Source organism: Paenibacillus sp. HB172176 (assembly GCF_011947265.1).
In the GTDB taxonomy this organism is placed as follows: domain Bacteria; phylum Bacillota; class Bacilli; order Paenibacillales; family Paenibacillaceae; genus Pristimantibacillus.
Genome location: NZ_JAATHD010000009.1, coordinates 57,672 through 173,014 on the forward strand (window position 1 = coordinate 57,672; position 115,343 = coordinate 173,014).

The window sequence follows — 115,343 nt, forward strand, 5'->3', positions numbered from 1 at the left end:
GATCTATCGGGAGCTCGCCATGAAGGCGAGGCCCGAGCTTCTTCCTCTCATCGGATTGCAAAGCGCCGCCGCGATCAGGGAAGAAATCGCCCTTGCCGCGACGAATTACAACGGCATTCAGCATCTGACGAAGCGCGGCGACTTCTTCCAATGGGGCGGAGCCTGGCTTTGCGAGGACGGCATCTGTCCGACGGAGGACGGACGCGGACGTCTCCTTTCCATCGAATTGCCGGAGCGGCGGGGGCTTGAGGGACAATTCCGCATCACGACGCGCCGAGGCAAGCAATTCAACTCGATGATCTACAGCGACAGAGATCCGTTCAACGACGCCCGCCGCGACGATATTCTGCTGCATCCCGAGGATGCCGCTAAGCTGAAAGTGGATGACGGAGAATTCATCGTTATCTTCAACAAGCATGGCATGCTGCGCGGCAAAGCCAAATATGCGAATGTGAAGCCTGGCAATATCGAGGTGCATTGGCCGGAAGGCAATGCGCTTATCCCAAAGGGAATCTACGAGCCCTATGCGGCAATTCCCGAATATCAGGCGACCGCGCTCGTAGAGAAGGCCGTAACCTTCTTCGCCCGCAAGGATGCGAAGTATGCGGAGAAGCGAATCGAAGAACTGGATATCGAAACGAGCGATTGACCCCTATGCGCACGTATGCGCGGACGTACAAAGCGTGGCAACAGCGCGAACCGGTCAATGACGAAGGAGGACGAAGCATGAACCGTTCAAAACAACCGCGTGATTCGGCGGAGAATCGGGAGGGCGGCGAGTTCTTGGCCGCCTTCTCTGTCAAACGAAATATTCTGAAATTCACGAACGGAAAGCTCCTTGAACAGGAGGACGATATTGCCTCCGAATTCGCGCTCACCATCGTTGTCAACCGCGAGGAATTCGCAACGATCGTGTGTACGCCAACCCACCTCGAAGAGCTGGTAGTCGGTTTTCTGGCATCGGAAGGCGTCATTCGCCGCGCCGAAGAGATTGTCTCGATCAGAATTGTTCAGGAGCGAGGCTTCGCATACATCGAGCTCACTCATCCCTATGACAACTCAGACATGCTGCACTCCAAGCGCTTCATCGGCTCCTGCTGCGGGAAGAGCCGACAATTCTACCTGCAGAGCGATGTGAGAACCGCGAAGACGATTATGACGCGCGAGCAAGTCAGTATACGCTCCTGCATAGGGTTAATGGCGCAACTGCAAGCCTCCTCGCCTGAATTTAGGCTAACCGGAGGCATGCATAACGCCGCGCTCTGCGCCTCGGAGCAATTAATCTCGGTCCGCTCGGACATCGGCAGGCATAACGCGCTCGACAAGCTGTTCGGATATGCGCTCCTCCATAAGATGCCAATGCGCGGCAAGGTGCTCGCCTTCAGCGGCCGGCTATCGTCCGAGGTGCTGCTGAAGGCGGCGAAGATCGGCGTCGGCGTCATTCTGTCCAAGTCGGCGCCGACCGCCCTTGCTCTCGACCTCGCCGATGAGCTCGGCATTACCGCCATCGGCTTCATCCGCAACGACGAGTGCAATATCTACACGCATCCGGAGCGGATTTTGCTGCCCTAGGGCTTGTTTGCAAACACGCCTTAGCATTCCCTTCCCGCTCCCTCTGCCCTTACTGCCAGCTCCCTATGCCATTCATTCACAGATTGGACACCCCAATAGCTCTAACGAGTCATAGCCATTTCTCCTGACGCCGCTATAATAGAAAACGTATTCACAATCACAGGCTTTGGAGGACATGGAATGAACGAATTGCCCTTGGAACAAACCAACCCCGCAAGTCAAGCTCCAAGCGAGAAACGATCGACGTCAAAGCTCCGGCGGAGCATGTACCAATCCGTTTGGCGATGGCATTTTTACGCTGGAATCATCTTTGCTCCGTTCCTCATTATTCTGGCTTTCAGCGGAAGCATGTATTTATTCAAACCGCAAATCGAAGGGTATCTGTACAAGGATCTCCTGACCGTACGCGAGGTCGGCAGCACGCCTATGTCGCCTGACGCGGTTATCGGCAAGACGGAGAAGGCCTATCCCGGCACAGCAATCTCATCCATTACGCTTCCTGACAACGCAGGCTCCAGCTATAAGCTCACCGGCATGCAGGAAGGCGTATCGAAGACCTTGTACGTCGATCCCTATACGGGACATCTTCTCGGAACGCTGGACAGCAGCAAGACCTTCTCCGCCTTCTTCAAAAAGATGCACAGCGAGCTGCTCGTTGGCGGCACCTTGGCAAACCGTTTGGTTGAGCTAGCCGCATGCTGGGCGATCATCCTGCTGTTAACGGGACTTTTCCTCTGGTGGCCGAGGAATCGGGCTTCCCTGTGGGGAACGATTCTTCCCCGCTTCAGCAAACCGGGCAGCCGGCAATTCTGGCGAGATCTTCATGCGGTTCCCGCTTTCTGGATCTCGTTGCTGCTGCTCTTGATTATTCTGGCGGGTTTGCCCTGGTCTGGCGTTCTGGGACCGCGAATCGACAAGCTCGCCAATGAGACGAACACGAATGCTCCAGCCTATGCCTACAGCTTCGGAGCCAAGCCGGAATCGGTTACAGTCGCGCAAGACATTGCGGAAGATCTGCCTTGGGCAGCGGAGAATCTGCCCGTGCCGCTGTCGGCTGTCGGCGGCTACTTGACGCTTGGTGTAGATGAAATCGAGCGGATTGCGAGCGACAAGGAAGTGCTGAAGCCTTATACCATTACTTTGCCAAGCGGAGAAACAGGCGTATTCACCGTATCCACCGTTCACGATACGCCCGGCAAAAACGCGACGCTTCATCTGGATCAGTACAGCGGCGCGGTATTGACCGATGTCCGATTCGCCGATTACGGCATTATGGCCAAGCTCATTTCTTACGGCATCGCCTTCCATGAAGGCCATTTATTCGGATTAGCCAATCAATTGCTTGGCTTAATCGCTTGCCTCGGCTTAATTCTGGTGGCGATCAGCTCTTATGTGATGTGGCGCAAGAGAAAACCCTCCGGCAGCCTTGGCTCTCCCGCGAAAGCCAGGAATTCGAAAATTACAATTGGCGTGCTCGTCATTATGCTCATCTGCGGAGCTGTCATGCCGCTGGTCGGACTATCCATCCTGGCCGTGCTCGCGCTTGACCTGATCATCTTGCGAAGAATCAAGCCGCTCCGGCATTGGTTCTCCATTTAAGTCAAAGGAGTCTATGGACATGTTGAAATCGCACAAACGCATCACGATACCTTCCGCGCTGCTTATGCTCGGCATCATGCTCGTCCTTGGAGGCTGCGCCATGACGGAGAAGCCTGCCGTGGATAACGGCCTCCCACCGCATATTTCCGTTCAGCTCCATCTTCCAGAGGCAGATGCCGTGGAGAGCGGAAGGGAAGGCGTCTATTCCATTGAGGCTTCAAAGAACGGACAGCCGTTGGAGGACGCCGAGACAGCTGAATTCATCATTTGGCAGGAGGAGCATCCCGAGAAGAAGACGATTATTCCAGCCACAGAGACATCTCCCGGCGTATACACCGCTGCGCACGCCATTGAGGAAGATGGCCTGTATATCGTGAAGTCGCATCTGGTTGCTGATGGAGATCAAGTGATGCCTGCCAAACGGATGGCTGTCGGCTCTGACGCCGTTACCCGATTGGCGCAGCTGCAGGCAAATCCGGACGAGGCAGTTGAAGCCGACGAGGCCGGCCACCATCATTAGATTGTTGAAGGCTGACTCATCTTCATTCAGCTTCCGTTGCTTCATTCTATCGCAAAAAAAACAACCACTTCGGCAGCCGCTGAAGTGGTTGTTCCATATGTCTGCAATATGTTTGCGATACGCTTACGAGCTATACCATTCCGAGAACGCCGCCTCAAGCCCCTTCCCTCGCTTGCCAAGCTGCTCTCTGACTTCATCCGCCGTGCCCTCAAGCTCGATGCGTCCGCCTCGGAGCAAGGCCACCCGATCCGCCAGCGCTTCCGCCATTTGAAGCTGATGCGTGGAGAACAGAACCGTCTGGCCGTCCGCCGCCAGCCTCCGAACTCTTGCCATAAAGGTATCCATCCAGTACGGATCCAGTCCATTCGTCGGCTCATCCATCAGAACAAGGGGAGGCTTTGCGAGCAGCGCCTGCGCGAACATGACACGCTGCCTCATGCCCTTCGAGAAGGAAGCCACAGCCTTCTTGCCTGTATCCTCCAGTCCGACCTCTACGAGCGCTTCCTTCGCTCTCGACTTCGGTAGACCCCGGAGCGAAGCCCAGAATGCGAGCGTTTCGTAAGCGGTAAGTCCGGCCGTGAACTGGAAATCATCCGGCATATAGCCGATTTGCTCCGCATAACGCCGAGGTTGCCGCTTCCAATCGAGCCGATTGACGGAGATGGATCCGCTGTCAGGCCGATAGACGCCCGCAATCATTTTCAGAATCGTGCTCTTGCCTGCCCCGTTCCCGCCCAGAAGCGCTACAATCTCCCCTTGCTCGACTTGAAAATCAAGCCCGTCAATAACAACCTGCTTCTTCATGACCTTCCCGACCTTCTCCAGCTTAAGACAGGGCTCAGACATGGGATCTCCTCCTTCTTTGCCAGATGAGCAGCGACAGGAGATACAGTGCGCCGATCCATACGATTGACACCAGGAAATAACCCCAGACGCCGCCAGGCTGCTTGATCCAATTCACCCATTCATAATATTCAGGCCCCAGAATCGAGCCTCCTCCGAGCTTAATCACCGTGAACAATCTGGCGAGCTCGGCCGGATTGACGAAGACCAGCGCGGAAATCGCCGGTTTGATCGCATAATAGGGCAAGAAGCCCAGCGCCGCAATCAAGAGCGGCGGCCAGCCGATAATCGCGAAGAACCAAATCGCCACATCGATGGTGAGCGCCTGCCAACGGTTTCTCGCCAACGTCCCGACCAGCATCGCAATCGCCAGGAAGAAGAGAACGATGCTGCAAGAGAAGAACAGCAGCACCATATACGTATGAAAGTCAAAGCCCGCGCTTGCGAGCCAGCCAGCCGCTCCTGTTATGCCGAAGCCCAGCGTTACAATAACGAGCAGCACAATGGCAACGCCCGCATATTTTCCCGCGAGAAAAGCTGGCGTACTAAGCGGATAAGTCGACAACAGCGCCCAGCTTCCCTCTTCCTTCTCTGCCGTCAGGGAGAAGGAGCCCAGCAATAGCGTCATGAGCGGCAGCAAGTACAGAATCAGATTGAGCATGGTGCCTGTCATCCCGGAGTAGCCCTCCGTGTAGCCTTGCGCTTGAATAAGCAGCAAGCACAGCATGAATAAAGCAAAAAGGGCCATGAAGGAATAGGCCCATGGATTGCGAAATCCGACTTTCAACTCGCGATTGGCGATATGGTAAATTTGTCTCACGACTGAGCTTCCCCGTTATTCATGTCTCCCATTTTGTCCATCTCTCCCGTGGACTTGTCTCCCATGTCATGCATTTCTTCATTATGCTTCTCCATCGTCTCCATATCCATCATATCCCGATTCACATCCCAGCTATGCTTCGCAAGATCATCGGCAGACATAACAACGCCCTTTCCTTGCTCGCTGACGTAAGCCTTCGCCGACTCTTCATTCGCGAAAGAGATTACACCGTAAGCCATCGGCGTCTTGAAATCCGCATCATACGCATAATAAGAGGTTTCATATTTGACCCAGCTATTCGTATTATGATCTCTGACAAACTCCGCCCCGATATTCTCGTTCCCGTTCTCCACCGTCCATTCATGCATGCAGCCGATATCGTCGAACTTCAGAGATTGGCCGTCCTTCGTAATAATTTGAGTCGCATAAGCGTCGTCCTTCACGGACATATTGCATTTCACGCAAATATCCGTTGCCTCATTGATTTCCTCCGGCTTGTATTCCTTCTCTCCGCAGGCAGCCGTCAACACGGCAATCAGAACAATCAACGACAATACCGCGCTTAACTTCATTACATATCCTCTTCTCATCTTCTTCTTACCCCCATGATTATCAAATATATGGCGGCTATCAACAGCATGCCGCCGGCCAAACCTGTCTTCTTCAAAGAATTCTGCATCGCATTCACGGAGCCGTCTCCAGGCTTCATCAAAGGATGCTGGTCGCGAGGCCAGCTCTCGCTCCCCGAACGGTACAAATTCTCAAGGAACATCATGCCGGGAGATTGGAAGAACAGCTGAAAGCCCGGTTTCTGCTTGATTAACGTCTGGAAAAATGGATTAATGGCATAGCTGATATCGCTGCTGCCATCCCCATCCGTATCTATGCCGCTGAACGTATCCCAGTAATTTCTATCAAGAATATTATTTGCGCTGTTCCTTGCCTCCGCGTTGGCCACATTGCCGATGAAGCGATTCGCTTTCACCGTATTGTCCTCCGCATTCAACATCTGGATCCCGATGAAATTGCTCAAGATCTCATTATTCGCAATCTCGTTCTCCGACGACTCCTCCACGTATACGCCAACACGATTGCCTTCCACCTGATTGCTTTCAATGAGAGAATGATGGGCGTCGAACAGCAGAATGCCTTGCGAGTTAACGTTCTCGCTCTGCTTGGTGAATGTATTATGGGATACCTCAACATTCTGCACGCCCATAATCATCGCGCCCGTTACGTTGCGTGTTCCGATATTATCGCGTATGAGTATGTTCTTCGTGTACATGCAATGCACGCCGTAGCGAAGCTCCTCGAAGCGATTCTCGAGAACCTGGTTGTCATCGCTGTTCTCCAGATAAATTCCGTCATGCATGCCCGTAATGATGTTGTCGATAAGCAGATTGCCGTCTGATTCATAGAGGTCAATGCCGTTGCCCTTCTGGAATATCTCTGGCTCTCGGCCTCCAACAAGACCGATCCATTCAATTCGGGTATGGCTAATCTTCGCCTCATTCGCGGAGCGCAGCTGAATGCCGAATGAGCCTGTAAGAATCGTTACATTCTCAAGCTTCGCATAATCGCCTTCGACCATAAGCGTAGGCTGCTCCTTCACCGTACCGTCCTCGATGCGAAGGCCGCTGATCGACACATGATCGGCCTTGATCGTAAGAGCTGTCTCGACCAAGCCCTCCTCAATCCGAAGCACAGCCCCTTCCTCCGCAGCTATGGTCAGCGGCTTGTCGATTACGACAGCCCCGGAGTAAGAGCCTGCAGGAAGTCTCAAGATATCGCCGGCCTTCGTCTCGTTAATCATCTCTTGAAGCGAGTTTTGCAAAGCTGCTGCTTCTGCGCTAATCGCCGGCAATAAGCTTATGGCAGCCGATATGCCCAGGATCATGAAGCTTTCCAGCCATTTCCTCCTATACCCGATCAACATGTCATTGAACCTCTAGCTGCTGCTTCTTCGTGACATGAAGATCATCGGCGTAGAGGTGGAAGAAGAGCTCATAGCTTCCCGCTTCCGCAAAGGTGTAATCCGCTGCGAAGGTGTTCGTTCCCACCATCTTGGCCTGAACATAATGAGGTTTGTCATTGACCCGAACCTCGATCGATACGCTTGATGTCGATTTCTTAAGCTCAATTCCCGAATATTCCACCTTCAATCTGGTGGGAGAACCCGCCGCTGGCGGCGAAGGATTCGTTGTTAGAGCAGCCTGGATATCGGCCGGATCTGCCGCTGGCGGAGCCGTCTCCGAACACGCCGACAAGATCAGCATCATACAGCTTGCCAATAGAACCCCTATCATTATTCTCTTCAATCGCTCACCCTCTCGCCTGTTTGGTCAACAACCATGTTAGCATAATCATTTCATATGCCAATGACTCGAATGGGCTATATCTGTGAACAATTAACATCTCTTTGCCAATCATGGCTGCTTACGCGGCAAAGAAGGAAAAAGCCATTCCCGCTGCGAATCGTCGCAAGCAGAAATGGCTTTCTTCTATATCATTTTATTCCGCGATCCACTCGTCAACCTTGTTCGCATTCGCTTCGACCCATTTCTTGGCGGCTTCCTCTTCGCTCATGCCGCCGGAGATGTCCACCATAACGGCAGCCATTTCATCCGGAGTCCAGTTGAATTTGTCGAGGAAGTTATACGCATCAGGCATATCCTCCTTCAAGCCTTTGCGAACAAGCGTATGAATTTGCTCCGCTCCGCCGTACACATTTTTCGGATCCTCCAGATACTTCAGATCCATATCCGCGAACATCCAGTGCGGCGTCCAGCCTGTTACGACGACAGGCTCTTTCGCTGCATATTTATCCTTCAGCACCTTCGTCATCGCTGCGGAAGAGCTTTCTTGAAGCGTCCAATCCTTAAGCGCGTAAGCGTCGATCGCCGTTTCCGTTGTCGTCATAATGCCGGCTCCAGGCTCGATGCCCGTAATCGTATGATCCAACGCTTTGGCCGCATCGGCGTTGTTCAAATCTTCAATCGACGTAATATCCATATAAGACGGAACGACCAAGCCTACCTTCGTGCCGTCCAGATTGACACCCAGATCCTCGACTTTATCCTTAATCGGATTATAATACAGCTCGCCGTGCGTGCTTGGCAGCCATGCCGCTACCATGCCGTCCGCGCTTCCGTCGGCAATAGCGGAATACATCGGGCCCGCATCGAGCTGCACCATCTCCACGTCGTAGCCCAGCTTGCTCTCCAGCACTTCCTTAACGACGTTCGTAGACGCAATCTCCGAATCCCACGCCACGTAGGCAAGCTTGATCTTCTTATCCTTGTCTCCGCCTCCCTTATTGTTCGAGGAACAGCCGGACAGCGCAAGCGCGCCCATCATCAATACAGCAAGCATTACAACCATCATTTTTTTCAAAAGAATAACTCCCTTTCAAGTGCTTTTTGTCAAAAACGCATCATAGCGGTTCATTTCTGCTATCTCTTGCTTTGCTTACGCTTGCTCTGCGTTTTCCTTGCGTTTCTTGCCCTTACTTCTTCGTTCCCTACCCTTACTTGTTCATTTCGTGCCCTTACTTCTTCTTCACAAGGCCCTGCGTCATCCGATCCAGCATAATCGCAAGAATAACAACTGCCAGGCCTGCTTCAAAGCCAACGCCAATCTTCACTTGCGTAACCGCCTTGTACACAACGGCTCCGACTCCTCCCGCTCCAATCATCGCCGCGATAACGACCATAGAAAGCGACAGCATGATCGTCTGGTTCACGCCCGCCATAATCGTCGGCGTTGCGATCGGAAGCTGCAACTGGAACAGCTTCTGCATCGGCGTGGAGCCGAATGCCTCCGCCGCCTCGACCAGATCGGCCGGCACCTGGCGAATACCCAGATTCGTCAGACGAATCGTTGGCGGTATCGCGAAGATAACCGAAGCGAACACGCCTGGCACAACGCCAATAGAGAAGAACGCGATCGCAGGCAGCAGATACACGAACGCGGGCATCGTCTGCATGAAATCGAGGAGCGGCGTCAGCAGCTTCTGCATTCGTTCATTCCAGGCGCACAGAATGCCCAGAGGAACACCCAGCACAATCGAGATGACCGAGGAGGTCAGAACGAGAGCAAGCGTATCCATCGTCTGCTCCCATAACTCGAGATTGTCGATAAGGAGCAAGCCAATTAAAGTAAAGGCGGCAATTTTTGTACGGCCAATCAGGAACGCAAGTGCCGTCAGCACGAGAATCATGACAATGGGCGGCAAATAATTAAAGCCCGCTGCCATGCCGTCTACTATGTGGCCGATGACGAACTTGATTGCGTCGAAAAATGGCGATAGATGATCCTCCAGCCATCCCTCGATATTCTCGACCCACTCATCTATCGGAATTTTGGCGATATTCATCGTGCTTCACCCGCTTCCTCCGACGAATTACCGCTGAGCGCGGCAAGCACGGCTCCGCGAATAATGATGCCAAGCAGCCGACCATTGTCGATGACGGCTACCGGGATTTTCGCATTGCTGATAGTTTCGAACAAATCGGTGACAAGCACGTCTGGCGCGACCGTCTGCACATCACGAACGATAATTTCCTCAAGCGACTGCCCGGATTTGATCGCTGCCGCCGAATCCTCCGCCGTCACGACGCCAATCAGCTTTCTGGCTTTGTCGACGACATAGAGATTCGAAATGCCTCTCTCCTTCATGAGCTGAAGAGCTACCCGCGGTCCGCGATCCATCGTAATCGTCTCCGCGCGAATCATGACATTGGCAGCGGTAAGAACCTTGGATAGATCTACATCCTCCACAAACCGCTCAACATAAGCATTTGCCGGATTGGTCATAATCTCCTCGGGCGTGCCAATCTGCACGACCGAGCCGTCCTTCATGAGAGCGATGCGATCGCCGATTCGCAGCGCTTCGTCCAGATCATGCGTAATGAAGACGATCGTCTTCTTCATCGTTGATTGCAGCTCCAGCAGCTCGTCCTGCATATCCTTGCGGATAAGCGGATCAAGCGCGCTGAACGCTTCGTCCATCAGCAGTATATCAGGATCATTCGCAAGCCCGCGGGCCAATCCGACTCGCTGCTGCATGCCGCCGCTCAACTCATCGGGCTTGCGATCCTCAAGGCCTGCAAGACCAACAAGCTTCAAGGTATCGCGAGCCTTCTGCCGTCGTTCTGCCTTGTCAACGCCTTGAATCTCCAGCCCATATTCCACATTTTTCAGAATGGTCCAATGCGGGAACAACGCGAACTTCTGGAACACCATGCTGATCTTCTTGCGTCTGACCTGACGCAGCTGCTCCGGATTCAGCTTCACCACATCTTCTCCGCCAATGAGCACCTGTCCGGCGGTAGGCTCGATCAACCGATTAAGCAAACGCACCAGAGTCGACTTTCCGCTTCCGGACAAACCCATGATCACGAAGATTTCTCCAGGCTCAATCGCGAAGCTTACACGGTTCACTCCGACAATCAGCTTGGTTTCTTTGTTGATTTTTTCTTTCGACCACCCTTTTTCCAATAACGCGAAAGCTCGTTTGGGATCATTGCCGAACACTTTCGTTAACGACTTCACTTCAATAATCGCCATCCATGCCTCTCCTTTTCAATGCTTGCTGCTCCGGCCTATGCGCCTTACTCGCAAGAACAAGTGTAAGCTTCATTCTCAAATATGGTCAAAGTTCATATAGCCTTGTATCGTACGTACAGTTTATACTTTACGTTCTTTTCATACAGAATACTTTGTTTTACTCCCATATCCATTATTACTGGCTCCTTTACTTCTGTATCGCTATTTTCTACAATGGGAGAAAGGATTATCCAAGACGCATGTTTCTTTAAGGAGTGAAGAGATGACCGCCTTCGATGGTTTAACTGATGCGCAAATCAAAATAATCGAGAAATCACGCAGACGCGTCATGGACTCGATCGGCAACAATATGGATCTCTACGGCGTGACCTTGTCGGTCGGCCATTTGTACGGAAATATCTATTTCAATGATGGACCCGTTACCTTGGATGAGATGGGCAAGGAGATGGGCATGAGCAAAACCAGCATTAGCACCGGCATGAGGACGCTTATGGATTTGAAGATGATCGGGAAAACGTGGGAGAAGGGCTCTCGCAAGGATCTCTATGAGGCTGAGCCGGATTGGCATCAAAATTTCGTGGATTTCTTCTCTGTGAAATGGCGCAAATCGGTCGAAATGAACGTCAGCTCGCTTCGCAAATCGCTCTCGGAGCTTGAGGCGCTGCGTAACGAGGAGCCGGGCAACGAGCAGCTTGCCGCCCAGACCGACTTTCACATCGACAAGATGAATCAGGCGCTGCGCTATTACAAATGGTTGCATCGCTTCATCGATGCGCTGGAGAGCGGAACGATCTTCGATCTGGTGCCGAAGGAGCAGGAGCAGGAAGAGTAGGAGCCCTGTAGGCGAGCCTGGTTTCGGCGCTCCTAGTCGGCTTTTCCGACTTGTAGACCGACGCAAGCCTGGTTTCGACGCTCCTAGTCGGTTTTTTCGACTTGCAGACCGATGCGAGCATGGTTTCGGCGCTCCAAGTCGGTTTTTTCGACTTGCAGAGCAACGTGAGCCTGGGCTCGATGCTCTAAGTCGATTTTTTCGACTTGCAGAGCAACTCGAACCCGCTTTCGACGCTCTAAGTCGATTTTTTCGACTTGCGGACCGATGCGAGCATGGTTTCGGCGCTCCAAGTCGGTTTTTTCGACTTGCAGAGCAACGTGAGCCTGGGCTCGATGCTCTAAGTCGATTTTTTCGACTTGCAGAGCAACTCGAACCCGCTTTCGACGCTCTAAGTCGATTTTTTCGACTTGCGGACCGATGCGAGCATGGTTTCGGCGCTCCAAGTCGGTTTTTTCGACTTGCAGAGCAACGTGAGCCTGGGCTCGACGCTCCAAGTCGGTTTTTTCGACTTGCAGAGCAACTCGAACCCGCTTTCGACGCTCTAAGTCAATTTTTTCGACTTGCGGACCGATGCGAATCCGATTTGCCTTTTCAAGTTGAGAAGGACCTCATCACCGTCGAAACTGACGGCTACGAGGTCCTTCTGCATACTATTCCATCGACTGCTTGCTTCATTAACTTTATACTTCAACCGCTACTTACTCGCTTTCACTTCCTACTTCAATCGCGAACTTACTTACTTCCACTTCCTTACTTCAACCGCTGCCAACTTCATCCATTTTGCATCTTCCACTACTTGCTTCTTTCACGACTTACATCATTCACTTCTCACTTCTTGCTTCACTCACTTCTTGCTTCTTCCAAACAGTTAGTTTTTTCGTTGCTTCGTTGCTCCGTTGCTTCGTTGCTTCGTTGCTTCTATCTCGTCCTGCTTTAATCACTTCCCGGGTTATTTTGTCCCTATTTCTAACACTATCGCTCCCCATTCTTACGCCTGCCAACCTGCCAATACCCTATTCCTAATAACCCTGGCCGAATCCAATCCCTATTTCAACTCGACAGCCTGCCTCTTATCTCTTATCCGTTTGAGGCCGAATACGCCAGGTTTTGATCTCATAAGGCAAAATATCGCCTTGCAAGACGCCAGTCATGGCTTCGCCAACCGGTCGTTCAAGCAGGTCGGTCTCTTGCCAAGTCAGCACAGGAAAACCGACTTCCAGGGCGAGTTGTCCCCGCTTGCCCGCAAACTCATGCGCCCGAACGATAATTCCGTCGCCGTCCTCGGCACGCTTCACTGCATCGATCATCACATGGGAAGCCGACAGCCGCAGAAGAGATCCGCTCTGGAGCGAAGAGGCTCCCGGGCTAACAGATACCGGATTATTGAGCGACCAAGCCTCCTGCGCTGTGCCGCCCTCGAACCAATCGCCGCTGTGAGGCAGCAGGGAATAGGTGAAGACATGCTCTCCCTGATCGGCCGTCGGATCCGGAACCATGGCGGATTTGATAAGCGATAGCCGCATCACATGACCTTTGATATCATAGCCATATTTGCAATCGTTGAGCAGGGAGACGCCATAATCTCGCTCCGACAGATCCGCCCATTGATGCCCAACCGTCTCGAACCGGGCATAATCCCAGCTTGTATTCCAATGCGTGGGACGCTTCACATTGCCGAATTGAATATCATAAGTCGCTTCCGTGGAGCGTACAGCCACCGGGAAAGCGACCTTGAGCAGTTGACGCTGCTCATGCCAATCCGCTTTCGTCTCGAAGTCGATGCGTCTGCTGTACGAATACAGCTTCATCTCCTGCACAATGGTCGAGCTGCCATACTTCCATGCAAATTCAACAATCATCCGCAGCGGACCGGACTCCTTGACGCGTATGCCGCGGCAATCCTCCACTCGTCTCTGTTTCTCCGTATAGAAAATATCGATATCCCAAGCCTCGTGCCGACTTTTCGGCTTATCCTCGAACACCTGCAGCTCGTTGCCGAATTCGCCTGCGGCCAACACCTCGCGCTGAACTTGCTTATCGTAAATCCGGGTCAAGCGGCCGCTGCTGTCCCATTGAATGATATAATGCGGCGTCTCTACGCCATCCAGGCTGCTTGCAAATTCAGCAGTTGCAGTCTCTCTGCCCCCGTCATCCATGGAAGGTACAAGCGTCAAGAAGCCCATCGGCGGAAGGTCCGGCACTTCGATCAGCCAGCCGCTCTCCGTAGACTGGGACCGGCAAGTCTTGCCGCAAGCGGTCATCCAAGCAGTGTCTTCCGAAGCCGGGAAGCCCTTCACATCGCCTTCGCTTGTATCATCAGCCGGAATCTCCACTAGCTCAGTTCGACTCCACGACGAACTATTAAATAAAGTGAAAGCACCATGCTCCAAATCCTCCGCAGCTTGCTTGCCACCCTCACGCCATGACTCCTTCGCGAACACCGCGCCAGGCTCAGGCCGCAGCTGCCCGCTCGCTAACTCTGCGCCAGGCTCAAGCCACAGTCCCTTCGTCAATCGTTCGCCGGCCGCTTGCCACACCTCTCTCGCCAGCCGTTCCGCCTCGGCATACTCCACTCGGCAATCCTCGTACACCTCCCGAATCGAGGAGCCGGGGATAATGTCGTGGAACTGGTTGCGAAGCACGATTTTCCAGGCTTCTTGCAAGCTTTGAGAGGGCCCCTTCCCCTGTCCTGAATCTGCAGCTTGTCCTGACTCCGCTTCCTGACCCGTCATCGCTCCAGCCAGCACTTCCAGCCATTCCGTCTCGCGAAGCAGCAGCTCCAGCTTGCGGTTCATTCGTTTGTTATAGGCTTGACTGGTATACGTGCCCCTGTGCAGCTCCAGATACAATTCGCCGTCCCAGGTATGGATGTATTCCTCCGAGGATTCCACCGTCTGTTCAAGCTCGGCGAAATATTCATCTGCGCGGCCCGTCTCCACCTGCGGCAAGCCCGGGATATCCGCTAACCGGCGTCGCATCTCGAGCATCTCCCGATTGACTCCCCCGCCGCCATCGCCGTATCCGTACGCGAGCAGCAGCTTGCGATTCACGTTTTTGTCCTGATACGCTTCCCATATGCCTTTGACGGAGAATGGCGTAATGCCGCCGTTATAGGTATAGTAGAACGCGCCTTCACCGGCGCCCGGATCGGGTGTCGTAATGAAATGCGTCAGCACCTCGGAGCCGTCAATGCCGCGCCATCTGAACGTATCATGCGGCATGCGGTTATACTGATTCCAGCTAATTTTGGTCGTCATGAACATGGTAATGCCGCTTTTTCGCAAAATTTGCGGCAAGGCCCAACTGTAGCCGAACACATCCGGCAGCCAGAGATAGGTGCAGTCGGCTCCGAACTCCTCTTTCAGAAACCGTGTGCCGTACAAAATTTGGCGCACCAAAGACTCGCCGGAGGACAGATTGCAATCGGCCTCCAGCCACATCGCTCCTCCCGCCTCCCAGCGGCCTTCCCCAATGCGCGACTTTATTTTGGTATAGATATCGGGATAATCCTGCTTGATGTATTCGTATAATTGCGGCTGAGTCTGCAGGAAAATATATTCCGGATATTGCTCCATCAGCTTCAGAACCGTCGAAAACGATCTTGCCGCCTTCTCGCGGGTATGGCTTAGCCGCCACAGCCAGGCCACATCGATATGGGTATGACCGATGCATCGCACGACGACGGCGCTGGCCTTCTGCTCTTGCTGAAGCCCTTCCCGCAGACACTGTCTTGCCGCATCGACCGAGTCGTAGAACGCCTGAGATCCAGGGCTCGACCAATCCAGCCCGAGAAAAGCCTTGTTCACGAGCGACAGCAGGAGATGCTTCTCGGGCTGATGCTCGGACAGCAAACCGACGGTTTGAATAACGGCTCTGGCTGTAAAATAAAGATCATCGGCCGCCTCGTCCAGCCAGCAAATCCTTGCGTCCCTAATCGAATGACGCAGCTCATTCCGGCTGGTGTCATAGCCGCCCAGACCCGACCAGAGACGGAAAGCAAGCTGCACATGCTCCCCTGCCAGCTCTCCGCCAAAGAACACTTCCTTATGATTGCCGTCGACGCCTTGATACGGCTGACCATTCACGAACAACAGTGATTCGAAGCCGCTGTTGTTGCCTCCTCCGGTCTGACCGAAATCGAATAAACCGAGCACTTTACGGTCCGACCACTCCGAAGGAATTCGCACATTCGCCCTGAGCCACGCGTATTGATCGTAGCCCGACCAGTCTTCTCCCGCATGAATAGAGCTCCATTCGCCCCCATCAGGCGGATAAGCGCCAACCTCCTCCCCTTCATCCATTTGCAATTGCAGCGCTTGTAGCCGAATGGCGTCTCTATATCGGTACGGCTGCAACTCCTCGACCCGTTTCAAAATTTTCTCATAGGTTAACAGCATAAGAGTCTTCCTCCCGTTCCTTATCTCGGCAACGCGATAGCCATCGCATCCGCCTTCATGACGCTTCCATGGCGGCAGCCGTCAGGCAGCTTAAGCCTGTAGGATGCCGAACGCCAATGCACGAGGTCGTCGCTGCTCATGCCTCTGTAGGTGCCCTCGCTGAATCCATCATACAACAAAATCCATTCGGATGCCGTGCGATACAGCGAAGGTCCTTCCGTTAGCGGGGGCGTCAGCAATTCCGACGGCTCCACGGCAACGGGCGGGACGCTTCCCAGGCGCTTATCCCATACTAGGGAACGAATGGCTTTGTTGTCCGTTCCGGGTTCGTTGCTGCCCCGTTCATCCTTGAACAGCATCACATATTGCTCCTGCAGCTCGGCAATCGTCGCATCAATGATCGTGTGACCGGGATCGAAATACAAAGCCGGAGCAGACAGCTCGGAAAAATCCGTTGTACTCGCCGACCAAATGCGATGATTGCGGCGAGTATCGCCTGCCTCACCGGATATCGTTGACGACCAGATAATTCGATACGTGCCGGAATCCGCGTCGCGGAACGCCTCAGGCGCCCAGCAATTGAGCGTTCCTGCCACAGAGGCCATTACGGGCAGAAGCTTCTGGTTGTCCCAATGAAGCAAATCGACGGAACGCGCATAGCCTATCGACGAGCTTTCCCAGCCATCCGTCCACAGCGCGTGGAACACTCCGCCGCTGTCCTGCAGCAAGAACGGATCGCGCAAGCGCTTCGTGCCAACCTTGCTGCGCAGCGCCGCCCTGCCTTCGTTCATCTTCGACCAGGCATAGCCATCTTCGCTGAAAGCCAGGTACATGGCTTCATCATTCGTTTTGAAATAAGAAAATAAATACATGAAGTCCCTCCTTCGCAATTCCTATGCAGAATGAAACAAAACAGAGGCTGCCCAAACAGGCAGCCTCATCTTCGAATGATCGGCTATTCGCCGCCGAGCGAGCCTTGCAAATCCTTGGCGCTGAAGCTTGGATCAGCCTTGATGCTTGTCAGACCTTCCGATCTTGCCGCAGCCAGAGCTTTGGCATATCTGCCATTCAAGTCCTCAATGACTGAATCCAGAGCCGGCTTGCCTGTCATAATATATTCAATAAACAGATCAGCCGCTTTCTTGCCTTCTACCTTCGTCTCTGTAACAGAAATTGGAGTAGCTGGATAGATGCCGTCGTACTTCGTAGGGAGGAAGCCTTCAATACCGGCCAACTCGGGCGGTCCTGCCGCCTCATTGACATAAGGCAGTACGGATAGACCCAATCCCTTCTCCTGGTATTCCGCGCGAAGATCCGTATTATACAAAAATTCAAGGAACTTGGCCGCCGCTGCTTGCTTGTCCGGATCCGATTTCGCGCTGATTCCGACATAGCCTCCCGCATTGACCCAGGTCACGCCGTTGCGTTCGCCGTCCTTCGTCGGCACAAGCGCCGTCGCCCAATGAACATCTGTCGGGAATTGCGATGTATAGACCGCTGGCTCGCTGGAATGATTCACATACATGCCGATCTTGCCTTGCGCGAATTGCGCCCGCAGCGGGTCGATATCAAGCGATTCCGCTCCCGGAATCATGCTGCCGTCCGCTTTCATTTGACGCATTGCCTCTACAATGTCGCGGTACATATTGAAATCGAATTCACCGGTTTGGAAGTTATAGCCTTCATGGCTCGTTTCGGATTGCAGCGTACCCGACGCGTAAGCTGGACGTGTGAAGCCAGAGGTGCTTTTGAAATTGCTCGCAAAGCCGTAGACGCCGTCCGCTTTGCCCATTTCCGTAATCTTCTTGGCGATTTCGACCATTTCGTCAAGCGTCTTCGGCGGCTCCGTATATCCGGCCTTCTCGAACAAATCAACGTTGTACAGCAAGCGCCAGAATTGTCCCGAATTCGGAAGCGTATAGACATGTCCGTCTTTCTTATAGATATCTTCGACTAGAAGACCGTCGAACTTCGCCAGGAAATCATCGCTTACCAGCGTATCAAGCGGAGTGAAGTACCCCTTGCTCACATACGTCTGGAAGTCAAAGCTGCGGAAGATATCCGGCGCCTGATTGCTGGCAAAAGCAACCTCGACCGCTTGATTGTAATTATCCGCCATAACCTTCATTTCCACTTCGATATTATCCGTATTCTCCGCGTTAAACTTATCCACCTGCTCTTGCATATAATCCATATCGTGACGGTCCATCGTCCAATAGGAGATTTTCGTCTTCTCTTTGCTGCCCGTGCCCGCATTGTTTTCCGATTGCTCTTCGTTCCCTCCGTTATTGGATGAACAAGCCGCGACCATCAGTGCAATGATTAACAAGCAACAAATCGATACCGCGCTCCTTGCTTTAAACCATTTTGACATTTGTCTAACCTCCCCTTGTGTCTAGCAAGCTCCCGCGAATACCCGTCCGTCTTGTCCGGCTCGCCTTGCTGACCTCATTGTAGCACCGAGGCTTGCTGCGCCATGAAGGGCAATCATACGATCCTGGGAGGGGAAAATCACTTTGATTCGTCCCCGTTCGGCGAGGTTTCGTACTTGCTGCGGAATTCTGTAGGCGTCAGTCCCGTATGCTTCTTGAACAGCTCGCTGAAATACGGTCTGTCCCGATAACCGAGCTCGAAGGTAATATCCTGCACTTGCAAACCTTCAAGCAGCAGCACCTTCGCCCGTTCCATTCGCTCTGCTGTCACGAATTGCATGAACGTCATGCCCATCTCCTTCTTGAACAAGGACGAGAAGTAGCTTGGACTCAAGTGGACGATGCCCGCGCATTCCTGTACGGTCAACTCCGAACCAAGCCTCCCTCTGACATCGTTCACCACCTGATGAATCAAATTCCCCACATCGTTCTTCTGCCGATTCTGCAGCCATTCGCAGCCGGTCAGCCCGAACAGCTTCAAAGCAGCGATCAGCTCCTCGGTCGACTGATAGCGATCCTTCTTCATCGCGCTTAACCGTTCGTCCAGCCACAAACGCTGCTTCTCGTCGGCCTTCTCGGCAATGACGCGATACATGGAGAACGCCAGCCCGTAGAACAGATTCGTCATGACATCGGGGTTCGGCGGCGCCGGGTAACGCAGACATTCCGCGGCGATGCTGTCCAGCAGCTTCTCCGTCTCTTCTCGATTACCCGATCTCAGACAATAGAGAAGCTCCGTTTCCTTGTCTGCCGAATATTGCGGCGCGATCGGCTCCTGGCGCTTGATGTCGCTATACGAAATGATACAGCCGCTTCCGGAATAAAATTGATAGCTCAGCGCCGTCTTCGCCTGTTCATAGGACATGGCGATCTCTCCCACGCCATCTACCGGTAAGCCTACGCCGATGGATATATCCCGCTTCGCATATTGCTTGACGTTCTGCCTGCATGCTTCGGCGAGTGCAAGCACATCAAGCGACTCATCCGTATTCGCCACGATGACGTAATGATTGGAATGCTCGCGGAACACGATGCCCTTCGCCTGCTTCTTGACCGTCTCTTCAATGACATTGTGAACCGCGAATCTGACCAGCTCCACCTCGCTTACAGGCAACGGCGAGCGTTCGTTCATCAGCCCGTCGATATGAACGGTCATCGCGACAAAGCCGTTGATTCGCATATCGATGCCGAGGAATTCCCATTTGTCATGCGCTCTCTCCGGGAGCTCGTCGTGACGGAGCAGCAGGCGGAAGTATTCCTGGCGCAGATAGGGAAGGCCCTCTCTCACCTTTCTCTCGAGCGCGAGCCTGTCGAGCTGCTCCAGCCGCTGCTCTTCAATCTGGGCTTTAGCCCGCAGCACCACGTCCACGATTTGCTTCAGCGTGAACGGCTTGACCAGGTAATCGAAGGCGCCGAGCCGAACGGACTCCTGCGCGTACGTAAAGTCGGTATAGCCGCTGAAAAAGATAACCTTGATGCCGTTCAAATCGCCTTCTCTCAGCACTCGAACCATATCGATGCCGCTCTGCATCGGCATTCGAATATCCGTCAACACGATATCCGGCCTTTTCTCTCTAATCAGCTGAAGTCCATCGACGCCATTAACGGCGGTGCCCGCAATTTCGATGCCATGCTCCGCCCACGGAATTTTTTTCGCGATGCCGTCGATCACCGCTTTCACATCATCTATCACGCACATCGTTATGCCACTCATTCGCTCTCCTCCTCTTGAATCGGAATGATCAGTTGAACGGTCGTCTCTACTCCCGGCTCGCTGGCAAACCGCATCGATGCTTTATAGCCGTAATACAGAAAGAGCCGGGTCCGCACATTGGAGAGCGCGTAGCTGCCGCGCTCGTCCTCCGGTCCGTCCAACATATTCTCGATCTGCGCCGCATCCATGCCGCTGCCATTATCCGTTACCGTTAGAAGGAGCTTCCCCTCAGAGGCGGAAGCGCCGATTCGAATAAATCCGCGGCGGGGCAGATCCTGAAAACCATGCAGAATCGAGTTTTCCGCAAGCGGCTGAAGCAATATTTTGAGCACGGGAATCCCCAGCAGCTTCTCATCAGGCTTCTCTATCTCGTAATCGAACAAATCCGGATAGCACATCGCCTGCAGCTTCAAATATTGTTCCGCATGCTCCAGCTCCTGGCCCAGCGTCGTAATCTCCTGGCCTCCGTTAAGGCCTCGGCGGAACAGCAGCGAGAGCGACACGATCATCTCGCTCACATCCTGATGCTCTTCCATAATGCTTTTCCAATAAATCGTATTCAGCGTATTGTATAGAAAATGGGGATCGATCTGCGCCTGCAGCGCTTTGATCTCCGATTTGCGCTTGTCTTGCTCGGAGGATTTCACTTCTTCGATCAATTCGCCGATCTGCTCCAGCATTCGGTTGAACTTATGACCGACTTGACTGATTTCATCCTCGAACAGGCTCTCGAAGCGCACGTCAAGCTGATTCTGTTCGACCTTGAACATGAGATTGCGAAGCTTGAACAACGGCTTCAGCAGCAGCTCCGACAGCATGCTCGACATAATGAGCGCCAGGATGACGCAGACACCCATGATCGTCAGAATGGTCCATCGCATGCGATTAACGGGAGCAAGCAGCTCGGACTTGGATTGATAGCCGACGAGCACCCAATTCGGATTCATCTCCAGAGCGGAATAATTGACAAGATAGACTTCTCCTCCGCTCGAGGTGTATTCGAAATGGCCTCGATCGCTGCCGTCAATTCTCTCGTAGAGCAGTTCTTTCTCCAGTTTGGCCGACATGCTCGAGAACACACCTTCATTATTGCGGTCGACGACAAGCTGCTTCAGACTGCCCTCCTGCAGATGCGCCTGAATCAGCTCCTCCAAGCGGTCTTCCCGGATATTGACAACCACATACACGCCCGGCAGCTGAATATCGAACAGCGGCTTCATAATCAAGGAGATAACCGGCGTTCTCCTGCTGAACAGCTCGTCCTCATGCCCTCTTACCCATAACGTGCTCCAAGCCTTGCTTGCGTTCTCAATCTCATTTTGAATAACGGTGTCTTCGAAGCTCGAGCCCTTGCTTCGCCGATTTTCCGTCGGATAGAACTCGCCGATAGGCGTATGCACCAGCACGGAATCAATCGATTGCTCCGCCAGCATCATTTGGGCAAACGGCGTCTGCAACTGGGACAGTCTATTATAGTAATTATCCCTGTTGCCGCTTTGAACATCCTCCAGCATATGCTGGAAGGGCTCACCCATCATGAGCGTCGAGATGGACACCACGATATTTCGCAAGCGTTCGTCGAACACCTGCGCCGTTTTGTTGAGCGTATTCTGGCTTGTCGTCGAGGCTTGCGTTTTCATTTCACGAGAAAAAAACACGGAAACATAAGTTCCCGTGACAGAGATGCAAATAACGGTCAATAAAACAAAGGAGACCCATAATCTTCTTTTGAGAGACATTGTTCTAAAAAAACGCTTCATAGGTCCATCGCCTCGATAGGTGGGATTTTTTCAGCCTTTGACGGAGCCGACTGTAACCTGCATGAAGGAACGGTTGGCGAACAGGTAGACGAGCAGCAAGGGCAGAATGGAAATACAGGCTCCCGCCAGCATCAATTGATTCTCCACGGCCGCTCCGGCGCCGTATCTAAGGCTCGCCAAGCCAACCGGAAGCGTCTGCAGATCCGGCCGCGTCAAGGAGAACACCAGCGGCAGAATATATTCATTCCACGCGCCACGGAAGGTGAACAGCGCGACAACCGCAAGCGCCGGTCTTAGCAGCGGCAAAATAATTCTCCAGAAGATCGAATAGAAATTACAGCCGTCGATTAGCGCCGCTTCGTCGAGATCCTTCGGGATGCCGCGGAAAAAACCGATTACCATGAAAAAAGCGGTGGCATGCGCGCTGATGAGAATGATTATGACACCCCATAATGATTTCTGCAAACCGATGGATACCATGAGATCGAATTGCGGACGCAGCACGACCGCGCCAATGGAAATGAACAGTGTAAACGACTGCAGAAAGATGAACAGCTTTTTCCCTCTGAACGCTGCGCGATCTACCGCATAAGCGGCCATGGACGCTACGAGCAAGGTGCCGATCGTCACGAAAACGGCCACATACATGCTGTTGAACGTGAAGCTGGAGAAATCGGCCTGGTTCCAGGCTTGCACATAATTATGAAATTGCCACTTGAGCGGAAGCAGAGTCGCTCCCGTCGTCAGCTCCAAATTCGACTTTAAGGACCCCAGCATAGCCATAACAATTGGAAAGAGCATCAACCCCGCCGTAACCAGCAGCAGTATCCAGACCGGCGTTCTTACTAGCATTTTACGAAATGACATGGTTCATCCCCCTTAATACACGTTGTTCAATTTTCTCGACATCCAGAAGTAGAGCCAGGTAATCATTCCGACAATGACTGCGGTCGTGAAGCCGATCGCGCTGCCGTATCCGATATTCTGAACGGAGCTGCCCGTTGTCGTCAGCGGGAAGAACAGCTTGTAGAGATACAGGTACATAACCTCCGTCTTGCCGAACGGCCCGCCCTCCGTCAACACCATGATGCTCTCGTAGCCCTTGAGCGAGGTCGTAATCGCCAGCATGATAATCATCTGCAGCACCGGCCCCAGCATCGGCACCGTAATGTACCATAATCGCTGCACGGGATTTACGCCATCCAGCGAAGCCGCTTCGTAGATATCCTCCGGAATGCTCTGCAGACCGGCGAGGAAGAGCAGCATATAATTGCCCACAGCTCCCCAGACCGCAATAATAATAATGGTTACCATCGCATAGGCCGCTCCCAGCCAGTCAATCGGACCGGAGACGAGGCCCAGCTTCATCAGGTATTGATTGATGATCCCGTTATAAGAGTTGAAGATAATATAGAACACAATGGACATAACCGACGCGCTAAAAATAGTTGGCAGAAAGAAAATCGCCCTGAACAAATGTCTGCCGCGCAGCTTGCGGTTCAGAATGACCGCCAGAATCAGCGATAATGGCAGCGTGATGATCAGCTTGCCTCCCGCATACACGAACGTGTTCACGACCGACTGCCAGAACTCGGTGTCCCTCGCGACTCTGGCAAAATTGTCAAGGCCGATGAATCTCGGCGTGCCAAAGCCCTGATAATCGTAGAACATATATCGAAGCGCCCAGATGATGGGATATATGCCGAGCGCCATCGTTAGAAAAAAACTCGGAAAGCTGAACAAATAAGCTCCAATTCGATTTTTACGCATGCTTTCATCTCCTCCAGTCTCGTAGCTCTATTGTATAAGAGGCTTGGGAGCAAACGGGATGGAGCAAACAATGAAGCAGGGGGGACGAAACGACTGGATCGGCGGGGAGGATCGCTGGGGGGAATCCAGAAGAGAAAATTGGTGGAGATGTCGGTAAAGAGGAAGCGAATTAGTGAAGGTGACCGAGGGGGGGGAAGTAGGCGGGGCAATAGCAGTCTTATAATGGAATTTCTCCAGCATATTTACTCATTTCCGCTTGCATCTCTTAATAAGCTGGAATACCTCCCTCTTATTTTCACATTTGGCATCAACTAACGGGAATTTGGCGAATAAGCTGGAGTTATTCCAGTACAAGTGGATTTATCGATTAATTCTTTAAATTATACTGGAGAAATTCCTGTTCAGGGGTTGTATCGAATTATTGTATCGTCAAATTAGATGCGTTTCCTCATACAAGAAAGTGCAACTAAAATGGAAGGCCATCCGAAGATGGCCTTTTTTCACGCACAATTTCAGATATACTTCTGAACCTTGGAGAGCGTAAAGTGACTGGGGAGGGGGCTACAAGTCGATATAATCGACTTGTAGCGCTTGAAATGCGCGGACACGGGGCCGCAAGTCGATATAATCGACTTGCAGCGCTTGAAATGCGCAGACACGGGGCCGCAAGTCGATATAATCGACTTGCAGAGCTTGAAGTGCGCGAAAACGGGGCCGCAAGTCGATATAATCGACTTGCAGAGCTTGAAGTGCGCGAAAACGGGGCCGCAAGTCGAATAATCGACTTGCAGAGCTTGAAGTGCGCGGACACGGGGCTGCAAGTCGATATAATCGACTTGCAGCGCTTGAAATGCGCGGACACGGGGCCGCAAGTCGAATAATCGACTTGCAGAGCTTGAAGTGCGCGGAGTGGAGAATCTCCGTCGTCCGCTCCTGGTCGAGTCGACCAGGAAAGTAAACAACTCCACACCGGCATTTTATAAATGCTATTATGGTGAAAAAGCCGTCAACTCATTGACGGCTTTTTCAATCGGTTTGTTCGATCGATATGTTTTACTACGCAAATATTTGGTTATGTTCATGGTATAGACAGCTTTACGCCGCAAACCGATGATGTCCGATGTCGGCAATCCTGTCAAGGCTGTTCCAGAACGAACCGCCCGTCACCTTCGGATTGTAGAAGTATACCGCATTCGCGACGTTGTTCTTGCCGTTCAACGCGTCCTTGGCCGCACGCAGCACGCTCTTGTTCGGAACGCTCTTGTCGAGCAGGCCGTTATGAGCCGGCGGGAATTGCTTGCCCGAGTAGATGACATCATGGATGGAGTTAGGAAAACTCTTGCTTTTCACGCGATTCAGAATGACGTTCGCCACAGCAAGCTGTCCTTCATAAGGCTCATAGCCCGCTTCCACCTGTACAATCTTGGCCAATAATTGCATTTCCGCATCCGTGAAAGGAGCGGCTGGATGCTCCAGAATGGAAGGCTTGAACGCTTCGGTCTCAACGTCCGCCGGCGCAGCTTCTTCGCTTGCCGCAGCGTCCGCCTGATCCCCAGCGTCCTGGGCCGCGACAGAAGCCAACACGATGCCCGCATCCCCTCCGTTTTCCTTCACGGCGGCTTCCGCTTCCGCGGATTCAGCTTTCGCTGCTGCCGCAGTCGTCAACTCCGCGATCCGCTCCTCGTTGTTCCACTTCACGCTCGCTCGCAATAATTCCGCGACCTGGCGAAGCGGCACATAGGTCCGCTCGTTCTCAATGAACGGCGCATCCTCCAGAATATAACGCCCGTCGTTGAAGTAGACGGTAGGCACCTCGATTCCTAACACAATTTTATCACCAAAAGTTGTTTTGATTGTTGCTTCCTGATTCACCTTATCCCAGCTTACCGCCGCGCCAAACATCTTGGCAACGGGAGCAACGGGCAGGAACATTCGTTCATTCTTAATGAGCACAGGCTCGCCGAGATTGAGCTGCTCTCCATTCAGCGTTATGGACACGTCACTCGCAACGCTCGCTTTCGAAGCGGTTGCCGCAAATGCGGTCAAAGGCGAGACGCATAGCAGCATGACGGCCATAAGGCATGCAAGCATGATTCTGCTATTTCGATTTTCAAGGTTTGTTCTAAGCATAGTACCTCCCAGAAGTTATAGGTATGTGTTAGACCCACTCATGATCCTGCGATCAATTATAACACAGCTCCGTACCCAAGGAAGATTAACAATTTCACAGAAAACGGGCAAATTTGGTTCAACATCCATTTGGGATCTGCCATTTGAGAAATATTTCTTTAAGCTAACGGAAGTTATGCTTGGTAAAGAAAACTTTACTACCTTGAAATAAAACCGTCTGGACGGTACAATAAACATGGGTGATAAAATTTATGAAGCCAACTAAAAAAGATCTGAAGAGAGACCTCATCCTTAAAACGGTTTCGCAAATTGTAAATGAAGAAGGTGTTGAAAAGTTAACACTTGAGGCAGTTGCCCAAAAGGCAGGCATCAGTAAAGGAGGATTGCTGTACCATTTTCCCAATAAGGATGCTTTGGTACTAGGGGCAATCGAGCAGTTGTCCAATAACTATGTCGAAGCGTTTAATAAGAGGGCAATTAACGATCCAAATACAACTGGCAAGTGGACGAGATCTTATATCGAAACCTCGTTACTCGGAGAAAGCCGCGTGAATGATCTATATACGGCGATATCAGCTGCTCACTTTACGAATCCCGAAATGCTGCAACAACTGCAGTACTCTTACTCCGAGATTCAGGAGAAAATTGAAAATGATGAACTAGACCCCGTTCGTGCTACGCTTGTTCGATTAGCAGTAGATGGTCTTTGGTTTGCTGATATGTTCGGGCTGGCTCCTCCCAGAGCAGAATTAAGACAAAAGGTCATCGAAGAATTAAAAGAGGTTGTTCAAAAAGCAAGTATACAGGAGGTAAAATAATGGCGTATTTATTCTTGGCAATCTCTATCGCTGGAGAGTTAATCGGTACATCGATGCTTAAAGCATCTCAGGGGTTTACTAAACTGTATCCAACTCTCTTCACGATTGTCGCGTTTTGTTGCTCGTTCTTTTTTGTATCGCTCGCACTCAAGACTCTTCCCTTAAACATGACTTATGCCATTTGGTCAGGTGTAGGGGCAGTAGCAACAGCGCTTATTTCTGTGTTGATTTGGAAAGAGAAGATAAACACAGGTAGCATCGTTGGAATTGCTTTGATTGTTATTGGGGTAGTCGTATTAAACTTGTTCGGAGCTGGACATGGCGAGACGAAGAATACAACAGCTTCTGCAAGTTCGATGATTCAGGAGAAAGCCCGTTAAACTAACGAAAAACATTCGTTCAATAAAACAGCGACAATTCAGGACTTTATTTCTTATCCTGCATTGTCGCTGTTTCGATATTGTATCCCTCTAATCCATCATTTTCTGCTGACTTCGTATTTGCCTCACAAACCGGGAATCTTCACCATAATCGTATCCTCGCTGCCCCGTAAATACGACTCGTCATTCTGTTCAAACACCGCTTTCCAGTTTACGGGCAATTGAAAGCCGCTTAAATGGTCTGCCTCCAAAATCGGAAACAATAAGGTTGCGTCCCCGTTCGCATCCGTCATCGCACTGCCCAGCTCCATGCTCGAGAAGTAGAAGGAAATCGACTCTCCTTCTATTCCCGCGCCCGCGCTGTCCGTCAGCCTTGCATGAAATGCAATTTTTCCTTGCTTAAGCTTCAGCTTCGGCTCCGTGATCTGAAGAGCCGTGCTTCCATAGATACGGAATGCGGCAGCGGCGGCGGCCGCATTGCCGGCGTAATCCTCTGCCTGAACGTTTAAATGATAGGCTCCCTTGTCAACAATCGAAGAATCGCCCGCCCAGTCCCTGTCATTCAGGGACACGGAGCTTCGCTTAAGACCGCTCCCCGAATCCGTTACCTCAACGACTGGCATCGCCTGATCCGTATAGTCTCCTCCGTCCTCCACACCGGCAATGCTGATTAGCGGCATCTCCAGGTCCGGTGCCTGCAGCTCCATCGGCTTGAACAAGGAAGCCTGCTTGCTCGATCCGACCCCGCTTCCCCATTCCACATAGCCTCTGCGCAGACCGGTGTCGTTCTCGTTCACGACAATGGAGAGACTGAGCAATCCGTCTTCCGGAACAATCGGACCGAGCTCCTCCCATGGCAGCGCGAGTTGATAGAGCGTATCCTTGTTCTCCTCGTCTCTGACGATGGAGAGGGACACATCCCCATTCGTTACCGGTCCCGTCAAATGTCCCTGCGGAGCGAGCCATCTGTACAGCTCCGTGCCTTGACTCGTCTGCGACATCCCGTATTCATACCACTCGGCTTCCTCTCCCGGCATGCCCTCGGAGACGGCGAATTGAATGCTGTCGCCCGCCCAGATCCGGTCGCCTTGATTCGGCTGCGAGTAGAGATCGTCATGCACGCGCGCATAGAGGTAGAATTGCTCATTGTCGTAGGCGACCCACAGCTTGCCGCTGAAATCGTCGGCATCGCCTTGATCGGTTATGCGCGAATGCACATCCGTCACCAGATCGATGCCCGAGAGGCCTTCGGTATCCGACATCGTATCCAAGGTACGATAGGGCAGCTGCACTCTTGTCGCAGCCGGCACATGCTTCACTGTTCCGCTTGTCGTCAGGACGGCTCCATCCTCCATCTGCAGCGTGAATTGATAGGGCAGCAGCGTATCCTGTGGAACATCAGCAAGCGAGTAGTCGATCTCGATCTCTCCTCCGCCCTCGATGCTGTCGTCATAATCAGTGGAGCCGGATGCCGAGCCAATCTCCCAATCCATATGGGTCAGCGTGCGCGCAAGCTCCCTCTCGTTCTTAACCGTGATGGCAATCATATCCTCGCCGCCGCGCAGCACATGCTTCGACGACACGTTCTCGGAGTCGAGCACCGTGACCTTGGCCGTCAAGCTTCCGACAACCTCTCCGTTCACGCTTAACAGCGTATTCGCCTGCCACTCTCCCGGCTGCGCTTTCGCCGCGAATACGGACTCGTAGGAACCCGCCGACGTAATGTTCGCGGATTGCGTCTCGCCCTGGAAGCTTGTCACGGCGGAAACCTCCTCCTCCAGACTGCCTGCCTGAAGCGTTAGACGAATGGGATCGCGGGTCAGCACGGATGCGTCCGAAAGCGAGAATGGACTGCTGTTTGTAATGACATGGATGCCGCCTTGCACGAAAAGCGGCTCCCCCGTCAAGGTCAGATAGATTTTGCCGTTCCATGGCGTATACGTGGTCGAGCGTCCCATCATGTCCGTCACTGTCAGAGGCATGTCGCTCGACAACGTGACATTCCTCTTCTGCAGCGACCACAGCACATGCAGAGGCTCCCCGTTCTTCGTGAAGCTGTAGTCGTAGACGCCGTCTTGCACGCTTTGCGCCGCAGGCTCCGCGCCTGCAAGCTCCCTGGTCGTCATGGACAAAGCGACAAAACCGGGCTTCGGCGTATAGGCCCCGAGCGTATCTCCCGTATTATGAATAATGCCGAAATTATCTTCGTTGGACAGCTTGTCGGTTCCCGAATTCATCAGATTGTACCAATAGATCTGCTCCACGCCCGCGGAGATGCCAAGCACGTAGGTTCTGATCAAATAAGCCGCCTGCGTCATCTCGTCCACGCCCGTCGGATTGTCGTGCGTCGGCCAGCCGATTTCGGAGAAGCGGACGGGAATCTCCTTGCCGCCACTGTACGTATCGATCAAGTTCTTCAAATCGTTCAATTGCGGCACTAATCCTTCCGGCGTGTCCGGGTACCGGTACGGGTGGACAGACAAGCTGTCCATATAGTCCAAGCCGCCGAGCTGGAACAGCTCCTCGAGCCAGTCGAGCGGAACGCCAGCGGTTGCGCCCCCGACAACCTCGAATCTCGAATCAACAGACTTGATTGCTTCATACCCCTTCTTCAGAAGATCGTAGTAAACATCGGACCTCGATGCCGCGGGACCTGATCCGCCGAAATAAGGCAGATTGAATTCGTTCCAAATCTCTCCCTCATGAAGCTGCGAGGGGAATTTCTGCAGCATCGCCTTCACGTAGTTGCCATAGGCAAGATGCGCCGCCTCCGTGTAAGGCATCTGGCCGCTGTCATAATATTGGTTGCTGAAGGCGAACACGAGGAATGGATTCAAGCCAAACTCCTTCAGAGCCTGCATCGGCAAAGACGTCTTTGGCGTGAAGGTGTATTGCCCTCGATTCAGCTCCACTTCGGACCAATAGAAGGAATCCCGCACATTGCTTACACCCGCTTCATTCAGAAGCGGTATCATCTCCTTGTTCCAATTTATGCCGAAATGCGTCTGAATGCCAAACGGCGAATCTCCCGCCGCACTGGCGTCGAAATCAGGCAGCACGGCGAAGGTCGTGTCGAGCGACTTGATGGCAGCCCCGCTCAGCGTTGCCGTAAGATGCAGCTTGTAATAGCCGTCCTCGGGCACCGTGACCGCAAGCTGGCGCGAGCCCCCGGTTACCGCCGTGTCGCCCTCGGCAGCAATATCGCCCCAAGCGTTCACCGCACTCCAATGAACGGCATCGCCACGGGTAAGCACATTGATCAGGGCGGTTCGACTTCCGGTGAACACATTGCCTACCTGCTGCTGGGATACCTCCAGATCGGCCGGAGTCACAAGCGCGCGCAGATTGTCAAAGCGAATCGTTCCGATTTTATTGCTTGTTTTCATCGAAACGCCCGTCAGCTTGATCGTAATTTTCTTCAGCGGGCCATGCCATACCCCGTCATTGCTGCCGCCCCACTTCGTATAATTGATTCCGGTTGTGAAGGAATTCACCGTTACTTGCTGCCAGTCAGGGGAGGCTGCAAGCTGGATGGTCTGCTGATGATTCTGATTCGAATTATCGAGCAGCACAAGATCGAACTTGGCGACATCCTCCGTCTTCACCCAGAAGGTGAGCGCATTCGCGTCGACGGGAAGAATCCGTTTGAACAAATACTTCTCGAGCGTTGCATAGCTGTTGCGATACCAAGAGCCCGTGCCGAAATTAAGCTGAAGCTCCCCGGATTGATTGCCCGACTGCGCGCCCCCGGCTGCTCTCGTGAACTCCCCGTTCCCCAGCGATCCGCCGCTTCCGATCAAGAAATCCCAGGTTTCGTTCGAGCTTTCGAAATCACCGAGCACGATTTCGGCCTCTCCCGCTCCGTCGGCATGCGCCACGGGCATCCCGGCTTTCACGGGTTTCGGCATATACGGAAGGCTGCTTGGCAAGAGCATAAGACCAAGCAGCAGACATGCGCTCAGCAGCATGCTCAGCGACATATTTGATAGCGCTTTCAAACTTCTTTTCATAAAAATCGCACCCTTCTATTAGCTTATAGGATTCCCTTTTGAGAGGAAGATAAACTTTTTGCGTTAATTACGAATTTGCATCAATTAGTAGAGAAGCTCAGCTGTTATGCGCTAGTATGATGCTTGCGAGAGCTTATTCTTGTTTCCGAATCAGCAAAAAGACGCGTACGAAGGGTTCACTCGTCTCCGATTGGTAGAGTGTCCTGTACGCGTCCATTGCATCGATATGTTGTTCCGAATAAGTTCCGCTTACTGTGATAGGACTGCCATTCATGCCTTACGTGCCATTCGTTCCATAATCCTTTCTCAATCATCCCCCCTTTACGGCTCACATACTGCCGAGCTTACGCATATTCCGCCTTGTATATTCTATATCCTTACTTTAAATATCCCAGCTCCTTCAGCTGCGTCTGCGCTGCTTCGACTAGCATATGATTGTTGAACGTTCCGTCGAGCGTCTTCAGGAAAGCGTCGTATTCGCTCAGAGGTCGCTTGCCGTAGACAAACTTGGTGATCTCCTCCTGCGCAAATTTGTCAGCATCCACGCCGCTGAAGCCCTCCGGTATGGAGATGAATGAGTTGTAAATCTCAATGCGCGGCTGGTTGATGCCGGTGTCGATCTCCGCACTCTGCTTCGCGAATTTCACTTTGAGGTAGGTCAGCTCCGGCCTTCCAATAATCTGATAAGGCCATACATAACCGGCTTCCTTGCCCATCAGCTCCGTCGCGACGACCTTGTCGCCCTCCATATTGTAATGTCTGCCCTCGATCCCGAATTGCACCAAGCGCAAGCCTTCGTCCGAGCCGATATAATTAATCAGCTTCAGCACGGCCTCCAGCTTCTCGGGATTTTTCTCCAGCGCCTTCGGCAAGGTCACATAGCCGCTCGTGCGTCCAATATCATTATTTCCGGCGAACCCCGTGCCGCCTGGCCCCTTCAGCGCGCCAAGCTGCACCCATTCCGCATTCGGGTTCGCCGCCTTCATCGCCGCGATCTTGTCATCCTTCGCCATCTGCGACCAGTCCGTGAAGACGATGCCCGAGAAGCCCTGATAAAGGCGATCGTAATTCTTGTTCACCAGCAAGTCGGGATCGACGACGCCCTCATCGAAGAACTTCTTCACGAAAGTCAGGGCGTCCTTCGTGCGAGGATCATAGAGACCGTCGATCAACTCATTATTTTCGATGGAGAAGGTGTTCCAAGCCCCCGTCGATCCGAAGGCGGAGAAGATGCCCTGGAAGTTGCCGACTACACCCGCGCCGCCAATGCCGGATACGCCGTACGTATCCTTCTGCCCGTTCCCGTCGGGATCATCCTCGCGGAACGCGATCGCCGTTTGCAGCAATTGCTCGGCCGTCGTCGGCACCTCTAGCTTCAGATGATCGAGCCAATCCTTGCGAACCCAGAAGTTGGACGCCGTCGGATTCGGCTCCTTCACAATGGCGTACAACTTGCCGTCGATCGTCCCCTTCTTCACGTTGTTCTCCCCGACAAACGCGATTGCATTCGACAGTTGATCCAGATACGGCGTCAGATCAAGCAGCAGATTGCTGTCCGCGTATTGCTCGAACATGCTCTTGTCCGGCAGCTCCATCACGTCAGGGAAGTTAGCCGCCGCGACACGCGTGTTGAGCTGATTTTTCATATCGTCCTTATTCGCTGGGAGGCTTAAGTTCATGTTCACATTCGTCGCTTTCCGAATTTCGTCCTTGACGAAATCATCCTCGGGCAGCGTCGCTCCTGAGCCAACCTTGAACACCTCCACGTCAACCGGCTTCGGAGCCTGTGTCTCAACAGGCGCGGCGGTCGCGGTCCCATCCCCCGGCTGGTTCGTCGCAGCCGGCTGAGTCGAGCTTCCTCCATTGTTCGTCCCCGAATTTCCGTTCGAGCATGCCGCGAGCGCTGCTGCCATCACCGTGATGAGCAGCAGAGACGTCCAGCCTTTTGCCCGACTTCTCTTCTCCATCGCTTCGCCATTTCTCTTCCCCATAGCTTCACCGATTCTCTTCCCCATAGCTTCACCCCTCGTTTTCGTCTGCCTTAACTATACCAAGAACGAAGGGAGCGGTTTACGATCATAATTATGGGTTTCCTTGCACAATTTTAAGGGGTATGAGAAGCGAAGCAAAACTCTGTTGCGTAAGCCAAACGGTGAGCGCCGTTAGTGCTGGTAACCAGCTCTATTTTTTGATGCGAGCGGGCTGGCGAATCCTCTTTTGTGTTTGAGTTGCTCATCGTACGATATGTGGTTGACAAAAAAAGGAGCAATCCTTCGCAAACAGCCGCCGCTGCCAGAAGGATTGCCCCGTTTATTAAATCAGATTTGTTTTCTTTAAATCAAATCCGACTTTTGAAGCAGTCGCTCAACAATCGCAGCCACTTCCGCTCTTGTCATATCCGCCTTCGCTGCCAGCTCCATGTCGCTTCTTCCTGACACGACGCCTGCTTGCAAACAGTCGGCAATGCTGCTCTGCGCCCAATCGGATACCTCTGACGCATCCCTGTACGAGCTAAGAATCGATTCGGCCAATTGAACAGATAATTGCTCGTTCAACTTGGTAATCTTCATCGCTTTCGCGATAATGACCATGGCTTCTTCTCGCGTAATCTTATCATTCGGCCGGAAGCTTCCATCCTCGAATCCACTAATCAAATGATAAGCATATGCGGTGTGAATCGCACTGCTGTACCATGCTGATTCCGTCACATCCGAGAAGGGAGTCGCTCCGTTCTCAAGCTTAATTCCCAGTCCGCGAACGATAATCGCCGCAAATTCGGCGCGGGTGATCTCGCGATCGGGACTAAAAAGCCCATCTCCATTGCCGTCAATGACCATCCGCGATCCCATGTCATTAACAACGTCCCTCGCCCAATGGTTCGACATATCGCTAAAGGCCAAGGGATGCCATACGACCGAATAAGTACTGTTGGTCAGACTGTTGATGACCGCAAAATATTTCCCATCGTCTTTAACTATCTTGGTCGGCACATGGCGGACAGTTCCGTCCGGCTCAATCACAACGCCTGTAGTAATCTTGCTCGGATCAACATCATCCGGCAATGCGATTGCGCGTTCCACATAGGCATTGAATGTGGTCACTTCCTGCGTGCTGTCGCCATAAACGGCACTAACCTTGAAATCGAGCGGCGGTACCGCCAGCGAAAATCCAATTTTCTCCGCAGCTTGTTCCACCGTCTGCATCTCGTTCCCTGAAGGCTTGGCAATTTCAACACGAACTGTAATATCCTTCAGCGACATATTTTCTCCAAAACGCTCTGCAAGCTCGTCCATATTGATCTGAACGGCAGGCAGCCGATAGGTAGCTTGATCCATGCGAATTTCGAGAACGGCTTGACGCTCTTCCATCGCTTTGACGAACTGGCCAGTCAGCTCTCCCACGAAAGCGTCGCTGTCTGTCAGGATCGGAATCGTAATAATCGCTCCGTCGCCCTCTGTATCAAGCTTCGTCCGAAGCTTGTCTTCATCTGCCCGGACAGTCGTCACCTTCCTGCCGTCCAACACTTCCGTAACAGCCGTTCCCACTTGTTCCGAACGGCCGTTGATCAGTACCTCGACCCCAGATTCGGGACTCGAAGAGGAGGTGTCTCCGCTGTCCTGATGGTTGTCCCCTCCTTCTGAGGACGCCGCAGGCATAACGCTTGCTTCATTCGATGCCGCGCTCTCTCCGCCGTCATTGCCTGCTTTGACGACAAAATAATAAGTGGTTCCATTCGTAAGCCCTTGCACGTCGTAAACGGCGTCTGTCACCGTCGCAAGCGGCTCAGCATCATACGCTCCGCTGAATGTCGACATATAAACGTTGTAATAAACCGCATCCGTCACCGTGCTCCAGGTCAGATTAGCCTTCCGGTCTCCCCCTGCCGCAGACAATTGCGGACTCGCAGGCGCATTCGGCAAAGCAACAACCTGCGTGACTGTGAACGACACATCCGTCATATCATCAGCGGAAACCGTAACCGTCGCCGTGAAGGTGCCCGCTTCCAGCCCCTGCTTCGATGAAATCGCAACAGAAGTGGATTGTCCCGAGCTCAGCTCCGACTTTTCAGGAGAACCAAGATTGAAAGCTTCCGCATCTTGTCCGCTCAGGGAAACCTCCAGGTTCGCAAGCTCAAGCGTGCCGTTATTGATAATTTCCACCGACTTGGACGATGGAACGCTGTACCCCAAAATCAACGGCGCAAGAACCTGATCGCCGATTGCCGCGATTGTCCCCTTCTCCTTTATCGTATACGTGAAGGAGACCGTCTCGCTTTGCAGCATATTGTCCGCAATAGCCAGCACCTTCACGGTCACCACACTATCGGGCTCTCCAGTAATCATCACACTTGAGCCTTTCGAACTGCTCAATGTCGGCTCGCTGCCGTCCTTGGTGTAATAGAATACCGCTCCCGGCGTTATGCTGGAAAAGACAATTTCGCTATGGTTAGCAACCTCGCTTCCGCTAGGCGGATTGGCGGTCGGAGCATCTGTCGCCGGCGGCAAGACTAATAAAGTCACATACTGGGTTGCCGTGCCGCCATTTCCATCATCCACCTTAATGGAAAGGTTATCATTGCCGAAATATCCTGTGTCCGGCGAATACGTAATCGTGCCCCCCGGCGTAATATCCGTGCCGCCGCTTGCCGCCGTCGCTCCGGCAATATCGACCGTGCCATGGCTAGGCGCCTGATCAAGCGTCCAAGTCAAGGTCTGTCCCGTATCGGGATCGCTGATATGGAGCAGGCTAGAGATGTCCTTCGCTCCATCGCCTTGCGACATCATCAGAAAAGTATCATCGCCAATGAAAACCGGCGCGACATTCTGTCCTAAAACACTGACAAAGCTCCCTTGCGAATCAAATTTCAATATATTGTTTTTGTCGGTATCCGTCACATAGATATTGCCATCATTGTCTGACGCAACATGATGCAGAGAGCTTGTACCCGAATGCTGAAGCGTCATCGCATAGCTGCCGTCGTTATTAAAAACCTGCACGCGCTGATTACCCGAATCGACCACGTACAAACGGTCGCTGCTATCTACGTACAGACCGAATGGTTTATTGAAGTGACTGTTATCCGTTCCTGACACATGAAGCTCGCCTATCGTCTTCTCCTGTACATAAGTACCCGAACCATTCTTCTTGTACACGAATACCGCGCTATTCCAATATTGAGAAACGTACAGACGTCCCGAGGAGTCTGTCGCAAGTCCCATCGGTCTGTCGCTCGTATGAATGATCATGGTAACCGCAGCCGTATCGAGATCAATTTGATAGACATTGTTTTCGTTCTGATCCGAGACGAACAAATGCCCATTGTGGTCCATGGTTATAGCTTCGCGCGTTGAAAATGGCTGCGACGGAAGCGTAATCGTACGCTGATAAATCCCCTCACTGTCAAACGCCTGGATCCGATTATTGTTGAAATCCAACACATAGATTTGCCCTGTCGATGAATCAACCACGACGCCTATCGGATTTTTGAGATGATCGTTATCGTCTCCAGGCACTCCCTTCTCCCCAAGCGTCATTGCCACGGTCTCATCCGCATTGAAAATCTGTATTCTATGATTGCTCCAGTCTGCCACATAGATTTTTTCTCCGTCTGAGGCAATGCCATACGGCGTATACAGATCCCAACCCGGCTTTGTTAGAATCTGCCCTCCACCCGCGCCTGCGTAGACGTCAACGCCCCCCGAGAGAGACATCGCAAAAATCGTCATTATCGTTATTATCGCCATCCACTTCCGCATCGCTGTCATCCTTTCACTGTTTGGGCAACCGAAAAAAACGTCAAAATTTGTCGGTTTCCAATCCATTGTACAAGGCTGCGATAAACAGAAAATAAACGCGGACTAGGGTTATGATCAATCTATTAATGGGGACATTAAGCGGGTAACTTCGGGAGCAGGAGCAAAGCCGAGCTCGCTCGACAGCGCCTCCCGCAATTGCTGGTAGCAGCGGATCGCCTCCGTTCTCCTTCCCTGACAAAGGCAGAGCCGAATGATTTCCTCATACACATCCTCCCGGAGCTTATCCATTTCAATCATTTTGTAAAAATAAAGCAAGGCCGCATCATGCTTCGCTTCGGTCAGACTATTGTGCGCCGCCCTTTCCAATACACGCAGATAAGCTTGCTCATAATGCCGCGCCAGCTCCATTGCCCAGAGATAATCCCTTCCATAAAGAAGCGGCCCGCCGTACAGCTCTGCCATCTGCTCGATTAACCCCGTCTCGGTAAGTTCATCCGCTTCCGCTTGTTTGTTCAGCTTTTCAAACGCATACAAGTCGCAATAAAATCGGCTTTGCTCCATGCGAAATTCATTGCGGTCGGTATAAATAAAGGAATCCGCTTTGCTGATTCCGAGCGCTTTTCGAATATAGTACAAGCTGCTGTTCAGGTTACGCAGCGCTTTCTCATAGGTCAGTGTCGGCCATAGCGTTTCGATGATTTCGTCACGGCTTACCGCCTGTTTGCATACCAGAAAGGCTAATAGCTCCTCAGTCTTCTGTCCGCGCAATTTTAGCGGAACCCGGTTTAAGCCGCCTGAGCAAATTCGAAGGCCATTGAACAGGAAGAGGGATATATCCGCAGTTCCCTCCGTCATCCGATGGTTCTTCCGAATTTTCAACAAGGTTTGTTCCAACCGCGCTTCTTCAACCGGCTTCATCAGATAATCCAGTGCATTCCTGTCAAACGCCTGAACCGCATATTCCCCGTATCCCGTTACGAAAACAATGCTCATGGCATCATTCAATTCATGCAGCATAGCGGAAAGCCGCATGCCGCTAAGCTGAGGCATCGTAATATCAAGAAAAGCCGCATCCACCCCATTCTCCCGCGCATAGTCATAGGCTTCCTGCGGCTGCTGGAAGACTCCGCAGATTTCGATCCATGAGGTTTTCGACAACAAGCGGCTCAGCCGCTTAATTGCCCAATCCTCGTCATCGACGATAATCGCTTTAAGCATCTATCGTTCCTCCTCCTTCAGCGGGAGTTGAAACCAGACCTTCGTGCCTCGTCCCGCCGCGCTTTCAATATGAATATCCTCTCCATACAGCAGTTTCAATTGCTTGCGGATATTCCACAGCCCCACGCCTTTGCTGTCCGTCTCCTCCTTCAGGATAACCTGCAGCTTTTCCTCGGGTATGCCGCAGCCATCATCTTCAATGGCGCAGTAGAGATCGCCGTTTACCGCTTGCACGCGAACAGTAAGCTTCACCCTGCCGCTTCTCGTACCGGCCATCACGCCATGTCTGATCGCATTTTCCACGAGCGGCTGCAGAATAAGAGAAGGAATGCGAATCATCTCGTCTGCCTCTATTTCATATTCCATTTGCAATCGCGAACCAAATCTCGACAGCTCGATGCACACATACGCTTCAACAAGCTCAAGCTCGCCGGCCAGCGTTGTATAAGAATTCAGCGCTTTGAAGTCGAAGCTCTTCCGCAAGTAGCGGGACAGCTCCAGAATAAGCCGTTCAGCCTGATTCGGCTCGGTGACGCACATCTCGGCAATTGCGTTCAACGCATTGAACAGGAAATGCGGCTTGATCTGCGAACGCAGGAACGAAATCTCGGCTTGCTTGGCCTGCTTGACGAAAGCGCGCAAATTAACCAGACTTTGCACCCGCGCAACCAGTTCCTCCGCTTCAAACGGCTTGCCGACAATATCATTAGCGCCGTTCTCCAAAGAAAACCTTATATCCTCCAAACGGTTTCTCGCTGTCAGCATAAGAATTGGCAATTCAAACATGGAGAACCGACTTCGCAATCGGGCAAGCAACTCATAACCGGATATATCCGGCATCATAATATCCAGAATAACAAGGGAATACGCCGCAGGATTTCGCGAGATTTCCTCCCATGCCGTCTCGGCGCTGTTGACTGCCGTATATCCGTATCCCTGAAGCTGCATCAGATTCATCATCGTCTGAAGGTTGGCGGAATCATCATCCACGATGAGAATGCTGCCTTGGTCCGCTCCTTGTACGCGAATAGGAAATACAAGCGATTGGGCTCTGTCGACGAATGGCAAAGCAAGCTCCGTCTTATCGGCATCAGCTCCCGGCTCCGCAGAATCGAACAAGGGAAGGGTAAAGTAGAATGACGCTCCTTCGCCGACCGCGGATTCAACATGAATCAAGCCACCATGGAGCTCCACCAGCTTCTTCGCTATGCCCAGACCCAGACCGCTGCCGCCCTTCCAAGCCGTTGTATCCGCTTGCTCGAACGGCGCGAAGATGCGGGCTTGCTGCTCAGGCGCAATTCCAGGTCCGCTGTCGGCAACGCAGATCTCCGCATGGTTCCGAATCACTCTGGCAGATATCTTTACCGAACCGCTTTCCGTAAATTTAACCGCGTTGCCGATCAGATTATGCAGAATTTGATTGAGCCGCCCGGCATCCGCGAAAACCGCGGGAAATGGCTTCCCTATCGCATTCTGAATGGATAGGGGCTTGTCTTGCAACAAGAAGCGATGCATGACGACAACCGATTCCGTTGCTGCTTTAAGATCGAGACCGGTCTTGTTCAAGCTCACATCGCCATGCTTTATTTTCGAATAGTCTAATATATCATTAACCAAGGAGGTCAGTTTCCTACCGCTGGCTGCGATGATTGCAAGATTCTTCGCTTCCTCCTCTCTGACTGGACCGCTTACACCCTGGACCATCGTATCGGCAATATTAATCATTGCATTGAGCGGCGTTCGCAATTCATGAGATGTATTGACCAGGAAATCATCCTTTATTTTGTCCGCAAGGAGAAGCTGGTCCTTCATCGCTTCAACCGTGCGGTAAGCCTCGAAGAAGCGCATGACGACGAGCGCGATCAACAATAGATTAAAGACGACAAGAAAGAATTGTCCCGCGCCGATGCCGGATCGGAGGGAATAGGCATACAGAATGACGTCCACCGAATACAGATTGATGCATAGAACAGCAGTGAAGAGCAGCAGCGTCCTTGCGTTATGCTCCTTGCCGCGAATATAGATCAGACCGATTCGAATCATAAGTCCGATCATCAGCGATTGATAGACGACAATTACGATCGAATACACAGGAATGTACATTGGAATCGGAAGCAAAGCCACCAGAAAGCAAGCTCCCCCAAGAATAAAGGCAACCCCCTGCGCAATCCGCAAAGAGACCTTATTCTTGCGAAGCTGATAGAATACGAGGGTCAGCAAAATAGAGGATAATAAAGAAATGATATCCTTGATTCGGTAGATGACGCCAAATGGAGTACCGTCAAACAGAACAGCCAAGGGACGCTCCCCCATCAGACCATTGTAACAAGCAAACAGGAAAACGAAAATTGCAAAAACCAGCAGCGAATTATCCTTGCTGCCGTAATGAATCGTTGCAAGAAAGCAAAGCAAATAAATGAGACCCAGGCTGACAAGAATACCAATGACGATAAATTGCCATGCGGTGCGCTGCTGTTGCTTGGACAGTATGACTGCCTGCTCGCCGAACTCGATCGGCGCGGTGATTCCCGCATTGATGTACTCGAAATTCGCAACCTGCACAATAAGCTCAACTTCATTGTCGTTTGAAGCGAAGGCGCCCATCCGGGGCGTGTTGCCCGATCTAAAAGCCTGCTTGTCCGTCGACGGATGGCCGTCCTCCAACAGCTTCTTGCCGTTAACATAAATGGCGCTCGCAAAGCGAATGCCGGCTGTCTTTAGCGCGTAGACGCCATCCGCGGGCAAATGAGCGATTCGCAATCGATAGGTGGCGGCGCCATAGGCCTGAAGCGGTTCTCCGTCTGCGACTTTGCTATTCCATGCGGCAGGAACCTGTATATAGTCCGGTTTAGAAATTGTCTGACTGCCCTTTTGAAAGTCAGTCGGAGACAGCAGCTCCCCCCAATAAAACTCCCATTCTCCGTCCAGTACAATCCGCTTGTCCCGCTCCGAATTCCACGAAGACAAGTCCATCACGCCCCTCTCGGCCCGTAACTTCATGGATGATTGAGGCTGATCCCATAGTTGAATCAGGGGAAATACGAGAAGCGCGGATAATATAAGGATGCATATTCCCATTGCTCGTCTAAACAAGAAGCCCGCCTCTTTCGATAATCAGGATGATTCGTACCAATCTATTAAAGCAAATCATAACACTAGAAAAATGAGTTGGACAACCATAAGAGGAGACTCGCAAGTCCCCCCAAGGATAAGTTAGATACTGCGCAGCCGCTCAGCCCTTGATCGAGCCCAGCAGCATGCCCTTCGTCAGATGCTTCTGGAAGAACGGATAGACGAGCACGATCGGCAAGCTCGCCGTCACGACCGCCGCCATCTGAAGCGTCGCCGTGGGCAGCGTCACATCCACATTCGACTCCACCGAAGAAGCCGAGATGAGAATATTGCGCACCACGAGCTGCAGCGGGAACAGCTTCGTGTCTTGAATGTACAGCACGCCGAGGAAGAACTGATTCCAGTGCCCCACGAGATAGAAGAGTCCGATTGTCACCAGAGACGGAATCGACAGTGGCATCACAAGCCGAAGCAGCATAACTCCCTCTCCGGCGCCGTCCATGCGGGCCGATTCGAACAATTCCTCCGGCAAGCCCTCCAGGAACGTTTTCATGACGAGAATGTTGAAAGCCCAGATTAGGCTCGGAATGATCATCGCCCAGATCGTGTTCAGCAGATAGGTTTCTTTCACAATGAGATAGGTTGGGATGAGTCCGCCATTGAACAGCATCGTGAACACGACGAACAACAGCAGAGAGGTGCGTCCTGGAAGCTTCTTGCGGCTGAGCGGATAGGCCATAAGCAGCGTAAGCATCAGATTCAGTGCCGTTCCCGCGATGGAGAGAAACAGCGTCACGCTGAACGCCCTCGGGATAACCGGACGGTCGAACAGCTGGCGATAGGCGTCCATCGTGAAGTGCTGCGGGATAAGCACGAAGCCGCCATTGCGGACCACCTCGGAGTAAGGCGTCAGAGACACGCTGATCACATACATAAACGGCAGCAGTGTGAGCAGCCCCACAACTAGCAGAATCGCAAACACCACGAGATCGAATGTCGAAAACCGCGCCTTCACCATATGCCTCCCCCTCCCCAGCGCTTCGCGGCTCCATTTGCGGTAAGAATGAGGAACATGCCGATCAGCGACTTGAACAAACCAACGGCGGTCGCCAGCCCGAAATTGAGCTGCTCCAGCCCCGTCCGATACACCCAGGTATCGATAATATCCGCCACCTGATAGACCTGAATGTTGTACATCACGTAGATTTGCTCGAAGCCCGCATCCATCATATGACCAAGCCGCAGAATCAGCAGCAAAATAATAACATGGCGGATGCCCGGCAGCGTAATATGCCAGATTTGCCGCAATCGGGAAGCTCCGTCTACTTTGGAGGCCTCGTACAGCGTCGGATCAATGGAGGACATCGCCGCGAGATAGATGATCGCTCCCCAGCCGATATTTTGCCAAATATCGCTTCCGACCAGCACGCTCCTGAACCATTCGTTCGATGTGAGGAACGGAATCGTGTTGCCGGTCAGCTTCAGCAGCATCCGGTTGACGATCCCGCTGCTCTCCGACAGCATGGCGATGCTGATACCGTAGATGATGACCCAGGAGAAGAAATGCGGCATATAGCTGAGCGTCTGCACCCAGCGCTTGAACCATTGCAGGCGGCATTCATTGAGCAGAATCGCCATCAGGATGGGCGGGAGCATGCCGAATATGAGCTTATAGAGACTGATGAGCAGCGTATTCTCTAGCAATTGGCTGAAATAAGGAGATTTGAAGAAAAATTGAAAATATTTGTACCAGGGATCGGCCCATGGGCTTTGGAAAATGCCGGAAGCGAGATCGTAATTTTTGAAGGCAAGCAGCGCTCCGTACATTGGCAAGTACCGGTAAATCACGAACCAGATGATGCCGGGCAGCAGCATGAGGTAGAGTGCCTTCATTTGCCATGCCGTGTTCAGCCTCCCACGCTTTGGCTTTCGTTTCAATTGCGGCTGCGCTTGCATTTGGGTTTGCGTTGGCGGCTTCATTGCGTGCTTTGCTGATGTATTGCCTGGAGACTGCGAAGTTTTCTGTATGATTGGATGCCCCTGCAGTTGCATGGGCATGCTGTTCTGACTCAGCGTCGCTTGATGTGCCAGCGTCGCTTTCTGCGTCTGCGTCACTATCAAGTTCGCACCCCCTTCGTCTGCTTTAACTATACCAAGATTGAAGGCGGCGGATTACGATCATAATTATGGGTTTCCTTGCACATTTTTAAGGGGGGTATTATATGAACATCAGCCAGCAAAATACACTATCAACTTTCAGAATTCATTACTTGCACTATCTTCTGAATATTTTTTAAAAATTCCGTATACTCCGGACTGCTTGTTAACATTTCCGAACCGTGCAGTCTCAAATTTATAAATAAGGAGTTAAGTTGGACTAATTTATCTGTATGGAGCTGATTGTTTTCAATGTCTTCTTTCAATGTTTTAATATACTTTGTTGATGCAGAAATAAAATCAGTTAACGGCTGAACAATACTTGGATTAATTACCTCATTACTAATTTCTTGATCTAAATTCTCCATAGTTAATAAACTAATTATGGGAGAGGTATTTCTGCTAAGAAATCCATCAATTCGTCCTACAAGATAATTTTGTTTATCTTCTGATTTATCATTGTTTTCTGCTTCATCAAGTATAGTTTTATATTCATTGATATAACTTGAAAGCTCAAATCTAAAATTATTATCAACATTTGCAACTAGCCAGTTTCTATATAATGATTCCTTGTTTGTTGAAGAATCATTATAGTTCCGTTCAACTAAAATAACTGAAACCAGTGAAACAATCAAAATTAGTAAAATTGATACAGTTACACTTTTTTTAAATTTCATCAGAACCAACTCCTTGATATTATAATTTTAACTACTCATAATCTATATTCAAGAATTCAATCAATATAATCCAATGGAATTTCAACTTTTCAAACCATGCCTATAACTATCCAGATACCAAATAGTTCTTTAGTCACATTTCAAATATATGGATTAAATTCTATTTAAAACTTTTTTTTACAAATGATAGTATATTCGTTGTATTAAATATTCGTTTTCTATTCAACATAGAATATTACTATAACCACCATAGAAGATAACTGTAAAAATGTCAAATAATAAGGAGGATAGATGTATATTGAATAAAATTAACTAAAAGAAGGGTGGATTTTCCTTATGAAAATCAAAAAACATTGTTCCGTAATTTTAAGTGTTTGTCTACTCACACTCCTATTTGGCAGCAATATGGCATGGGCTTCACCAAGTGAATTAACTTTGGATGAGGTTTACCAACAGGTCGCACTTATGAAATCTAATGGGGCAACTCAAAACGAGATCATTTCATTTAAGAGTGAACATGGTATTAATACAGTTTCCGTATCAACAGTTGATTATGATATGAACGGAAATGTAATTAATCAGAATTCTGGCGGAATTTCACCATTAGGCATGCCGACGACTTATACCTCAGTTAACACTTGGATTGATTCTATTGAGCAAGGACAGTATGCAGGTTACTATACGATTTATGCAGAGCAACAAAGGGTCTGTTATACTACCTATTGTTTAGATGAGGCCTACCCAGCAAGTTATGATGTCATGAGCATTAATTGGAACACAGATGATTTTGAATATATTTCTTATGGTCAACCGTCCTCATCGAAACTTTGGCTGGCAGATGCGGATCAACGGTATGGTGGAACTGTATTATTCAACGTCCTTGACAATTACGATAACAATAATACATCCGGTGGGTATGTCGCAGGATATGTTATTGTGGATAGATTGAATAGCAATACATCTACGGCTGCAGTTAAATTTACACATACATTCGATAAGACTGAATCATCAACATCAACAACAGGACAAGCTGGATGGCAATGGGGAGCTCCACTCAACGTAGGAGTGTCCTACACTGTTACAAAAACAACAACTGAAGATAATTGGTCTATTTCAGATACAGTTTTAATAAATTAACATCATTCATTTATCAACTTGTGATATATAAGTTGAACCAAAGAATGTAAGGATCCAGAGGAGAGAACAAAACATCTTGGAAATAACAGCATTCGCCTTTTTTCCAATGTCGAATCACTAGGCTGATTAGTTGGAAGAATCCTAGGAACTACAGCAAACCAAAGATTGATCTGTTCCCGTAGCAATATGCTAATGAAAGAATGAAGGAGGTTTAACCTTCTTCATTCTTTTTCTAATTTATTCAAATTTATAACGCTTTCATTGGCACACTCTCAGGTCATTTCCTACGAAAGTCACTCACCATTCCTCTTCCGATAATCACCCGGAGTCAGCCCATACTCACGCTTGAACAAGCGAATAAAATAATGATCCGAGCCCATGCCGACCTTCTCCGCAATCTTGTTCATCCCGAAATCCGTTTCTTTCAACAGGATCTTCGCATGCTCGAGCCTGATCTTCTGCAGCAGCCGGTTGAAGTTCTCTCCCGTCTTCTTCTTGAACAGCGCGCTGAAGTAATGCTCCTCCATCGCCGCCATCTTTGCCATCCCCTTCAGTGTAATATCCTCTGCAAAATGCAACTGCATATAATGAAGCACCTCATTCACCTGAGGATGATTCGTTGAATTCGACTTATGCAGCTCATACTGCTCCAGCTCCCCAACCAGTCGATCCTTCAGGCTGTCTCTCATCAGCTCCGCCGACACCTTTCTCAGCGACGCCCGCAGCTTATCGATGTCCATCGACAGCTTCAGAATATAGCTGCTTGCCCCATATTCCAGCGCCTGCTGCGCGTATTCGAATTCATTCATGCAGGTGAGCATGATGAATTTGGCGGAGCAGCCCTCCTCACGCGCCTGCTTCAGCAGATGAATTCCGTCCATTCGGGGCATCACGATATCCGCGATGACAAGATCGGGCTCATGCTTACGAATGAGCTCCATTGCGGGAATGCCATCCGAGGCCACACCGATAAGCCTGAAGCCTTCTTCCTCCCATGGAATGAGTTTAATAATCGCATCCCGCACATAATCCTCGTCCTCAACCACAATGACGGACCAAGCCATCCTACTCACTCTCCTTCTGGTAAGGCGGCGCCACCAATAGCGGAAGCTCGATGGTTACCGTTGTTCCGGTCGCGCCAGATGCGATCTTCAGCCTCGCTTCGTCCTTGAACAACAGCTGAAGCCGCTCTCTCAAATTCACCAGCCCAATGCCCTTGCGCTTTCGGGCCACCTTCAGCTTCGCGGCCTCCTCGAGACCAATGCCGGTATCCGACACTTGGAGCAGAAGCAGCTCCCCCTGGCGATAAGCGTGAATGCGAATCGTTCCTGCGCCATCAAGTGGCGCGATGCCATGCTGAATCGCGTTTTCCACCAGCGGCTGCAGACTGAATTTCGGAACGAGCGCATACGCCGTGTCCGGTTCCAGCTCTGTTTTGTAAAAAATTTTGTCCAAATAACGATACTGCTGCAAACGAAGATACGAATGGGCCAGCTCCAGCTCAGACTCCAGATGAACCAAATCCACATCCATCCGCAGGCTCGCCTCGAGCAGATGGCCGAGATGAATGCAAATGTCCGCAATATCCTCCTGCTCTCGCGACATCGCCATCCATTTCATCGTATTGAGCGTGTTCAGCAGCAGATGCGGGTTCATCTGCGACAGCAGCACCTGAAACTGCGCCGCTTCCTTCTGCCTCTCCTGCGCCTTCAGCCGTTCAATAAGCAGTTGCATATTATCCGTCATCGCATTGAACGTTCGCGCAAGGAACAGCACTTCGCCGTCCAGTCCCTTCTCGTCCAGTTGCACCTGGAACGCCTTGTCGATGAGCTGCGCCATCTTTCGCTGAAGAAGTGCGAGCGGTCCCGTAATGCGCAGCAGAATCAGATACGTGATGACAGTGAAGAACGCACAGAAGGCCAGCAATTGCAGCATCGAGCTTCGCTCCTGCGCCTTCATATCCCCAAGGAACAAGCCCATCGGGAATTGGCTGACGATTCGCCATTGCAGCAAGGGATCATAGATATAATTAATGAGCACGGAGGATTCCCCGTCGAGATACGGCTTCTCTTCGGGCAATTGCCCGCTCGACACCTTCTTCAAGAGAGAGCTCTCAATGGGAAAATACGGCTTCGTCTGCGCCAGCACCTGCCCGCTTGCGATAACTGCAAAATTCTGCAGCGCGCCAATCGCGCTCGACAACGACGAGAACCAATCCTCGAATCGGAACAGAATTCGGTAGTAGCCGGCAACCTCGCCGCTCGCCGTCAGCAGCTGATTCATATAGACCAATTGATATTGACCGTCGATGCTCATGGCCCTCCATTGCATGAACGCAGAAGAATTCAGGTCGAACGAACTCTCGCAAGAGGTCTCTTGCGGCTCGCTGTCCGTCTCATAGAGACATCGCCCTTGGACGTCGAATAATCCGCCCTCGATCCAGTCTCCATAAGGCTCGCTGTCCTCGCGAATGAGCGCGATTCTTGCTTCGAATCGCTTGACGGCGAGAGAGCTCTCCGCTTCGCTACCGCTACGATTGCTAGTTTCATTTGCTGGATTTCCGGGTTCACTTCGGTCAACTCCATCGAGATTATTTGCCATATCTTCGACCTTTGCGCCAGCTCCATTGATATTCCCCTTGTCAATTCTGCCAGCGCTCTCTCCCAACAAGCGCAACGCGTCAATCGCCTCGCGGTCCTCCTCCCAGCCGAAGGTGGCCGAAAAGATGCTTCCTCGAATGTGCAGCAGGGTTGTTTTGAGCAGATTAAGCTGTTGCATGTTCTGGAAGGAGGTGTTCTCGACGAAGGTATGGGTAAGCCTCGATTGATTGTGAGTCTGGAGCAGAAACAGCGGTATGAGAATGATGCCGAGAAAGGCAAGAAACAGCTTCGACTTGATGGACTTTGGCCTCAATCCGTTCCATAGCTTGCGAATCATGTCTTACCCTCCCCTGGCGAAACATTGCCTTAACTTCTCAATCATGCTGCTTCCTTTCGACAAATCCTTCTGCCTCACATTGCGCAGCACCCCTCTTAACGGCACTGCTCCCTCTAAGATAACAAACCCTCTTCCTCTACAATATCAGGATATTACTGGATAAATGGCACAATTTTATCAATTTGATTCACATCTCTTTGTTTCATATCTATGCGAAGGGGACAAGCATTATATCTGACGTGATTCGTTTATCCTTGTGGTAGAATATAGAAGAAGTGACTTGTACGATGAATAGGAGGAATTCATGATGAGTACTGCTGGCAGCGACAGCAAAAAAACAATCATTCCGCATCTCTGGTTCGACAAGGAGGCGAGGGAAGCCGCCGAATTCTACTGTACCGTGTTCCCTAATTCGGAAATGACAAGCTCGGCGACTCTGCAGGACACGCCGTCGGGCGACAGCAATCTGGTCTCCTTCTCCCTATGGGGGCAGCCGTTCATGGCGATCTCGGCGGGACCTTATTTCAAGATTAATCCATCCATTTCGTTCACCGTCAACTTTGATCCGTCACGAGAAGCTAATGCAAGAGAGATGCTGGACGAGGCATGGAACAAGCTCTCCCATGGCGGAATGGCGCTTATGCCGCTGGACAAATATCCCTTCAGTGAGCGCTTTGGCTGGATACAGGACAAATTCGGCGTCTCTTGGCAGCTTATTCTGACGAATCCGGAAGGAGATCCGCGGCCTGGGATTATTCCTTCCCTGATGTTTGTAGGGGACAATTGCGGCAGAGCCGAAGAAGCGCGGGAATTCTATCTGTCGGTATTCGAGCACTCCCGGCCCGGCAACCTGTTTCGCTACGGACCTGGTATGGCACCGGAAACAGAGGGGAACGTGATGTTCTCGGACTTTATGCTGGAGAACACTTGGCTGACCGCGATGGACAGCGGGCATGATCACAAGTTTCAGTTTAATGAGGCGGTTTCGCTGCTCGTTTCTTGCGACACGCAAGAGGAGATTGATTATTACTGGGACAAGCTTTCTGCCCACCCGAAGTCCGAGCAGTGCGGCTGGCTGAAGGATCAATTCGGTCTTTCTTGGCAGATCGCTCCCGCTGTTATGGGGAAGATGATGGCGGAGGGCACGCCGGAGCAGCGCGCTCGTCTCACGAAAGCGTTCCTTAAGATGAAGAAGTTCGATCTCGCCGAGTTGGAGGCGGCGTATCGGGGCGAGGCATAACAGGCGGGTTTTCGAGGGAGGAGCAGGAAGAGCTAAGTGTGTGAATGATGCGGGATTTGGCGCGGATACTTTGCAGACTTGATGCGAATTCAGGTTTGGGCCGGGGGATTTGATGAAAATACAGTGCGGGATGATTCTGATATGGTGCAGATTATGCTCGGCTTGGCGCGGTTATCGTATGGATTAATGATATGGATTATGTTCGGCTTGATGCGACGGAGCACGGCACGATTTCGAAGTGAAACTATGAGCTAACGAAGATTGGTAACGCTATTAGCTCAGATAGGGGGACTTATCTAATCTAACGAAGACTGGTATCGTTATCAGGTGCTAATGCGTCAAACTTTGGTTCAAAACAGTCGAATAAGACCATCAATCTTCCTTAGATTTTCGGCTCAGCCGAAATTCACCAAATAACGTTATCAGTATTCGTTAGAGTCGCACCTGCTCAACCATCTCGCAAATTTCCAATCAAGCATCTTGATCATCTCCTTCAAGTATGATATTTTGAACAAATATATCGGTATGAAGCACATGCCGCTTTGATACGCCTTCGCTCATGGAGAGCTGGACGTATTGAAGCGGCTTTATCCATGTAGAATGGAGGTTGGTCAATGAGCAGTCTATTTCAAAGGGTCTACGAGGAATGGCTCAATGAACATATTATCAACGAAATTAATCCGAGACGACGAGAACTTTTGCAAAATGGTCTGGGACATGGGACAGTGGAGTTTCTTCGAACGATTTGGTTCCCCGCGATAGGCAGCCTCAAAGATTTGTATCCCGAATATGAGGTTCGGGATCTGAACAATCGCATGCGTTATCTGGACCTCGCTTACTTGCCCGGTGATGCGAAAGGCTGTGTGGAAATACACGGATACCGTTCACATGCCAGAGATGTCGATGTAAGCCGCTTCAAGGATTTGTGCATGAAGCAAACCTCACTCGTGCTCGATGACTGGTATTTTCTGCCGATTGCCTACTTGTCGATACGCGATGATCCCGAGGTTTGCAAACAAATTGTGCTTTCTTTCGTAGGGAAATTTCAGTCTCTTATTACTACTTCTTCCGAGCTTCACTGGTCTGAAGCCGAGACTTTGCGATACTCTCGCAGAATCCTGCGTCCCTTTACGCCTAAGGAGCTGGCTGCGCATTTGCATTTCTCCGATCAACATACTAGAACGATTCTTAAAAAGCTCGTAAACAAAAGATTACTGGAGGTAGCAAGCGGGAGCCTGAGATACCGTACCTATCAGCTTTTTGAAAGCACGCTGGACGACAGGACATATGAGGAGCAAGGGAGCGAACTTCGTAACGAGGAGCGAAGGAGAGAACTTGATAACGAGGAGCGAAGGAGAGAACTTCGTAACGAGGAGCGGGAAAGCGTACGGAAGAGGGAGTGAAGCGAAATAATGGAAAAAGACTAGTTGTTGACTATGTTAACGAAGACTGATATCGCTATTCGCTCAGAAATGGACATTTTACAAATCTAACGAAGATTGGTGTCGCTATTCGGTGCCGATGCATCAAACTCCACACCAAAACAACCGAATAAGACTATCAATCTTCGTTAGAATCTCGTTTTAGCTAAAATTCACAAAATAACGTTATCACTCTTCGTTAGATTCCAGGGCTCGACCTAAGTTCAACAAATACCATTATCCGGCCTCGGCCTAGTTACAGCTTTCAACTGCGCAAAATGCCTACAAAACAACCTCCGCCTACAGAAGCTGTTCATCAAGGAGGGCAAGCACACCAGGCGTGTACTCCGTGAGTTCTCCTTACTCGCCAAGTTCTTCGATTACAACCGGCTGCGGCGGAATCGTCGAACGTTCAGCGACGAAGATGCCGCCGATCCTCACCCAATCATCGGTCGCGCCCGTCATATGCTCGCCCGTGACGCGCAGGACCAGCGTATGCTCGCCCTCCGATAAGTTCTGGGCCAGCATCGTGTATGTGCCCCTTGCGCTGCCGCTCAGAGCGATCGCGTCGCAGCCGGACACGAGCTGGGGCGAACCGCCGTCGATTTGCCATTCCACATACCCCGCATCGATCGACTTCAGCCAATACAGCCCGACCGAGCTGCCGCGGAAATTAACGACGGCTGTAGCGTTCTCCTCCTTGCTCACGATCATATGGGGATGACGGCCGCCCATGCTGCTTTCGTCCTGGTCGAAGCCGTTCACAGCCAACTCGTACCCGTCGACGATATCGGCTTTATCAAGAGCGCCTGCGCGAAGCTTCACAGGCAAAGCGTAAGCTTGCGGCGAAGCGGGAACAGACAGATCCAGCTCCTCCAGCAAGAAATCTTGGATCAGATCGGCATAGACGGCATATCCTGCATCCAGAGGATGCGCATCGTCGAGGAACATCGTCTCCCAGGTCGCTCCGTTCACGCCCGCATCAATGATTTGATACAAGCCGTAACCAACGTTAATGAAGGGAATGCCGTAATATTCGGCGATTTCCTCATGCCACTGCACCGACTTCATCAGCTCTCCGTTGTCGTAATCCAGTTCCGCTCCGGGCTTGTTCAGCGTATACACCATGACAATGTCGGCATACGGATTGGCCTCGTAGATTTGGCGAATCACGCCTTCCATGCTGTCCTTGACGATCGCCTCGTTCTGCCCGTAGTCGTTAACGGCGGCTTCAATGAAGACCAGGTCGGGCTCTCCCGAAAGCAGCTGGCTCTTGGCCCGGTACGCGTTCGGGATCGAGCCGAAACCGCCAATGCTCGCATTAATCTCCGCGATGGCTGCGTTCCCGTACTCGTCTTCGAACCACTTCGTCGTTTTGGCGCGCCAGCTGTTCGCCGAATTGGAAGCTCCCGTGCCTGCCGTAATGGAGCCTCCGAGATAACCAATGGTCAACTCTTCATCATGCTCAAGCTTGTAAACCGTGTTGTCGAGCGCTCTTCTCGGGAGCGGGGAGGGCTCCTCCGTCCCTCCCGCCGTTTCCACAACAATGTCTACATTCAAGAAAACTGCCGTCGCATATTCGGATGAATCGTGACCGCTCACGGCTAGGCCGACCATAAATTCATAAGGCATCGCCACCGTCCATGTCGAATGCTGGATCCACTCTTCCCCGTCCTGTCGATAATACGAGGTGAACGTATCTCCCTCGCGGACGAGCTTCAGTTCGGTCGGCGTGCCGATATTCGGAATCGATTGATAAGCCGTATTGCCCCCTGCCAAGCTTCGCACAGTCACCTGATGATTGCCGCCAACGATTACGCGCGAGAAGACGTTCGCGGCGTCCCCGGCATCCTCGCTGCGCATCATGAGGCCGGCCATTGAGGCGGATACCGGGCCCTGCAAGGAATCCAGCTTCGCGGTAATCGTCACCTTGCCGCCAACTGGCATCTCCACTCCGCGATACAAGTAGCCAAACTGATCCTCGATCCCCCATACATCCGATCCTGAAGCCTCAATCGTATACGTATCCTCAAGCTCACTATAAGAGACGTATGGAGTCTGCAATCCGTATTGCGTCAACGTCCATTCCGCAGGAAGCGGGTCTCCGCCCCGGGATTCGCGAATAACAATGTCATCATAGGAAACCGGCTGACTGTAGGCGTACAATCCCGCCTTGCCCGAAGCATGAGAGCTGTCGAGCGCAGTGGCGACCACCGTTCCGTCCAGCAATAGAGAAATATTTTCGCCCTCGAATTGAAGCGCCATATGCCTGTCGCCCGTTATAAAGTCCTCGTCAACAACGCCGGATCGAGCCAGCGTGGTCTGAGCTCCTCCGACCAGCTTCATCACTTGGAACCTCTGCGCGGTACCGTCATAGAAGGCGTAATAGAAATTACTGCTGTCGACATAACGCCCGATCAGACCGATCCGCGCCGGATTCGCAGCGCTCCACTCGGATATTCGAACATTCGCTTCGATCGTGAAATCCGTAAACGTCTCTGCGCGCAGACTGCGCGAGGAGCCGCTAGTCGTCAAGCTGCGATAGACAAGATCGCCGGCCTCATCCACAACCTGCCAAGAGCCGTTCACAACTTGCCAATCATCAAATTCCGTTGACGAGGTCAGCTTGACCGTCACCTGCTTCGTTGCGTGAAGGGTTGCTCCTCCCGGCAAGCTCGCAGTCGCGGTCAGCGTCGACTCACCAGCCTGGAGGCCGGTCATCAACCCATCCTCGTCAACCGTTGCGATTCCGGACGGTGACAGCTCAAAGCTAATGTCAGCGTTCGATAGGTCCGCATTCGCGCCTAAATCGGTCACGCCGTACACATTCATACTCACTGTCGAATCGACATAGATCGTATCAGGTCCGTTCAAGCCAATAGCATCCAGTTCATCGTCCACCAGAATATGAACGGACGCAGATTGGGCAACCCCGTCCTTCGTGACGGTTATCGTAATTTCCGCGATGCCTTGGCCGTTCGCGACAACAATGCCGTCTTGCGTGACGGATGCGATTTCCGGCGCATCGGATATGAACGATATAGAAGCATTCGTCAAATCCGCGACAAAGCCGGTTTCGGTTCGCGCCGTCAGGTTAATCGTCCGCGACTGTCCGACCAGCAGTGAAGCGAAGGAGCGATTGACCGTATCTCCCTCGAAGCGCGGCATAACGCTGCGGATCGCCTCTTCAGAATCGGCGAACGGATAGTCCGCTCTGAGGCCGATATCCTCTATATTCAGATCATGGAAGCCAAGACGGTATGCCGGCGAATCGTACCGCAGACGATAATCTCTCTGCTCCGCGTCCATGAACCCCGGGTCTTCGCGCAGCGAGTGTTGATCGAATTGCCCATTATAAAGCTGCAGCCAATCCTCGTAGTTGTCCACAGGAACGCTTCCGCCGAAGGTATACTGATCTGCAGAGCTGTGGAACAAGTTGTAGTCCGAGCTTGCCAGCTTATCCGGACGCCAGTAATCCATATGATAGATGCCGCCGGACAGCTCGTAATACAGGTTGTGCTCCAGCGTAATGTCCCCGGCCTTCAGACCGCCGGTTTCCGTCGAGCCGATTGCGGCGCGATAATCGTTGTTGCTCGCCATGATATTATTATCCACCTTGATGCCGAGTCCCTTCAGCATTAAGGCATTGTACAGGATGCCGCCCGGCTCCTGCTGCAAATTCTCGATAATATTGTCTTCGATGGTTACATTATCCGATGAATCGTCCAGATAGAAACCAAAGCCGAAGGACGACGTGCCGTTGACCGACGTCGCCGGAATCGTATTGTCATGCAAGTAATTATTGCGCAGCACATTCCCGAACGGAACGCCGTATGTAGCGATCGGTCCGGCATCCTGGGAATCGTTCACCGCATCGTATACTTCGTTGAACTCGACGATATTGTCCCGCGTCCGCTGATAATCGCGGAAGTTCTCTTCCGTTATGCTTACGCCGCCGATCGTCGTGCCGATGATGCCGCGATTGGCGTCGAACAGATGAATCGCATGCCGCTTTATATCATGAACCAGGTTGTACGCAATATGATTGCCCTCGCTGTAGTAATACCGAATGCCGCCCGCATTGCCATAGAACAAGCCCGTTGTATGCACATGGTTGTTGATCGAGTCATTCTGACTGCTGGTCGCGAAGGTTACCTTGCCGATACCTTCAACGCTAATGCCGTTGTAGCCGATATTATAGATATCATTGCCTTCGATAAGGTTGCGATGAGCTTCGCCGTACAGCTGTACGCCATGCTCCCCGATGTTATAGATGCGATTGTTCCGAATGACAACATCCTCGACATTCGTCCCCTTGATGCCGCTTCCAAGACGATCCGAATTCCGAATCGTCAATTGTTCCAGCTTAATGTTGCGAATCATCTCCTCGCTATCGTCGCCTTCGAGCTCCACAATATTGCCTTCGCGGGGAATGGTCACGCCGCCTTCCAGCGCATTCGGATCGTATGGATAGTAATACAGCATTCCTGCCGCCTGATCGATATAGAATTCGCCCGGAGCGTCAAGAAGCTCCAGCGCGTTCTGTACGTAATAGCGCGAGCCTGCTCCTATATCATAAACGGCATTGCTCTCCAGGCTCACGACATGCTGATCCGTGTCTATCGACTCGACGCCAATAATGGCCGACGACCAGTTCCAGAAGCCGCCGGACCCGCCCGGCCAGAGCAGTACTTGCAATTGCTGGGGATGAAGCACTTGCGGAATATCTCCCGGCGCATAACCGAACTCGCTCTTCGGCGTTGCCGCAATAAACGCCGATACCCGATTGTATTGATCCTTGCCGTCAGCCAGATTGGGATAACGGGCGACAACCGCTCTCTTCTCCCCTTCATACAACGCTTCAACGTCAATGCCCGTTCCAATATTCGCCGCGTACACATGGTCATCATAGAGCGACCAGCCTTCCACCGGGCGGCTTCCATCGAGCGTTGCCGTCTCTCCCGGGAAGCTGCGGTAAGTAATCGTATAACCGTCGCGTCCCGAATCAGCCGCCGTCAACCGGAGAGGATCATCCAGCTCATAGACGCCTTCACGCAAATAAACAACCACATCCTGCGTCATGCCTGAAGAGATATACGCTCGAACCGCATCGCGCGCCGCTTCCGGCGTGAGGAACGGCGACCCGATCGTCCCCGAATTCGCGTCATCTCCATCAAGTGAAACATAGAAGCTCTTCACACTAGGATCAGGGTCAGTCTCTCCGCTGCCCGAGCCGTTTCCATGTCCCTGACCGTTTCCATGTCCCGAGCCGCTTCCGTGGCCCTGGCCGCTTCCGTGACCTTGACCACTCCCATGTCCCGAGCCGCCCCCGTGCCCAGGGCCGTTTCCGTGTCCCGAACCATTGCCATGCCCCTGACCGTTCCCATATCCCGAGCCGGTTCCGTAGCCCGCGCTCGCTCCCGCCGCCGGCGACAGCACCGCCAATACGAGTAATAAAGCCGCCGCGAACATCCATATTCGCACGCTGTTCATCCTCGCTTGCTTGCTTTCCCTCATTATATCCATCCTCTCATTTTGTAATAGAATCGTCTTACCGGGAAGCCGGTTCAACAAGTGAAACGGCTCCCGGACGAAAAATATCTTCTTAGGGCATGTCTTAAAATCTGCTGCCCTCGGAGTATTCAGACACTCCCTGCCTATTGCAAGGTCTTGTAAATCTCGTTCGCTTCCTTCGTCAACACCTCGCCCCCGACTCGCTTCCATTGCTCTACGAACGCGTCGAACCCTGCGTCCAAATCAACCTCGCCCGTAATAAACTTGATGAAATACTGCTTCTCCAGATTAACCAGGTCCGGGTAGCTACCTGCGGACGGCAAATTAAATTTCACCAGATTGAACAGCAGCGGCACGCCTTCGCTAATATCCGCTCTCCACTCTATATCCGCCTTTTGCAGGCGCATCGCCTCGAATTTCTCGGATTTGCCCGGCAGCAATCCGTAGTAGGCCCCGATTCCCAAATTTTTCAGAGAGTCCGCAACCTCAGGCTTCCTCGTGATGATGCCGTCCACCATATCGTAGTGAACGCCTTCCTCGCCGAACATAAGGAACTTCATCGTATCGATATCCGAATACATCGCATTCAAAATCTCATAAATTTTTTCCTTCTTGCCCGGCGTCTTGTCTACATCGATGCCCATGCCGAGATAATTGCCCGTAATTCCCCATGCGGGAGCGCTTCCGACATAGCCTTCGGCGGCAACCGCATTTCCGGCTGCACGCGGAAAATAATTGCTTTTCGTCACCTGGTCTTCCTTTTGCGTGGACGGTTTATGATAGGTCCATGATTCCGTTGACACGCCTGTCAGGCCATTGAGGAACTCTTGCTTCTTCCCGTCTGATGTAATAAATTCCGGGTCGATGACGCCGTCTTTGAACCACTTGCTCAGCACCTTCAGAGCCGCTCTGGCATTCTCGGTGGTCAATCCGTACTGCAGCTCGCCCGAAGCATTCAACCCCCAATATGTCGGAGCGATATCGAACGCGCCGAATACGCTTTGAAAGCTGTCCGCTATGCTGGTCGCTCCTTTGCCCGTAATGCCGTACGTGTCCTTCTTGCCGTTGCCGTCGGGATCGTTATTGCGGAATTTGTACATAACATCTTCGAACTCCGCGAACGTCTTCGGAGGCTCGCTGTAGCCGATGGCCTTCAACCAGTTTTCGTTAAAATAAGGAAGCAGCGGGTAGGCGCCGTCCAGATTCGTAATCGGAATGCCATAGTTTTTCCCGTTAATAAGCCCGTCGTTCCAGGCGCTCGGATTTTTCTCGTCTACATAGGCGCCAAGCTCCGGCATGCTCGCTTTAATTTCCTCGTCGACCGGCAATTCCAGCAGCAGATCCTGCTTGGAATACGTGTCTACATCGCTGACGCCCCAAAGCAGCCAGACATCCGGCACTTCCCCGGAGGCGAGGAAAACATTCAATTGATCCTTCCAGTTCGTTCTGTCGATTCGAATGTTTTTGAGCTTGACGTTGAATTTCTCTTCCACGTACTTCTGCCCGATACTGCCGTCCTCAAGCGGAAAATCGAAGCTTAGCCAGGAAATTTCCATCGGCTCCCGGGACGCCTGATTGGTTGTCGATGAAGAGCTTGCGGATGGCTGCCCTCCCCCTGCGGATGATGTTGGACCAGCGTTGCTGCCATTGCTGCCCGAGCAGCCAATCATAACCGCGAACATCATCATGGCGATTACGATTGTAGTGAAAATCTTCATGAAATGACCTCCTTTGTTTGAATGACGATACCATGCATATATTGAAGCGAGCGTCTCCCAGGGTTTGTCAGACATTCCACGGGTAGACACCGCTCAATAACAAGCTCATGCTTACCCCTTAAGCGATCCAACCATAATGCCTTTGACAAAATGCTTTTGGATAAAAGGATAAACGAGTAAGATCGGCACCGTTACAATCATCAGCACGGCTGCCTTGATCGATTCCGGCACCGCTTGATCGGCGCTGCCGCCCTCTTGCAGCATTAGCTGCTGCAGATCATAATCCATATTTTCGACAATCAGCCTTCGCAAGTAAATTTGCAGCACGACCTTGCTTTGGTCTTGAATATAGATCAGCGCATTGAACCATTCGTTCCATAGATGGACCGCGACCCATATCGAGATCGTCGCCAGAATCGGCTTCGACAACGGAAGGATCAACTGAATCAAGATGCGGATATCGTGAGCGCCATCGATCTTCGCCGCTTCCTCCAGCTCATCCGGCAAGCTCATGAAGAAGTTTCGCATAATAATCATATAGAAGGTGTTGTACAGACCCGGGATGATCAATGCCAGCCGCGTGTCGTACAGCCCGATATCCTTCATAAGAAGGAACGTCGGAATAAGTCCTCCGCTGAAAAACATCGTTAGAACAATCGCCATCGTAATGAAACCGCGATGCGGAAGCGTTTTCTTGGAAAGCGCATAAGCGCCGACCGACATCGCCAATACAGACAAAAACGTACCGACGACTGTACGAAATATCGTGTTCTCAAAGCCTGTCCAGATGCCTTCCAGCTTCACGGCTTTCTCATACGCAGCCAGTGTAAATTCCTTCGGGTAGAGATGAATGCCCGGACGAATAGCCTCGGAAGCCGAGCTGAAGGATATCGACAGCACATGGATAAACGGATATAAAGTGGTGATGCAGAGCAAGGAAATCACGACAATAATAAAGTACTGAAACGCAACTTCTCCCCGGCTCATTCCGAAAAATGGATTCATAGAATTCCCTCCTGCCCCATCTTCTTCACGATATAGTTCGTGAGCATGACCATCGAGAAGGCGATAATATTTTTGAACAGGCCTACGGCCGTGGTGAAGCTGTACTGCAGTTGCATCAGACCGACGCGATATACGTACGTGTCCAGCGTATCCGCCACGCTGTATACGGCGGGGTTGTAGAGATTGAATATTTGATCGAAGCCCGCGCTTAGAATGCTGCCCGTCTTGAATATAAACAGAATCGCGATAACATACGTGATGCTCGGAAGCGTAATATGAATCGTCTGCTTCCATCGGTTCGCGCCATCCATTTTCGCCGCCTCATATAAATGCTGATCCACGCTTGCAAGCGCTGCCAAATAGATGATCGTTCCCCAGCCGATTTCCTTCCAAATCGCCGATATAACCAGCGTAAACCGGAAATAACGCGGATCTCCAAGGAAGTAGATTGGCTCGATGCCGAACCAGCCGAGTACGAGATTGACCGCCCCTGTCGTCGGCGACAGGATCGTCATAAGCAGGCCCCCAAGCACGACCCAGGATAAAAAATGAGGCAAATACGAGATGGTCTGACTAATTCGTTTGAACATCTCCAGCCTTAATTCGTTAAGAAGCAAGGCAAGCACAATCGGAGCCGGAAACCCGAATATAATGTGATACAAGCTAATGACAACCGTATTCTTCAAAATATTGTAGAAATCCGGCGACAGCGTGAACATATATTCAAAGTGCTTCCATCCGACCCAGGAGCTTCCCCATATGCCCTGGCGCAGCATGTAATCTTTAAATGCAATCTGGACGCCGTACAGCGGTCCATATTCAAAGATGACATAATAAGCAACCAAGGGTACCAGCATAAGGTAAAAATATTTGTGCTTCTTATATCGTATCCATCGCTCCGTCCAAGCCGTTCGCTTCTGCGGAGCCGACCCCAGCTCGCGGGCATGCCCGCTTGACAACTCTCGGTTCAATCGAAATCCCCCCAGTCCTATGATGATGTGTGTAAGGACACACTACCACCAACCCGGGGGGATCGCTATTTCACAATCTGAAAGCCTTGTATAAAATATGAAAGCGCTACAATTTTGAACAACCGCTATTGAATTCAAGTCGATTCTCACCGCTGGCTTGACGATATTGAACAGGGCTGACGCCGAATTTCGCTTTGAATTTCGTCGCAAGATATTGGGAGCTTCGGAAGCCGCTGCGTTCGGCGATTCGTCCTATCGAATCATCTGTCAATACGAGCAGGCTAGCCGCTTTCTCCAGACGCTCGTTTGTCATATAATCGACAAACGTCATTTGAAGCTCATCCTTAAATAATTTGCAGATGAATTGCTTGGAATAGGATGTCAGCTCCGTTAATTGGTCAAGCGAAATGTCTTCATGAATATTTTCTTGAATGTAGCCTTGGATGTCCGCCAGAATACGGGCTTTCCGCTCGTTTCGTTTCTCCGTTCTCCCAAGGACAAGCTCGGCGCTCTGCTCCCGAAGCTGCTCCATCGTCTCGGCTAATGTGAAGGGGAGACGCCGAAGCGTTCGCTCATTCTCCGACGAGCCGTCCTGCTCCGTCATGCGAACCTTGGCGATGCACAGCTTCAACTGCATCGTAACCAGCTCGACCATTTCCATCGTATGACCGCTTGCGCGCAGCGCCGCTTCACCCGCCTCCAGAAATTGTCCAACCTCGGAGACCGAACCGCTGCGCAGCAACAGCTCGAACGCTTCCAGGTTCACATCCGGATACACGGCTCGGCGATGCTGCACCTCTTCGAAACGCAGCACGGTGTTTCCCGGCTCCAGAAATCCATATTTCGCCGCGGTTTGCGCTTCGACCGCAGCTCCCGGCAAATCCTCGCGTCTATCCGCCGCGCTTCCCATCCCCGCTCGATAACGTACGCTCGCGCCGGCTTCATGGGCGGCATGCTCGAGCGATCGGGCAATGGTCGATCGAAGCCGTTCTGGATCAAGCTCCGTCATCAGCACCCAGAACGCGGTCGTCTTCGTTAGCGTAATCCAATCGCCGCGCACCTCGGCTCCAGCCGGTTCCTGCTGCAACAGGGAGTAAAAGCGTTCGCTGTCAACGCCATCCAGCTCAATATAGACCGTTACATATTGATTCGCTTCCGGCAGCAGCAGCTCGTCATCCAAGGATTGAGCCGCCCCCGACAGCAAATTACGCCACTGCTTCTCCTTCCGCGCCTGCTGATAAGTGCGTTTCTGTTGATCCAGATAGCCGAGCGCGTGCTCGACAAAGCCCATCTCGTTCTGTTTGGAGCTTCGCTTGTTCAAGCCCGTCACCGTCCGAATCCGCTTCACAACATTAGAGTACGTGCTGTAAGCCTGGCGGGAAGCGGCAACGGAGATCAAGAGTCCGAACAGCAACAATACGAGCGCAATAACTCCGATATCATACTTCATCCGCTGCGTCATCAGCAGGGAGGAATACTGCGGACGAATCAACGCATACTGCCAACCGAACAGGGAAGCGTCGGCGGGTGAAATTGTAACGACCTCCTCCCCCAACTTCAAGGTTGTGCCTTGTTGCGCGCCAAGCTTGCCGTCCAGCCATTGCGCTGTAGCGGCGTCCACTTCCCCGGATTGCTCGACTGGTACGCCGTTCCGATCATAAATAATCATGCGTTCCTCATGTCCAAGCTGCTCGGCAGCTGCGGCAAATACTTTGGCGGCGTCGAGATCTACAATCATATATCCCCTGATTTGCTTGCCCTTCGCGAGGAAGGGCAGCGTGTGTATATACGTTAACACCGTCGTTTGCTCATCAGAATCCTGATCTTCTGCCCGGACCGTTCGTGTATACCACTTATGCGGAACAATCGGCTCCTCGCCGCGCAGAAGCTCCGCCTGGGGGGAGGTATCCGGGGACACATGGTAATATTCATCGACAAGAAAATCATCCTTCTGAAAGTAGAAAGAGATATTATGAAGCAAAGGAAGAGTGAATGTAAGCGTTTTCAAACCTTGGGCAAATTGAGCCACCCGATAATAGCTCTCTCCTTTTCCGTGTTCCAGAAAAAAGGTAATATCATTTTCGACCTCTGGCCGAACTGTGCTTAACGCGCGATTGAGCACCGCAGCATGATAGCTTTCCAATGTATCCCGCTCCAGCTTTTGCTTGACAGAGGTTATTCTGGATTCACCGGTCATCCGAAGCTCCTCGGTCATCATCCGCCCGGTCTTCTCCAGCAGCAAGCCTCCGACGATCGCAATTAACAGAAGCATAACGGTCATATGTGTCAGCATCAGTCTTGCGAAATAGCTTCCTTTTAACTTGTTTAACACCTGCCATCACCTTCCATTCTGATCTTCCTGCGCCGAACAGTAGTTTAAATGATTGTTTCCTGTACATACCTAGCCTTACTATAGCAATCCATTCCACCATTCTTCCATAACAAAATGTGAATGGGATGTATAAAATCTGAATCCGGACGCGAGCTACAGCCGATAAGACAGTCTGAATGCGGAAGGATTCATTCCGACCTTGGAGCTGAAGACACGGCAGAAATACGAGCCTGATTCATACCCGCAGCGATCGGCGATCCACTCCAGCTTCTCGTCGGTCTCAAGCAGCAGCCTCTTCGCTTCCTCCAGGCGCAGCCGGGTGACGTAGCTTACGGGACTGACCCCGTAGGCTTCTTTGAAGCGACGGCTGAACAAGGAGGGATGCAGCTTCAGCTTGGCCGCTACCTGACCCGCACTGATCGGCTCGAACGCATGAAGATGAAGCTCGCGAAGCGCCTGCTCCATAATAGGGTCATTCCTTTGCGTCCGCAAATCCGCTTGATAGCTCTCAAGCTCGCATAGCCAGAGCAGCTCCGGGACATATTGCCCGTAGATCGCTTTCCGCCTCATCGCTTCGGGATAATCGCCGTGATACAGCTCTCTCAAATATCGAAGCGTCGAAGCGAGACGATTGACATCGCCGATCGACACCTTGCCTGACGGCAAGCTCTCTGCGCTGTCGTCCTCTTCGGATCGCCCGAGATGGATATGATGAAACATGATTTCGCTTGTTGCCCTGCGCTTGAAGCATGTCTCTGCGGGACAGAAGACGAGGTCGCCGAATGCGGCCGAGCCGGTTTCTTCCCCAATCTCGTATTCGAACCCGCCTTGCTCAACCGCAATCAGCGCGTCATGATCCAGCGTCTGCTCCGCAAATCGGAACGAAGGCTGCGGGCCGGCGTGCACATAACCGATCGTCACATAACGGGACGCAAGCATAAGAACCCTCCTTTTCGTGGTGAGAAAAACGCCTGACGGCGTCCTTGGAAAGCAGCCACCCGCTCTAACGGACATTTGGTCTCCTTAAACTGCTTTTTTCGCTGCCTATTTGCTCTAACGGACATTTGGTCACCTTAGCGATCAAATCGAACGCATAGTCAACCCTATTCATCCGCTAAGCGGATCAAATGTCCGTTAGAAATTCGAATAAGCAAAATCGAGCTTTTAAAGGTCGAAAATGTCCGTTATAGCTGAGGCAGACGAGTCCTCTTTGGGAAAGACTAAAGGTCCTGTCCCAAAAAATGTGGTCAAAAAAGTGAAAAACGAAAGTAAAGAATGTGTATGTCTTTATTCTTCTTCCCCTTCTACAATTAACACAATCCTGCAAAAAATGAAAGGGAGTGTATGTATGAAAGCTGTCGGAACAGCGCCGACCGGCGCTGCAAAGAAAACAAAGCGTTCCATTATCGACACGGATATTCATCTTGGGGCGGTTGGCGAGGAGGTTCTGCCGTATCTGCCCCGCGTTTATCGGGAACAGATTCAGACCTTCGGCTGGCGATTGCCAAGCCAGAACGCGATGTATCTGAACGGCGCGGCCCATGGCGTCAAGCAAGACGAGAAGCTGCCGCGGGACAACGGCTCCGAGGGTTTAATCGCTTATTTCGCCGAGAACCATCTGGACAAATACAATATTGAGCACGCCATTCTTACAGGCACGGGCAACTACGCCGCGCAAACGACGCCGGATTGCGATTATGCGGCTGCTCTCTGCGCCGCCTATAACGACTATGGCATCGAGCGCATGATTGCGAGGGATTCGCGCATCAAAAGCTCAATCATGATCCCCAAGCAAGATCCGTTGCTCGCCGCCAAGGAAATCGATCGCGTCGGCTCCCATCCCGGCATGGTGCAGGTCATCGTATCGAACGGCGCGGAGAAGCCGTACGGCCATCGCTTCTATCATCCGATCTACGAGGCATGCGTTCGGAACGGCATTCCGTTTGCCATTCATGTCAGCATGGAGGGCATCGGCGTCAACAATCCGCCGACCGGCGCGGGACATGTCAACCACTACATTGAATACAGAGCCGCGCGCACGCAAATCATGATGGCTCACCTTGCCAGCCTCATCTTCGAGGGCGTCTTCTCCAAATTCCCTGAGCTGAAGGTCGTTATGATCGAGGCCGGCATGCTCTGGATCGCTCCTTATCTGTGGCGGCTGGATCAAGACTGGAAAGCGCTTCGAAGCCAGACGCCTTGGGTGAAGGAAGCGCCGAGTGAATATTATCGCAAGCATTTCCGGGTCACGTCCCAGCCGATAGAGCTTCCCCCTTCGCAGGCGCTGTTCGCGCCGATGATGGAGGCGATTCACGCCGAGCACAACCTGATGTTCGCCTCGGATTATCCGCATTGGGATTTCGATTCCCCGACGCTTGCCTTTCCGAAGATGGACCATGAGGTGTGGGACCGCATCTTCTACCAAAATGCCGCGGAGCTGTACGGACTGCCGCAGCGTAAGCAGGACCGGGAAGCGGAGGAGGATTAGGATGACGCGATATTTGGTCGGAAATGTGAGTGAATTTGAGGATGGACAGAAGAAGATCATTGCTGTCGGAGGGAAGAGCGTAGGTATTTACGAAATAGGCGGTCAGTTGCACGCCATCCGCAATCTCTGCCCGCATCAAGGCGCGGAGCTGTGCCGGGGAGTGACGGCGGCTTGGGTCGACTCCTCCGGTCCGGGCGATTTCCGGTTCGAGCGGGAGGGAGAAATCGTTCGCTGTCCTTGGCATCAATGGGAATTCGATATCAGGACCGGCTGTATGGTCGTCGATCCGGCCACGCGCACCATGACATACGGCGTCACAGTCGAACGGTACGATGTGACCGTCGAAGAGGAGCAAGTGTTTGTGCATATGTAGCGGCTGCGTGGCAAAGACACAAGAAGAACAATGGCTATCCAGAGCAGTCATCATTCCAGATAGCCATTGTCAATCTTCAATAACGAAGCCGGAATGACTTATAATTTGCTATAAATCTGATAGAGGAGCAGAGCAGCTTCCGCTCTTGTTGCATACATGGAAGACGACACACGACCTCCATCCCCGCTCAAGTCAGTCATTCCGATCGCATTCCAGGCACGATCAGCCATCACGCTCATATCTTTCCAGGTTATTGGACTTTGCGGCTCAAATCGATTGCCTCCGGTTCCGGAGATAATTCCCAAGGCCCTTCCAATACCCAGCGCTTCATAATAATAGTCTCCTGCCTGCGTGTCATTAAAATTACGACTCCAGTCCTCCGATTTAAGCTGGAGCGTTCTAGCGAGAAGCACCATAAAGTCGGCGCGAGTCATATAAGACGCAGGAGAGAACGCACCGTTGCCGCTTCCATTAATGATTCCTCTGGAAGCCAAGACTTCAATATCATGCCTCACCCAATCAAATCCGGCTAAATCATTAAAGCTATTCCTTGAATATCCGATCGTGAAGCGACTGGATTGATGAAATGAAAATTCGGCTGCTTGAAGTTCTAACGCATAGTGACCGCCAGGGATCGGAATCCCATGGCCGGAGTCGTTCAATTCATACACAACGATAAATTCAGGGTCGACCTTCTCATCCTGTGTAAGAGTATAGGGTATCGCGATCCTGAGCCTTGTATCTAAAGCGCTCAAATCAACTTTCTCTCCATCGATACGCATTGTTAGTTCAATAATGGGGTGATTCCTGAACCTTTGTACGTCTTCTTCATCTGCGAAGGCTTTGTCTACTGGTATAGAAGCAATGCGAATTAACAATTGATCAGCCTGCAAAAGCTTGCCCCACTCTGAAAACGCGCGAGCTGGAATGACAATAGAAGCGAAGCTGGTTTTTAATTTCAATTCTGGAATCGGACCATCCATGCTCGCAAATAGTGACGCTGGAAGCTCAATTTCGTATCCTGTAGCGCTCTTATTCTCTGAAATAACAATGCTTATCGGTCCAGCGTTAGCCGCAGCTTGCTTCCATGCCTTTTGAACAATCGCCTTGTCGATATGGACTCCAGCAATTCCGGTCAGAGGATTGACCTGCGGCTCCTCCAGCCCATGAATAACTCCTGATTCTACGATTATGTCATTATTGTCCGAAGCGCTGGGACTTTCCGAATTGCCGGATTCCGAAGGCTCATTCAGGCCTCCCGTATCATTCTGTTCCCCTCCTCCCGCGGACTTCATGGTCTGAACAAGAAGACTCGGGCCATCCGTGCTGCATTGTCCTGCCGCATCGCAGGCTTGAAGCGTGAACTCATATATCGTATCGGCCTGCAGCCCGTTCGCTTCAAAGCTCAATGCATCTCCAGCCGTCTCTCCAACTAACACGCCATTGTTGTAGATCTTATACTTCGAAACGCCAAATAAGTCAGAAGCGGCATACCAGCTTAATTTGACACGTTTTGAGCTAATGTTCTCCGCAGAGGCGCTCAGCTTGCTTCCGCCAAGCCATATTGGAGGCTTAGTGTCCATCTCTTGAAGCAAGGGCTCCGTCTGCTGCAAATCGGCAATGGAATTACTCGCAGGCAAATGGACAGTTACTCCATGAATAGCAACAAACCTATTATCCTGTATACTCAAGGCCGATAGAACGCTGGATTCGGCATCAATGCCGTTCCACACGGAACCATTCACAATATTGTCTGCAAGAACAACGCTTCCTCCTGCCAAATTAGACAGTGTAATGGCCCCTTTGTAGTACGTGTGAGTGCCATTATTGCTGTTGACCATTCGATTGCCGCGCACCTCCTGGATATCAGAGGGAAACGGATTCTGCGCTTTGTACAGTAGAATACCCGGCAAATACGTATCTTCGATGGCATTGTCGGCAATAAGGACCTGCGTACCGCTGGTGCTGGCAATTCCGGCTCCCGAGAGCGTGCCCGAAATGCGATTGCCCCTGATTCGAATATATTGATTCTCCCTTTCAATGCTTCCGGCGAAAGTGACAAGCACTGCATGATCGCGGCTCTGCACGATATCATTCCCTTCAACAAACACCTGTCTGCTAGCTGCGATTTCAATGCCGGACATTCCGGCAAAATTAATATGATTATGATGAATATGCACCATGCGGGAGGAATCGATCAGCACCCCGGCACCGCCAGAACGATTAATCGTTACATTTCTCACCTCCACATTCTCGCTTCCCGATATATCCAGAAGCGCGCGATTATGTCGCAGTTGAGGTTGATTGGCAAGCTCCAGAGTCAAGCTGTCGAGGACAACGTTCTGTACATTCAATAATCGAAGCCCCTGATGATCGGCGCTTGAAAATTGCAGTACACTGTCGCTGCCCGCTCCTTCTATTCGAATGCCTTGCCTGCCTTCAATTAGCCAGTGGTGACCAATCCTGGTGAGCGAATCATCCTCCGTATTCGGAAGAGGCTCCAACAGATACGTGCCAGCCGGCACCTTCAACGTTCCTCCGCCCGATGGAATAGCGGCAACCGCTTCATTGAACGCTTCAAGATCGTTGCTTAGCCCATCGCCCGTCGCACCAAAATCCTTTACATTAACAATAATATTCTCCGGAACGGCTATCTCCGGCAATTCCTCCCACCCCGATTCATCTGCCTGCATCCTGACCGACTTGTAGACATCCGAATACAGCTCCGAGCCGTCTTGAGGCGTTTGCTCGAACCCGCCGGTTTCGCCTGTGACGACAGCTTGATCAGAGATCAGGGGCGGGCTGGACAGCAAATTATCGGACGAAAGCATATTCGTAGCCATCGCGCCCGCCGTGAATTCAATGCTCTCGTTTCCATTGCTGAGCACCTCGTTGCCGCTCAGCTCCAAGCCGTCTACACTGCTTTTATCCCCAAGGAGGATGCCCGATTTCCCATTGCCGATGATTTCATTATCTGCAATTCGCAATTGGTCAATCTCACTGGCTGTCGCAAAGCCGAAGGAAATCCCGTTGGAGGCCGATCCGAATATCCGATTTCCCGAAAGCTCCCCATTCGTGAGATTATTAATGAATGCAATTGCGCCGCCATGTTGAAAGCCCTCCAGACGATTATCCGGACGGTCGCTCAATTGCGCTCGTATGACCGTGTTGTTCTTAACAATCGCTTGACTTGTCGAAGCAGGCAACTGCCCCGCCCCTTCGGTTGCATTGAGGAATAGAATGCCCGTCAGCGCTGTTTGCTCGATCCAATTACCTTCAACCCGTTGATTGCTGCCTCCAACAATGAGACCCCGCCCCCATCGGCTTCCGATAATCGTGTTATGAAGAAATGACACATCATCGGAGCCAAGCGCAGTCGGCGTTGCTTCACTGAGATCGGCGCTTACATTGGCCAACGAATCGTCTCCTGCATTTTCAATATAATTATAGGCAGCGACCACGTGCTGAACGTTGGAGAAGTGGATCGCGTCGGCAGCCGTATTACGGACATCGCAATCGACAACCCATACATCGCTTGCGCCTTGCCAGATTGCCATGCCTACCCGCCCCTGATCGATTCTAACTCCGATAAACTGGAGATTGTGAATATCTTGAAAACCGGGAAAGGTCAAGACATATCCACTGTTATGCGGCGCTCTCATGTCAAAGGTCGGCGCGAATTGAAAGCTCAAGTCCCTGAATGTCAAATTGGACGCTTGTCGGAATCGCCAACCGTTGAAATGCTTCTCGGGGCTATACGACTCAATACCCGGCTGATCGAAAAGAATAATCGAATCTTCTCCTTCCCCGACAAAATGAATATTGACAAGTCCTTCTCCCTTGTAAAGAGGATCCCAGAAAGCATTATCCCCTTCCTCGGGCTCTGAAAAGCGATAAACGCCGGCAGGTATATATACGATTCCTCCTCCTACAGCTTCAAGCATCTGAACGGCGTGGTCGAATGCAGACGTAACCTCCGCAGTGCCGTCCCCTTCACCTCCAAGATCCGCGACGTTGACAACCCGCATGGAGCTGAAATCTCGCTGCGGCATAGTCTCCAGTCCGTCTCTGGCATAGAACTCGCTGGACAGGTTGGGGACGCTTACTGAGGATTCGTAGAGAGAGTAGCTGAACGAGGCTGCATTGCCGTCCTCAATTCCGGCTATTCTTGCAAAGGACTTTATGGTCATCTCTCCCTGAACCGGAATCGGGGAAATATAGCGTTCTGCTGTCATGGAGACAAGGGGATCGCTACCGTCCGTCGTATAATAAATCTCTGCTCCCTCTCCTGCAGTCAGCGTTACAGATGTTCCCGGGAACAATTGGCCCTCGGATGGCGTCGCCGCTACATTCGGAGCAGTCACCAGCACATGATACTGAAATACTGACGTATCGCTGCTGTCCATGCCGCTATTCTCCGCTAAAGCGCTTACCATCGTATCCTCATTCAGAGTGAGCGGACCTGTATACAACTCCCTGGAGGCTGAAGTCCCAGGGTCGCTGCCGTCCAAAGTATAATAAATGGAAGAAACGGGCGTTGCCGTTGTCAACGCGACCGTTGTGCCGGCCGCAACCGTCCCCGGTGACAGCGAAGTCGCAACTGCCTCCGTCTTCACATGATAATCAAAGCTGCTCGTACCGCTGTCCAGATATCCTGGCGCCGATGCGTAAGCCTGGATAACTGTATTCCTTTCAATAGCAATCCCCCCTCCGTCATATACCTCTCTGGAAGGCGATTGCTTCGGATCGCTGCCGTCATTCGTATAATAAACAGCTGCGGTCACTGTTCCGGAGCTTAAGCTCACCAACGTTCCGGCATCGATAATTCCGGCGGGCGGATTGGCGAATACGCCGTCGACCTGCTGAAGGTCGACGCCTTCATAGTCGAATGAAGCGACAAGGCTGACTTCGTAGCCATCCAGCGCTGCGCTGGCTCGAATTCCCATCGATCCATTAACCGTAATTGAACCCATGTACAGTTGTCTTGAAGAACTGTCTGCAGGATCGCTGCCGTCTGTCGTATAATAAATAGCCGCGTCTTGTATTGCCTCAGACAGCTTCACTTCCGTTCCGTTCGGCACTGTGCCGGGAGCGGGTTCCGCCGTGACCTGAGGCAGCGTGAAATATCTCGAACGCAAATAGGTCTCCACGCTCTGTCTGTCGGTATCGTTAAGCGCTTCCCGATACACGATGACTTCAGCAATATCGCTCCGCAGATAGGAGCCTTTTCCTTTCCCGAGCACATAATCAAGAAACCTCCGATAGGCTAATTGATTGGCATTCGTCACATCCTTATTCAGAACACCATTCAAATACGTTTGGGTCTCGGCCGCATCCCCTGAACCATTCCGTTTGCTGCTTATCGTAAGCAACTGGTACCCATCAGGATAACTGCCCGATGTCGTTATATCTGTATTCGCTGAACCGCCAGTCGTTTTCCCGTACATCTTCCATTTTCCCGCCGCGCCTCCGGCACCGTAGTAGAAGGAATGTACCGTATCCAGAGTTTCAGCGGTATTAACACTTGCGAAGAAGCCTTTCTGACCCGATGATCCATCGGCATGGGCGCTCACTACCATAAAGATGGTATAGTCTCCTTCGTATCCGCTTCCAAGATTTCTCGTCAAATATTGATCCGTTCCGTTAAATGACACAGCCGGATAACCGGTTGGCATAGTCGTCAACGTCGGCCCCACACCTGTCGTTGGCTGGGCCAAATCATTGCCTTGTCCGGATTGATCCGTCCAGGACGATATATTTGCGCCGTCCATCACCAATCCTGTATCCGCTTTCAACCATAGATTGAGCGAATCAAGCTCTGGGATAACCTTAGAATCCGCATAAGCGACGCTATCGTTCCTGATCAGATCCGGCAGCGTCATAACCGTTATCAGTATAAGAACCAGCAATACCCGCCCTGTGCAAAGCAACAATCGCTTCATTTCGCATACACCTCTGTTTTCATAATAAGCCCGAAGAAAAATTCCCGCATGCATAAGAAGCTTAAGCTGCCCGGCATGCGGGAATACATCGATTATTGAGCGATATAATCCTTCATCTGATCCCAATCCGACACCTTGTAATCATCCTTTGTTACCGCGCTTCCATTCTTTCGGTATTCTTCAATTTTATCGTCGAACAACTGATTCATCTTCTTGTCGTATTCCTCCGCAATTTCCTTGTAGTCCAAATTATTGATAATCGCATTCAAAACTAATTCCTCCATCCGCGGCTTGGGAGCTGCGGCAACAACATCCGATGTGATTTTTTTCATATCGGGATTTTTCGCCTCCGGATTCGGCCCAAGCTTCATAATTTGCTCGGACAAATCAAGCAAGGTCCTCTTCTCGGAGGACATCTCCACTCCTTCATAAGCTCCAGGCATAACGACCGCCGCACCCAAGGCCGCAAAGAAGTCATGCTCGAATTCCTCGCTTCCCAGGAAATTCATCAACGTCCACGCCGCATCGGGATTTTTCGTATTGGAAGACATAACGAAGTAAGCAGGATCTCCGACCTGAGTTTGATAGCCTTTACGTCCCGTATCGGGAATAGGGGGCTCCGTTATACCAATCTGAAGCTGATCATTCAGCTTATTAATTTCATCTGCCTCGTATGGCATACCGATGAACATAGCAACCTTGCCGGCTGAGAACATTTGATAAAGCTGTTTGGAATCCCATGTTTCCCAACCGGGAGGAAAAATTTTCTCCTGATTCATATCTCTCAAATAGTTCACCGTTGACACAATTGCCGGATCTGCCGTATTCCATTCCCCTTCGACAACACTCATATGTCCAGCGGTCATTTCCATTCCGCGAACGCCGGAGCCTGCCGCTCTTGCCAACGGATTAACGAAGGTTAACAGAAGCCCGTCGCCCTTGCCCGCGATAGAGGTGCCATATACTTGCCCCTTGCCCTCCTTTGTAATATGAGCGGACATCTCCTTGTACTCGCCAAGCGTCTGTGGAGGCTTATCATAGCCATATTGCTTCAGAACCTCTGAATTGTAATAGAGAACCCGCATGCCTCCCCACTTCTGCGTAGTCACGGGAATGCTGAAGACACTGCCGCCTACCGCCATCGTACCTGTTTTGGAGAAGGTGCCTTCAGGGAATCGGCTTACAAATTCATCAGTCAAATAAGAATCGATCGGCTGAATCAACTCGCGTGAATATGCATTCTCCAGGCCGACCTTCTGTATGCGGAACACATCCGGAGAGTCCCCGGAAGCAAACATTAATTGAATGGCGTTATTCATTTGATCTCCCGGGTTGAAGATCAGTTCAACCTTGACATTCGGATTCTGCTCCATAAATTTCTTCATTTCGTCCTGATAGAATGCCTCCTCGCCCGTTGTATCATTTGTAAGCACGAGCCTGACTGTCTTGACCGCTTGCTCCGGCGAAGCCGTTGTCTCGCTGTCTCCGGGTTCCCCTTCATTCGTTGATTTGCCGCAGCCCGCCAGGCTGAACGCAAGTACGCCGGCCAGGACCGGGTATAGCAGTTTCTTTGCAAAAGCGCTTCGTTTCATCTCTGTAATGCCTCCCCATAAGAATTGAACGTTCACTTCTTGATTGTTGCATAGCCCAGGCAGCAATAATATCCTACAATTCTAAGATCGCAGTGGATTATTATGCGATTATACGAACCGTATCATCCCTTTACAGCCCCTGATATTCCTTCAATAAAGTATCGTTGCAGGAACAGGAACACCATGATGACTGGAATGATGGATATGCAGGCCCCTGCCGCGAGCCCCGTCCAATCGATCGTAAACTCCCCTCGGAAAGCGTACATTCCTACACCAAGCGTCCGCAGCGAAGGCTTGCCGAGTGTAAAGATGAGCGGAACAAAGAATGCATTCCAGAATGTAATGAAATTCATAATCGTCACTGTGCCGATAACAGGCTTTGACAATGGCAGCATAATGCGGAAGAACATCAAAGGAAAGCTTGCGCCGTCCATACGAGCGGATTCCTCCACCTCCCTGGGAATGGCAGCATAATAACTCATAAACAGCAGTATAGGTACGATCTTGGCAGGACCTACTTCAGCGAGAATAACACCCATAAGCGTATTGTTCAGACCCAGAGCTACAATTACTTTGAATACAGGGATAATCGTAAAGCCCTTCGGCAGAAACATCGAGGCGACAAGGGCGCCGATAATCCACTTCTTCCCTGGAATATTGCTCCTTCCAAGCGCATAGCCGGCCATAGAACATACGATAATGACGATTAACACTGCGCTCACCGTCACGATAACCGTATTCGCAAAATAATGCTCGAATTTGGCTGCTTCCCAGGCCCGTTTATAATTATCAAATGTCGCAGACCGCGGGATCATAGACAAACCGCCAAGCAGCATCTCGCTCTGAGATTTGAAGGATGAGGAAATCATCCAGAGAAAGGGATAGCACCAGATGAGCGAAAACGGAATGAAGAGCAAATAAAACACGGACTGAGCTATCGTTTTTTTCATACGCTTGCCCCTCCATTCAATGACTCCTTCTTGACTTGTCTGCCGGCCCTCACCCTTCTCAGCGCCCAAGCTTGAACAAGTGTAAGAACAAGGACCGCCAAGCCGAATACAATGCCGGCTGCAGAAGCAAAGCCGTACCTCGGCGTTCCCTGCGGATTAAAGGCATAGCGAAAAATATAGGTGGAATTCACGTCCGTCGCAAAATTGGGCCCTCCTTCCGTCATCGTCTGAACCAGATCAAACGGATTAAGACTGCCAATAAACGTAAGCAACGCAATAATCGTTCCAATCGGCACTAGAAGCGGAATTGTAATTTTGAGAAAGATTTTCGAACTCCCCGCACCGTCGATCTTCGCTGCTTCATATACCTCCACAGGAATGGTCTGCAGGCCGGCAAGCCAATAAATCATCGTAGTGCCGCAAGCCTTCCAGATCGTCATGGCAATAATGACAGATAGAGCCGCGCCTTGCGATCCAAGAAAATTAATCGGCTCCTGAACAATGCCCGTCTTCAACAGCAGTTCATTGATTGGTCCGCCTACCGGATTCAGGAGCACGGTAAAGACGACTCCAACAACGGCAGTTGTCGTGACTACCGGAATGAAAATTAACAAGCGAAACACATTTCTGCCTCTAAACGCAACATTATTGAGCAAAACGGCGAGAAGCAACGCCAGGGGCAGCTCAATGACAAGATCGCTGACCGCGATAATGAACGTATTCCAGAAAGAGTTCCAGAAATACGGGTCAAAAATAGCCTCTCGGTAGTTGGAAAGGCCAACAAAATGGTCTAAGGGACCAAAGCCATCCCATTCAAAGAAAGAATAAATCCAGCTTCCTACAATTGGCCATACTGTAAATGTGCCGAATAACACCAGCATCGGCATAAGAAATACAAACGGCCATACATGCCTTCGCATACCGCGCAAACTGTCCATGTCGATTTTCGATTCTCCTTTTGTCTTGCTATCGATATTCTTGATTGTAGCAAGGATAATAGCGCTGAAACAGACCATGATTCTATGAACAAGGTGGAGAAATCTACGACAAGCGAGAGGTGGATGATTCTACGATCATTCGTATTATTCACCGGATTTCCAGCATTTTATTGACACATATCCAAGCCATTATTACAATATGGGCATAACTCGGCCCAAGGCGCTGAAAGGTGACTAACCAATGAAAGGGCTCCTGAAACGAATTCGCTACAAGCTGTTTTTCTTTAATTTTATTGTCGTTTTGTCTGCGGTATTTTCTCTTGGCTACGCCGCCTATACGTATACGATTCACTTGCTAATCAACGAGCAGTATGAGCGAATGTCTTATATCGCAGAACGGACGGAATCGCAATTCTCTCAATTCGTATCGGGCATGCAATCCACCATGTCGGATTTGGCGGCTGCGATAGCCGAACGTTCTCCGCAAGACGAATCCTTCTCGTCGATTTCTGAGTACTACAATCTCTCGATGTATCCGTTCTCTCGTCAGTTTTACTACATCGAGCGCCTGTCGGAAGAAACCGCTCAAAGCCCGCAGGCTCCAATTCTGCAAAAGCTGCTGGACGAATCCGAACAAAATCAAGGTGCCTTCAAGCTGATCGGGCCTTATTATTCTCCATCGGACGGATTGACGATGACCTTCACGATCGGTGTGCGGCGCGGACTCGAATCGGATGGCGTGCTGGCTGCGGATGTGGATATGGCGAAGCTGAACCAATACTTCTCCAATATGAATACGGATAAACGAATTTCCATGTTGCTCTTGGACAATGGTGAAAACCCGATATTCAGCGATGTGAAATTAACCCAGCCCGAATACAACGCTCTGCTCCCGGATTTGAAAAATTGGATTCATGCGTCGAAGCTCGGACAAACTGTACTGAAACTGAGTCATTCTCCTCAGAGCTTCCTTATTACCGCCAGACCTTCAGCCTCTAGGCAATGGACTCTGGTCTATTTCACACATGAGAACGAACTGCTGAGCAAGATTCATTCGCTTCAAGACTACACAATCATAGCCGCCTTGTTTTTCTCCTTGGTCGTTATGCTGCTCTCCTTCTATCTGGCTCGCTATTATGAGCGCCCCATTATCGGTCTTTCCAGACAAATCGCGGCTATTCGCTCCGGCAATCTGAAGAAGAGAATCAAGTTAAATCGGGCGGACGAATTTGAGCTTCTGGCTAATTCGTTCAATCAGATGCTGGATCGAATCGAATATCTAATTCAAGAGAAGACAGATGCCGAGGTCTTGAAGAAGCAATTTGAAATTAAAGCGCTGCAAGCGCAAATAAATCCGCATTTTCTATACAATACGTTGAACTCCATCAATTCCTTGATTGATCTGAATCGAACGGAGCAAATTCCGAAGGTGATCCATGCTCTAGTTCAATTGTTCCAATATACAATGGAAAGCGAGTCGGAGTGGGTCACGCTTAAGGAGGAGTTAACGGGCCTTACATCCTACATTGATCTGCAACAGATTCGCTATCGCCATAAATTCGACGTCAACTACGACTTTCCAGAGGAATTATTAAGCCAGAGCGTCCTGAAAATGACCCTTCAGCCCATAGTTGAAAACGCTATATTCCATGGTATCAAGAAGAGAGGAAGGATAACGGTCGGCGGCGACGTTCGTGGAGCCGATATCGTTCTTTACGTAGAGGATAACGGCGTCGGAATCGGTGCAGACCAGTTGGAGACATTGCTCGACAAAACTTACCAGACAGGGAAGCGGACTCTGAAGGGCTACAATTCCATAGGGCTAAGAAACATTCATGAGCGGCTGCAGCTCCATTTCGGCCCCCGATACGGCCTGCGTATACAGAGCGAATCCGGAAGGGGAACGCGCATCGATATTGTCTATCCGAATCACCCCAAACTGGAATAGGAGGAATTCGAATTGGAGGAATTCATTCGCTTGCTCATCGTCGACGATGAGGATTTACTTAGAGAACGAATACGGTATGGATTTTCTCTTCAAGAATATGGCTACCATATTGTGGCGGAAGCCAATGACGGGGAGGAAGCCATCGATATCCTTAATCGTGTCAACGTCGATGTCGTCATTACGGATATTGTCATGCCACGAATGGATGGTCTGGAGCTGACACAATATTTGAAGGAGCAGCAGCCGTGGGTTAAAGTCATAATTTTATCCAACTATGCTGAATTTGAATTCGCTCGGAAAGCCGTTTCCTTCGGGGCGTTGGGCTATACCTTGAAGGTATCCTCCGGATTTCAGGAGCTGCTGGCATTACTCCATCAGGCCAGGCAGGAAATCGAGGAAGATCATGAGAAATTAAGGAAAGTGATTGAGGAACGACATCGATTCAATCAGCATATGCCCTTGCTTCGCAAACAATTTATGATGGATTTGACTCGCTTGATGTACAGCGAATGGAGTGGAGTTGAACGACAATTCACCTATTTAAACATGCCTCCTCCAGCTCCCTTCCTGGCCGTCGGATTGGTTCAAATCGACGAATACGCCACCGTCAGCCGCAGCTATCATCGGAAGGATATGGCCCTTCTTCAATACGCCCTTATGCAGATGCTTGAAGAGGTCTGCGGGCAGCTCTGCTATTGCTCGACAATGCCGTGGAACGAGGAACAGACACTCTTATTGTTGCATTGGCAATCCGAAGCCGAGGCCGTTCATTACGATATGGCCGTTGATCGCTTGTTCACCTCGATTCGGGAAAGCGTGCGTCAGTTTCTTCCCTTCACTGTTTCTGTCAGCTTTAGCGGAATCAAGACGGCATATGAGGGATGGAACAGCGGACAAGCGCTGGGCTCTGCGCTGCAAGATGCTATTGCAGAGAGTAAGACAGCCATACAGGATAGATTTTATAAAGGCGCTGGACACAAATTTGTATATAGCAAACAGTCGGTTCTCAATCAGCAGTTTGATCCTTCCTTCCGCCAAGAACTGCATCAACAGCTTCTTGCTCTGTATCATGAAACAGATGAGTTATTTTTGCAGAACGCTATTGAATCCCGAATTGTTGTACCTCTACTCCGCGAACGCTGCGATCCTGGTCAAGTCAAAGAGTGGCTCAAGGAGTTGGCGCAAAATCCAATCGATAATGATCCCACCGGCAGGAAGCAACTGCTGAGTCAGTGGATGCAAATTGATACCTGCTTCCATATCCATGCATTTCTGACCTCGCTTATACAGTGGGACCAGCATGCAAGAATCGCTCAAAATCAGGATGGATCGTATCGCAAGGATATTCAATCAGTTCTCGATTTGATTGCCCGCAATTATCGGGAGCCTCTGACTGTATCAGAGGTTTGCGAGCATATCGGGATCAGCCCGAATTACTTCAGTCATCTGTTCAAGAAGGAGACCGGCATGAATTTCACGGATTATGTGACTCATTTCCGCATCCTTCAAGCCAAAAGGCTGCTAAAGGACACAAAGCTGAAGGTTCAGGATATTTCCGGGAGAGTAGGCATCCCTGATTATAAATATTTCTCCCGTCTATTCCGCAGAACAACAGGGCAGACACCTTCAGCGTATCGGGAAAGCGATACATCGTAGGGCTGGGCAAGCAGCCGCTATGCGGGAATGGACGCTTATTGCTATAATAAGCCCTGAGCACACTTTGAGGCGGTGAGTAAATAATGAAACCTTCAAACCATTCTGCACTTCCACTTTCCCAGATCGACCCCTTCGTAATCCGAAGCGCGCGCAATTTGCTTGAGCCTGGTTTTTCCACAGGACCCCGAACCATCAGCCATTATCAGCTTCAATACATTCAAGAAGGAGAAGGAACGATCCGAGTGAATGACCGGGAATATGCTGCGCGCAAAGGAGCTTTATTCTTCTGGGGACCGAATACGCCTCATCAGATCACTTCCGATGTTAACAATCCTTTAATTATTCTTGGCCTCCAATTTCATTTTGTGAGCAGCGGCTGCCCCGTTCGTTTCACTGATTTCCCGGGTTACCCGACCGAATGGATGATTACGACGCAAGCGCGAATCGACGCTCTCCTCTTGGACCTTGCCAATGAATACGCCTTGCAGAGGCTTTATTGGCAAGAAACGGCCAACTCGCTGTGTCGCGTTCTACTTCTGTTGCTTGCCAGACAAATCCAGCAGCTATCGCCTTCAACCGGCGTATGGGAGACGACGGAGCAAATTCTTAGATTCATGCAGGAGCATTATCATGAACCTCTTACTAACGACAAAATCGCCAAAGCATTCCACTTTCATCCTTCGTATGTCAACAAGCTTATCTCGATCGCAACCGGTCAAACCTTGCATCAGTATCTTGTCAATATAAGGATTAACCAAGCGGTGGACAAGCTATATACGACGAATTTAAGTATTCAGGAGGTTGCTGAAAGCGTGGGTTACGCCAATATTCACCATTTCTCCAGATTGTTCAAGAAAAAAATGGGCGTCTCTCCTTCGGAGCTCCGGTCAACTCGCTGAAAAAGATCAAATACAGGTTTATTTTGTGCAAAGCCCGCTAATGCCTTCTCCCTTATACTTGTTGTAGCTACTATGAAGGAGGCGGCAACACATGAAACAAAATCGCAAAAACATCTTATTTTTGTTCACGGATCAGCAGCGTGCGGACACCATTGAAGCACTTGGCAATTCCATAATCAAAACCCCGTCCATTAACCGGCTGGTAGAGAACGGCGTTGCATTCACGCGCGCTTATTCCCCTTGCCCGGTATGCGTACCCGCCCGCTTCGCCCTCCATACCGGCCTATTGCCGCATCGTACCGATTGTGTCATTAACGAGCGCATGCCCGATGGATACCCCAGTTTCATGGAGCTTCTGTCTCAAGCCGGCTACCAGACGCATGGCGTGGGCAAGATGCATTTCTCCTTCTCCAACAAGCCAAATTCAAATTCGCAGTTCTGGGGATTCGATTCCCGGGATGTCAGTGAGGAAGGGGGCGGCCAAGATGATTTCAAGACGTATTTGGAGAGCAATGGATTCGATCACGTGCATGATCCGCACGGAATACGCAGCGAATACTACTATATTCCCCAGCCCTCCCAATTGCCTGAGCGGCTGCACCACACAGCCTGGGTAGCGGATCGGAGTCTTGACTTTCTCAAACGACGTGATGGGGATCGACCATTCCTGCTCATGTCAAGCTTCATCAAGCCCCACCCGCCTTTTGAAACACCGACCCCTTGGAACAAGCTTTATCGCGGACCGGAGATGCCGTTGCCGAAACGACCGCAGGACGGGGATGAGCTGATTTCTTACTGGAACCGTTTCCAGAATCGATACAAATACCGCGATCAAGGTGTCGACGACAATCTGATGCGTGTGATGAAGGCGGCTTACTATAGCTCCCTCTCTTTTATCGACTATCATGTAGGACGTATTCTCGATTATTTGCAAGAGAACGGTTTAATGGAAAATACGTTAATCGTCTATTCCTCCGATCATGGAGAAATGCTCGGCGATTACGATTGTGTGGGCAAGCGTAATTTCCTTGATGCCGGTGCGAATGTACCGCTAATCGTATCCGACCCGGACGGACCGAAGGATGTGCGATGTACGAAGCCCGTATCGCTGGTCGATATTATGCCAACCTTCCTGCAAGCGGCCAATATACACTCCCAGCTTGATTTGAGCGGCCGGAGCTTGTTGGATATTGCCAGCGGCAAGACGGAACGAGACTGGATTGCCTGTCAATATCATCGGGGCGGCTATGCGATGTATATGGCAACGGATGAACGCTACAAATATATTTACTCCGCTCCGGATGATAAAGAGTGGTTATTCGATTTGAAGATAGATCCCCATGAAACGCGCAACCGGGCTTACAACCCTATGTATACGGACCAGACGAGAGGCATGCGCGAAAAATTGATTTCGTTTTACAGGGAAGAAGGGTACACGGCTCCGATGGAGGGGAATGAATGGCGACGATACCCGATCCAGTCACTTCCGGTTGATCGTGATGCAGGGCTCTTGTTCCAGGACCCTCCATCCAGCATTCCGAGTCTTCCCGGCTATGAACGCGATATTCCGACGCTGCGACCTAAACCTGCCTACAAATCTGGATTTTAAAGTTGAAAGAAAGCAATTTAAACCCCAAAATGCGGCGGACTTCACCGAAGTCTGCTTCACTTTGGGGTTTGCTGCTTCGATAAGTTCATTATGATGCAAAGATTCTTATTTCTTATTCAACACATACCGCCTGCTTCTGAGCCAGCAAACAAAGCTCCGCTGCTTTAAAGGCATGCTCTTGCGACATCGCTTTTTCAGTGCGATGAAGACAATCGAGAATCAACTGTCCGAAGAATGGATATCCAACTTGTCCACTCAATGTAAAGTGCTGTTCTCCATCCCGATTGACCAGATACAAATGATCGCCTTTGCGATCGCGAGCGATATCAATATATTTCCGAAGCTCAATATAGCCCTCGGTGCCCTGGATGATCGTTCGCCCATCTCCCCATGTCCCAAGACCGACAGGAGAGAGCCAATCTACACGAAAATAAGCGGTTGCTCCATTGTCCATCAGTAGCGACGCTTCACCGAAGTCCTCCAGTTCCGGATACTCTTTCGCATGAAAGTTCGCAACTGTGCTGGATACGATTCGTGCGTCCCTGGCACCTGTGAAAGACAGAATTTGTTCAATTTGATGACTGCCAATATCGCAAAGGATACCACCGTGTTGACGCCGACGGAAGAACCAATCCGGACGAGCCGTCTTGTTCAGCCTGTGCGGTCCGCATCCGATCACATTGACAACCCGGCCGATCACGCCTTGCTTGATTAAATTGCCGGCAACCACAGCGCATTCCACATGCAGCCTCTCGCTGTAGTACACCATAAACTTGCCTCCCGTTCGACGTACCGACCTTCTAGCCTCCTCCAACTGCTCCAGCTCGGTAAACGGCGCTTTATCCGTGAAATAATCCTTGCCGCTCTCCATAACCTTGACGCCAAGCGGACCTCTGTCGCAAGGAATAGCGGCAGAGGCAACCAATCGGATACTCGGATCGTCCAGCACATCTTCCAATGAAGCAGCGACTTGCGCCGTCGGGAATCGAGCCGCAAACTCGGCTGCCTTCCCAGGATCGGGATCATAGACCTTGACAACCTCGCCCCCGGCTTCCGTTAACCCATTGCACATCCCGTAAATATGACCATGATCCAGATGAACGGCCGCAAAGCGGAAATCCCTGTTGGAGACGACAGGACGAAGCTTTCCTTGAGGCGCATAATTCATTCCGTCTTTATTGCTAGTCAAAGTACAACCCCCTTATGCTCCCCAATATCATATAATCCGGGGGTCAGCGGATTCAACTCGATTCGGTCAGTATCGACTACAGTATCCTCGATTAATTCTTTGGCAATTCTGATTTGTTTCCCATTCCACAGCATACTGACCTGCTTGGGTTCCTCAGAAATATTAACCGCACTGATTAACCGTCTTCCCTTGTATTCCGCTTTGCGCCAGATCACTCCCGCCACTTCCTGACCCGATGCGCAATCAATCATTCTCAACTCACTCAGTCCGGCATTCTCCAACAACGGCAACAAGCATGACCAGATCTGTATAGCCGAAGCGGATTCGGACGGGATAACGATGGCCGAAGTGTATAAGGATGTTCGTTCTTCTTGAGACAGGGTGTACAGATGCGCATCTAACCGCAAAGCATCTTGACCGATAATAACGACTGTTCCGCCTCGCTTGGCATAGGTATTCAATCCAGACAGCGTGAGGGGATGCACATGTGTGGCCGAAGGCACCACGATAATGGAGAACTCCTGCGCACCGCCGCGCGCGATTTGCTCCTCCGAGATGAAGCCGACCTTCTCGCCGCCGAACGAAACAGCTTCATACACATTCATTAACATCTTGCCGTATACTGCCGAATATAAGTCCGAGGGGGTAGCATACAGAATAGCCACATGCGCTATCGCTTGCTGGAAAGCCGCCACCTCCCAGGATAAGCGGTTCAAATCGTGATTCACGACGCCGATGGCCGCCACAACATCTGGACGATGCAAGACGCTGCCTTCTGTATCCGATCGCGGGTCGTACGTTCTCTCCCATACCCACAGCGTGGAGGCGCTCTTCCCGTGCAGCGCCCCTTGCCATAATACCGTTCTGGCATGGTCGGCCTGACCTGGAATATATCTCCGGTCTCCATCAGGAATGACATGATGCTCGGAGTTAAATACAGGGGCTTTGTTCAATGAAACCTGTAGATCATAAAAGCTCATCTCTTGCAAATAGCCTCGGGCTCCTTCTCCCAAATAGCTCCAATTGTCATTTCCATTGATTTGACTCATCCTGGAGAATACTTCAATATCGATTCCCCATCCAAGACAGCCCGTGCGATCTCCCATTATCTTGACATGAACCGGAAGCTCGGGCGCACATCTGCGAATAATATCGGCCATCCATGCATGCCAGTCAGCAAACAACTTCTGGTTAAAAACAATCCAATCATACGCAAAAGGTTCAGGAACGACTCCCGAGGGCATTGGCACCTCGCGAAAAGCGGCATAGTTCGAGCTGTATACTCGGTTCAGTTCCCCGATATCGCCGCCATATAATTCTTGCAGAAATTGCTGCCAGACCGGCAAATAACAAGGAACTTGATTCGTCCGGTACACCGGTTCGTTGGTCAACGTCACGCTGTGCAGAGACGGATAATCCTTAACTAGCGGAATAGCAGCACGCAAATAGTCACCCACAATCTCACGCGCAATCGGGTGATCGATCCGAAAGCGCAAACTGTGACTCGCATTCGATTTCAACTCCGGCCATTGCTGCAACGCCCATTCCGGAAAATAATGCGGGGATAACAACAAGTTGACTGCAACATGATGCTCACCTGCCTTTTTCAACACCTCAACAATATCCGATTCAACGGCGGATGTTGAGATAATATAGTCAGGATTCGCTTGAACGCCGGATCGCTGTTTCATAGCTGAACTGCCGGGCTCATCCCGCGGAAAAATGATATCTCTGGGCCCGATTTCAATCTGTATGATATTAGCCCCCAACTCCTGGAACTTATGAAGATCATTTCGAACCTGTTCGAAATGACCATATCCGTTGAAGAACACCGGTCTGGTCTCGATACTGCCTGAGCTTAGCTCCGTTGTCCTGCCATGAAACGCGCTTCCGCGAATTTCAGGGCGTCCTGTTCGATATCGCGGCACCGCTTTCGCTCTGCGTTCTCCCGCCAAGTAGGCATACAAGCTTCGACTGGCTTCCGCATACAGCCCTTCAAGCTCCTGTATGACATAATTCGCGCGCTGATAGCGGCCTTGCCGGGCATCCTCTCTGCCATACGCCATAAAGTCCCTGATCACCGCTGCGTTAATCCGCTCATAATCCGTCGGAATGCCCTTCGCTTCAGCTTGCTTAATCAACCGTTCAAGCGAAGGCAGCTTCACAGCGATCGCATTCATCGCTTCGTCAATCTCTTCCATGCTATATGGAACGATGACCTCCGAGCATGCGTTCTTAGAGACACCGTTACTGTCCGTCAAACGGAAATCAAGCGAATAATTGCCCGGTGCCGGCAATGATAAGGCATATTCCCCCACAAAAATGGAACGCTTCGCTATGGTCACTTCCCGCGAAAATTCCAGTTGTTCGGACTTCAAGATGAACGTCTCGGCTTCATCGCTTAAGTTGAGTGCATACAGCGTATAGACCGACTGTTCATGAGGCCGCAACTCCTCGGAGCCTTCCGCCCATAATGTCCAGGGATTCCGCGTGGGAACGAAGTGAAGAATCCCGTGACGTTCCGGATCCTTGTCTCTTCCGCAGCCCGGCGTCCATTCGACCCACCCTCGCCGTCGGCTTCCATCGTTATCGTTGATGAGCAACGCGAAGGTCATATGGTCTTGATCCGGCGGCTTTGGAAATATCGCCGTCCATGGCAGCTTCATTTCATACGAGGTCATATCTCCGCTCCGATTCGTGCGCGCCTCAATCGTCTCCAGACCTTGCAGTGCGTTGCCTTCCTTCCATTGACAAATTCGGGCGCCTCCCGCGGTATGATTAATACCGAAATCGGGGCCATATTTCCCGTTCTCACTAAAAGCGATTTGAATGCTGTCTCCCCGCCACATGTCGCTGCCTTCGATCGACGCATGAATGTCATCCCGCACGTTTGCGGTCCAATAAAAATATTCGTCGTCATAGGCAACTCTGAACTCGGCGGAGAGATCGCTCTCTCCACCCCAATCCTTCATAATGATTTGCGAATCATTCGTCGGTATTCGAATTCCGGAATGGACTGACCAATCAGCGGGCATTCCATCAGTCGTTATTTCCTTGGCATTAACCTCGAGCATGGGAATATGCCTGTGCAGCGATAGCTCTTGTTTGAATGTTTCCCATGAATAAACCGCCTCGCGTGCGATTTCCATTGTCTCATCCCTTTCCTTTTGCGACTATCAAATCCTTGTTGTATTACGAACCGCATTCTTCAGGAGAAGGCGTATCCCCTAGATCGAACAAATAGGGTGTATTCGGCTTTAACGTCAGCGTACCGCTGCTCAAGGCCTCTCCCGAAACCAGTTCCAATTGGGGCAAGAGAGCCGCATTGTTCCGTTCCACTGTCACCGTCCGATTCGAGTCGCCGTCATTCATAACATTAAGCAACATATGGCCATTGTATTCCGCGACTCGCCATTCCACACCATATACCGGTTCGAGCGTTGTCGTATCAATCAGTTGATACTGAGCCATTCCGGTATCATATAAGATCGGGTAGAGCTGTGTACGGAATTGCTTCGCTGTCGTATCAAGTGAAACGACAGTTGCATCATCCATTACTGTGGAGCGCAGTGTACTTATCAATGGTTGATTGTGTTCGTCATATTGCAGCGAATCCTCACCAAGCACGATCACTTGGCCGCCATCAACCTGGAACGCCCAAAGCTGCTCAAGTGTATCCGCATGTATATACCCTGTATCCGGAACGATCAGCACCTTGTATTTGCTCCAATCCCCCTGCGCCATCTGATTCTCCGTTATAAAGCCAACCTTTTCCCCTGTGAAGGAAAGCGCCTCATAAGCCTTCAACAAAGACGGATAGGATTCATTACCGTTATAAAGCATGGATGGCACTGAATACAAGATAGCAGCTTTTGATTGTATATTCTGGAATGCCGTCACTTCCCGTGACAAACGGTTCAGATCGAAATTCGCCTTCCCTACGGCCGCCACCGATTCAGGACGATGCAGGATACCGCCTTCCGAGCTGTTAGCCGTATTGTATGTTCGTTGCCATATCCAAATGGTCGAGGCACTCTTGCCGTGGATGGCGCCTTGCCATAGCAAGGATCGGATATGATCGCCATAGGCGGCGGAATATCGTGAATCCCCGTCCTCAATCACATGATGCTCAGAATTATAAATCGGCGCTTCATGAATGGAGGCCTGCAGGTCATAGAAGCTGAGCTCCTTCATATCCGCCGTCATTCCGCCGTCAATGAAATTCCAGTTGTCGTTGCCGTTCAAATCAGTCAAATTGGAGAATGACTCGACATCGATCCCGTATTGAGGACTACTTTCCATTCTCGCCATTATCTTGGCATGAACGGGTAGATTCGGCGCTATCTCGTGGATAATGTCCGACATCCATGTCTGCCAATCTGTCATCAGATTATCGTTGAACATCACCCAATCATAGCCGACCGGGGTCGGCTCCGCTCCGTCTGCTGGCATCGGCACATCCTCGAAGCTTGCATACCAGGTCCCATATATAAGGTTTAATTCCGACAAGTCTCCATCATACGTATCATGCAAATATTCATACCATGCCGGAAGATTGTAGGAGTCCTTATTCGAATGATATTGCGGTTCATTGCTCAAGGTCACGCTATGCAAGGACGAATAATCCTTAACCAGTGGGATAACAGCGCGCAAATAATCCTCTATTATCTGCTTCGCCAGCGGATGTGTAATAACATAGGTGAAATCGGGCGTCGTATTGTTGCTCTTCAGCTCTGGATAATCGCTCAATGCCCAAGACGGGAAATAATGCGGCGACAGCAGCAGGTTGACCGCGACGTTGTTTTGGGCGGCATTCTGCAGCACCTTCACAATGTCCTGCTCGACGGATGTGGTTGAAATCGCATAATCCCTATCCGGCGGCAAGCTCCCCATATTCTCGAATCCCGGATTAAGCAGCAGATTTTGCGTAGTTCCAAGTTCTGTCATGCTGAGATCGTCTATCCAGACCGTACCCGCATTTTCGGATAATATTGTAAAGTTAAACGATGTCTCGTCCGCGTTTGTCGTATACTCAAGCTCTACCTCCTGCCAATCATACGTGCCGCTTGGAAACGGCGTCCGCAAATGCCAGCCTTGCCCGCCGGGAAACCAGACATTTTTGGCATTCTCCCCCTTCACCCACGCGCTGAACGTATACGTCGTATCCGGCTTGACCGTGACATTCTGGGAAACGTTGATGTACACATTCGAGGTCTTCGGAGTATCATTCTCTAGTTTCAGCGCATGTGTCCCGGAATGTCTGTACGTCTCGTCAACGACAATATCTGCGTCTACAGTGCCAGAGCGATAAACGGAATATTGGTTGATAAAGTCATCTTTCGAGAAAATAACATTCCTTGGACCGGTCTCGATTTGAATGATATTGGCGCCAAAGTCTTGGAAATACGGAACGTCTTTGCGCACCTGACTGAAATGTCCGTACCCGTTAAAGAAAATCGGTCTCGTCTCTTCCTCGTAGGTGCTTCGGGTAACGGTATTTCCTACAAACGCATATCCGTCGGAAACTGGGCGTCCCGTCACATAGCGAGGCACTGCCACGGCCATACTGGCACCGGATATATAGTTGTTCAAATTCTGTACCGCTTCGTCATAAAGGCTCTGCAACTGCTCGATAACATAATCGGCCCGGTCGAGCCGGCCATTGACGACATCGCCGCGGCCATACTCGATGAACCGGGAAATGACTGCGTAGTTAATCCGCTCGTAATCAGTTGGAATACCGAACTCCTCGCACTGACTCAGCAAGTCCTCCAGATCGGGAAGCATAACGGCCAATTCATCCAGCTTCTCCTCGAGCTCCTCGGGAAACGGCGGAACCTTAACGACAAGCTCCGATTGCTGAACGCTCCCTTGCTCGTCTGTTAGCTGAATATCGATCCCGGCTTCTCCGGATTGCGCAAAGGTATAATCCAACTTTTTCACAAACACAGAATGAGCCGGGACGGTGATTGCTTTCTGTACATTAAGAAAGGTGGAGTCCACCTCATACGTTTCCTTTTGATTGCCGAAATTGGTTACATACAAATGATAAGTTGATGCCGCTCCAGCCTGAGGCTTTCTCGGCCCATCTACCCAATAAGCCCAATTCGCATTGTCAGGTAGAAAGTAAAGTAAACCCATGGCATCCGGTTCCTTGGCGCTGGCGATGCCCGGCGTCCATTCGATCCACCCGCGCCGGCCTTCTGCCGTGTTGTCATTGTCATTAATCAGCATCGAGAAGACCACGGGGTCTCCGATAGTATACGCATTGGAAATCGCAGCCCATGGCAGCTTTATCTCGTAATATGTCTCGTTTCCCGCCCGAGTCGCGGAGGCCGTCATAGAATCGACGCCAAGCGTCCCATTTCCGCCCTTCAATAACGTCACGTTCGCCGTGCCGTCCATGTCGTTGATTCCGATTTCGGGACCGTAGATTCCGTCGTTGCCAAAGGCAATCTGAATACTGTCCCCCTTCCAGATAGCACTCCCGACCAGCGGGTGATACACATCGTCGACGACCGTAGCCGCAACATATAAATTTTGATCGTCGTAAGCGAAATAAGCGGTGGCGGAAAGATCGTTCGCTCCGCCCCATCCGTCAATATGAACCTGTGAATCGGACGAAGGTAGTGCAATTTCCGTAGCGGAGTCCCATTCGTCCAGACTGCCATCCACTGTAATGTTGTCCGCAGGCATTACCGCCACATGGTCAAGCGACCCGAACGAGCTGCGGAACGAATCCCACGGATAGACGGTATCTTCCGGGAAAGCCGAAATTGTCAAATTGTCGAAAGCATAGGTGACACTCGGGCGGCCCTCCAACTCCGGATAGGAGGTTTTGACATACAAATTGATCCTCGAAACCCCCTCCTTGACAGCCGCGGGAACGCTCGACAAGTCGAATTGCACAGTATTCCAGCGGTTGGCCGTCAGTTGCGGTACACGCTTCTCAATGACAACGCCGTCTTCGCCGGCTATTTTCAATACAAGCGGCTCCTGAGCGGATTCCGTTTGCGTCGTGGGATAGACGTCCAGCGTTACCGTCTGGGCAAGTGACAAATCTGCAGCTTCGAAATTCCAAACCTTATTAAGCCACCCGACAGCACCGTCGGCCGGCGCGTACGTCACTTTCTCCGAATACAGTCCCTCCGTAGCATTATTGAACGACTCGCTTGTAATCACGCCCGCCGCCCCCGTAGACGGCTGCCAGACAGACGGTTGCTCAAACCCTTCGTGCAGCAACGTCATGACCGGTACGTCAAAACCCGAGTTGCTCAACAACTGCACCTGCTGACCATCAGCAGTCATACGAATGTCGTCGAACCAAAGTGCATCTGCCGTATCTTCAATAAGAAAGCGGAACGTGAAGCTCGTTTCGGCTGTGCCGGTTGTGTAGGCAACCGACACATCTTGCCAATCATATGTGCCAGATGGCACATTCTGTCGGACATTCCACGACGTAACTCCGCCGCCGAACCATGCAGCTCCTGCCTTCACATTCGAGCCTTTCACTCTGACCGTCCATTCATAGGTCATATTCGGTTGCACAGCAATCGTCTGGTAAGCCGTCAAGTAAACATTGGAGGCTTTACTTAGCGAATTGTTCAGTTTGAGCGATTGAATACCGTCCGCCGACTGCGAGGAATCCAAGGTATAATCGGCAGCCGACAAACCGCTGTTATAAAAGGTCCACCCCGGCACAATTTTGCTCGTAACCGTCCCCGACGCAGCTGCCTTCGAAACCTTGAACAAGCCAACCGGCAACAATCCGGACAATAGCAGCATGATAATCATGATGCATGTGATCCATTTTCTATTCAATTCTTCGTCCCCCCCAGTCATCTTAGAATTCGTTCAGTTCCAATTTCCCCTCTCGATAGCTAACGGATATTTGACCAGTGGGCACTGTCAAATGCAGTTCAAATGAAGGCATGCCCGCAGGCAGATGGGGATCAAGTGACTTTTCAAGCCAGCCCGGCTGAGCCGGCTTCAGTCCGATAATGTCTTCAATAAGCACAGGAATAGGCGCGCTTGCCCAGCCATGACATAAGCTTGTATTCCACTTCTGATTCTTGCCCCATGCTTCGAAACAGGAGGTAGCGCCCTCCTTCAGCATATTGCCCCACGAATTTTCGCCGTTATTCGTGATGAGCTCATAAACTAATTCGTATTCGCCGGCTTTAGCCAAAGCCTTCAACACAAAGTACGACATGTACACGCCGCATGCCAAGCCTTTCCGCCGAATGAAATGGATAATTGACGGAATCGTCTCTTCCGGAGCGATTTCGAAAAATAGCGGCAGCGCATTTGAATGCAAGGCGCTATGCTTGCTACCTATGGCGTCAACGAACAGTGCGTTATCCCGATCCAGGAACGCATCGATAAAGACTTGCTTCAATGCAGGCAATTCATCTCGGTATGGAACTAACAGAATATCGCGAATTTCCTGTACTGTCTGGACGCAGCCATAATAATATGCATTGATTACATTATGGCAGCCGTCACCAAGCGGTCGCTCCAATGAGAAATCATACATATCCCGCATCGGTTCCGGCCAATCCACAAGATTCCACTTCTCGTTCACACCTTCAAGCAAGCCGTCTGATCTGCAGAATCGTCGGAAATAGGCCAGAAGCCCCTCCACGTACGGATACATCTCACGTAGAAAGTCCTTATCTCCGCTGTATCTATAATAAGTAAGAAGTTGCATCGGCCATTGCAGGGAGAAATCGGCAATCTCCTGCATGAAGCTGCCTGGCGCAACCGCGAGCAGACCCGGACATACGGCGGAGCTTAACGCAAAGTCCTGAATCGCCTTCCTGAATAAACGGGAATCGCCGCTCAAGTACATATGACTATGACCAGTTATGGTTGCATCCCCAAGGTATTGACCTTTCTCGCGGCTGGGGCAATCCAGCAGCGCCTCTTGGGCACAGAGCACGACTCCTTGACGGCAGATGCTCCAGATTCCGTTCAATATTCTGTCATCAGATTCGAATTGACAGGCTTGACCATCAATTGGATAATGCCGGGTGATGGCACCGAAGCTGCCCGTGTCAATGGCTGCTTCCGGGCCAATCACTTCCACATAACGAAATGCTTTGTAGTCGTAAAAATCCGGCTCCTCCACTCTGCCCGATAATGTCCATATCTCCCGGTAAAGACAGTTGCAGCGCATTTCGTAACGAACGCCTGCACCGTCCTTCTCCAACTCTTCCCCGCATCTTATTTCGATACGATCCCCAATTGCTCCATAAGCTTTCATCGTAAAGCACCCGACAATCTCGGATCCAAAGTCAATTAAATAATGGCCTTCCTCAAGCCTTCTTACATCTATGGGGGCGATCCTGCTTGTCGCAACAACCGGTGTCGGTTGTTGAACAAAACAATATCCATGGCCCGGGTTCATAGCCGCAGGACTCCAATCAGAATCGTCATACCCCTCCCTTTTCCATCCCGGAAAACTAAGCCGGCTGTCGATATGCTCAAGCACCTGCGTTTCATTGCCGGTCGTCTCAGCCCTTCCGTCCCCATATTCAAACGTGCGAATGCGTTTCCACAATTGATCGGTAATCACGACGAGTTGATTATCCGCATAAAGCTCAGCGATCATGCCTTGCCGAAGATCGCCGCTATTCATCGCACGATTTATGTGTCCCATATAGAATACATGCACAGCGATTACGTTGTTTCCCTGACGTAAGAAAGGCTGTACGTCCAGCCGATTGTAATAATAATGAAAGGAGTAGCTTTGGGCTGGACCTTCAGCTACATATTCGCCATTAATGTAAACTTTATAATAATCATCTGCTGTGATATCCAGGAAAGCTTTGTCCGGAAGATGAGACAGCTCGAAGGTTTTGCGGAAGAACATGTGATGATTCTTCAAATGGACCGGATGAACTGACTTTTTAAGTCCCAAATATTCTTTGTGCAGCAGTGAAAGCGGTACCCTCTCTGCAAACTCTGGGTCCGTTATCCAATCTGCCTTCCATTTCTTCATTACAAATTTCACCTCGGAAGTCTCTAAGTGACGAAGCGAAGGGAAAGATTAGAATATCCTTCCCCTTGCGCTGCGTCCCTCAGTAAGCTTATTGTTGCAGTTTCTGCTGATCGACTGTATCCCAATAATCACTCATCAAGAAAGCAGAATCCTGCTTGTTTTTGTACCAATCAATCATGAATTCGTCGATCTCCTTGCCCCCTGCCTTTTCCCAGTTCGAGACAACATCCTTGTAGGCCTGATCGACCGTGTATTTGCTACCGCTAAGCACGGCTTTGGTCCAAATGTCCGCGATGTCGCTGTTGATCGTATTGAACGTTGTTTGCATATCCTTGGGGAGTGTAGGCATATGCTCGCCAAGGGTTATAGTCGGATATTTCTTAGTCGAATCCATGTAAAGCTGATTGGCCTTCTGGTACATTTCAAGTCCCGCTTTCTGTTCAGGAACGTCCGTGTTGAATTGCGTTTCAGTTGAAGCGCATTGACCGCTGAGCATACGTGTATAGGATTGGGAGAAGTCGACTGCCCATGATACTTCGGTTTTTGTTTTGGCCGGATCGATCGACTGTGGGCACCCTGCCTCGTCCAACTGATAATGAACGCCTTCCTGACCAAACAACAACGTGCGGCCGGTTGATTCACGATCGATGAAGTCAATGTACTTGATAGCCGCCACAGGATCCTTCGTCTTCGCGTTAATTGCCGTAGTCGCTTGCACCGGATTCTGAAGCTCAGGAATGTATTCACCGGCCGGGCTCTCCGGCAACGCGATAGGTTCGACAATGGCTCCTGGATCCGCTTGCGTCAATAATTGCAAATCTGTAACTGTGAAATTAAACCAATTGCCTACAAACGCCGGATATATGCCCAGCTTGCCGTTCAAGAAGTCTTGCTTGGCCTTGGCTCCATTCTTGTCGTTCGCGAAATCCTGGTCCACAATCCCTTCGTCGAACAAGCGCTTCTTAAATTCAGTTGCTTGCTTGGCATATTCAAAGCCACGGCCAGGCAGACCGTCGACAAGTCCATAGCTGGCGCCCGGACTTCCGAACATGCCATTTATAACATTCTCCGACCGCCAACTGATGGCTATGCCATACGTGTCCTTCTCTCCATTACCATCCGGATCCTGCTCGGCGAAGGCTTTTGCAACCTGATACAATTCTTCTGTCGTTTTCGGAACATCCAAGTGCAGCTTCTCCAACCAATCCATCCGGATAAACATGGCATTTAGCGGGAACGATGGAAGCACTCTTCCTACTTTGTAAATATTTCCATCTGTTCCTGTTGTCACCTTCTTTAATGCCGGATATTCCTTGAGCAGTTCCTTATACTCCACGCTGCTATTCTCAATTAGATCATCGAGCGGCATTAATTGCTTCTGATCAATTAACGGATCCAGTATATTAGGCGCGAATTCGTTGACAACATCCGGCGCATTGCCCGAAGCAAACAGCACATTCCATTTCTGGGCCGGATCATTTCGCGGTATCGGCACGAACGTTACATCAGTTGGACCGTTATCATTGATCCATTTCGCCCAGCGATTATTATCGATTGTTCCTTCTGATGCGGGAACATTGCCCCTGTCATAGACCGATACGGTAATATGCCCTTTCTTGACCGTTTCGTTCTGCGCTGTGCCCGAAGAAGCTGAGGATTTTGAAGGTTCTTTATTATCATCACTGCAGGCCGCCAGAACGAACAACATGCAAATGACCAAGCCAAGTACGGACAAAAATTGTTTTTTCATACGTGAGTTCCCCTTTTCATTTTTGAATGAATGCCCTGCACGGACGCTGTTCCCCAGTATCCTTCACTTATTCGCTAAGCATCCCTCCTCTCAAGCATAGAGTTTATCCTTTAACCGATCCAATCATGACGCCTTTAACAAAATACTTCTGCACAAACGGATAAACAATCAGCATCGGAACTACCAGTACAACGACACCGGCTGCTTTGATCCCTTCATCCACAACATTGGAGTTTACATCCGGCTGATCAAGCATACTCTGCTGCAGCACACTCTGATTTTGTATCATCTGCTGCACGAGCACAGACAGGTTCTGTGAAGCCGAATCATTGATATAAATCAGCATGCTGAAAAATACATTCCAGTATGCGACACCATAAAAAAGCGACAATGTAGCGATAACTGGCAGTGACACCGGCAGCAGCACCTGAATGAGTAAGCGCAATTCCCCACATCCGTCGATCCGTGCTGCCTCTTCTATTTCCTTTGCAATTCCTTCGAAATACGTGCGCAGAATCAGCATGTTGTACGTGCTTACAAGACCTGGAAGCCAGATCGCCCAATAAGAGTTGACCAAGCCTAATCCTGATACCAACAAATAAGTGGGGATCAAACCTCCGGAGAAAATCATCGTAAAAATCATCAGGACTGTAAATGCTCGTCGTGCATAGAAATATGGACGGGACAGCGGATATGCAGCCAGTATCGTCACTGCCATGCTCAGCATAACTCCAACCAAGGTAATATGAATACTATTCTTAAAAGCTCTTATAACCGAAGTCCCGCTTATGAGTAATTTGTAGGTCGCCAGATTGAAATCTATCGGCCATAGCCCTACCTTGCCAATTTTCACCGCATCCGCACTGCTGAACGACTGTGAGAATATATGCATAAGCGGAAGCAGACACGAGCAGGCAAGTAAGGATAAGATGACATAATTGGTAATATAGAATACCTTCTCGCCTAATGATGCGCGCATATTCATTTCCTCCATCTGTTTAGAAAGATAAGTGACTTAGAACAAGCCTCGTTGGTAACGCCTGGCAATTGCATTCAGCGTTAAAAGAAGAGTAAACGACACCACGGACTCAAATAGCCCCATCGCTGTCGTAAGGCTAAATTGTGCACCCTGCAGACCGACGCGGTAAATGTAGGTGCTTATAACATCCGCGACGTCCTTGACCGCGGGATTCTGCAAGATAAACACTTGATCGAATCCAACCTCCATCACACGCCCCATCGACAGAATGAACAACAAAATCATTGTCGGAGCAATGCCGGGCAGCGTAATGTGAAGCGTTTGTTTCCATTTCCCTGCGCCGTCAATATTGGCCGATTCATACAACGCAGGATCGATTGTAGACATGGCTGCCATATAAATAATGGCGTTGAAGCCCATGTCTTTCCATATACCTGAACCGATAAAGATGTTAATCCATGAGCCCTCATGGTACAGGAACGAGATCGGCTGTTCAGTTAATCCGCTCAACCAATGATTAAGCGTCCCATCAATGCCAAAAATCGATACTACAATACCGCCAACAATAATCCATGAGAAAAAATGCGGCAAATAGACAAGCGTTTGGGTGATCTTCTTAAACGTCATATTGCGAACTTCGTTGAACAAAATAGCAAGAGCAACCGGGAAAGGAAACCCAGCAAAAATCTGAAGCCCGCTCAACAATAATGTGTTGCGAATAATCTTCACAGAATCCGGGAAGGTGAACAGCTTGCGGAAATTATCCAAGCCAACCCACGGACTGTGAAACACGCCATCATAAAAATTGTAATCTTTAAATGCAATAATACTTCCAATCATCGGTGCATATTTGAAGATCAAATAATACAAAATGACCGGGATAAACATAAATAGCAATGGTACGTTTTGCCTGAATCGCCTTAAGCCCCGGTTACCTCTATGAATGGCAACAGCCGCTGACTTTTCAGAAGGGTCTGTCAGTTTCATCGTCTACCTCCTAGCCGCAATGGGTGATATCACTGACTACTATACGATTAACCCGCAAAGTGCTTCAATCGCTCGTTTTCCCGCTATCAACATCGTTCTCGGGAGAGGTGGCTGCGCTGTTCTCCGGGTAAAAAAAAATCGCGCACGCGATGTGCACGATTCTTGTTGATTCCCTAAATACCGGAATCTATATGGAAAAAGTTCAACAAACATGGGGATTTCAACCCCTGGACGCCTTCCGGTATTCGCCTGGTGTCTGTCCTGTCTGTTTTTTGAATGAACGTATAAAGGTGTTTGGATGCATATAACCAACTTGCGTCGTAATATCCTGAATGGATTCTTCCGTATTTATAAGGATCGCTTTGGCCCTCTCTATTCGAATTTGTGTCAACTCCTCGCTGAAGTTGGCGCCAATCTCTTCTCGGAACAACCGGCTTGCCGTTTTCACATGAAGTCCGAACAGCTCGCCAAGCAGTTGAAGAGACATATCCGGATTGTTATAATGCTCCTCAAGATAGGCGCGCATCTCTAGCACAAGCTTGTAATTGGATCTTTCCGAACGAACATTTGCCATTTCTTCTTTTATAGCTCTAAGCACATCGCTCAAGCGATTCTGAAGCTCCTCCAATGTCTCCCATTCACTCGACACTCTCTCCAATTCGGCAGAGCCTGAACGCTTCCAAATTTCGTATAAATCAGGCGAAAGTCCCGCCATTTCTTTCTGCATGATAAAAATCAGATAACTGACGAAATTCGTCATCTCTTCGCGCGAGTAAACACCATTGCGAATATCGTCGAACATCCGGTCAAGTTCCTTCTCCCAGCCCTCCTCACCACTCCGAATGGCAATAGCGAGATTGCGAATGGCATGAAAGGGATTGCTTGCCTGATGCTTCCCTCGATCTCTCAGCTGCCAGAAACCAACAACGGGAATGTCTCCCAAGGATGGCTGATAGGCAAGCGCTTCTTTCGCTTCCTCATATGCGCTGCTTAATAGATCAGGTTGATTGGATGAAGAGCCGATCCCGATTGATACACTGAAGTCCAAATGCTTGTCTATCCATTGCACCAATGAATTCGCCTTGTCCAATGCTCCGGACTCAGATTCATAGTCGGATTCCTTATCCTGGATCATCGTTATCACTGTCAGACGATCGTTTGTCATCCATTCTGACCAAGAAACAGCTCCCGCTGTTTCCATTATTTCCCTAACAACATTGCTCAGAACGAATTTCAGTAAATTCTGATCGCGACGGGAGTATGTCTCGGCAAAAATTCGATATTTATTAATCCGTATAACATAAGTGACAAATTCTTCGAAGACGTAGGGCATTTCCAGGTCAATCATGTCCTGTTTCCATGCATCCTGTTTGAACGATCGAACTCCTTCCAGCCATTCCGTAAAAAATCTTTGCCTGCGATAACTTAAGGTTTCCTTATGTTGTCTTTGGTAAACGTCGGCTTGATCAAGCAGTTGCTCAAGAGCAGAATCAATGAATTTGAATTCATCTCCATTTTCTTTTTGAAACAGCTTTGCTTGCTTTTGTTCAACAAACTGTTGGATCCGATTGAGAATAGACTGGATAGGTTTATAATTTTGCCGTGCTGCCAAGATAATCCACGCTATCCCCAGCAAGCAAAACAATGCACAGACCAGAATCCAATACTTGGATAGAGTCGATACGATTCGAAACAAATTGCCGTTCTCTACTCCATTCTGTATTTGCCAGCCTAAGTAATCGGAAACATACGTGGCTTGAATATAGTCGGCGTCTCCTTGCTCCGCATATATAGGCGTACCATCTCGATTATAAACGGCTATATGATTGTTTGGAACTGATTTGGTCAACGATTGAATCAATTGGATGATGTACTCTTTCCTAACATTTACAACGATTAGACCGTCCGTGCCCGTGAAAAGCGGCGTATATCTAATTAACGATATCATCTCTTCCGAATCCTGCTGTGAAAATCCTGAACGCATATTCGTCCACGGCCTGTTCAATGTCGATTGTTGAAGCGCTTCAACAATGACTTGCTTATCCGTAAAATGATCAAGAAGCGATGCGGACAAAGGCGTCAAAACCATCCCGTCCGAGTTCCTATACAAATAGATAGAGTCAACTAATGGCATGGCTGTAATCATATTTTTGAGTTCCTCCGACGGCTTGACCATTGATTCATAACGATCTTCTCGCAAACTCCCCTTAAAAAAATTCATCAACGAACCCTCGGCCGCTATTTCATTCGAAACGACATTGTCAATAAATCGAAACTCATTATCCAGAGACTGCTGCACTTGCTCCGCAAATATTTCATTTGATTCAGCTGCAGTTTTCCGTGAAACATCGTTAAATGCAAAGAGTAACGTAAACATAAGCAACGGTACAATGAACAAAAAGATGGTGATATAAGAAAGCGCCCATCGCCGGAAGCCTGTCATTCTAAATCCTCCGGTAACACGATGACCCCCACTTTCCGCATGCTGTGCGGAAAGCTTCTCCGTGTAAAATGCTTTTCTCATCTTAAATACATATCTCCCTTAATCGGTATTTTCCAATTAAACTATCGCCATCTTGATAAGAAGCGCCGCAGGGGCAGATAGATTCTCGCTAAATCAAAAGCGTTTTTAATCATTAGTTACATGGAGCTAGCCGACAACAGCTCTCCCTCTTCCAATACCAAGGAAATATTCAGCATATTCCCCATATTGAATTGCGCCGCTCTTAACACGCGATTTCGCCCCGCAGAATGATAAGCTTTTATGCGTCCGATCGCAATCTTAACGATGGCCATTAACTTGCCATCATCTTCATGCGATGGCCTAATCATAGACTACTATCCTATCTCGGAGAATTCGGATATGTCAAGCGTCTGCTCCGTGCACGTTCTCGACGGCATCACGATAGCAATTGAGCAGATTTAACAACTTTGTAACTAGGGAGAGGTTATTTCGCCAACAAGGGGCTTATCATACGAGGATTCCGAAACTTAATATTAATGTATATGTAATAAAACGGGGAGCTTCAGCTCCAAGTGCCAACGCCCTGACGGGTGTTGGCACTTGGAGCTGAACGGTCGAGGATTCGCAATGCTGAACGCTTTAGGCCGACTGTTTGGCGGCGGCGTTCATCGGCTGTCGAAGCTGCGCTGCGGCCGCATCCTTGCCGCGCAGCGTGAGCGACAGCGTCCAGGCCAGCAGCAGGAAGGCCGCCGCCGCGAGCAAGGCCATGCGATACGCATCCCCGTCGGGAAGCGCAGCGATTGCCGTGGTCGTTGCTGTCACCGCGTCCGCGGAAGATGCGGCATTCGCATCGGCTGCCTCGCCCGCGGATGTCGCGGCTCCGGGCGAGGCGGCGGCCAGCACGCTGCCAATCATCGCGACGCCGAGCGCCGATCCTAGCCGGTTCTGCATCTGAAACAGCATCGTCGCCTGCCCCATGCTCGGCGGTTCGATGCGGGCGAAGGCCATAAGCTGCACCGCGCCGACGGAATGGCCAAGCGTGAAGCCGCCCAGGAGCAGCAAGAGCCGAATGAGCCATGGACTGGTAGTCGGCTGTACGAGGGACAGCATGCCGAAGATGAGCATCGCGCCCAGCAACGCTGCCTGGATGACGCGGCGGGAGCCGATTCGCTTCAGCGACCAAGGCAGACATTGCGAAGCGGCCATCAAGCCCAACGCCTCGGGGAAGGTCGTCAGCCCGGAATGCAACGGGGATGCGCCGAATATATCCTGATACATGAGAGGGAATACGTACAGCATGCCGAGCAAGCCGGCAGCCGAGCACAAAGCGATCAAGCCCGTCGTGCGATAGAGTCGATCGCCGAGCAAGCGCAGCTGCAGCATTGGAGCCTTCACCCGAAGCTCAACGATGACCATAACGGCAAGAAGGAGCATGCCCGCTGCTCCAATACGAATGATTCCCGGCGAATCCCAGCCTTGGATCGAGCCTTGGCTTAGCGCATAGACGACCATTGCGAACCCCGGCGCGCTAAGCAGTAAGCCTATTGCGTCCAGGCGCCGATGTTGTCCCGGCTGCCGTTGCTCCTCCTTCAAACCGAACCAGCCAAGCAACAGCGCGATTATTCCGATTGGCAGATTGATATAGAAGCACCAACGCCATGACCAGGTCTCGACGAAGAACCCTCCAAGTATCGGTCCAATCGCCGGTGCGACTGCAATCGGCACAATGAGCGAGCGTGAAAGCTTCGCCCGCTCCTCCGGCGGGAACGCGCGGAACAGCATCGCCATGCCAACAGGAGCAATCAGTCCTCCTGCCGCGCCCTGCACAATGCGGAACAGCACCATTTGCTCCAGCGACGAGGCAAGACCGCAGCAAGCAGAGGCAGCCGTGAATACGGCAATCGCGCCGAGCAGCACCCGCTTGCCGCCGAAGCGATCGCCGAGCCAGCCTGCGGCGGGCAGCGTTATCGCCACCGCGACCAGATAGCCGATATTGACCGTTCCCGCCTCCGCGGGCGACACGCCCATCTCCTTGCAGATCGTCAGCAAAGCGACGTTCACGATCGTCCCGTCCATCGCGACAAGGAACATGGCGGCGACATACACAAATCGGATGATGATGCGCGGGTTTAACGCCCCGGCCAGCTTATTCGCCATCCCCGTCACAAGCCCGGCGAACGCGGCTCTCCTGCCAGCGGACGCATATCGGTCCAATTCTGCTCGATATAGCCCAGGCAAGCGTCCCGCTCTCCCTCATACTCGCTTTCCCAGCCAGCCGGAATGCCCGCGAAGGCGGGCCAGAGTGAATACTGGCCCAGCTCATTCTTAAGCGCATAATATCTCTCTCCTGCTTCTTCAAACGGATTGCTCATTTGTTTTCCTCCCTGGAAGTAATAATGAATAACGCTGGATTTCAGCACTGCAGCAGCGACAGCCCCGCGGTTAGCCGCTGATTTCTGTTTTTTATCGATACTCATTTCCCTGCAATCGGATCGGGCGTAGATCTTTGGTTGATTCGTGAGGGTGCGGCCATTTGTACAAGACGTGAAACCTAACGGTCACCGTTGACCGTAAGCAGCAATTTTTATTGGTTTTTAGTTTTTAACGGTCGCGAATGACCGTAAGAGTAGGGATTGAAGGGTTTCATCCATTATTTCTGTCTCTAACGGTCAAATGCGACCCTTACATTCCGTAAATCGTTTAAAACGCAGCCTAACGGTCGCGGATGTCCTTTAAAATAAGCAGGATATCCTTAATTGTTAATTCTCGCTTGATTAGAAATCTAGATTCCGACCTCGCCCGCTCCCAGCTTCCGCGACAAGATTCGGCCAATCTCCGCAAGCGGTCCCGGCTGGCACAGATCCTTGTGGCGGCAAGCGAGATCATGCTGCTCGATGGAGCCGGTAATATAAGGCTGCCACGTATCCGGCGAGATCGGCGTGAACCAGTCCGGAATAACCGTCGAATGAACGAACAGCAGGTCGCCAGCGAACTTGCCAGGCCTGTACTCGCCCAGAATGCGCACGGAATTCACATACGTATCCTTCAGGCTCATGATGACCTCGGGCTCCAGACTGGCGAGCGCGCTTCCGTCGCTTTGCAGGATTCGAATCGCCGCGTCCATGTCGAGCGTCTGCTCGCCCAGACTGTTGGGATCGTATCCGCCCAGCGCAAGCAGCGCGATAAGCGCTTCTTCATCGTTCGGCCCCTCGCTGATCGGGAGGAAATGACTGGGGAACGCATCGAGCATAACCAGCAGCGCGATCTCCTCGCCTTCCTCCTGCATTCGCGAGGCGACGGCATGCGCCACATTGCCGCCAAGCGACCAGCCGAGCAAATAATACGGGCCATGCGGCTGAACGCTCCGTATATGCGCGATATAATCCTCCGCCATCTCGGTTAAGCTCGCCGGCAGCGTCTCCGCTCTGGCGATGCCTCTTGCCTGTAAGCCATAGATTGGAAAAGCGGAGCCCAGCGATTTCATCAAGCCGGCATAACACCAGCTGAGCCCTCCGGCCGGATGGATGCAGAAGAGGGGCGGACGGGCTCCGCTCTTCCGCAGCGGCAGCAGCACCTCGAGCGAGCCCTTGCCGTCGCCGCCGTCCAAACGGCCTGCGAGACCCGCCACCGTCGGCGCCTCGAACAGCGCACCGATACTCAGCGATACGCCAAGCGCCTCCTGAATGCCGCTCATCAGCTTCACCGCGAGCAAGGAATGGCCGCCAAGATCGAAGAAGCCGTCGTCGATGCCCACCTTATCCAGACCGAGAATCTCCGCATACAAATCGCATAAAATTTCTTCCTGCGGCGTTCTTGGCCCCCTGCTTTCCGTTGCACCGCTCAGCTCCGGCGCTGGCAGCGCCTTGCGATCCAGCTTGCCGTTAACCGTAAGCGGCAGCGAAGGCAGCAGCACGACTGCGGATGGCACCATATAGGATGGCAGCAAGGAGGCCGCATGCTGGCGAAGCTCGCCCGCGCTCGGTTCGAGCCCCGCTTCCGGTACGGCATAGGCCACTAGCCGCCTGTCTCCCGGAGCATCCTCTCTGACGAGAACAACAGCCTGCGAAATACCTTCCGCCTCCGCCATAACCGCTTCGATCTCTCCAAGCTCGATGCGGAAGCCGCGGATTTTCACCTGATGATCCATCCGACCGATATAGTCCAGCGATCCATCCTTCAACAGGCGGGCCAGATCGCCCGTCCGGTACATTCGCGAGCCTGGCTCGCCGTATGGATCAGCCATGAAGCGCTCGGCCGTCAAACCCGGACGCCGCCAATAACCGCGGGCCAGTCCTTCTCCAGCCACATACATCTCTCCGGTCACGCCGGGCGGAAGCGGCTGCAGATACTTGTCGAGCACATAGACGCGAAGATCCGGTATCGCCGATCCGATCAGGCTGTTCGAATGGTTTTCCGTCATAGCTCTCGTCAGCGGATAATAGCTCACATGCACCGTCGTCTCGGTAATCCCGTACATATTCACCAGCCGCGGCGACCTGTCATCATGTCGACTGTACCAGTCCTTCAGCTCCGAGAGATTCAAGGCTTCCCCGCCAAAAACGACATACCTCAGTGTCAATTCCCGTCCAATCTCCGGATTTTGTTTGTCCGCGTGCATAAGCTGATAAAAGGCGGACGGCGTTTGGTTCAGCACGGTCACTTGCTCTTCCGCGAGCAAGTGCAGAAAGGCTTGCGGCGATCGAGACACCTCATGCGGCACGATGACCAGTCGCCCTCCGTACAGCAATGCCCCCCATATTTCCCATACCGAGAAATCGAAGGCGTACGAGTGGAACAAAGTCCAGACATCCTGCTGTCCAAAATCGTAGCCTCCCACCGCTGGCGCCGAAGGGGCGTGAATGCCGCTCGCGGCAATTGCTGCAACTGTTCCAGCTGCTTGCGCCACAACGCTCTGCGCAACTCCCGTTACATTTGCTCCCGCTTCTGCGCCCGCCTGTGTATCCTCCGCTATTCCAGCCCCTGCTTCAGCTTCCGTCCGCGTGCCTGCTTCCGTCGTCGTGAACAATCGCACCGCATTGCGATGCGGAATCATGACGCCCTTGGGCTTGCCGGTCGATCCCGATGTAAAAATGATGTAGGCGATCGAATCCGGCGTTAATGGTCGGACACGCTCGCTGTCGACAGGATTGCTCGTTGGCATCTCGCTTAGCTTATCGAGCATGGCAGGATCGTCGAGCAGAAGCTTTTCCTCCGATAGCGCAGCGTCCGTCGCCAAGCAGCCTATAAGGCGGGACGGCCTCGTATCGTCGAGGATAAACGCCAATCTCTCTCCGGGATTATCCGGATCAAGCGGCAAATACCCGGCTCCCGCCTTCAATACGGCGAGCAAGCCGATGAGCATCAGCTCCGTGCGGGGCAGCAGCAAGCCGACGATCTGCTCGGGCCCCACGCCTTGCTCTATCAGATAATGCGCCGCCTGATTCGCCCGTTCGTTAAGCTCCCCGTAGGTGTACGACGCGCCGCCACAGGTTACGGCGACGGCGTTCGGACGCCGCGCTGCCTGCTCCTCGAACAGCTCCGGGAGCGTTCGTCCCGACCAGGGATGCGCGGGAGCTACTGCTACTGTACGATGGGCATCAGGCGCTGCCGATAAAGCTTCGCCTGATGCTCCGAGCGCTGCTTGGATCGTTGTTTCGGATGCTGTTTCGAGCGCTATTTCGGGCGCTGCTTCGGATGCTGTGTCGGGCGCTGCTTCGGGCGCTGTTTCAGGCGCTGCTTCGGACGCTGTGTCGGGCGCTGACGCAGCTGCGGCATCGAGAGCAGCTTTGGGCGCAGCATTCGCCGCACTCATCGCCGCCTCTGCTGCAACAGCCGATATTCCTGTTCCTCCTCTTCCCAACCTCCTGGAGAAAGCTGTTCTCTCAGAGTCGGTCAGCAATTCGAACCGGGTAAACGGCTTATCGGGCTCCTCGCAGCCCTGCGCGAGCAGCAGCTGCCATCGCTCGGCCAGCTTCTCGATTGAGGAACGCTCGAATAGATCCGTGCTGTATTCGATCCATGCGTCGATGCCGTCAAGTGAACCGTCCGCATGGCTTCGTTCCCGGCATTCAATTGTCAGATCGAATTTAGCCCGGCCGACGGTATCCAGTCGCAGCTCGGCATCGACGCCTTCGATAGAAATGCCGGGCTCGGGTGTATTTTGGAAAGCGAGCATGACCTGAAACAAAGGATGCCTTGACCGGGAGCGCGGCGGATTCAAGATCTCCACCAATCGCTCGAACGGCACATCCTGGTGGTCATAGGCGGAGAGGTTGGAGCTTCTCACCCGCCCTAGCAGCTCGCGGAAGCCAGGCTCGCCCGAGGTGTCTGTGCGCAAAATAATCGTATTGATAAACAAACCGACCATATCGCCGAGCGCATCGTCGTTCCGTCCGGCGACCGGACTTCCGAGCGGAATATCAGCTCCTGCGCCAAGTCGCGTGAACAAGGCCGCCAGTCCCGCCTGCACGACCATGAACAAGCTGCTGCGCGTCTCTCTCGCCAGCGTTAGCAAGCGCTCATGCAGCTCAGTAGGAATGCGAAAGGCGTACGTCTCTCCGTAATGCGTCGATTCAGCGGGACGAGGGAAGTCCGTTGGAAGCTCCAACTGATGAGGCAGATCGCTCAATCGCTCCCTCCAGAAGGCAATCTGCCTGGCGATCAGACTATCGGAGTCTCCCTCGTCGCCTAGCAGCTTCTCCTGCCACAGCGCGTAATCCGCATAGTGCAGAGCAAGCGGCTCCCATCGGGGCTCCGTTCCCCGCGCTCTCGCCGAATAAGCCTCGCTCAAATCACGGGTCAGACCGCTTAGCGACCAGCCGTCTCCGACAATATGATGCAGGTTCAACAGCAGAGCATACTCTTGTTCTGGCTCATCGCCGCGCATCAGCCGCTCCCCGTTGATCGCATCTATCGATTGCAGAGATGCGGAGACTTTCGAGTTAATCGCATTCAAGCTCGCTGGAGACGATGCATCTGGGCTTGTTGCACCTGTCGTTGTCCCATCTGGGCTTATTGCATCTGGGCTTATTGCATCTGGGCTTGTTGCAGCAGGAGCAGACGCCTCCCGAATCGTGAACAAATGCGCCCGAAAGCACAGCTCTCGCGACAGATCGAAGCTGTAGCGCGCCGCTTGCGCCAGCGCATCGGACAGCTCCTCCCTGCGAAGCGATGCGGTATGAAGCCGGAAATCCACGGAATTTCCTTCCAGCACCTGCTGATGCGGCAAGCCGCCCTGCTCCGGAAAGAGCGTTCGCAGCGATTCATGGCGTTCAACGATATCCCTCAAGACCGACTCAAGAGCGGCGGAATCCAGCGGCCCCTTAAGTCGCACGACAAGCGGAATGTTATAGGTCGGACTAGGCCCCTCCAGCCGATGCAGGAACCAAAGCCTGCGCTGCGCGAAGGATAGCGGAATGACGGCTGGACGCCTTGCCCTGCGAATCGCCGGTCTGACCTCAGCCGCCTGATCGATCAGTCTCGCAATGCCCGCAGGCGTCGGCGACTCGAACAGACTTGCTATGGACAGCTCCGCCTGCAAGCCGTCGCGAATGCGGCTCATAAGACGTCCGGCGAGCAGCGAATGGCCGCCCAGCTCGAAGAAATCGTCGTCGATGCCAACCCTCGGCACATCCAGCAGCTCGGCGAACAGCTCGCAGAGCATCTCCTCCTGCGGCGTTCGCGCCGTTCGGCTGCCGAAGCCGGCTCTGGAGCCGGACCGATAGTCGGGCGCAGGAAGCATCCTCCGATCCAGCTTGCCGTTCGGCGTAAGCGGCATTTGATCCAGGAAAACAATAGCGGAGGCCCGCATATAGTCCGGCAATCCGGCTGCCAGATGCTCGCGCAGCGCAGACGCATCCGCAGCCTCTGCCACGGCGTATGCAACCAGCCGCTTGTCGCCGGGCTGATCCTCGCGGACGACAACGGCGCCGGCGGATACTCCGGGGAAGCTCGCGAGAATGGCCTCGATCTCCGGAATTTCGATGCGGAAGCCCCGAATTTTGATTTGATGGTCGGAGCGCCCGCAATAATCCACCGTTCCATCCTGCAGCCAGCGCGCCATATCGCCGGTGCGGTACATGCGAGAGCCCGGAGGGCCGTATGGATTCGCCGTGAATCTCTCCGCGGTAAGAGCGGCCTTCCTCCAGTAGCCCAGCGCCAGACCGTCACCGGCAATGTACAAGTCGCCGGTCACGCCCGGCGGAACCGGCTGCAGTCCGCTGTCGAGAATATAGAGCTGCGTATTCCAGATCGGTTTGCCGATGGACGGTTTGGCGGGTTGCCCCTGTGCAGCGGTTTGCCTTTGTGCAGCGGGTTGCCCGCTGACAGAGCTGCGAACGGAGTCATCATCCCTATCTGATCCGTCCTGATACCGAATGCTCGTAGACCAGATCGTCGTCTCTGTAGGCCCGTACAAATTCGTCACCTCGCCGCTCCATTTCAGCAGCTCGCGAAGTAATCCGCCAGAGAGCGCTTCGCCCCCAACCAGTATCCGCACCTGGCTCAAGGCTCCCGGTTCTTGCTCCGTCATCGCTTGCCAAAGCGAAGGAGTGGCCTGCATGAGCGTCGCGCCGCAGCTCCGAATCAGCTTCGATAACGTCGCCGGATCCTGAATGATGCGCTTATCCGCGAGAATGAGCGCTGCGCCGCTCAGGAGCGGCATGAATATTTCCAGAATAGAAATATCGAAGGATACGGTTGTCACGGAAAGCAGCCGGTCCCGCACGCTCAACGCGAACTGATCGCCCATGGACAGGAGGAAATTCGTGAGGGCGGAAGAAGGAATAACAACGCCCTTCGGCTTGCCTGTCGAGCCCGAGGTATACAGAATATAAGCCGGATCGCTCGACCTCGGAGCGCTTAGCCTCTCTTCGGCCGTTAGATTATGGCTCGCGAATCCTCCTCTCTCCCGTTCAAGCTGTTCGCTGTCTAATAGAAGATAGATGTCGGCCATGTCAGCTTGCGCATGCTGCGATTCCGTCAAGCAGCTGTCAGGCTGCGAGGAAGCAGGACGAGTCGACAGCGCAGCCGCCGCGCCTGTCGTGGTTAGCACGCAAAGCGCCTGCGCGTCCCCCAGCATGTAAGCGATGCGATCGCTTGGAAAGTCGATATCGATCGGCAAGTACGCCGCTCCCGTCTTATGGACGGCAAGCATGCAAACGATCAGATCCAGACAACGAGGCATCGCAATGGCGATGATGCGCCCCGGACCTGCGCCGCGTGCGACGAGCAGCCTCGCCAACTGATTCGCCCGAGCGTTAAGCTCGGCGTAGGTGAATGCGCTGTCTTCGTGCTGGACGGCCATCTGCTCCGCGCTCCGCTCAGCCTGCTCCTCGAACAGCTCGATAGCTCGTGCCTGCGGAACCGCTCTCGCTGTATCATTCCAGCGCGTAAGCGCATTCTCTCTCTCCTCATCGCCGAGCAGCTCGAGCCCTGAGATTGGCTCGAATGGAGCCGCCATTGAGATGCGCTTCAGAAGGGCGACAAATCTGCGGTGATGCGCAAGTAGCTCTTCCCTCGCATAAAGCTCGGGATTGCCGTCCAGCTCGATCAGAAAGCCGTCCCCATCTGGCTCAGGAAGCATATTAATCGCCAAATCGTCAACAGGACCCGCGGATAAATTATGCTTCGTGCCGAGCCCGCCATGGAAGCTCAGCTCGCGATCGAACGGCATGATATTAATCATCGGACCGAACAATCGGCGCGAATCCCCGATTCGCTTCAAATCCCGCCGCAGCGCTTCATGCCGGAAGCCTTGATGCTTACGGACCGCCCGAATCTCCCGGGCAATCTGACGCGTCAGCTCGGATAGAGGCATACCCGGCCTAACCCGGAGACGAAGAGGCACGATATTCATCACCATCGCCGGCGTATTGATCGACGCGGAGCCTAACCGGCCCATCATAGGCAGACCCAGGATGACGGTCGACGCTCCTGTCAATCGATGCAGGTAGATTGCCGCTGCGGCGAGCACAAGATCCGACCACACCGCGCCTTGCCGACCGGCGGATTGCTGCAAGGCGGTCATGTCGGAGACCGACAGCAAGCCCCGCTGTCTGATGAAGCTGCTCGCGCTTCTCGCTGAGCGTTCGGCCAGGCTGACCGCATCCGGATCATCGCTGAACCTGCTCAGCCAGAACTCGCGATCGGCAACCGCCCGGTCAGACGAGCGATAACGCTCGTCTTCATCCAGGACGCGTTCCCATGCGCCGAATCTGCCCTCATCATGGGATTGACCCGACATCATCGCGGTATAGACGTCCGCCACGCGTTTCGCCAAGAGGGAGAATCCATAGCCGTCTATAGCAATATGATGAATGCATTGATACCAAAGAAATCGGTTCGGCTTAAGTTGAAAGAGCGCCTGTCTGAACAGCTCGCCTGACGTCAGATTGCACGGCTTCGCCATATCTTCAGCCATCCATGCCTGCGCTTGCTCGAGCGCCGAAGCCTCCTCCCTGTCGCTCCAATCAAAAACATGCAGCTTCCAGTCATGATTTGACTGCAGTTCCTGCCAAGGACCGTCATGATCCTCGCCGAATTGCGCATGCAGCGCATCCGCTTCGCCGATAGCCGTTCGCAGCGCGGCTTCGAAAACTGCCCTATTCAACGGGCCTTGAATATCCACATACTCGCCTGTGTTATAGAGCGGATTGCCCTGATCGAGCCTCGAGGCATACCATATGCCCTCCTGAGCGCCTGACAATGCGCGTCGAGCCGGCGTTTGCGCATTCATTTCCGCCACGCAGTCTTTCTTTTCCAGCCCCGCATTAAACTCCATTTCAACAGTTGTCTCTCTCGGATAGGAAGCTTCCGCCAATTTCGCTTGTTCTGCCTTCACTGCCCTCTCTTCGCTTCCCGCTCGTTCCGCGACATTCGCCTTCTCTATTGCCTTTGTTGCCTTGGTTGTTTGCATCATAACTCCTCCCCTCCGTTCTCTTCCGTTCTACGCATCATAATCCAAATTTGGCACCTCGACTTTCCACTCTGACTTTGCATTCGCCCGGCTGCCAAGCAGCTCGCTCCACTCCTTTAAGGTCGGACGCTCCGCAAGCTCAGCGAAGCTGCTCTCAGCGCCTTCGCGCCGCCATGTCTCGACGAGACTCATAAGCCGGATCGAATCCAGTCCATGCTCCTCGATGAGATCATCCTGATCCTCCAGGCTCCGAGGCTCTGTATCGAGCAGCGCCGCTACTTGCTCTCGCAGCCGACTGACAGAGAACGCGGAAGCCTCCGCCGTCCACAAACCAAGCTGCTCAATCGCTTGCTGCGCGGTCATCGTCACCGCACAGCGCTTCGCGGCATAGTTGAGGGCCATCAGATGCTCGTCCAAGGAGAAGTCGGCAACGGCATCCGCGATCAAGAATGCCTGTATATCCTGCATAAACGCTTCGCAGGCGGTCATCAGACAGCCAATATGCGCATAGATACCGGTTACGATAAGCTGATCGCGCCCCCGCTCTTGCATTAGCTCGGAGAGATTCGTACGGCGAAAGCCGCTGTAGCGCCATTTTTCAAGTGAGATATCTCCCGTCTCTGGAGCTAGCTCCGTCACGATTGGCTTCAAGTGAGGCGCCTTGTTGATGCCCTCCCCCCAGAAATCCCTCAGGAGTCCGCGCTGCTCAGGCGACTGCTCGCCGGGCTGAGCTGTATAGATGACAGGAATGCCAAGCTTGCGACAATGGCGCAGCAGCTCCCCGATATTCGCCAGCAGCTCCGGAACGGGCGATTGCTCCTGGTCGAATGCATTCAGGAAATATTGCTGCATATCATGCACGAGCAATACGGCCCGTTTCGAATCGAGCGTCCATGTCGCGCGATTGTCCGGGAGCTGATCCCCTGTCGGTATGGTATAGGATTGAATCGTTGGCAATGCCATCATAAGTTCCTTCTTTCTATTCAATGTTCTGAATTTCCTTACAGGAAGCTGAATAAGCGCGCCCTATTCCGTTAGATGGATGATGCTTCGCTCCAAGTTCGATAAGCACGTTTTGTTGGGATAGAACCGCCAGCCCCTGCAACTTTTTCAAAAAAACAGCTATAGATTAGCTCCGGCGGGAGCAGGCTTACTCGAAATAAAGCTCTCGCGCAGCGCTTTTTTGCTCACCTTGCCGACATTCGTAAGCGGGAAGGCGTCGACGAATTGGAAGCGGTCGGGGATTTTGTAGGGAGAGAGTCCTCGTCCGCGCAAATGCGTCTTCAGCTCGGAAGCGGACGCCTCGCTTCCTTCGCGCAGGCGAATAAAGGCGCAGCTGCGCTCGCCGAGGAAGGCGTCCGGCATCGACACAAGCGCCGCATCGAACACGGCCGGATGCGACAGCAGATGATTCTCAACCTCTTCCGCCGCAATCTTGTCCCCTCCCCGATTGATCTGGTCCTTCGCTCTGCCTTCCACGACAAGATATCCCCTTGAATCGGCCTTCACAATATCGCCCGTTCGATAAAAGCCGTCCGTCGTGAAGGCTTTGACATTATGCGCCTCGGCCTTGTAATAACCGCGAATCGTATACGGCCCGCGCGTTAGAAGCTCTCCCGCCTCCCCCGGAGCAACCTCGCGATCCTCCTCGTCAACAACGCGAATCTCGTCCCAATCCGACATCGGCCGGCCCTGGGTGTGAATGACGGTATCCTCGTCATCATCCAGCCTGGTGTAATTGACGAGGCCTTCGGCCATGCCGTACACCTGCTGCAGCTTGCAGCCGAGCACAGGCCCGATGCGTCTCGCGGCCTCCGCACTCAGCTTCGCTCCCCCCACCTGCAGCACTTGCAGGGAGGAAAGATCGCATTCGCGAGCCGCCGCCGCTTCCAGCCAGACGAGCGCAAGCGGCGGAACCGCCGCCGTAATCGTAACCCGCTCCCTCGCAATAAGCGGGAACAGCTCATCCGGACTCGGGCTTGCGGCGAACACCACGGTGCCGCCGGCATAGAGCGTCCCGAGCACGCCCGGCGAGCTGAGCGGGAAGTTATGGGCGGCGGGCAGCGCCGCCAGGTACACGCTCTCCTCGCTCACGCCGCAGATTTCATTGCTGCGACGGAAGCTGTACATATAGTCGTCATGGGTGCGCGGAATGAGCTTCGGCAGTCCGGTGCTGCCTCCCGATAGCTGCAGGAACGCCACGTCGCTGGATTTCACGGTCGGGAGCTCCTGCCAATCGCCTTCTCCCTCTCCGGCCCCCAAGACCGCCAGCTCCTTCACCGACAAGAACGCTCCCGGCTCGCCGGCAACAACTACATGGGCAAGCGTCGGCACCTGCCGCTGCACTTCATTCGCCAGCTCGCGATAGTCGAAGCCCGCTGCAGCATCCGGCACTACATAAGCCTTCGCTTCGCTGAATTCGCAGAGATAGCGAATTTCGCTAAGACGATGCAGCGGCAGCGCGAACACGGGCAGAGCGCCGATTCGGAACAAGGCGAAAAGGATTGTCAGGAATTCATTGCGGTTCGTCATCTGTACGACAACGCGGTCCGTTTGCTGCAGCCCTATTCGCAAGAACCCCTTCGCCAGCAGGTTCGCCTGCTCATGCAGCTCCGCATAGCTCAGCCTCTCTTCGCCACAGACAGCGGCAATTGTTCTGCCATAGCGGCTAGCACGCTCGGCCAGCATATCGCCGAGCGTCAGACCTTCCCATAGACCGATCAACCGGTATTTGGAAACAAACTCGCTCGGCCAGGAAGGACAAGCCTTCCGAAGCTCTTGCTGATTCACCGTTTCGTCCCCTGTTGCAGCAGCCGGCACTTCCAGATTTTCACCACATCTTCCACCTTCCCTCGCATTCGCATTATCCCTGTGCATATCCCGTCTTTCTCTTTCCCTCGCATTCTTATTAACACTGGAGGTATTCTGTCTATCTCCTTCAATCGCATACGTATTCATACAGTCCGTCTTCCAAATATCTTCCTTCCCCTGCAAACGCTCAGTACGCCTCATCATCATTCACCCCCATGGCTCGCAGCATTGTACGAAACTTGGCCGATGTCTCGCGAAGCTCCCCTTCCGCGCTCGACTCCGCCACAACGCCGGCTCCCGCATAGAGCTGCAGGGAGCGCTCCTCCGCCAGGGCGCATCGAATCGCGATCGCCCACTCTCCGTCGCCATTCCCGTCGCACCATCCGACCAGCCCCGTATAGTAGCCTCGGTCGAACGGCTCAATTTCCGCGATGGCTTCCCTTGCAAGCTCGGTAGGCGAACCGCAAATTGCCGGCGTCGGATGCAGCGCTACGGCCAGCTCCAAGGATGTCATAGCGGGATTCATCAGCTCACCCCTAATCTCCGTGGACAGATGCCACATCGTCGCCGTCTGCGCGAGCGAAGGCTTCTCCGGGATATCGAGATGGCGGCAATACGGCCTGAGAGCTTCTGCGACGGCTTCGATAACCAGCGCATGCTCGCGCAGATCCTTCGGTGAGGCCAGCAGCGCTTCGGCCCGTCTCGCATCCTCGGCCGCATCCTCGCTTCGCGGCGTCGAGCCCGCAAGCGGATTGACATACACCCCGCAGCCCTCCCTGGCGACAAGCAGCTCCGGGCTCGCTCCAATCAAGGTCTGCGCTCGCCGCGCAGCCCGCAGCTGTCCCATTCCCGGCTCTGCGTAAGGAAGCGGCTTCGGAAGATCAACCGCGAACGTATAGCCGAGCGGATTGTGCCGCGCCAGATTATGCAGCAAGGCCTGCAGCTCGATCGGCTGCGGCGAAGTCAGTCTCAGCGTGCGGGAGAGTACGATCTTGTCCAGTTCGCCCGCACGCATGCGGGCGATCGCCCCCCGAGCGCCAGCAAGGAACTCTTCGGGCGACGGGAACGCTTCGATGCTGCATCCTCCTCGAATCGGGGTTCGCATCGGTTCTTGAGCCGACATTGACAGCTTCTCGAGCTTGCGCACGCGAAGCGGCACGACGAGCCGGGACGGCTGCCCCGGATCGAACGGCACGGCGCCGACCAGCATGGGCCGGCTTTGTCCGCTCTGCTTCAAATGGGCAAGCAGCCGAGACGCCCGCTCGGGAAGCGACCTCAGATCGCCTTCGCCGAACGCATCCGGCAACACGGCAAGCGAGCCCTCCGCGAGCCATGTCGCCCGCGGCGTGGCGAAGAAGAAGGCATTGCCCGGCTGATATTCCTCAATTAAATCGGCGGCCCTTGCTTCCTTAAGCTGTCCTATAGGATTCATGCTTTCCCTCCTCGTTCGGTAAGAGCGTCTCCATATAAAGGAGTCTGCTCTTATTCATTTGTTTATTCCAGGCGAGTGCGACAATTCTATTCGCGACATGGCGGCGCTGTTCAGCATGGTGAAGCAACTGCTAGGCATAGCTGAGCACTGAGCAGCGGGAATGGCGAGCGAACCAACCTTTCGGTGCCATTCAATTGCATCAAACGCCAAGCGTCGCGCCGCCGTCGATTCGCAAATCATGCATGGTTAGATGCCCCGAGCGCTCCGACGCCAGGAAGAGCACGCCGCTTGCGATATCCTGTGGCGTTGCGAGCTTGCCGAGCGGTATTCCCGTCTTGTAGGCGGCAAGAGAACCTTCAATTATGAGCTCCGCCCCATGGGAATCCTGCCACATATCTCGCAGCATCGGCGTATCCGTCGAGCCGGGCGATACAATATTGCAGCGGATGCCATGCCGGGCGAGCTCCAGACCGAAGCATTTCGTCAGCATCGTCGCCGCAGCCTTCGACGCGGCATAAGCGCCCATGTCGACGCGCGGGACGGATGCGGCATTCGACGAGACCGTCACAACAACCCCGCTTCGGCGCGGAATCATGCGTGCGCTCACAGCGCGAGTGAGATGAAACACGCCGCCCGCATTCACCGCCATGATCTCCGACCATGCCGCCGCCGAAAAGCTTTCGAGCGCCCCAAGCTTCAGCACGCCTGCCGCATGAACGAGAATCGCTATCGGGCCAAGTTCCTCCTCCAGCCTTGCGACTATCACCTCCACTTCAGCATGATCACTGACGTCTAGCTGGACCGCGTGCACGCCGCCTCCCTCTGCCCTCAGCTCCGCGCACATCCTCTCGAGCGGCTCGAGCTGCTTGTCAATGGCCGCTACCGTCGCCCCTTGCCTGCACAGCGAACGCGCCACCTCGGCGCCGATGCCTTGCGCCGCGCCTGTCACCAGCGCAAGCTTGCCCGCGAACTCTTTGTCCATTGCCGCCATCTCCCTTCATTCCTCATTTAAAACTTTTATTTTCCAGAATATTCAGTTTTCTAAGTATTCAAGCTCCTGAGCATTCGGGCTTCAGAGCATTCAAATTGCGAGAACCCAAGCTTCAGAGCAATGAGGTTTTGGAGCAATCAGCTACGAGACATCTGAGCCCCAAGGCATTCAAACTCTGGAGCTTCCAAGTTATGAGGCATTCAAGCTCCTGAGCATTCGAGCCTCAGAGCTCTTAGGTTGCGGAGAATCCAAGCTCCAGAACATTTAAGCTCGAGATCTTTCCTATGCCAGAGCTTTCAAGCTCCAGAGCTCCCGCATTCGTGCGCAATCCTCAAATAAACCTCAGCATCCGATTAATGAGCGCCGGCAGCACGGACACATGCCCCTCTCCTTCAAACTCATGATAGGCAACCCGAAGCTGCTCCTTCGGATAAGCCGACAAACGTTCAAACAGCTCTATCGCATGCGCTGTCATGCCGCTTGGATGCCCCTGCTCCCCCTCCGCCGTTGTGATATACAGCTTCAGCGGCTTCTCCACTTCGGAAGATTGAGGCGCTTCAGTCGATTCAGGTGCTCCATCCGGGGGGAAAAGTCCGGGCAGCTTCTCGCGAAATGCCTCCTCCTGCTCGTGAATAAGCGCCTTGTTCCAGTGAATCGAGGGACTGCCAGCGATATAGCATTGAAAGCTCTCCGGCTTAGTGAATAGGGTCTGCAGGACGAACAATCCGCCGAGCGAATGGCCGAAGATCGTCTGCTTGCCCGAATGGATGGGATAATCGCGAGCAATGCGCGGCTTCAACACCGTCTCGATAAACGCTCTTAAGTTGTCCGCCCCTCCAACCTCCGGACGCGGCTGCTCCTTATTCCGGACGGGAAGAGCGTCCAGCACCTCCTTCGGTGTCGGCATCGTGAAGTCGTAGAACCGCGACGCATCGAACGGTTGATTCGTCGGATAGCCGATTCCGACGATAATTGCCGGATGCACGCCCGTTTTCTCCGTTACGCGAGACTGCACGCGCATCGCCTCCACGGCCGTGGCGAACACAGCGTTTGCGTCCAGCAAATAAATAACGGGAAAGCCTTCGGGCGGCGCGGCCTGCAGCGGCT

69 protein-coding genes and 4 pseudogenes (2 of these 73 cut by a window edge) are annotated in these 115,343 nt (G+C 51.9%); 17 read left to right on the forward strand and 56 right to left on the reverse strand.

Features of this window, described 5'->3' with window-relative positions:
- From HFP08_RS13900 to HFP08_RS13915, 4 genes are all read left to right on the forward strand, one after another.
- Positions 1–649 carry the end of an FdhF/YdeP family oxidoreductase gene (locus HFP08_RS13900; protein ID WP_168121197.1) on the forward strand. It extends 1,712 nt beyond the left edge of the window, so only the last 649 of its 2,361 coding nucleotides appear in the window; its start codon lies beyond the left edge, outside the window; its stop codon occupies positions 647–649.
- Positions 650–783: 134 nt separating this feature from the next.
- Positions 784–1,572 (forward strand): formate dehydrogenase accessory sulfurtransferase FdhD, encoded by a 789-nt coding sequence (fdhD, locus tag HFP08_RS13905; protein ID WP_168121299.1) that lies wholly within the window; start codon positions 784–786, stop codon positions 1,570–1,572.
- A 180-nt stretch (positions 1,573–1,752) separates the two neighbouring features.
- Positions 1,753–3,171: a PepSY-associated TM helix domain-containing protein gene (locus tag HFP08_RS13910; protein ID WP_168121198.1), complete on the forward strand. Its 1,419-nt coding sequence runs from the start codon at positions 1,753–1,755 to the stop codon at positions 3,169–3,171.
- A gap of 19 nt (positions 3,172–3,190) precedes the next feature.
- The gene (locus HFP08_RS13915) at positions 3,191–3,691 is read left to right on the forward strand and encodes a FixH family protein (protein WP_168121199.1); all 501 of its coding nucleotides are present in this window, start codon (positions 3,191–3,193) and stop codon (positions 3,689–3,691) included.
- Positions 3,692–3,814: 123 nt separating this feature from the next.
- Here the strand turns inward: HFP08_RS13915 and HFP08_RS13920 are convergent, their stop codons facing one another.
- From HFP08_RS13920 to HFP08_RS13955, 8 genes are all read right to left on the reverse strand, one after another.
- The gene (locus tag HFP08_RS13920) at positions 3,815–4,537 is read right to left on the reverse strand and encodes an ABC transporter ATP-binding protein (protein ID WP_168121200.1); all 723 of its coding nucleotides are present in this window, start codon (positions 4,535–4,537) and stop codon (positions 3,815–3,817) included.
- Complete coding sequence (locus tag HFP08_RS13925) at positions 4,530–5,354, reverse strand: ABC transporter permease (RefSeq protein WP_168121201.1); 825 nt, start codon at positions 5,352–5,354, stop codon at positions 4,530–4,532. The genes HFP08_RS13920 and HFP08_RS13925 overlap by 8 nt, the downstream gene beginning before the upstream one ends.
- On the reverse strand, positions 5,351–5,926 hold the full coding sequence (locus HFP08_RS13930) for a nitrous oxide reductase accessory protein NosL (protein ID WP_240941384.1): 576 nt from the start codon (positions 5,924–5,926) through the stop codon (positions 5,351–5,353). The genes HFP08_RS13925 and HFP08_RS13930 overlap by 4 nt, the downstream gene beginning before the upstream one ends.
- A 14-nt stretch (positions 5,927–5,940) precedes the next feature.
- Positions 5,941–7,290 carry a right-handed parallel beta-helix repeat-containing protein gene (locus HFP08_RS13935; protein ID WP_168121203.1) on the reverse strand — a complete coding sequence of 450 codons (1,350 nt, stop codon included), beginning with the start codon at positions 7,288–7,290 and terminating at the stop codon, positions 5,941–5,943.
- 1 nt (position 7,291) lies between these two features.
- Complete coding sequence (locus tag HFP08_RS13940) at positions 7,292–7,672, reverse strand: hypothetical protein (RefSeq protein WP_168121204.1); 381 nt, start codon at positions 7,670–7,672, stop codon at positions 7,292–7,294.
- Positions 7,673–7,865: 193 nt separating this feature from the next.
- Positions 7,866–8,738, reverse strand: a complete 873-nt coding sequence (locus HFP08_RS13945; RefSeq protein WP_240941397.1) for a glycine betaine ABC transporter substrate-binding protein — start codon at positions 8,736–8,738, stop codon at positions 7,866–7,868.
- Positions 8,739–8,901: 163 nt separating this feature from the next.
- Positions 8,902–9,729 (reverse strand): ABC transporter permease, encoded by an 828-nt coding sequence (locus HFP08_RS13950; RefSeq protein WP_168121205.1) that lies wholly within the window; start codon positions 9,727–9,729, stop codon positions 8,902–8,904.
- Positions 9,726–10,922, reverse strand: a complete 1,197-nt coding sequence (locus tag HFP08_RS13955; protein WP_168121206.1) for a quaternary amine ABC transporter ATP-binding protein — start codon at positions 10,920–10,922, stop codon at positions 9,726–9,728. Before HFP08_RS13955 ends, HFP08_RS13950 begins: the two co-directional genes overlap by 4 nt.
- A 262-nt stretch (positions 10,923–11,184) precedes the next feature.
- Between HFP08_RS13955 and HFP08_RS13960 the strand changes: the two genes are divergently transcribed.
- A complete protein-coding gene (locus HFP08_RS13960) occupies positions 11,185–11,754 on the forward strand; it encodes a GbsR/MarR family transcriptional regulator (protein WP_168121207.1) in 570 nt (189 codons plus the stop codon).
- Between the two features lie 1,070 nt (positions 11,755–12,824).
- Here the strand turns inward: HFP08_RS13960 and HFP08_RS13965 are convergent.
- The 7 genes from HFP08_RS13965 to HFP08_RS13995 all read right to left on the reverse strand — a co-directional run bounded on the left by HFP08_RS13965 (position 12,825) and on the right by HFP08_RS13995 (position 23,827).
- Positions 12,825–16,151, reverse strand: a complete 3,327-nt coding sequence (locus HFP08_RS13965) for an alpha-mannosidase (RefSeq protein ID WP_168121208.1) — start codon at positions 16,149–16,151, stop codon at positions 12,825–12,827.
- 20 nt (positions 16,152–16,171) lie between these two features.
- Positions 16,172–17,023, reverse strand: coding sequence for a glycoside hydrolase family 43 protein (locus HFP08_RS13970; RefSeq protein ID WP_168121209.1), 852 nt, complete (start codon positions 17,021–17,023; stop codon positions 16,172–16,174).
- Positions 17,024–17,106: 83 nt separating this feature from the next.
- Entirely contained in the window at positions 17,107–18,525 is a 1,419-nt protein-coding gene (locus HFP08_RS13975) for an ABC transporter substrate-binding protein (RefSeq protein ID WP_168121210.1), read from the reverse strand.
- Between the two features lie 137 nt (positions 18,526–18,662).
- Positions 18,663–20,297, reverse strand: a complete 1,635-nt coding sequence (locus tag HFP08_RS13980; RefSeq protein WP_168121211.1) for a helix-turn-helix domain-containing protein — start codon at positions 20,295–20,297, stop codon at positions 18,663–18,665.
- Positions 20,294–21,955, reverse strand: coding sequence for a sensor histidine kinase (locus HFP08_RS13985; protein WP_240941386.1), 1,662 nt, complete (start codon positions 21,953–21,955; stop codon positions 20,294–20,296). Before HFP08_RS13985 ends, HFP08_RS13980 begins: the two co-directional genes overlap by 4 nt.
- Positions 21,956–22,087: 132 nt before the next feature.
- A complete protein-coding gene (locus HFP08_RS13990) occupies positions 22,088–22,924 on the reverse strand; it encodes a carbohydrate ABC transporter permease (RefSeq protein ID WP_168121213.1) in 837 nt (278 codons plus the stop codon).
- Positions 22,925–22,936: 12 nt separating this feature from the next.
- Complete coding sequence (locus HFP08_RS13995) at positions 22,937–23,827, reverse strand: carbohydrate ABC transporter permease (protein ID WP_168121214.1); 891 nt, start codon at positions 23,825–23,827, stop codon at positions 22,937–22,939.
- 545 nt (positions 23,828–24,372) lie between these two features.
- Here HFP08_RS13995 and HFP08_RS14000 point away from each other — a divergent pair.
- A complete protein-coding gene (locus HFP08_RS14000) occupies positions 24,373–24,708 on the forward strand; it encodes a hypothetical protein (protein WP_168121215.1) in 336 nt (111 codons plus the stop codon).
- 214 nt (positions 24,709–24,922) lie between these two features.
- On the opposite strand, the gene HFP08_RS14005 is transcribed toward HFP08_RS14000, so the two are convergent.
- Complete coding sequence (locus tag HFP08_RS14005; protein ID WP_168121216.1) at positions 24,923–25,957, reverse strand: cell wall hydrolase; 1,035 nt, start codon at positions 25,955–25,957, stop codon at positions 24,923–24,925.
- A 251-nt stretch (positions 25,958–26,208) separates the two neighbouring features.
- Between HFP08_RS14005 and HFP08_RS14010 the strand changes: the two genes are divergently transcribed.
- Positions 26,209–26,775, forward strand: coding sequence for a TetR/AcrR family transcriptional regulator (locus HFP08_RS14010; protein WP_168121217.1), 567 nt, complete (start codon positions 26,209–26,211; stop codon positions 26,773–26,775).
- Entirely contained in the window at positions 26,775–27,155 is a 381-nt protein-coding gene (locus HFP08_RS14015; RefSeq protein WP_168121218.1) for a DMT family transporter, read from the forward strand. Before HFP08_RS14010 ends, HFP08_RS14015 begins: the two co-directional genes overlap by 1 nt.
- A gap of 125 nt (positions 27,156–27,280) precedes the next feature.
- Here HFP08_RS14015 and HFP08_RS14020 read toward each other — a convergent pair whose 3' ends face one another.
- The 8 genes from HFP08_RS14020 to HFP08_RS14055 all read right to left on the reverse strand — a co-directional run bounded on the left by HFP08_RS14020 (position 27,281) and on the right by HFP08_RS14055 (position 44,045).
- On the reverse strand, positions 27,281–31,165 hold the full coding sequence (locus HFP08_RS14020) for a DOMON domain-containing protein (RefSeq protein WP_168121219.1): 3,885 nt from the start codon (positions 31,163–31,165) through the stop codon (positions 27,281–27,283).
- A 377-nt stretch (positions 31,166–31,542) separates the two neighbouring features.
- Entirely contained in the window at positions 31,543–33,180 is a 1,638-nt protein-coding gene (locus tag HFP08_RS14025; RefSeq protein WP_168121220.1) for a type 2 periplasmic-binding domain-containing protein, read from the reverse strand.
- A 318-nt stretch (positions 33,181–33,498) separates the two neighbouring features.
- A complete protein-coding gene (locus HFP08_RS14030) occupies positions 33,499–36,921 on the reverse strand; it encodes an S-layer homology domain-containing protein (RefSeq protein ID WP_168121221.1) in 3,423 nt (1,140 codons plus the stop codon).
- A 114-nt stretch (positions 36,922–37,035) separates the two neighbouring features.
- Positions 37,036–38,139, reverse strand: a complete 1,104-nt coding sequence (locus tag HFP08_RS14035) for a response regulator (protein WP_168121222.1) — start codon at positions 38,137–38,139, stop codon at positions 37,036–37,038.
- The gene (locus HFP08_RS14040) at positions 38,140–41,112 is read right to left on the reverse strand and encodes a hybrid sensor histidine kinase/response regulator (protein ID WP_168121223.1); all 2,973 of its coding nucleotides are present in this window, start codon (positions 41,110–41,112) and stop codon (positions 38,140–38,142) included. It abuts the gene before it with no gap.
- Positions 41,113–41,371: 259 nt separating this feature from the next.
- Positions 41,372–42,229, reverse strand: a complete 858-nt coding sequence (locus tag HFP08_RS14045) for a carbohydrate ABC transporter permease (protein WP_168121224.1) — start codon at positions 42,227–42,229, stop codon at positions 41,372–41,374.
- Entirely contained in the window at positions 42,223–43,167 is a 945-nt protein-coding gene (locus tag HFP08_RS14050; protein WP_168121301.1) for an ABC transporter permease subunit, read from the reverse strand. Before HFP08_RS14050 ends, HFP08_RS14045 begins: the two co-directional genes overlap by 7 nt.
- 293 nt (positions 43,168–43,460) lie before the next feature.
- Entirely contained in the window at positions 43,461–44,045 is a 585-nt protein-coding gene (locus HFP08_RS14055) for a hypothetical protein (RefSeq protein ID WP_168121225.1), read from the reverse strand.
- A gap of 336 nt (positions 44,046–44,381) precedes the next feature.
- Between HFP08_RS14055 and HFP08_RS14060 the strand changes: the two genes are divergently transcribed.
- A complete protein-coding gene (locus HFP08_RS14060; RefSeq protein ID WP_168121226.1) occupies positions 44,382–45,182 on the forward strand; it encodes a hypothetical protein in 801 nt (266 codons plus the stop codon).
- 293 nt (positions 45,183–45,475) lie between these two features.
- Here the strand turns inward: HFP08_RS14060 and HFP08_RS14065 are convergent, their stop codons facing one another.
- Complete coding sequence (locus HFP08_RS14065) at positions 45,476–46,246, reverse strand: response regulator (protein ID WP_168121227.1); 771 nt, start codon at positions 46,244–46,246, stop codon at positions 45,476–45,478.
- 1 nt (position 46,247) lies between these two features.
- Positions 46,248–48,119: a sensor histidine kinase gene (locus HFP08_RS14070; RefSeq protein ID WP_168121228.1), complete on the reverse strand. Its 1,872-nt coding sequence runs from the start codon at positions 48,117–48,119 to the stop codon at positions 46,248–46,250.
- A 304-nt stretch (positions 48,120–48,423) separates the two neighbouring features.
- Here HFP08_RS14070 and HFP08_RS14075 point away from each other — a divergent pair, with 304 nt between their 5' ends.
- Positions 48,424–49,359 (forward strand): VOC family protein, encoded by a 936-nt coding sequence (locus tag HFP08_RS14075; RefSeq protein ID WP_206109249.1) that lies wholly within the window; start codon positions 48,424–48,426, stop codon positions 49,357–49,359.
- A gap of 614 nt (positions 49,360–49,973) precedes the next feature.
- Positions 49,974–50,762, forward strand: a complete 789-nt coding sequence (locus HFP08_RS14080; protein ID WP_346768737.1) for a transcriptional regulator — start codon at positions 49,974–49,976, stop codon at positions 50,760–50,762.
- 378 nt (positions 50,763–51,140) lie between these two features.
- Here HFP08_RS14080 and HFP08_RS14085 read toward each other — a convergent pair whose 3' ends face one another.
- The 6 genes from HFP08_RS14085 to HFP08_RS14110 form a co-directional block, all read right to left on the reverse strand.
- Complete coding sequence (locus tag HFP08_RS14085) at positions 51,141–56,297, reverse strand: GDSL-type esterase/lipase family protein (protein ID WP_168121229.1); 5,157 nt, start codon at positions 56,295–56,297, stop codon at positions 51,141–51,143.
- A 140-nt stretch (positions 56,298–56,437) separates the two neighbouring features.
- On the reverse strand, positions 56,438–58,012 hold the full coding sequence (locus HFP08_RS14090) for a type 2 periplasmic-binding domain-containing protein (protein WP_168121230.1): 1,575 nt from the start codon (positions 58,010–58,012) through the stop codon (positions 56,438–56,440).
- Positions 58,013–58,123: 111 nt separating this feature from the next.
- A complete protein-coding gene (locus HFP08_RS14095) occupies positions 58,124–59,017 on the reverse strand; it encodes a carbohydrate ABC transporter permease (RefSeq protein WP_168121231.1) in 894 nt (297 codons plus the stop codon).
- The gene (locus tag HFP08_RS14100) at positions 59,014–59,988 is read right to left on the reverse strand and encodes an ABC transporter permease (protein WP_240941388.1); all 975 of its coding nucleotides are present in this window, start codon (positions 59,986–59,988) and stop codon (positions 59,014–59,016) included. The genes HFP08_RS14095 and HFP08_RS14100 overlap by 4 nt, the downstream gene beginning before the upstream one ends.
- A gap of 106 nt (positions 59,989–60,094) precedes the next feature.
- Positions 60,095–62,320: an AraC family transcriptional regulator gene (locus tag HFP08_RS14105; protein ID WP_168121232.1), complete on the reverse strand. Its 2,226-nt coding sequence runs from the start codon at positions 62,318–62,320 to the stop codon at positions 60,095–60,097.
- Between the two features lie 153 nt (positions 62,321–62,473).
- A complete protein-coding gene (locus HFP08_RS14110) occupies positions 62,474–63,259 on the reverse strand; it encodes an AraC family transcriptional regulator (RefSeq protein ID WP_168121233.1) in 786 nt (261 codons plus the stop codon).
- Positions 63,260–63,668: 409 nt separating this feature from the next.
- Between HFP08_RS14110 and HFP08_RS14115 the strand changes: the two genes are divergently transcribed.
- Complete coding sequence (locus HFP08_RS14115) at positions 63,669–64,808, forward strand: amidohydrolase family protein (RefSeq protein ID WP_168121234.1); 1,140 nt, start codon at positions 63,669–63,671, stop codon at positions 64,806–64,808.
- Between the two features lies 1 nt (position 64,809).
- A complete protein-coding gene (locus HFP08_RS14120; protein ID WP_168121235.1) occupies positions 64,810–65,181 on the forward strand; it encodes a Rieske (2Fe-2S) protein in 372 nt (123 codons plus the stop codon).
- A gap of 98 nt (positions 65,182–65,279) precedes the next feature.
- On the opposite strand, the gene HFP08_RS14125 is transcribed toward HFP08_RS14120, so the two are convergent.
- The 4 genes from HFP08_RS14125 to HFP08_RS14140 form a co-directional block, all read right to left on the reverse strand.
- Complete coding sequence (locus HFP08_RS14125; protein ID WP_168121236.1) at positions 65,280–71,123, reverse strand: chitobiase/beta-hexosaminidase C-terminal domain-containing protein; 5,844 nt, start codon at positions 71,121–71,123, stop codon at positions 65,280–65,282.
- Positions 71,124–71,215: 92 nt separating this feature from the next.
- The gene (locus tag HFP08_RS14130; RefSeq protein ID WP_168121237.1) at positions 71,216–72,715 is read right to left on the reverse strand and encodes an ABC transporter substrate-binding protein; all 1,500 of its coding nucleotides are present in this window, start codon (positions 72,713–72,715) and stop codon (positions 71,216–71,218) included.
- Between the two features lie 122 nt (positions 72,716–72,837).
- Complete coding sequence (locus HFP08_RS14135) at positions 72,838–73,665, reverse strand: carbohydrate ABC transporter permease (protein ID WP_168121238.1); 828 nt, start codon at positions 73,663–73,665, stop codon at positions 72,838–72,840.
- Positions 73,662–74,603 (reverse strand): carbohydrate ABC transporter permease, encoded by a 942-nt coding sequence (locus HFP08_RS14140; protein ID WP_168121239.1) that lies wholly within the window; start codon positions 74,601–74,603, stop codon positions 73,662–73,664. Before HFP08_RS14140 ends, HFP08_RS14135 begins: the two co-directional genes overlap by 4 nt.
- Before the next feature lie 241 nt (positions 74,604–74,844).
- Here HFP08_RS14140 and HFP08_RS14145 point away from each other — a divergent pair, with 241 nt between their 5' ends.
- The 4 genes from HFP08_RS14145 to HFP08_RS14160 all read left to right on the forward strand — a co-directional run bounded on the left by HFP08_RS14145 (position 74,845) and on the right by HFP08_RS14160 (position 80,715).
- Positions 74,845–76,551 carry a sensor histidine kinase gene (locus HFP08_RS14145; protein ID WP_168121240.1) on the forward strand — a complete coding sequence of 569 codons (1,707 nt, stop codon included), beginning with the start codon at positions 74,845–74,847 and terminating at the stop codon, positions 76,549–76,551.
- 12 nt (positions 76,552–76,563) lie between these two features.
- Positions 76,564–78,207 carry a response regulator transcription factor gene (locus tag HFP08_RS14150; protein ID WP_168121241.1) on the forward strand — a complete coding sequence of 548 codons (1,644 nt, stop codon included), beginning with the start codon at positions 76,564–76,566 and terminating at the stop codon, positions 78,205–78,207.
- Positions 78,208–78,290: 83 nt separating this feature from the next.
- Positions 78,291–79,106: an AraC family transcriptional regulator gene (locus HFP08_RS14155; protein WP_168121242.1), complete on the forward strand. Its 816-nt coding sequence runs from the start codon at positions 78,291–78,293 to the stop codon at positions 79,104–79,106.
- A 91-nt stretch (positions 79,107–79,197) separates the two neighbouring features.
- A complete protein-coding gene (locus HFP08_RS14160) occupies positions 79,198–80,715 on the forward strand; it encodes a sulfatase family protein (protein ID WP_168121243.1) in 1,518 nt (505 codons plus the stop codon).
- Positions 80,716–80,827: 112 nt separating this feature from the next.
- Here the strand turns inward: HFP08_RS14160 and HFP08_RS14165 are convergent, their stop codons facing one another.
- The 20 genes and pseudogenes from HFP08_RS14165 to HFP08_RS14255 all read right to left on the reverse strand — a co-directional run.
- Entirely contained in the window at positions 80,828–81,883 is a 1,056-nt protein-coding gene (locus tag HFP08_RS14165) for a Gfo/Idh/MocA family protein (RefSeq protein WP_168121304.1), read from the reverse strand.
- A 17-nt stretch (positions 81,884–81,900) separates the two neighbouring features.
- Positions 81,901–85,053, reverse strand: coding sequence for a sugar-binding protein (locus tag HFP08_RS14170; protein WP_168121244.1), 3,153 nt, complete (start codon positions 85,051–85,053; stop codon positions 81,901–81,903).
- A 43-nt stretch (positions 85,054–85,096) separates the two neighbouring features.
- Positions 85,097–89,725 (reverse strand): sugar-binding protein, encoded by a 4,629-nt coding sequence (locus tag HFP08_RS14175; protein WP_168121245.1) that lies wholly within the window; start codon positions 89,723–89,725, stop codon positions 85,097–85,099.
- 22 nt (positions 89,726–89,747) lie between these two features.
- Positions 89,748–91,907: a family 78 glycoside hydrolase catalytic domain gene (locus tag HFP08_RS14180; protein WP_168121246.1), complete on the reverse strand. Its 2,160-nt coding sequence runs from the start codon at positions 91,905–91,907 to the stop codon at positions 89,748–89,750.
- 88 nt (positions 91,908–91,995) lie between these two features.
- Positions 91,996–93,657: an extracellular solute-binding protein gene (locus HFP08_RS14185; RefSeq protein ID WP_168121247.1), complete on the reverse strand. Its 1,662-nt coding sequence runs from the start codon at positions 93,655–93,657 to the stop codon at positions 91,996–91,998.
- Between the two features lie 103 nt (positions 93,658–93,760).
- A complete protein-coding gene (locus tag HFP08_RS14190; protein ID WP_168121248.1) occupies positions 93,761–94,636 on the reverse strand; it encodes a carbohydrate ABC transporter permease in 876 nt (291 codons plus the stop codon).
- A 36-nt stretch (positions 94,637–94,672) separates the two neighbouring features.
- Positions 94,673–95,623, reverse strand: a complete 951-nt coding sequence (locus HFP08_RS14195) for an ABC transporter permease subunit (protein ID WP_168121249.1) — start codon at positions 95,621–95,623, stop codon at positions 94,673–94,675.
- 220 nt (positions 95,624–95,843) lie between these two features.
- The gene (locus HFP08_RS14200) at positions 95,844–97,769 is read right to left on the reverse strand and encodes a helix-turn-helix transcriptional regulator (protein ID WP_168121250.1); all 1,926 of its coding nucleotides are present in this window, start codon (positions 97,767–97,769) and stop codon (positions 95,844–95,846) included.
- A 494-nt stretch (positions 97,770–98,263) separates the two neighbouring features.
- Positions 98,264–98,455: a hypothetical protein gene (locus tag HFP08_RS14205; RefSeq protein ID WP_168121251.1), complete on the reverse strand. Its 192-nt coding sequence runs from the start codon at positions 98,453–98,455 to the stop codon at positions 98,264–98,266.
- 271 nt (positions 98,456–98,726) lie between these two features.
- Positions 98,727–100,232, reverse strand: a complete 1,506-nt coding sequence (locus HFP08_RS14210; protein ID WP_168121305.1) for a DHA2 family efflux MFS transporter permease subunit — start codon at positions 100,230–100,232, stop codon at positions 98,727–98,729.
- Positions 100,233–100,249: 17 nt separating this feature from the next.
- Positions 100,250–100,459: an MbtH family protein gene (locus tag HFP08_RS14215; protein ID WP_168121252.1), complete on the reverse strand. Its 210-nt coding sequence runs from the start codon at positions 100,457–100,459 to the stop codon at positions 100,250–100,252.
- 410 nt (positions 100,460–100,869) lie between these two features.
- Positions 100,870–103,635, reverse strand: a pseudogene (locus HFP08_RS29710) (alpha/beta fold hydrolase); the annotation flags it as partial.
- Positions 103,636–103,965: 330 nt separating this feature from the next.
- Positions 103,966–104,949: pseudogene (locus HFP08_RS29715) on the reverse strand (condensation domain-containing protein); the annotation flags it as partial.
- Positions 104,950–105,156: 207 nt separating this feature from the next.
- Positions 105,157–107,526 (reverse strand): annotated as a pseudogene (locus HFP08_RS29720) (non-ribosomal peptide synthetase); the annotation flags it as partial.
- A pseudogene (locus tag HFP08_RS29725) lies at positions 107,500–109,005 on the reverse strand (condensation domain-containing protein); the annotation flags it as partial. The pseudogenes HFP08_RS29725 and HFP08_RS29720, both read right to left, overlap by 27 nt.
- Positions 109,006–109,032: 27 nt before the next feature.
- Positions 109,033–109,965 carry an isochorismatase family protein gene (locus HFP08_RS14235; protein ID WP_168121307.1) on the reverse strand — a complete coding sequence of 311 codons (933 nt, stop codon included), beginning with the start codon at positions 109,963–109,965 and terminating at the stop codon, positions 109,033–109,035.
- Positions 109,966–110,124: 159 nt separating this feature from the next.
- Complete coding sequence (locus HFP08_RS14240; protein WP_240941391.1) at positions 110,125–111,960, reverse strand: (2,3-dihydroxybenzoyl)adenylate synthase; 1,836 nt, start codon at positions 111,958–111,960, stop codon at positions 110,125–110,127.
- 40 nt (positions 111,961–112,000) lie between these two features.
- Positions 112,001–113,245: an isochorismate synthase DhbC gene (gene dhbC, locus HFP08_RS14245; protein WP_168121253.1), complete on the reverse strand. Its 1,245-nt coding sequence runs from the start codon at positions 113,243–113,245 to the stop codon at positions 112,001–112,003.
- Between the two features lie 199 nt (positions 113,246–113,444).
- Positions 113,445–114,227, reverse strand: a complete 783-nt coding sequence (locus HFP08_RS14250) for a 2,3-dihydro-2,3-dihydroxybenzoate dehydrogenase (protein WP_168121254.1) — start codon at positions 114,225–114,227, stop codon at positions 113,445–113,447.
- A 340-nt stretch (positions 114,228–114,567) separates the two neighbouring features.
- Positions 114,568–115,343 carry the 3' portion of an alpha/beta hydrolase gene (locus HFP08_RS14255; protein ID WP_168121309.1) on the reverse strand. 127 nt of this gene lie beyond the right edge of the window, so 776 of the gene's 903 nt are visible here — the last part of the coding sequence; its start codon lies off the right edge, out of view — the gene reads right to left on this strand; the stop codon is at positions 114,568–114,570.

Bases quoted from the DNA above. Each gene is read 5' to 3' on its own strand.
- HFP08_RS14095 (WP_168121231.1), bottom strand. From the start codon at position 59,017: ATGAATCCATTTTTCGGAATGAGCCGGGGAGAAGTTGCGTTTCAGTAC.
- HFP08_RS13980 (WP_168121211.1), bottom strand. From the start codon at position 20,297: ATGAGTGGCATAACGATGTGCGTGATAGATGATGTGAAAGCGGTGATC.
- HFP08_RS14145 (WP_168121240.1), top strand. From the start codon at position 74,845: ATGAAAGGGCTCCTGAAACGAATTCGCTACAAGCTGTTTTTCTTTAAT.
- HFP08_RS14240 (WP_240941391.1), bottom strand. From the start codon at position 111,960: ATGAATACGTATGCGATTGAAGGAGATAGACAGAATACCTCCAGTGTT.
- HFP08_RS14070 (WP_168121228.1), bottom strand. From the start codon at position 48,119: ATGATTCGCAAGCTATGGAACGGATTGAGGCCAAAGTCCATCAAGTCG.
- HFP08_RS13930 (WP_240941384.1), bottom strand. From the start codon at position 5,926: ATGAAGTTAAGCGCGGTATTGTCGTTGATTGTTCTGATTGCCGTGTTG.
- HFP08_RS14050 (WP_168121301.1), bottom strand. From the start codon at position 43,167: ATGCAAGCGCAGCCGCAATTGAAACGAAAGCCAAAGCGTGGGAGGCTG.
- dhbC (WP_168121253.1), bottom strand. From the start codon at position 113,245: ATGAATCCTATAGGACAGCTTAAGGAAGCAAGGGCCGCCGATTTAATT.
- HFP08_RS14125 (WP_168121236.1), bottom strand. From the start codon at position 71,123: ATGAAGCGATTGTTGCTTTGCACAGGGCGGGTATTGCTGGTTCTTATA.
- HFP08_RS14195 (WP_168121249.1), bottom strand. From the start codon at position 95,623: ATGAAACTGACAGACCCTTCTGAAAAGTCAGCGGCTGTTGCCATTCAT.
- HFP08_RS14035 (WP_168121222.1), bottom strand. From the start codon at position 38,139: ATGCTTAAAGCGATTATCGTCGATGACGAGGATTGGGCAATTAAGCGG.
- HFP08_RS14040 (WP_168121223.1), bottom strand. From the start codon at position 41,112: ATGGACTTGTCTTCGTGGAATTCGGAGCGGGACAAGCGGATTGTACTG.
- HFP08_RS13945 (WP_240941397.1), bottom strand. From the start codon at position 8,738: ATGATGGTTGTAATGCTTGCTGTATTGATGATGGGCGCGCTTGCGCTG.
- HFP08_RS14165 (WP_168121304.1), bottom strand. From the start codon at position 81,883: ATGAATTATGCGCCTCAAGGAAAGCTTCGTCCTGTCGTCTCCAACAGG.
- HFP08_RS13965 (WP_168121208.1), bottom strand. From the start codon at position 16,151: ATGCTGTTAACCTATGAGAAAATTTTGAAACGGGTCGAGGAGTTGCAG.
- HFP08_RS14185 (WP_168121247.1), bottom strand. From the start codon at position 93,657: ATGAAAAAACAATTTTTGTCCGTACTTGGCTTGGTCATTTGCATGTTG.
- HFP08_RS14200 (WP_168121250.1), bottom strand. From the start codon at position 97,769: ATGATTACAGCCATGCCATTAGTTGACTCTATCTATTTGTATAGGAAC.
- HFP08_RS13910 (WP_168121198.1), top strand. From the start codon at position 1,753: ATGAACGAATTGCCCTTGGAACAAACCAACCCCGCAAGTCAAGCTCCA.
- HFP08_RS14235 (WP_168121307.1), bottom strand. From the start codon at position 109,965: ATGGCATTGCCAACGATTCAATCCTATACCATACCGACAGGGGATCAG.
- HFP08_RS14060 (WP_168121226.1), top strand. From the start codon at position 44,382: ATGAAAATCAAAAAACATTGTTCCGTAATTTTAAGTGTTTGTCTACTC.
- HFP08_RS14085 (WP_168121229.1), bottom strand. From the start codon at position 56,297: ATGAGGGAAAGCAAGCAAGCGAGGATGAACAGCGTGCGAATATGGATG.
- HFP08_RS14025 (WP_168121220.1), bottom strand. From the start codon at position 33,180: ATGGGGAAGAGAATCGGTGAAGCTATGGGGAAGAGAAATGGCGAAGCG.
- HFP08_RS14135 (WP_168121238.1), bottom strand. From the start codon at position 73,665: ATGAAAAAAACGATAGCTCAGTCCGTGTTTTATTTGCTCTTCATTCCG.
- HFP08_RS13935 (WP_168121203.1), bottom strand. From the start codon at position 7,290: ATGTTGATCGGGTATAGGAGGAAATGGCTGGAAAGCTTCATGATCCTG.
- HFP08_RS14065 (WP_168121227.1), bottom strand. From the start codon at position 46,246: ATGGCTTGGTCCGTCATTGTGGTTGAGGACGAGGATTATGTGCGGGAT.
- HFP08_RS14205 (WP_168121251.1), bottom strand. From the start codon at position 98,455: ATGATTAGGCCATCGCATGAAGATGATGGCAAGTTAATGGCCATCGTT.
- HFP08_RS14180 (WP_168121246.1), bottom strand. From the start codon at position 91,907: ATGAAGAAATGGAAGGCAGATTGGATAACGGACCCAGAGTTTGCAGAG.
- HFP08_RS14030 (WP_168121221.1), bottom strand. From the start codon at position 36,921: ATGCGGAAGTGGATGGCGATAATAACGATAATGACGATTTTTGCGATG.
- HFP08_RS14005 (WP_168121216.1), bottom strand. From the start codon at position 25,957: ATGCTTAGAACAAACCTTGAAAATCGAAATAGCAGAATCATGCTTGCA.
- HFP08_RS14120 (WP_168121235.1), top strand. From the start codon at position 64,810: ATGACGCGATATTTGGTCGGAAATGTGAGTGAATTTGAGGATGGACAG.
- HFP08_RS14010 (WP_168121217.1), top strand. From the start codon at position 26,209: ATGAAGCCAACTAAAAAAGATCTGAAGAGAGACCTCATCCTTAAAACG.
- HFP08_RS14080 (WP_346768737.1), top strand. From the start codon at position 49,974: ATGAGCAGTCTATTTCAAAGGGTCTACGAGGAATGGCTCAATGAACAT.
- HFP08_RS13960 (WP_168121207.1), top strand. From the start codon at position 11,185: ATGACCGCCTTCGATGGTTTAACTGATGCGCAAATCAAAATAATCGAG.
- HFP08_RS13920 (WP_168121200.1), bottom strand. From the start codon at position 4,537: ATGTCTGAGCCCTGTCTTAAGCTGGAGAAGGTCGGGAAGGTCATGAAG.
- HFP08_RS13995 (WP_168121214.1), bottom strand. From the start codon at position 23,827: ATGCGTAAAAATCGAATTGGAGCTTATTTGTTCAGCTTTCCGAGTTTT.
- HFP08_RS14130 (WP_168121237.1), bottom strand. From the start codon at position 72,715: ATGAAACGAAGCGCTTTTGCAAAGAAACTGCTATACCCGGTCCTGGCC.
- HFP08_RS14020 (WP_168121219.1), bottom strand. From the start codon at position 31,165: ATGAAAAGAAGTTTGAAAGCGCTATCAAATATGTCGCTGAGCATGCTG.
- HFP08_RS14110 (WP_168121233.1), bottom strand. From the start codon at position 63,259: ATGCTTGCGTCCCGTTATGTGACGATCGGTTATGTGCACGCCGGCCCG.
- HFP08_RS14055 (WP_168121225.1), bottom strand. From the start codon at position 44,045: ATGAAATTTAAAAAAAGTGTAACTGTATCAATTTTACTAATTTTGATT.
- HFP08_RS13955 (WP_168121206.1), bottom strand. From the start codon at position 10,922: ATGGCGATTATTGAAGTGAAGTCGTTAACGAAAGTGTTCGGCAATGAT.
- HFP08_RS14015 (WP_168121218.1), top strand. From the start codon at position 26,775: ATGGCGTATTTATTCTTGGCAATCTCTATCGCTGGAGAGTTAATCGGT.
- HFP08_RS14215 (WP_168121252.1), bottom strand. From the start codon at position 100,459: ATGAGCAATCCGTTTGAAGAAGCAGGAGAGAGATATTATGCGCTTAAG.
- HFP08_RS14170 (WP_168121244.1), bottom strand. From the start codon at position 85,053: ATGGAAATCGCACGCGAGGCGGTTTATTCATGGGAAACATTCAAACAA.
- HFP08_RS14160 (WP_168121243.1), top strand. From the start codon at position 79,198: ATGAAACAAAATCGCAAAAACATCTTATTTTTGTTCACGGATCAGCAG.
- HFP08_RS14140 (WP_168121239.1), bottom strand. From the start codon at position 74,603: ATGGACAGTTTGCGCGGTATGCGAAGGCATGTATGGCCGTTTGTATTT.
- HFP08_RS13950 (WP_168121205.1), bottom strand. From the start codon at position 9,729: ATGAATATCGCCAAAATTCCGATAGATGAGTGGGTCGAGAATATCGAG.
- HFP08_RS14250 (WP_168121254.1), bottom strand. From the start codon at position 114,227: ATGGACAAAGAGTTCGCGGGCAAGCTTGCGCTGGTGACAGGCGCGGCG.
- HFP08_RS13970 (WP_168121209.1), bottom strand. From the start codon at position 17,023: ATGTATTTATTTTCTTATTTCAAAACGAATGATGAAGCCATGTACCTG.
- HFP08_RS14075 (WP_206109249.1), top strand. From the start codon at position 48,424: ATGATGAGTACTGCTGGCAGCGACAGCAAAAAAACAATCATTCCGCAT.
- HFP08_RS14090 (WP_168121230.1), bottom strand. From the start codon at position 58,012: ATGAAGATTTTCACTACAATCGTAATCGCCATGATGATGTTCGCGGTT.
- HFP08_RS13915 (WP_168121199.1), top strand. From the start codon at position 3,191: ATGTTGAAATCGCACAAACGCATCACGATACCTTCCGCGCTGCTTATG.
- HFP08_RS14190 (WP_168121248.1), bottom strand. From the start codon at position 94,636: ATGCGCGCATCATTAGGCGAGAAGGTATTCTATATTACCAATTATGTC.
- HFP08_RS14115 (WP_168121234.1), top strand. From the start codon at position 63,669: ATGAAAGCTGTCGGAACAGCGCCGACCGGCGCTGCAAAGAAAACAAAG.
- HFP08_RS14045 (WP_168121224.1), bottom strand. From the start codon at position 42,229: ATGGTGAAGGCGCGGTTTTCGACATTCGATCTCGTGGTGTTTGCGATT.
- HFP08_RS13975 (WP_168121210.1), bottom strand. From the start codon at position 18,525: ATGTCAAAATGGTTTAAAGCAAGGAGCGCGGTATCGATTTGTTGCTTG.
- HFP08_RS14155 (WP_168121242.1), top strand. From the start codon at position 78,291: ATGAAACCTTCAAACCATTCTGCACTTCCACTTTCCCAGATCGACCCC.
- HFP08_RS13990 (WP_168121213.1), bottom strand. From the start codon at position 22,924: ATGTCATTTCGTAAAATGCTAGTAAGAACGCCGGTCTGGATACTGCTG.